This window comes from Streptomyces sp. WM6378 (genome assembly GCF_001279695.1).
Classification (GTDB): Bacteria; Actinomycetota; Actinomycetes; order Streptomycetales; family Streptomycetaceae; genus Streptomyces.
This window is the reverse complement of record NZ_LGDD01000001.1, coordinates 1-112,716: the sequence shown is the minus strand read 5'-3', so window position 1 is coordinate 112,716 and position 112,716 is coordinate 1. Positions and strand designations below refer to the sequence as shown.

98 protein-coding genes, 1 rRNA gene and 4 pseudogenes (1 of these 103 only partly in view) are annotated in these 112,716 nt (G+C 71.6%); 36 read left to right on the top strand and 67 right to left on the bottom strand.

The features are described 5' to 3' along the window. Positions 1 to 904: the 3' portion of a DMT family transporter gene (locus ADK54_RS00510; protein ID WP_053723434.1), read on the top strand. It extends 104 nt beyond the left edge of the window; only the last 904 of its 1,008 coding nucleotides appear in the window; its start codon lies off the left edge, out of view; its stop codon occupies positions 902 to 904. Between the two features lie 118 nt (positions 905 to 1,022). Here ADK54_RS00510 and ADK54_RS00505 read toward each other — a convergent pair whose 3' ends face one another. The 5 genes from ADK54_RS00505 to ADK54_RS00485 all read right to left on the bottom strand — a co-directional run bounded on the left by ADK54_RS00505 (position 1,023) and on the right by ADK54_RS00485 (position 8,228). After that, positions 1,023 to 2,102, bottom strand: a complete 1,080-nt coding sequence (locus ADK54_RS00505; RefSeq protein ID WP_053723433.1) for a Zn-dependent alcohol dehydrogenase — start codon at positions 2,100 to 2,102, stop codon at positions 1,023 to 1,025. A 50-nt stretch (positions 2,103 to 2,152) separates the two neighbouring features. After that, positions 2,153 to 3,547 carry an aldehyde dehydrogenase family protein gene (locus tag ADK54_RS00500; RefSeq protein ID WP_053723432.1) on the bottom strand — a complete coding sequence of 465 codons (1,395 nt, stop codon included), beginning with the start codon at positions 3,545 to 3,547 and terminating at the stop codon, positions 2,153 to 2,155. A gap of 248 nt (positions 3,548 to 3,795) precedes the next feature. Then, positions 3,796 to 5,190, bottom strand: a complete 1,395-nt coding sequence (locus ADK54_RS00495) for a CitMHS family transporter (protein ID WP_053723527.1) — start codon at positions 5,188 to 5,190, stop codon at positions 3,796 to 3,798. A 122-nt stretch (positions 5,191 to 5,312) separates the two neighbouring features. Continuing rightward, on the bottom strand, positions 5,313 to 7,538 hold the full coding sequence (locus tag ADK54_RS00490) for a molybdopterin oxidoreductase family protein (protein WP_053723431.1): 2,226 nt from the start codon (positions 7,536 to 7,538) through the stop codon (positions 5,313 to 5,315). A gap of 114 nt (positions 7,539 to 7,652) precedes the next feature. Beyond that, positions 7,653 to 8,228, bottom strand: a complete 576-nt coding sequence (locus ADK54_RS00485; protein WP_420717248.1) for a TetR family transcriptional regulator — start codon at positions 8,226 to 8,228, stop codon at positions 7,653 to 7,655. A 147-nt stretch (positions 8,229 to 8,375) separates the two neighbouring features. Here ADK54_RS00485 and hmgA point away from each other — a divergent pair, with 147 nt between their 5' ends. The 3 genes from hmgA to ADK54_RS00470 are packed head-to-tail and all read left to right on the top strand — an operon-like array spanning position 8,376 to position 11,697. Beyond that, the gene (gene hmgA / locus ADK54_RS00480; RefSeq protein WP_053723429.1) at positions 8,376 to 9,701 is read left to right on the top strand and encodes a homogentisate 1,2-dioxygenase; all 1,326 of its coding nucleotides are present in this window, start codon (positions 8,376 to 8,378) and stop codon (positions 9,699 to 9,701) included. A gap of 23 nt (positions 9,702 to 9,724) precedes the next feature. Next, complete coding sequence (locus ADK54_RS00475) at positions 9,725 to 10,477, top strand: GntR family transcriptional regulator (protein ID WP_053723428.1); 753 nt, start codon at positions 9,725 to 9,727, stop codon at positions 10,475 to 10,477. 14 nt (positions 10,478 to 10,491) lie between these two features. Further along, positions 10,492 to 11,697 (top strand): type ISP restriction/modification enzyme, encoded by a 1,206-nt coding sequence (locus ADK54_RS00470; protein ID WP_053723427.1) that lies wholly within the window; start codon positions 10,492 to 10,494, stop codon positions 11,695 to 11,697. Between the two features lie 22 nt (positions 11,698 to 11,719). On the opposite strand, the gene ADK54_RS00465 is transcribed toward ADK54_RS00470, so the two are convergent. Together ADK54_RS00465 and ADK54_RS00460 are read right to left on the bottom strand one after the other, a co-directional pair. Beyond that, positions 11,720 to 12,253, bottom strand: coding sequence for a GNAT family N-acetyltransferase (locus tag ADK54_RS00465; RefSeq protein ID WP_053723426.1), 534 nt, complete (start codon positions 12,251 to 12,253; stop codon positions 11,720 to 11,722). Between the two features lie 47 nt (positions 12,254 to 12,300). Beyond that, a complete protein-coding gene (locus ADK54_RS00460; RefSeq protein ID WP_053723425.1) occupies positions 12,301 to 13,008 on the bottom strand; it encodes a TetR/AcrR family transcriptional regulator C-terminal domain-containing protein in 708 nt (235 codons plus the stop codon). Positions 13,009 to 13,072: 64 nt separating this feature from the next. Here ADK54_RS00460 and ADK54_RS00455 point away from each other — a divergent pair, with 64 nt between their 5' ends. The 3 genes from ADK54_RS00455 to ADK54_RS00445 are packed head-to-tail and all read left to right on the top strand — an operon-like array spanning position 13,073 to position 16,059. Further along, complete coding sequence (locus ADK54_RS00455) at positions 13,073 to 14,035, top strand: ATP-binding cassette domain-containing protein (protein ID WP_078966038.1); 963 nt, start codon at positions 13,073 to 13,075, stop codon at positions 14,033 to 14,035. Further along, complete coding sequence (locus ADK54_RS00450; protein WP_053723423.1) at positions 14,032 to 14,814, top strand: ABC transporter permease; 783 nt, start codon at positions 14,032 to 14,034, stop codon at positions 14,812 to 14,814. The genes ADK54_RS00455 and ADK54_RS00450 overlap by 4 nt, the downstream gene beginning before the upstream one ends. Positions 14,815 to 14,862: 48 nt before the next feature. Continuing rightward, the gene (locus ADK54_RS00445; RefSeq protein WP_053723422.1) at positions 14,863 to 16,059 is read left to right on the top strand and encodes a CaiB/BaiF CoA transferase family protein; all 1,197 of its coding nucleotides are present in this window, start codon (positions 14,863 to 14,865) and stop codon (positions 16,057 to 16,059) included. Positions 16,060 to 16,088: 29 nt separating this feature from the next. Here the strand turns inward: ADK54_RS00445 and ADK54_RS00440 are convergent, their stop codons facing one another. Next, the gene (locus ADK54_RS00440; RefSeq protein ID WP_078966037.1) at positions 16,089 to 16,352 is read right to left on the bottom strand and encodes a hypothetical protein; all 264 of its coding nucleotides are present in this window, start codon (positions 16,350 to 16,352) and stop codon (positions 16,089 to 16,091) included. 292 nt (positions 16,353 to 16,644) lie between these two features. On the opposite strand from ADK54_RS00440, the gene ADK54_RS00435 reads away from it, so the two are divergent. After that, complete coding sequence (locus tag ADK54_RS00435; protein WP_053723420.1) at positions 16,645 to 18,267, top strand: serine/threonine-protein kinase; 1,623 nt, start codon at positions 16,645 to 16,647, stop codon at positions 18,265 to 18,267. Positions 18,268 to 18,276: 9 nt separating this feature from the next. Here the strand turns inward: ADK54_RS00435 and ADK54_RS00430 are convergent, their stop codons facing one another. Continuing rightward, entirely contained in the window at positions 18,277 to 19,086 is an 810-nt protein-coding gene (locus ADK54_RS00430; protein WP_053723419.1) for an SGNH/GDSL hydrolase family protein, read from the bottom strand. A 270-nt stretch (positions 19,087 to 19,356) separates the two neighbouring features. On the opposite strand from ADK54_RS00430, the gene ADK54_RS00425 reads away from it, so the two are divergent. From ADK54_RS00425 to ADK54_RS00405, 5 genes and pseudogenes are all read left to right on the top strand, one after another. Beyond that, positions 19,357 to 19,773, top strand: coding sequence for a hypothetical protein (locus tag ADK54_RS00425; protein ID WP_053723418.1), 417 nt, complete (start codon positions 19,357 to 19,359; stop codon positions 19,771 to 19,773). A gap of 330 nt (positions 19,774 to 20,103) precedes the next feature. After that, positions 20,104 to 20,967 carry a glycosyltransferase family 2 protein gene (locus ADK54_RS00420; RefSeq protein ID WP_053723417.1) on the top strand — a complete coding sequence of 288 codons (864 nt, stop codon included), beginning with the start codon at positions 20,104 to 20,106 and terminating at the stop codon, positions 20,965 to 20,967. Next, complete coding sequence (locus ADK54_RS00415) at positions 20,964 to 21,989, top strand: glycosyltransferase family 2 protein (RefSeq protein ID WP_053723416.1); 1,026 nt, start codon at positions 20,964 to 20,966, stop codon at positions 21,987 to 21,989. Before ADK54_RS00420 ends, ADK54_RS00415 begins: the two co-directional genes overlap by 4 nt. Then, on the top strand, positions 21,986 to 22,789 hold the full coding sequence (locus tag ADK54_RS00410; protein WP_053723415.1) for a polysaccharide deacetylase family protein: 804 nt from the start codon (positions 21,986 to 21,988) through the stop codon (positions 22,787 to 22,789). The genes ADK54_RS00415 and ADK54_RS00410 overlap by 4 nt, the downstream gene beginning before the upstream one ends. A gap of 162 nt (positions 22,790 to 22,951) precedes the next feature. Then, positions 22,952 to 24,160, top strand: a pseudogene (locus ADK54_RS00405) (lipopolysaccharide biosynthesis protein); the annotation flags it as partial. Here ADK54_RS00405 and ADK54_RS00400 read toward each other — a convergent pair. Continuing rightward, positions 24,157 to 25,545: a xylan 1,4-beta-xylosidase gene (locus ADK54_RS00400; RefSeq protein ID WP_053723414.1), complete on the bottom strand. Its 1,389-nt coding sequence runs from the start codon at positions 25,543 to 25,545 to the stop codon at positions 24,157 to 24,159. The pseudogene ADK54_RS00405 and the gene ADK54_RS00400 sit on opposite strands and share 4 nt — an antisense overlap. Positions 25,546 to 25,672: 127 nt before the next feature. Here ADK54_RS00400 and ADK54_RS00395 point away from each other — a divergent pair, with 127 nt between their 5' ends. Then, positions 25,673 to 26,767 carry a DUF5925 domain-containing protein gene (locus tag ADK54_RS00395; protein WP_053723413.1) on the top strand — a complete coding sequence of 365 codons (1,095 nt, stop codon included), beginning with the start codon at positions 25,673 to 25,675 and terminating at the stop codon, positions 26,765 to 26,767. A 127-nt stretch (positions 26,768 to 26,894) separates the two neighbouring features. On the opposite strand, the gene ADK54_RS00390 is transcribed toward ADK54_RS00395, so the two are convergent. Next, positions 26,895 to 27,269, bottom strand: coding sequence for a GntR family transcriptional regulator (locus ADK54_RS00390; protein ID WP_053723412.1), 375 nt, complete (start codon positions 27,267 to 27,269; stop codon positions 26,895 to 26,897). A 184-nt stretch (positions 27,270 to 27,453) separates the two neighbouring features. On the opposite strand from ADK54_RS00390, the gene ADK54_RS00385 reads away from it, so the two are divergent. After that, a complete protein-coding gene (locus ADK54_RS00385) occupies positions 27,454 to 27,954 on the top strand; it encodes a DUF402 domain-containing protein (RefSeq protein ID WP_053723411.1) in 501 nt (166 codons plus the stop codon). Between the two features lie 127 nt (positions 27,955 to 28,081). Here ADK54_RS00385 and ADK54_RS00380 read toward each other — a convergent pair. Both ADK54_RS00380 and ADK54_RS00375 read right to left on the bottom strand, forming a co-directional pair. Beyond that, positions 28,082 to 28,660, bottom strand: a pseudogene (locus ADK54_RS00380) (class I SAM-dependent methyltransferase); the annotation flags it as partial. Positions 28,661 to 28,701: 41 nt separating this feature from the next. Further along, positions 28,702 to 29,178: a GNAT family N-acetyltransferase gene (locus tag ADK54_RS00375; RefSeq protein WP_053723409.1), complete on the bottom strand. Its 477-nt coding sequence runs from the start codon at positions 29,176 to 29,178 to the stop codon at positions 28,702 to 28,704. A 205-nt stretch (positions 29,179 to 29,383) separates the two neighbouring features. Here ADK54_RS00375 and ADK54_RS00370 point away from each other — a divergent pair, with 205 nt between their 5' ends. Then, a complete protein-coding gene (locus ADK54_RS00370; RefSeq protein ID WP_053723408.1) occupies positions 29,384 to 30,412 on the top strand; it encodes a lytic polysaccharide monooxygenase auxiliary activity family 9 protein in 1,029 nt (342 codons plus the stop codon). Between the two features lie 74 nt (positions 30,413 to 30,486). Here ADK54_RS00370 and ADK54_RS00365 read toward each other — a convergent pair whose 3' ends face one another. Together ADK54_RS00365 and ADK54_RS00360 are read right to left on the bottom strand one after the other, a co-directional pair. Then, positions 30,487 to 31,347, bottom strand: coding sequence for an esterase/lipase family protein (locus ADK54_RS00365; protein ID WP_053723407.1), 861 nt, complete (start codon positions 31,345 to 31,347; stop codon positions 30,487 to 30,489). Between the two features lie 242 nt (positions 31,348 to 31,589). Further along, the gene (locus ADK54_RS00360) at positions 31,590 to 32,249 is read right to left on the bottom strand and encodes a TetR/AcrR family transcriptional regulator (protein WP_053723406.1); all 660 of its coding nucleotides are present in this window, start codon (positions 32,247 to 32,249) and stop codon (positions 31,590 to 31,592) included. A 102-nt stretch (positions 32,250 to 32,351) separates the two neighbouring features. On the opposite strand from ADK54_RS00360, the gene ADK54_RS00355 reads away from it, so the two are divergent. Then, positions 32,352 to 33,152 carry an SDR family oxidoreductase gene (locus ADK54_RS00355; protein WP_053723405.1) on the top strand — a complete coding sequence of 267 codons (801 nt, stop codon included), beginning with the start codon at positions 32,352 to 32,354 and terminating at the stop codon, positions 33,150 to 33,152. A gap of 205 nt (positions 33,153 to 33,357) precedes the next feature. After that, complete coding sequence (locus ADK54_RS00350) at positions 33,358 to 34,044, top strand: hypothetical protein (protein ID WP_053723404.1); 687 nt, start codon at positions 33,358 to 33,360, stop codon at positions 34,042 to 34,044. A gap of 94 nt (positions 34,045 to 34,138) precedes the next feature. Here ADK54_RS00350 and ADK54_RS00345 read toward each other — a convergent pair whose 3' ends face one another. From ADK54_RS00345 to ADK54_RS00335, 3 genes are all read right to left on the bottom strand, one after another. Beyond that, on the bottom strand, positions 34,139 to 35,155 hold the full coding sequence (locus ADK54_RS00345) for a DNA polymerase Y family protein (RefSeq protein ID WP_053723526.1): 1,017 nt from the start codon (positions 35,153 to 35,155) through the stop codon (positions 34,139 to 34,141). Next, entirely contained in the window at positions 35,152 to 38,616 is a 3,465-nt protein-coding gene (locus tag ADK54_RS00340; protein ID WP_053723403.1) for a DNA polymerase III subunit alpha, read from the bottom strand. The genes ADK54_RS00345 and ADK54_RS00340 overlap by 4 nt, the downstream gene beginning before the upstream one ends. Before the next feature lie 123 nt (positions 38,617 to 38,739). After that, entirely contained in the window at positions 38,740 to 39,528 is a 789-nt protein-coding gene (locus tag ADK54_RS00335; RefSeq protein ID WP_053723402.1) for a VOC family protein, read from the bottom strand. A 177-nt stretch (positions 39,529 to 39,705) separates the two neighbouring features. On the opposite strand from ADK54_RS00335, the gene ADK54_RS00330 reads away from it, so the two are divergent. After that, positions 39,706 to 40,722 (top strand): hypothetical protein, encoded by a 1,017-nt coding sequence (locus ADK54_RS00330; RefSeq protein WP_053723401.1) that lies wholly within the window; start codon positions 39,706 to 39,708, stop codon positions 40,720 to 40,722. Further along, a complete protein-coding gene (locus ADK54_RS00325) occupies positions 40,719 to 41,372 on the top strand; it encodes an acetate uptake transporter (RefSeq protein WP_053723400.1) in 654 nt (217 codons plus the stop codon). Before ADK54_RS00330 ends, ADK54_RS00325 begins: the two co-directional genes overlap by 4 nt. A 42-nt stretch (positions 41,373 to 41,414) precedes the next feature. Here ADK54_RS00325 and adhE read toward each other — a convergent pair whose 3' ends face one another. Beyond that, positions 41,415 to 44,036 carry a bifunctional acetaldehyde-CoA/alcohol dehydrogenase gene (adhE, locus tag ADK54_RS00320; protein WP_078966035.1) on the bottom strand — a complete coding sequence of 874 codons (2,622 nt, stop codon included), beginning with the start codon at positions 44,034 to 44,036 and terminating at the stop codon, positions 41,415 to 41,417. Between the two features lie 221 nt (positions 44,037 to 44,257). Next, entirely contained in the window at positions 44,258 to 45,145 is an 888-nt protein-coding gene (locus ADK54_RS00315; RefSeq protein WP_053723399.1) for a slipin family protein, read from the bottom strand. Between the two features lie 155 nt (positions 45,146 to 45,300). Here ADK54_RS00315 and ADK54_RS00310 point away from each other — a divergent pair, with 155 nt between their 5' ends. Beyond that, positions 45,301 to 46,299, top strand: a complete 999-nt coding sequence (locus tag ADK54_RS00310; protein WP_199826831.1) for an alpha/beta fold hydrolase — start codon at positions 45,301 to 45,303, stop codon at positions 46,297 to 46,299. A gap of 137 nt (positions 46,300 to 46,436) precedes the next feature. Here ADK54_RS00310 and ADK54_RS47100 read toward each other — a convergent pair. Further along, positions 46,437 to 46,790: pseudogene (locus ADK54_RS47100) on the bottom strand (radical SAM protein); the annotation flags it as partial. A gap of 531 nt (positions 46,791 to 47,321) precedes the next feature. On the opposite strand from ADK54_RS47100, the gene ADK54_RS00305 reads away from it, so the two are divergent. After that, the gene (locus ADK54_RS00305) at positions 47,322 to 48,218 is read left to right on the top strand and encodes a DUF4231 domain-containing protein (protein WP_053723398.1); all 897 of its coding nucleotides are present in this window, start codon (positions 47,322 to 47,324) and stop codon (positions 48,216 to 48,218) included. 23 nt (positions 48,219 to 48,241) lie between these two features. Here ADK54_RS00305 and ADK54_RS00300 read toward each other — a convergent pair whose 3' ends face one another. The 10 genes from ADK54_RS00300 to ADK54_RS00255 all read right to left on the bottom strand — a co-directional run bounded on the left by ADK54_RS00300 (position 48,242) and on the right by ADK54_RS00255 (position 58,520). Next, positions 48,242 to 48,721 (bottom strand): hypothetical protein, encoded by a 480-nt coding sequence (locus ADK54_RS00300; RefSeq protein WP_053723397.1) that lies wholly within the window; start codon positions 48,719 to 48,721, stop codon positions 48,242 to 48,244. A gap of 166 nt (positions 48,722 to 48,887) precedes the next feature. Beyond that, complete coding sequence (locus tag ADK54_RS00295) at positions 48,888 to 49,793, bottom strand: S1 family peptidase (RefSeq protein ID WP_053723396.1); 906 nt, start codon at positions 49,791 to 49,793, stop codon at positions 48,888 to 48,890. Between the two features lie 192 nt (positions 49,794 to 49,985). Further along, positions 49,986 to 50,783 carry a DUF1684 domain-containing protein gene (locus ADK54_RS00290; protein WP_053723395.1) on the bottom strand — a complete coding sequence of 266 codons (798 nt, stop codon included), beginning with the start codon at positions 50,781 to 50,783 and terminating at the stop codon, positions 49,986 to 49,988. A 4-nt stretch (positions 50,784 to 50,787) separates the two neighbouring features. Next, complete coding sequence (locus ADK54_RS00285; RefSeq protein ID WP_053723394.1) at positions 50,788 to 52,089, bottom strand: NtaA/DmoA family FMN-dependent monooxygenase; 1,302 nt, start codon at positions 52,087 to 52,089, stop codon at positions 50,788 to 50,790. After that, entirely contained in the window at positions 52,076 to 53,098 is a 1,023-nt protein-coding gene (locus ADK54_RS00280) for an LLM class flavin-dependent oxidoreductase (protein WP_053723393.1), read from the bottom strand. Before ADK54_RS00280 ends, ADK54_RS00285 begins: the two co-directional genes overlap by 14 nt. Positions 53,099 to 53,208: 110 nt before the next feature. After that, positions 53,209 to 54,216, bottom strand: a complete 1,008-nt coding sequence (locus ADK54_RS00275) for an ABC transporter substrate-binding protein (protein ID WP_053723392.1) — start codon at positions 54,214 to 54,216, stop codon at positions 53,209 to 53,211. Next, on the bottom strand, positions 54,216 to 54,980 hold the full coding sequence (locus ADK54_RS00270) for an amino acid ABC transporter ATP-binding protein (RefSeq protein WP_053723391.1): 765 nt from the start codon (positions 54,978 to 54,980) through the stop codon (positions 54,216 to 54,218). Before ADK54_RS00270 ends, ADK54_RS00275 begins: the two co-directional genes overlap by 1 nt. Further along, positions 54,977 to 55,861, bottom strand: coding sequence for an amino acid ABC transporter permease (locus ADK54_RS00265; RefSeq protein ID WP_053723390.1), 885 nt, complete (start codon positions 55,859 to 55,861; stop codon positions 54,977 to 54,979). The genes ADK54_RS00270 and ADK54_RS00265 overlap by 4 nt, the downstream gene beginning before the upstream one ends. A 35-nt stretch (positions 55,862 to 55,896) precedes the next feature. Further along, positions 55,897 to 57,669: an FAD/NAD(P)-binding protein gene (locus ADK54_RS00260; protein WP_053723389.1), complete on the bottom strand. Its 1,773-nt coding sequence runs from the start codon at positions 57,667 to 57,669 to the stop codon at positions 55,897 to 55,899. Further along, on the bottom strand, positions 57,666 to 58,520 hold the full coding sequence (locus tag ADK54_RS00255) for an amino acid ABC transporter permease (protein ID WP_053723388.1): 855 nt from the start codon (positions 58,518 to 58,520) through the stop codon (positions 57,666 to 57,668). The genes ADK54_RS00260 and ADK54_RS00255 overlap by 4 nt, the downstream gene beginning before the upstream one ends. 441 nt (positions 58,521 to 58,961) lie before the next feature. On the opposite strand from ADK54_RS00255, the gene ADK54_RS00250 reads away from it, so the two are divergent. Next, a complete protein-coding gene (locus ADK54_RS00250) occupies positions 58,962 to 59,927 on the top strand; it encodes an ABC transporter substrate-binding protein (protein WP_420717247.1) in 966 nt (321 codons plus the stop codon). Positions 59,928 to 60,412: 485 nt separating this feature from the next. Further along, positions 60,413 to 60,850, top strand: coding sequence for a cell division protein SepF (locus ADK54_RS00245; RefSeq protein ID WP_053723387.1), 438 nt, complete (start codon positions 60,413 to 60,415; stop codon positions 60,848 to 60,850). A gap of 84 nt (positions 60,851 to 60,934) precedes the next feature. Here ADK54_RS00245 and ADK54_RS00240 read toward each other — a convergent pair whose 3' ends face one another. Both ADK54_RS00240 and ADK54_RS00235 read right to left on the bottom strand, forming a co-directional pair. Next, positions 60,935 to 62,128, bottom strand: coding sequence for an acyl-CoA dehydrogenase family protein (locus ADK54_RS00240; protein ID WP_053723386.1), 1,194 nt, complete (start codon positions 62,126 to 62,128; stop codon positions 60,935 to 60,937). 73 nt (positions 62,129 to 62,201) lie between these two features. Continuing rightward, positions 62,202 to 63,881, bottom strand: a complete 1,680-nt coding sequence (locus tag ADK54_RS00235) for an MFS transporter (protein WP_078966034.1) — start codon at positions 63,879 to 63,881, stop codon at positions 62,202 to 62,204. A 501-nt stretch (positions 63,882 to 64,382) separates the two neighbouring features. Between ADK54_RS00235 and ADK54_RS00230 the strand changes: the two genes are divergently transcribed. Continuing rightward, a complete protein-coding gene (locus tag ADK54_RS00230) occupies positions 64,383 to 65,381 on the top strand; it encodes a phosphatase PAP2 family protein (RefSeq protein ID WP_053723385.1) in 999 nt (332 codons plus the stop codon). A 92-nt stretch (positions 65,382 to 65,473) separates the two neighbouring features. Here ADK54_RS00230 and ADK54_RS00225 read toward each other — a convergent pair whose 3' ends face one another. Further along, positions 65,474 to 65,689 carry an I78 family peptidase inhibitor gene (locus tag ADK54_RS00225; RefSeq protein ID WP_053723384.1) on the bottom strand — a complete coding sequence of 72 codons (216 nt, stop codon included), beginning with the start codon at positions 65,687 to 65,689 and terminating at the stop codon, positions 65,474 to 65,476. 457 nt (positions 65,690 to 66,146) lie between these two features. On the opposite strand from ADK54_RS00225, the gene ctaD reads away from it, so the two are divergent. Continuing rightward, positions 66,147 to 67,868 carry a cytochrome c oxidase subunit I gene (gene ctaD / locus ADK54_RS00220; RefSeq protein ID WP_078966033.1) on the top strand — a complete coding sequence of 574 codons (1,722 nt, stop codon included), beginning with the start codon at positions 66,147 to 66,149 and terminating at the stop codon, positions 67,866 to 67,868. Here the strand turns inward: ctaD and ADK54_RS00215 are convergent. The 3 genes from ADK54_RS00215 to ADK54_RS00205 all read right to left on the bottom strand — a co-directional run bounded on the left by ADK54_RS00215 (position 67,865) and on the right by ADK54_RS00205 (position 70,884). After that, positions 67,865 to 68,692: a hypothetical protein gene (locus tag ADK54_RS00215; RefSeq protein ID WP_053723383.1), complete on the bottom strand. Its 828-nt coding sequence runs from the start codon at positions 68,690 to 68,692 to the stop codon at positions 67,865 to 67,867. The genes ctaD and ADK54_RS00215 overlap by 4 nt on opposite strands. Beyond that, positions 68,689 to 69,969: a glycosyltransferase family 4 protein gene (locus ADK54_RS00210; protein WP_053723382.1), complete on the bottom strand. Its 1,281-nt coding sequence runs from the start codon at positions 69,967 to 69,969 to the stop codon at positions 68,689 to 68,691. The genes ADK54_RS00215 and ADK54_RS00210 overlap by 4 nt, the downstream gene beginning before the upstream one ends. 243 nt (positions 69,970 to 70,212) lie before the next feature. Next, entirely contained in the window at positions 70,213 to 70,884 is a 672-nt protein-coding gene (locus tag ADK54_RS00205; protein ID WP_053723381.1) for a transglycosylase family protein, read from the bottom strand. A 504-nt stretch (positions 70,885 to 71,388) separates the two neighbouring features. On the opposite strand from ADK54_RS00205, the gene ADK54_RS00200 reads away from it, so the two are divergent. Together ADK54_RS00200 and ADK54_RS00195 are read left to right on the top strand one after the other, a co-directional pair. After that, positions 71,389 to 72,162: a hypothetical protein gene (locus ADK54_RS00200; protein ID WP_053723380.1), complete on the top strand. Its 774-nt coding sequence runs from the start codon at positions 71,389 to 71,391 to the stop codon at positions 72,160 to 72,162. Between the two features lie 127 nt (positions 72,163 to 72,289). Continuing rightward, a complete protein-coding gene (locus ADK54_RS00195) occupies positions 72,290 to 72,682 on the top strand; it encodes a hypothetical protein (RefSeq protein ID WP_053723379.1) in 393 nt (130 codons plus the stop codon). A gap of 33 nt (positions 72,683 to 72,715) precedes the next feature. On the opposite strand, the gene der is transcribed toward ADK54_RS00195, so the two are convergent. The 5 genes from der to aroH form a co-directional block, all read right to left on the bottom strand. After that, complete coding sequence (gene der / locus ADK54_RS00190; protein WP_053723378.1) at positions 72,716 to 74,164, bottom strand: ribosome biogenesis GTPase Der; 1,449 nt, start codon at positions 74,162 to 74,164, stop codon at positions 72,716 to 72,718. 70 nt (positions 74,165 to 74,234) lie between these two features. After that, complete coding sequence (locus tag ADK54_RS00185) at positions 74,235 to 74,885, bottom strand: lysophospholipid acyltransferase family protein (protein ID WP_053723377.1); 651 nt, start codon at positions 74,883 to 74,885, stop codon at positions 74,235 to 74,237. Beyond that, positions 74,882 to 75,589 carry a (d)CMP kinase gene (gene cmk, locus ADK54_RS00180; protein ID WP_053723376.1) on the bottom strand — a complete coding sequence of 236 codons (708 nt, stop codon included), beginning with the start codon at positions 75,587 to 75,589 and terminating at the stop codon, positions 74,882 to 74,884. The genes ADK54_RS00185 and cmk overlap by 4 nt, the downstream gene beginning before the upstream one ends. 100 nt (positions 75,590 to 75,689) lie before the next feature. After that, the gene (locus ADK54_RS00175) at positions 75,690 to 76,775 is read right to left on the bottom strand and encodes a prephenate dehydrogenase (protein ID WP_053723375.1); all 1,086 of its coding nucleotides are present in this window, start codon (positions 76,773 to 76,775) and stop codon (positions 75,690 to 75,692) included. Then, positions 76,772 to 77,134 carry a chorismate mutase gene (aroH, locus tag ADK54_RS00170; RefSeq protein WP_053723523.1) on the bottom strand — a complete coding sequence of 121 codons (363 nt, stop codon included), beginning with the start codon at positions 77,132 to 77,134 and terminating at the stop codon, positions 76,772 to 76,774. The genes ADK54_RS00175 and aroH overlap by 4 nt, the downstream gene beginning before the upstream one ends. Positions 77,135 to 77,370: 236 nt before the next feature. Here aroH and ADK54_RS00165 point away from each other — a divergent pair, with 236 nt between their 5' ends. The 3 genes from ADK54_RS00165 to ADK54_RS00155 all read left to right on the top strand — a co-directional run bounded on the left by ADK54_RS00165 (position 77,371) and on the right by ADK54_RS00155 (position 79,171). Next, on the top strand, positions 77,371 to 77,706 hold the full coding sequence (locus ADK54_RS00165) for a DUF952 domain-containing protein (RefSeq protein ID WP_053723374.1): 336 nt from the start codon (positions 77,371 to 77,373) through the stop codon (positions 77,704 to 77,706). 221 nt (positions 77,707 to 77,927) lie between these two features. Next, on the top strand, positions 77,928 to 78,413 hold the full coding sequence (locus ADK54_RS00160; RefSeq protein ID WP_053723373.1) for a Rieske (2Fe-2S) protein: 486 nt from the start codon (positions 77,928 to 77,930) through the stop codon (positions 78,411 to 78,413). A 17-nt stretch (positions 78,414 to 78,430) separates the two neighbouring features. Continuing rightward, positions 78,431 to 79,171: a DNA polymerase beta superfamily protein gene (locus tag ADK54_RS00155; RefSeq protein ID WP_053723372.1), complete on the top strand. Its 741-nt coding sequence runs from the start codon at positions 78,431 to 78,433 to the stop codon at positions 79,169 to 79,171. Positions 79,172 to 79,178: 7 nt separating this feature from the next. On the opposite strand, the gene ADK54_RS00150 is transcribed toward ADK54_RS00155, so the two are convergent. The 13 genes from ADK54_RS00150 to ADK54_RS00090 form a co-directional block, all read right to left on the bottom strand. Beyond that, a complete protein-coding gene (locus ADK54_RS00150) occupies positions 79,179 to 80,192 on the bottom strand; it encodes an ADP-ribosylglycohydrolase family protein (RefSeq protein WP_053723371.1) in 1,014 nt (337 codons plus the stop codon). Then, positions 80,189 to 80,968 carry an NUDIX hydrolase gene (locus ADK54_RS00145; RefSeq protein WP_078966032.1) on the bottom strand — a complete coding sequence of 260 codons (780 nt, stop codon included), beginning with the start codon at positions 80,966 to 80,968 and terminating at the stop codon, positions 80,189 to 80,191. Before ADK54_RS00145 ends, ADK54_RS00150 begins: the two co-directional genes overlap by 4 nt. After that, a complete protein-coding gene (locus ADK54_RS00140; protein ID WP_053723370.1) occupies positions 80,965 to 82,056 on the bottom strand; it encodes an AAA family ATPase in 1,092 nt (363 codons plus the stop codon). Before ADK54_RS00140 ends, ADK54_RS00145 begins: the two co-directional genes overlap by 4 nt. Beyond that, a complete protein-coding gene (pnuC, locus tag ADK54_RS00135) occupies positions 82,053 to 82,649 on the bottom strand; it encodes a nicotinamide riboside transporter PnuC (RefSeq protein WP_053723369.1) in 597 nt (198 codons plus the stop codon). Before pnuC ends, ADK54_RS00140 begins: the two co-directional genes overlap by 4 nt. Before the next feature lie 142 nt (positions 82,650 to 82,791). Beyond that, the gene (locus tag ADK54_RS00130; protein ID WP_053723368.1) at positions 82,792 to 83,961 is read right to left on the bottom strand and encodes a pseudouridine synthase; all 1,170 of its coding nucleotides are present in this window, start codon (positions 83,959 to 83,961) and stop codon (positions 82,792 to 82,794) included. Continuing rightward, entirely contained in the window at positions 83,961 to 84,581 is a 621-nt protein-coding gene (gene scpB, locus ADK54_RS00125; RefSeq protein WP_053723367.1) for an SMC-Scp complex subunit ScpB, read from the bottom strand. The genes ADK54_RS00130 and scpB overlap by 1 nt, the downstream gene beginning before the upstream one ends. Further along, positions 84,578 to 85,690 carry a segregation and condensation protein A gene (locus ADK54_RS00120; RefSeq protein WP_053723366.1) on the bottom strand — a complete coding sequence of 371 codons (1,113 nt, stop codon included), beginning with the start codon at positions 85,688 to 85,690 and terminating at the stop codon, positions 84,578 to 84,580. Before ADK54_RS00120 ends, scpB begins: the two co-directional genes overlap by 4 nt. A 54-nt stretch (positions 85,691 to 85,744) precedes the next feature. Next, on the bottom strand, positions 85,745 to 86,290 hold the full coding sequence (locus ADK54_RS00115; protein ID WP_053723365.1) for a hypothetical protein: 546 nt from the start codon (positions 86,288 to 86,290) through the stop codon (positions 85,745 to 85,747). Beyond that, entirely contained in the window at positions 86,275 to 87,393 is a 1,119-nt protein-coding gene (locus ADK54_RS00110) for a ParA family protein (protein WP_053723364.1), read from the bottom strand. The genes ADK54_RS00115 and ADK54_RS00110 overlap by 16 nt, the downstream gene beginning before the upstream one ends. A 404-nt stretch (positions 87,394 to 87,797) precedes the next feature. Continuing rightward, positions 87,798 to 88,913 carry an alanine dehydrogenase gene (gene ald, locus ADK54_RS00105; RefSeq protein WP_053723521.1) on the bottom strand — a complete coding sequence of 372 codons (1,116 nt, stop codon included), beginning with the start codon at positions 88,911 to 88,913 and terminating at the stop codon, positions 87,798 to 87,800. Positions 88,914 to 89,076: 163 nt separating this feature from the next. After that, entirely contained in the window at positions 89,077 to 91,104 is a 2,028-nt protein-coding gene (locus ADK54_RS00100) for a tetratricopeptide repeat protein (RefSeq protein ID WP_053723363.1), read from the bottom strand. Between the two features lie 159 nt (positions 91,105 to 91,263). Beyond that, positions 91,264 to 91,890: an NUDIX domain-containing protein gene (locus ADK54_RS00095; RefSeq protein WP_053723362.1), complete on the bottom strand. Its 627-nt coding sequence runs from the start codon at positions 91,888 to 91,890 to the stop codon at positions 91,264 to 91,266. A 93-nt stretch (positions 91,891 to 91,983) separates the two neighbouring features. Beyond that, on the bottom strand, positions 91,984 to 93,660 hold the full coding sequence (locus ADK54_RS00090; protein ID WP_053723361.1) for a CTP synthase: 1,677 nt from the start codon (positions 93,658 to 93,660) through the stop codon (positions 91,984 to 91,986). A 424-nt stretch (positions 93,661 to 94,084) separates the two neighbouring features. Here ADK54_RS00090 and ADK54_RS00085 point away from each other — a divergent pair, with 424 nt between their 5' ends. Continuing rightward, complete coding sequence (locus tag ADK54_RS00085) at positions 94,085 to 95,890, top strand: glycoside hydrolase family 15 protein (RefSeq protein WP_053723360.1); 1,806 nt, start codon at positions 94,085 to 94,087, stop codon at positions 95,888 to 95,890. 184 nt (positions 95,891 to 96,074) lie between these two features. Beyond that, entirely contained in the window at positions 96,075 to 97,709 is a 1,635-nt protein-coding gene (locus ADK54_RS00080) for a PucR family transcriptional regulator (RefSeq protein WP_053723359.1), read from the top strand. Between the two features lie 3 nt (positions 97,710 to 97,712). Here the strand turns inward: ADK54_RS00080 and ADK54_RS00075 are convergent, their stop codons facing one another. Next, a complete protein-coding gene (locus ADK54_RS00075) occupies positions 97,713 to 98,792 on the bottom strand; it encodes a glycosyltransferase family 4 protein (protein ID WP_053723358.1) in 1,080 nt (359 codons plus the stop codon). Positions 98,793 to 99,079: 287 nt separating this feature from the next. Further along, positions 99,080 to 100,798, bottom strand: coding sequence for a DNA repair protein RecN (gene recN, locus ADK54_RS00070; protein ID WP_053723357.1), 1,719 nt, complete (start codon positions 100,796 to 100,798; stop codon positions 99,080 to 99,082). A 168-nt stretch (positions 100,799 to 100,966) separates the two neighbouring features. On the opposite strand from recN, the gene ADK54_RS00065 reads away from it, so the two are divergent. Next, positions 100,967 to 102,319, top strand: coding sequence for an FtsX-like permease family protein (locus tag ADK54_RS00065; RefSeq protein ID WP_053723356.1), 1,353 nt, complete (start codon positions 100,967 to 100,969; stop codon positions 102,317 to 102,319). Between the two features lie 21 nt (positions 102,320 to 102,340). Here the strand turns inward: ADK54_RS00065 and ADK54_RS00060 are convergent, their stop codons facing one another. Genes ADK54_RS00060 through ADK54_RS00050 form a run of 3 tightly spaced genes read right to left on the bottom strand, consistent with a single transcriptional unit; the run spans position 102,341 to position 104,447 of the window. Continuing rightward, on the bottom strand, positions 102,341 to 103,270 hold the full coding sequence (locus ADK54_RS00060) for an NAD kinase (RefSeq protein ID WP_053723355.1): 930 nt from the start codon (positions 103,268 to 103,270) through the stop codon (positions 102,341 to 102,343). Then, entirely contained in the window at positions 103,267 to 104,082 is an 816-nt protein-coding gene (locus ADK54_RS00055) for a TlyA family RNA methyltransferase (RefSeq protein WP_053723354.1), read from the bottom strand. Before ADK54_RS00055 ends, ADK54_RS00060 begins: the two co-directional genes overlap by 4 nt. A gap of 50 nt (positions 104,083 to 104,132) precedes the next feature. Continuing rightward, positions 104,133 to 104,447, bottom strand: a complete 315-nt coding sequence (locus ADK54_RS00050; RefSeq protein ID WP_234391864.1) for a hypothetical protein — start codon at positions 104,445 to 104,447, stop codon at positions 104,133 to 104,135. A gap of 42 nt (positions 104,448 to 104,489) precedes the next feature. Here ADK54_RS00050 and ADK54_RS00045 point away from each other — a divergent pair, with 42 nt between their 5' ends. Continuing rightward, complete coding sequence (locus tag ADK54_RS00045; RefSeq protein ID WP_053723352.1) at positions 104,490 to 104,837, top strand: SCP2 sterol-binding domain-containing protein; 348 nt, start codon at positions 104,490 to 104,492, stop codon at positions 104,835 to 104,837. Between the two features lie 129 nt (positions 104,838 to 104,966). Here ADK54_RS00045 and ADK54_RS00040 read toward each other — a convergent pair whose 3' ends face one another. From ADK54_RS00040 to ADK54_RS00025, 4 genes are all read right to left on the bottom strand, one after another. Next, positions 104,967 to 105,767: an ABC transporter ATP-binding protein gene (locus ADK54_RS00040; protein WP_053723351.1), complete on the bottom strand. Its 801-nt coding sequence runs from the start codon at positions 105,765 to 105,767 to the stop codon at positions 104,967 to 104,969. Between the two features lie 68 nt (positions 105,768 to 105,835). Next, a complete protein-coding gene (locus ADK54_RS00035) occupies positions 105,836 to 106,864 on the bottom strand; it encodes a FecCD family ABC transporter permease (RefSeq protein ID WP_053723350.1) in 1,029 nt (342 codons plus the stop codon). Next, positions 106,861 to 107,820: an iron chelate uptake ABC transporter family permease subunit gene (locus ADK54_RS00030; RefSeq protein ID WP_107090427.1), complete on the bottom strand. Its 960-nt coding sequence runs from the start codon at positions 107,818 to 107,820 to the stop codon at positions 106,861 to 106,863. Before ADK54_RS00030 ends, ADK54_RS00035 begins: the two co-directional genes overlap by 4 nt. Positions 107,821 to 107,966: 146 nt before the next feature. Continuing rightward, positions 107,967 to 108,995: an HAD-IIA family hydrolase gene (locus ADK54_RS00025; protein WP_053723520.1), complete on the bottom strand. Its 1,029-nt coding sequence runs from the start codon at positions 108,993 to 108,995 to the stop codon at positions 107,967 to 107,969. Between the two features lie 71 nt (positions 108,996 to 109,066). Here ADK54_RS00025 and ADK54_RS00020 point away from each other — a divergent pair, with 71 nt between their 5' ends. Then, entirely contained in the window at positions 109,067 to 110,350 is a 1,284-nt protein-coding gene (locus ADK54_RS00020) for a DUF1015 domain-containing protein (protein WP_053723348.1), read from the top strand. Positions 110,351 to 110,488: 138 nt separating this feature from the next. On the opposite strand, the gene ADK54_RS00015 is transcribed toward ADK54_RS00020, so the two are convergent. From ADK54_RS00015 to rrf, 3 genes and pseudogenes are all read right to left on the bottom strand, one after another. Further along, positions 110,489 to 111,343 (bottom strand): tetratricopeptide repeat protein, encoded by an 855-nt coding sequence (locus ADK54_RS00015; RefSeq protein ID WP_234391867.1) that lies wholly within the window; start codon positions 111,341 to 111,343, stop codon positions 110,489 to 110,491. A 489-nt stretch (positions 111,344 to 111,832) separates the two neighbouring features. Beyond that, a pseudogene (locus ADK54_RS48680) lies at positions 111,833 to 112,483 on the bottom strand (tetratricopeptide repeat protein); the annotation flags it as partial. A gap of 136 nt (positions 112,484 to 112,619) precedes the next feature. Beyond that, positions 112,620 to 112,716, bottom strand: a 5S ribosomal RNA gene (gene rrf, locus ADK54_RS00005); the annotation flags it as partial.

The following is a 112,716-nucleotide window of genomic DNA, read 5'->3' as shown; positions in this document are numbered from 1 at the left end:
CAGCGCCGGGGAGGCCTACTCCCCCGGCGCCCTCGCCCTCGGCCGCCTCCTCGCCGGGTCGCTCGTGCTCGGGCTCTTCCTCCTCATACGCCGAGAGGGGCTCCCGCCGCGCGCCGCCTGGCCGGGCATCGTGGCGTCGGGTTTTCTGTGGTTCGGCTGCTACATGGTGGCCCTCAACTGGGGTGAACGGCAGGTCGATGCCGGTACCGCCGCGATGATCGTCAACATCGGGCCCATCCTCATGGCGCTGCTCGCCTCGCGCTTCCTCGGCGAGGCGCTGCCGCCGCGGCTGGTCGCCGGCATGGCCGTCTCGTTCGCGGGCGCGATCGCGGTCGGGCTCTCGATGTCGGGCGACGGGCACGCCTCGGTGCTCGGCGTGGTGCTGTGCCTGGTCGCGGCGGCGACCTACGCGGCCGGGGTCGTCCTGCAGAAGCCGGCCCTGCGGCACGGCACCCCGCTCCAAGTCACCTTCTTCAGCTGCCTGGTGGGGGCGGTGGCCTGCCTGCCGTTCAGCGGGCAGCTGCTCTCGGGTGCCTCGCACGCGCCGCTCTCCGCGACGCTCAACATGGTCTACCTGGGGGTGTTCCCGACCGCGCTCGCCTTCACGACGTGGGCGTTCGCGCTGGCCCGCACCTCGGCGAGTCGCATGGGTGCGACGACGTACGTGGTGCCCGCGATGGTCGTGCTGATGTCCTGGGCGGTCCTCGACGAGGTCCCGGCCGCGCTCACCCTGGCGGGCGGCGCGATCTGCCTCGCGGGTGTGGCTGTTTCGCGGTCCCGGCCGCGGGCCTCCGGGGGCGGGGTCACGGTGACGTCCGGGGCCACCTCCACGGACGGGGCGGTGCCCCCTGGCCCCGAGCCCGAGGATCTGGGCGAGCCCAGCCCCGGGGAGCGGGTCAACTGAGCGCTCCCGCCGGCCGGTTGGTCGAGTGCGGGCCGTCTGCGGCCGGTCGCGCAGTTCCCCGCGCCCCTAAAAGCGCTGAGCCCGCCCAGAACGCCACCGGCACCCCTTAACCCACCCCCTAGAACACCACCAGCGCCCGTCCCCCCTTCCCCGCCAGCATGTTGTCGAAGGCCGCCGGGATTCCGTCCAGGGCGATGCGCTCGGACACCATCGCGTCGAGGTCCAGGCGGCCGGCGCGAATGTGTCCGGCCAGGACCGGGACGTCGGTCGCCGGGTCGGAGTTGCCGTACACGCAGCCCGCGAGCGTGCGGCCCCAGTGGAAGATCTCCAGGGCGTTGAAGGTGACCTGCTGGTCCTTGCCGCCGATGCCGACGACGGTGGTGCGGCCGCCGCGCCGGGTCGACTCCCAGGCGGTACGGATGGTGACGGCGCGGCCCACGCACTCGACGGCCACGTCGGTTCCCTGGCCGCCGGTGAGCCCCCGGATGTCCTTGGCCGTGGTCTCGGAGGCGACCACGAAGTCGGTCGCGCCCGCCCGGCGGGCCAGCTCCTCCTTCTCCGGGGAGACGTCGACGGCGATGATCCGCGCGGCGCCCGCGATCCTGGCCGACTGGAGGGTGGCCAGGCCCACGCCGCCCGCGCCGAACACCGCGACCGTCTCGCCCTCGCGCACCTTGGCCGAGTGGTGGATCGCCCCGTACCCGGTGAGCACCGCGCAGCCGAGCAGCGCGGCCTCGGTGAGCGGGACGCCCTCGGGGAGCGGGATCAGGCAGTTCTCGGCGACCACGGTCTCCTCGGCGAACGCGGCCACGTTCAGGCCCGGGTGCAGCTCCGTGCCGTCGGCGGTGCGCGCGTACACCGAGGCCGCGCCGTTCAGCGCGTTGACGCACAGCCACACCTCGCCCAGCGAGCAGGGGTGACAACTCCCGCAGGACGGCGCCCAGTTGAGGACGACCTCGTCGCCGGGGGCCACCGATGCAACGCCCTCGCCGACGGAGACCACGGTTCCCGCGCCCTCGTGGCCGAGGACGGCCGGGACCGGGACCCGCATGGTGCCGTTGGTGAGCGAGAGGTCGGAGTGGCATACCCCGGCGGCGGCCAGGCGCACCCGCACCTGGCCGGGGCCCGGCGCGGGGAGGTCGATGTCGGTGATCTCCAGCGGAGAGCCGACGGCGGGCAGTACGGCGGCGCGAACCATGGCTTGCGTTACTCCTGAACGGTGAGATGGAAGAAGGGAACGCTGCGGTCTCAGAACTGGAGCGACTTCGTCTGGAGGTACTCGGTCAGGCCGTGGACGCCGAGCTCGCGGCCCACGCCCGACTGCTTGTAACCGCCGAAGGGGGCAAGGGGGTTGAAGCGTCCGCCGTTGATGTCGACCTGGCCGGTGTCCATGCGGCGCGCGAAGGCCACGGCCTCCGCCTCGTCGCCCGCCCAGACCCCGCCCGCCAGGCCGTACACGGTGCCGTTCGCGATCCGCAGGGCGTCGTCCTCGTCCACGTACTTGATGATCGAGACGACCGGGCCGAAGATCTCCTCCTGGGCGATGGTCATCTCGGGGGTGACGTCCGCGAAGACCGTCGGCGTGACGTAGTAGCCCCGCTCCAGGGGTGCTTCGGGGCCACCCGCGACGATGCGCGCGCCCTCCCGCACGCCCTGCTCGATGTAGCCGCGCACGCGCGCCAGCTGCTTGGCGTTGACGAGCGGGCCGACGCGGTCGCCGACGGTGTACTTGGCGGCGGCGGCCGAGGCCAGCTCGACGGCCTCGTCGTACTGGTCGGCGTGGACCAGCATCCGCGTCCAGGCGCTGCACGTCTGGCCGGAGTTGCCCATCACGTTGGCGACGCCGACGCCCACGGCCTTGGCGAGGTCGGCGGAGGGCAGGATGACGTTGGCGGACTTGCCGCCCAGCTCCAGGGCGACCCGCTTGACGGCGGCGCCCGCCGTGGCACCGATCGTCCTTCCGACGGCCGTCGAGCCGGTGAAGGAGACCAGGTCGACCCCTTCGTGCCCGGCGAGCGCCTGGCCCGCGACCGGGCCGAGGCCGGTGACCAGGTTGAACACACCGGCGGGCAGGCCGGCTTCGTGCACCGCCTCTGCGAAGAGCTGCGCGGTCAGGGGCGTGTCCTCGGCGGGCTTGAGGACGACCGTGCAGCCCGCCGCCAGTGCGGGAGCCACCTTGTTGACGATCTGGTGCAGTGGATAGTTCCAGGGCGTGATCGCGCCGACGACCCCGACCGGCTCCTGGTAGACCGTGGAGTTCCCGATCTTCTCCTGGAAGGCGTACGTGGCGGCCAGCTCGGCGTACGAACCGGCGATCGCGATCGGCAGACCGGTGTGCACGGCCTGGGCGAAGGCCGGCGGTGCGCCCAGTTCGGCGCTGATGGTCGCGGCGATCTCGTCCTTGCGGGCGACCAGCCGGTCCCGCAGCGCCGTGAGCTTCGCCGCGCGCTCGGCGGGCGGGGTCGCGGCCCAGGCCGGGAGTGCCGCGCGGGCGGCGTGCACCGCGCTGTCGACGTCCTCGGCGGTGCCCGCCGGGACGTGGGCGATGACCTGCTCGTCCACCGGGTTCACCACCGCGATGGCGTCCTGGCCTGCGGCAGCTCGCCACTCGCCGCCGATGTACATCCCGTCGTGGGCCTTCATGGCATTCCTCCCGAGCCGAGCCAGTGTCCTGCGCCGCTCAAACTAGCGCCGTTAGTTTTTGGGCGCCAGGGGCGGTCCGCGCGACCGGGGCCCGGTCGCGCGGTGGTTCTCACCGGCGCCATCCTCCTGGTCCCGGCCTGCACTCCGCCAGGCGCCCCCTTCGGCCACGCACCGGCGCCGCCCACGACGAACGCCGGCGCGGCACGAAGGACGTGCCGCGCCGGCGGAGTCGGCTGAAAGGGAGGGGGTCAGATGATGCCGAAGAGGATGCCCGACCCGAGCACCACCAGACAGGTGAGCGCCGCCCACTTCACGGTGAAGCGGGTGTGGTCGCCGAACTCCACCTTGGCCATGCCGACCAGGACGTACACCGCCGGAACCAGCGGGCTCGACATGTGCAGGGCCTGTCCGGCCAGCGAGGCGCGGGCGATCTCCAGCGGAGAAACGCCGTGCGCGGCACCGGCCTCGGCGAGGACGGGCAGGACACCGAAGTAGAAGCCGTCGTTCGACATGAAGTAGGTGAGCGGCAGGCTGAGCACTCCGGTGACCAGGCCCATCTGCGAGCCCATGCTGTCCGGGACCACGCCGACCAGCCAGTCGGCCATGTGCTTGACCATGCCGGTGCCGTTCAGGACGCCGGTGAAGACGGCGGCCGCGAAGACCATGCCGGAGACGTTGACGACATTGTCGGCGTGGGCGGCGATGCGGGCCTTCTGGTCCGGGATGTGCGGGAAGTTCACGGTCAGCGCGAGGGCCGCGCCGATCAGGAAGAGCACCGGGATCGGCAGCCACTCCATGATCATGGAGGTGAGCAGGGCGACGGTGAGCAGCGCGTTGAACCAGTACAGCTTGGGCCGCAGGGTCTCCCGGGCGGGGTCGAGCCCCTGGAAGTCGTCGCCGTCGGGAGCGTCCGTACCGGCGCCGCCGCCGCTCGCCCTGCCCGGGTTCTCGACCGAGCCCGAGCCGGAGCCGCCGGCCCCGACCAGGACGGTCTCGCTCTCCGGCTCCAGGACCTTGGCGAGGGACAGGTAGCCGAGGCGCTTGCGCTCGCGCATGCCGAGCACGTACGAGAGGACGAGGACGGCGACCAGGCCCACCGCGAGCGCGGGGATCATCGGCACGAAGATGTCGGAGGCGTCCAGCTTGAGGGCGGTCGCGGCGCGGGCGGTGGGGCCGCCCCAGGGGAGCGTGTTCATGACGCCGTTGGCGGTGGCGGCGACGCCCGTCATCACGACGAGGCTCATGCCGAGCCGCTTGTACAGCGGGTACATCGCCGAGACGGTGATCATGAAGGTGGTGGAGCCGTCGCCGTCGAGCGAGACGATCGCGGCGAGCACCGCCGTGCCGACGACCACGCGCATCGGGTCGGCCTTGCAGAAGCGCAGGATGCCTCGCACGATCGGGTCGAAGAGGCCCACGTCGATCATCACGCCGAAGTAGACGATCGCGAACATGAGCATCGCGGCGGTCGGCGCGAGCGATCCGACGCCCTTGATGACGTAGTCGCCGAGATGGGCTCCCTTGCCGACGAAGACGCAGAAGAGAGCGGGGATCAGAACCAGCGCCGCGATCGGCGACATCTTCTTCAGCATGATCAGGACCAGGAAGGTCGCGATCATGCCGAAGCCGAGGATGGTCAGCATGGAGGACACCTAACGTTCACCCTTGAACTCCCACCAGGGGCTGGCGGTGCGGATGACGTTAGGTCGCCGTTTCAATCCTTAACAAGATGTTGACACCTGAGCAATACGAGCAAAAGTCCAGGTCACGATAGGGGTACGAGTTCGACGGGGAAGCCGTTGAGCACGGACGTCCCCGACAGCGGGTCCAACCGGGAGCCGTCGAGGAGCTGGTTGACGTTGACGCCGGGGCGGCCCGCGGCCACCGTGAGCCGGCTGCCGGGCCTGCTGTGTCCCCATCCGTGCGGCAGGCTGACCACGCCCCTGCGGACGCTGTCGGTGATCTCCACGGGGGCCGTGACCTCTCCGCCGTCCGCCGTGATCCGTACGTCGGTGCCGTCGGCGAGGCCGAGCCGGGCCGCGTCCTCGGGGTGGATGTGGAGGGTGCAGCGGTTGGAACCGCCGTTCAGGGCGGGGATGTTGTGCAGCCAGCTGTTGTTGGAGCGCAGATGGCGTCGGCCGACGAGGACCAGGGAGGCGGGCCGCTCGCCCAGGGCGGCGCGCAGCCGGGGCAGGTCGGCGGCGATCGGCGCGGGCAGCAGCTCGATCCGTCCGCTGCGGGTCCTGAGCACCCGCGGCAGGCGCGGCCGAAGCGGCCCGAGGTCGATGCCGTGGGGGTGCGCGAGCACGCGGTCCAGGGTGAGTCCGTCGGGGTCGGCGCCGAAGCCGTCGCCGTACGGGCCGAGCCGGAGCATGAGGTCGAGGCGCCGCTCGGGGCCGTTGGTGCCGGTGAGCTCGGCGGCGAGTTCCGTCGCGTCCTGGCCGTGCACGGGCGAGTGCGGGTCGGCGACGGCCTTGGCCAGCGCGCTGTCGATGACCATCGCGTCCACGGCGGCGGGCTCCGCGCCGTGCATCCCGCTCGCGGCGAGCACGAGCCGGGCGTGGATCTCGCACTCGTCCATGCGCCCTTCGGCGAGCGGCGCGGCGGGCCGGGTGTAGCGGACCTGGTTGCGGACGGCGAAGCCGTTGAACGCGAAGTCGAAGTGCGCGCTCTGGGAGGGCGGCGGCGGGGGCAGTACGACGTCGGCGTGCAGTGAGGTCTCGTTGAGATACGGGTCGATGCTGACCATGAAGTCGAGCCCGGCAAGGGCCCGGTCGAGCCGGTCCCCGTCGGGCGCGGAGAGGACCGGGTTGGCGGCGCAGGCGATGACCGCGCGGATCCGGCCGTCCCCCGGCGTCTCGATCTCCTCGGCGAGGGCGGCGAGCGGCAGTTCGGACTTCACCTCGGGGTGTCCGCCGACCCGGCTGTGCCAGCGCCCGAGGGCGAAGCCCTTGCCGGGGCCCGCCGGGCGGGGTGTGCGGTCGGTGGCGGAGAGCGGGAAGAGCGCGCCGCCCGGCCGGTCGAGGTTGCCGGTGAGGACGTTGAGTACGTCGACGAGCCAGCTGGCCAGGGTGCCGTGCTCGACGGTGCAGCTGCCGATCCGGCCGTATACGGCGGCGGTGGGTGCGGCGGCGAGTTCGCGGGCGATGGCCCGGATGTCGTCCGGGTCCACGTCGCACACGGGCCCGACGGCCTCGGGCGTGAACTCCCTTACCGCGTCGGCCACTTCACCGATTCCCTCGATGTGCGCCTCGGCCTCGCCCGGCGCCGCCAGCTTCTCCTCGAAGAGCACCTGGGCGATCGAGGCGAGCAGCAGGGCGTCGGTGCCGGGCCGGATCGCGACGTGCCGGTCGGCGAGTTTCGCGGTACGGGTGCGGCGCGGGTCGACGACGGTGAGGGTGCCGCCGCGCCCCCGCATCGCCTTCAGCTTGCCCGGGAAGTCGGGGGCGGTGCACAGGCTGCCGTTCGACTCAAGGGGGTTGGCGCCGAGCAGCAACAGATGCCCGGTGCGGTCGAGGTCGGGCACCGGGATGGCGAACGGGTCGCCGTACAGGAGCCCGCTGGAGACGTGCTTGGGCATCTGGTCGAGGGTGCTCGCGGTGAAGAGGTTGCGGGTGCGCAGCGCGCCGAGCAGGACGGGCGGGTAGAGCGCGCCGGCCATGGTGTGGACGTTGGGGTTGCCGAGGACGACGCCGACCGCGTTCGGCCCGTACTCCTCGATCACGGGCCGCAGGCGGGCCGCGATCAGGTCGAAGGCCTCGGCCCAACTAGCCTCCTCCAGAACGCCGTTGCGGCGCACGAGCGGCCCGGTGAGCCGGTCGGGGTCGGCGTCGATCTCCCCGAAGGAGGCGCCCTTGGGGCAGATGAACCCCCGGCTGAACACGTCGTCCGCGTCCCCGCGGGCGCCGGTGACCCGGCTGCCCTCGATGGCCAGGCTCAGCCCGCAGGTGGCTTCGCAGAGCGGGCAGATACGCAGGGCGGTGCGGGACATTCGTCCTCCCAGGGCGTCGGCGCGCGGGCCATTCGAGCATACCGACCGGTAGGCATGCGAGGGAGCCCCTGGTCGGGCCGGAGTCCGATCCGGACGGAGTCCGGACACCGGCTCTCAGTCCAGGGTGCGGGCGAGATAGGCGTGAAGGAGTTGCCGCGTCTCCGCCACGATGCCCGGGTCTCCCTGCGGGTCCGTGCGGAACGCGAGGCGCAGTGTGGCGTCGGCCGCCTCCACCGCGACCAGGATGACCCGGCGCAGATCCGCGTCCAGGGTGCGGCCGAACTGGCTCGGAAGGAGCTCGGCGAGGCGGTCGGCCAGAATGTGGTTGGCGTCGGAGTCCGGGTCGGGCACCGGCTGGGGGCCGCCGAAGTCGACCAGGTTGAACCCGGGCACGGTCTGCTTCAGGACGAGGTACTCGTCCAGGACCGCGTCGACGGCGCCCCGCCAGTCGGCCGCCTCGATCGTTTCGAGCCGCGCGTTGATCATGCCGGCGTAGCGGTCGAGGTTGCGGGCGGCGAGCGCCTCGGCCATGGCCCGCTTGTTGCCGAAGAAGCGGTAGACGGACCCGATGGGCACGCCCGCGCGCTGGGCGACCGCCCTGGTGGACAGGTCTTCGTAGCCGGTTTCGTCGAGGAGCTCGGCGCAGGCGTCGAGTATCCGGGACAGCCGTTCGGCGCTGCGCTGCTGCACGGGCGCCCGACGGAGGTTCGCGTGGAGATCAGGGGCAGGAGGCACGCGCCCATCATGCCCCGCCCGGCCGGTTTTCCCGTTGACGCGACCGCATCGTAATCCTACGGTTGAGCATAGGATTCCGGCACGGGAGCAGGAGAGCGGACGATGACGACATCTACCGGCGAACAGGCGAGGAAGGTCGCGGAGAGCCTCGGCTACTCCCACGGCTTCGGCAATGAGCACAGCTCGGAGGCCGTCCCCGACGCCCTTCCGCACGGTCGCAACGCGCCCCAGCGCGCCCCGCTCGGGCTGTACGCGGAGCAGCTGAGCGGATCCGCCTTCACCGAGCCGCGCGCGGACAACCGCCGCTCCTGGCTGTACCGGATCCGGCCATCGGCCGCGCACCCCCCGTTCGCCCGCGCCGACAACGGACGCCTCCGCTCCGCCCCGTTCACCGAGACCGTGCCCGACCCGAACCGGCTGCGCTGGAACCCGCTGCCCGAGCCCCCGGCGGGCACCGACTGGCTGGCGGGCCTGTGGACGCTCGGCGGCAACGGCGACGCGACCCAGCGCACCGGCATGGCCGTGCACCTCTATCACGCCAACTCCTCCATGAGCACAAGGGTGTTCAGCGACGCCGACGGCGAGCTCCTGATCGTCCCCGAGCGCGGCGGCCTGCTCCTGCGCACCGAGCTCGGCCTGCTCGCCGCCCGCCCCGGCGAGGTCGCCCTGATCCCGCGCGGCGTCCGCTTCCGCGTCGAGCTGCTCGACGAGAGCGCCCGCGGTTACGTCTGCGAGAACTACGGCCGCCCCTTCGAACTGCCCGAGCTCGGCCCGATCGGCGCCAACGGCCTCGCCAACGCCCGGGACTTCCGGGCCCCGGTAGCGGCGTACGAGGACGTCGAGGGCCCGGTGGAGGTGGTGAACAAGTTCTGCGGCAACCTCTGGACCGCGACGTACGACCACTCGCCGCTCGACGTCGTCGCCTGGCACGGCACGCACACGCCGTACGTCTACGACCTGCACACCTTCAATGTCATCGGCACCATCAGCTACGACCACCCCGACCCGTCGATCTTCACGGTGCTCACCTCGCCGTCCGACACCCCGGGCCTGGCCGGTGTCGACTTCGTGGTGTTCGCGCCGCGCTGGCTGGTCGGCGAGGACACCTTCCGCCCGCCGTACTTCCACCGCAACGTGATGAGCGAGTACATGGGCCTCATCGAGGGCGCGTACGACGCCAAGGCCGAAGGCTTCGTGCCCGGCGGCGGCTCGCTGCACAACATGATGTCGGCGCACGGCCCGGACCGGGAGACCTTCGACCGGGCGAGCGCCGCCGAGCTCAAGCCGCAGAAGATCGACGACGGGCTTGCCTTCATGTTCGAGACGCGCTGGCCGGTCACCGCCACCGGGCAGGCGGCGAGCGCCGACCACCTCCAGCGGGGCTACGACGAGGTGTGGCAGGGTCTCCAGCGCCACTTCCGCTCCTGAGCACCACCTGATACGGAATCCCTGTGACCTCCTCCTTCGCACCCGACTCCCTGGTCCTGAACCGGAAGCTGCCGCTCTGGTACCAGGTCTCCCAGTCGCTGCGCGCCTCGATACTGGGCCGCTCCCCCGACGCCTCGCTGCGCCTGCCCACCGAGGAGCAGCTCGCGGCGCACTACGGGGTGAGCGTTCTGACGATGCGTCAGGCACTCAAGGAGCTGGAGGAGGAGGGCCTGATCAGCAGGCACCGGCGGCGCGGAACGTTCATCGAGCCGGCCGCCCGGCGGGCGTCCCCGGTCCGGCTGCTCGGCTCGATCGACGCGATCGTGGCCCAGCAGTCGGGCGAGCGCACCACGATCCTGGGCCACGGCCCGGAGCCGGTCCCCGGAGACCTCGCCGAGCACTTTCCCGGCTGCCCCGAGGTCGTGACGTACCGGCGGCTGCGGTGCGACGACGAGAGCGGCGAGCCGACCAACTGGGCCCACAACGCGGTGCGTCCGGAGGTGGCCGCCGCGATCGACCTCGCGGATCTGGAGCGCTGGCCGATGACCAAGGTGCTGCGGGACGCGGTCGGGGTGGACATCGCGCGCATCACGGACACGGTGGAGGCCCGCCTGGCGGACCCGGTGACCGCCGAACTGCTCCAGGTCCCGCTGCTCTCGCCGATCCTGCACTACACGGGCGTGACGTACGACGGAAAGGGCCAGGTCGTCGATGTGGCCCGGATCCACTACCGCGGCGACCGCTTCTCGTTCTCGGTGACGGTCGAGGCGCGCTGAGAGCACTCACTAGCATGCTGGCTGTGAGCGATGACGTGCCTCTCCTCGACGACCTGATGCCCTGGTCGGTGGCCGCGCTGCGGCTGGGGCGCGACTGGGTGGTGGCCCCGGACGAGCGCACCCTGCGCTCCCGCTGGGATCTGCTCGTACGCTCCGAAGGGGCCGAGCGGGAGCGGCTGTTCGGCCCGACCCGCTCGCGTACGCTCCGGACTTCCGTGGCCGCCCTTCCCGGCCGCACCGGTGGAACCGGCCCGTTCGCGCAGGAGCGGGGCCCTTGCCCGGCTCCGGTCCGCATCCGGTGCGGGCCCTTCGACGAGCAGTGGCTGATAGCGGACCAGCGCCTGATCGACGCCGCCCGGCCCGAGCTGTGGCGGGTGGCGGACGAGCAGCAGCTCTTCGTGGTGGAGCAGGGGTACGTGCCGAAGGACGCCGGGCCCGCGCTGACCGTCTCGGCCGTGCTGCCCGACGGCCGCTCCCCCGCCGGGCGCCCCGGCCGCATCCGCCCGCTGTACCGCCGCCCGGGCGGCCGCGAACCGAACCTCGCGCCGGGCCTGCTCCCCTTCCTCACGAAGGCGTACGGATGCGAGGTCACCCCGCACGACGTGCTCGCCTGGGCCGCGGCGGCCGCCCGTCCGAGCGCCGCGGGGTGCGTGGTGCCGTTGCCGCGGGATCCCCAACTCTGGCCCACGGGCGTCGAGTTGGGGCGCCGGATGGGCGCCCTCATGGTGCGCGGAGCGCGCGGCGGCGAGAAGCCGCGGCTGCCCGGCGGGCGGCGGCCCTATGTGCGGGCGGCGCTCCCGGCCCGCCCGCACGAACTGCGCTACGACGCCGAGAACGAGACCCTGCACGTGGGCGACGGCGGCCGCATCTCGCCGGTGCCGTCCCGGGCGTGGGAGTTCGAGGTCTGCGGGGTGCGGATCCTCGATCTGTGGTTCCAGCGGCGCACTGAGGCCGCCGAGCCCGGCACGCCGGGCGCGGTCGGCCCGGCCGCCTGGCCCCAGGAGTGGACCTCGGACCTGCTCGAACTGATCACAGTGCTCGCCTTGCTCGGCGAACTGCGTGCACAGCAGGCCGAGTTGACGGACGCGATCACGGAGCCGGTGACGCGCGGCGAGCTGCGCGCGGCCGGTGTACTGCCCGTGCCGGACGGGGCGCGGCATCCCGCGTCCGTACTCGATCACCACGAGGAGGGACCCGGGGGCCAGTTCGCCCTGATCTGAACAGGGCCGCGGGCCCTCGGCCTCAGGCCTGATACTCCGTCAGGTCGATGGAGTGGATGTTGAGCGCGTGCCCGAACTCGGGGTGCGTCGTCTCGCGCTCCAGCTTCATGCCGAGCTTGCGCATCACGTTCTCGGAGGCGTCGTTGCCCACCCGGGAGATGCTGATGACCCGGTCGAGCCCGCGGTCCTGGAGCGCGAACTCCAGCGAGGCGTGAGCCGCTTCGGACGCGTACCCCTGACCCCAGAACGGCCGGCCGAGCCGCCAGCCGATCTCCACCTCGTGGGCCGCCTCGGGCAGGAAGTACGGCACGGACAGGCCGGTGAAGCCGATCATCTCGCCGGAGCCGAGGAGCTCGACGGCGAAGAGCCCGAAGCCCTCGTCGTCCCACTCGTCCTCCCAGCGCTCGATGTCCGCGGCGGTCCGCTCAAGATCGCGGACCGAGCCGTCGCCGATCCAGCGCATGACCTCCGGGTCGGCGTTGATCTCCGACATGGGGACGAGGTCGTCGTCGGTCCAGCGGCGCAGGAGGAGGCGGGGGGTGTGGATCTCGGTCATGGGGCCATCCTGCACGGGCCGGGGCCGAGCCGGAAATCCGCCCCCCGCTACTTGCCGAACCCGTCGAGCGTCCGGCCCAGCGCCCGCTCGAAGACCGCGTCCAGGTCGATGGGCCCCGAGTCCTCCGCGAACGCGGCGGCCAGGCGCGGGTAGCGGCCCGTGGAGACCTGGCTCAGGAGGTAGCCGATCCGCACCCCGTGCTCCTGCTCCGCCGACCAGGGCAGCGACCGGGTGCGCTCGGCGGTGGCGATCTCGTTGGCGACGTAGGTGGTGACGACGCCGGTCACCGAGGCGACCAGCTCCATCTTCGTGCCGTACTTCGCCTCCAGCGGATCCAGGACGGTCATGCAGTGCTCCAGGTACCGCAGCGCGTTCGGGCTGAAGCCGTACACCGGGGACATGAGGCCCGGCACCCACGGGTGGCGGTGCATCAGCGCCCGGGTCTGATGGGCGAGGCCCAGCATGTCGGCCCGCCAGTCCCCGGTCGGGTCGCTCAGCTCGTACTCGGCGCTGACCGCGTCCACCATCAGCTCGTACAGGTCCTCCTTGCACGGCACGTAGTTGTACAGCGACATGGTTCCGCAGCCGAGCTCGGCCGCGACACGGCGCATGGAGACCGCGTCGATGCCGTCCGCGTCCGCGATCCGCACGGCGGCGGCCGCGATGTCGGCACGGCTGAATGCGGGCCTGGGGCCCCGTCCGGCGCGCTCGGGGCGCGCCCAGATCACTTCTGGTTCAGCAGGTCGCCCTGCCATGGATCATCACCTCGCCCCCCATCGTAGTTACGTACGCCGTACGTAGTGCGCTATGGTGAGCCGCATGACAACTACGTACGCTGTACTTAGTGAAGGTCTGGAGAAGCGCTTCGGTGACGTCCACGCACTGCGCGGCCTCGATCTCGCGGTCGCCGAAGGCACCGTCTGCGGGGTGCTCGGCCCCAACGGCGCCGGCAAGACGACGGCGGTGCGCCTCCTGACGACGCTGCTCGCGCCGGACGCGGGCTCGGCGCGGGTGGCCGGGCACGACGTGGTGCGCGAGCAGGACGCGGTGCGCCGGCAGATCGGCGTGACCGGCCAGTCGACCTCGGTGGACGTCGAGCTGACCGGGCGGCAGAACCTCCAGCTGTTCGCCAAGCTGCACGGCATGCGCGGCACGGCCGGACGCGAGCGCGCGGCCGAACTCCTCGGCCAGTTCGACCTGCTGGAAGCCGCCGACCGGGCGGCGGGCACGTACTCCGGCGGCATGCGGCGCCGCCTCGACCTCGCCGCGAGCCTGCTCACCCGCCCCCGGGTGCTGTTCCTCGACGAGCCCACCACCGGGCTCGACCCAGCCAGCCGCAACCAGATCTGGGCCGCCGTGCGCGCCCTGACGGCCGAGGGCACGACCGTGCTGCTCACCACCCAGTACCTGGAGGAAGCCGATCAGCTCGCCGACGACATCGTCCTGATCGACCAGGGCCGGGCCGCGGTCACCGGCACCCCCGCCGAGCTCAAGGCCAGGATCGGCTCGTACGCACAGGTGGCGGTCGCCAGTGAGACGGCAATGGCTCAGGCCGCCGCCGTTCTCGACCGGTTGACCGGAGCCGAGCCGCAGCTCGACGCCGCCGAGCGGACGGTGGGCGCGGTCTCCATGGACCCATCGCTCACCTTGCCCCGCGTCGTACGCGAACTGGACGCGGCCGGGGTTCCGATCCTCGACGCGAGCCTGCGCCCGCCCACCCTCGACGAGGTGTTCCTGCGCCTCACCGACACCGCCAACTCCCGCAAGGAGCTTGTGACATGAGTTCGCTCGCGTACGACAGCACGGCCCTTCTCGGCCGCCAGCTCCAGCGCATCAAGCACGCGCCCGGCGTGCTGATCCTCACCCAGACCATGCCGATCACGATGCTGTTGTTCTTCGGCTACGTCTTCGGCAGCGCGCTAGCCATGCCGGGCGAGCAGTACCGGGCCTATCTGGTGCCCGGCCTCCTGGTGGCCACCGCCGCCAACGGCCTGATGACCGGAATGTTCCAGGCCGCGCAGGACTCCCACCGCGGCGTGATGGACCGGCTCCGCACCCTGCCGATGAGCCGGGCCGCGGTGCCGGTCGGCCAGAGCGCGGCCGATCTGCTGACGACCGCGCTCGGCATGATCCCGCTGATGCTCGTGGGCCTCGCGGTGGGCTGGCGGATCGAGACCGGGCCGCTCGGCGCGCTCGGCGCCTTCGGGCTCCTGATGCTGCTCCGCCTGGCGACGACCTGGATGGGCTCGTTCCTCGGCCTGCTCACCCAGAGCGAGGAGGCCGCCGGGCAGCTCGGCTCGGCAACGTTCATCCTGCCGCTGCTCTCCAACGCGTACATCCCCACCGACCAGCTCCCCGGCTGGCTGCGCACGATCGCCGAGTGGAACCCGATCAGCGCGGTCGCCTCCGCCGTCCGTGACCTCTGCGGCAACGCCTCGCCCGCCCCGGACGCCGCCTGGCCGGTCGCCCACCCGGTCGCGGGCTCGCTCGCCTGGTGCGCCTTCCTGCTGCTGATCTTCGTGCCGCTCGCGGTACGCCGCTACGCGAGTTCGGGCCGCTGATCAGCGCCAAGGGGTGACAAGGGCGGCCCGTACGCGATAGGTACGGCTATGAGCACTCAGCCGCTGCCCCTCGCGGGCATCACCGTCGTCGCCGTCGAACAGGCCGTCTCGGCGCCGTTCGCGACCCGCCAGCTCGCCGATCTGGGGGCCCGCGTCATCAAGGTCGAGCGCACCGACGGCGGCGACTTCGCCCGCGCCTACGACACCGCGGCCCGCGGTCTCGCCTCGCACTTCGTGTGGTGCAACCGGGGCAAGGAGTCGGTGGCCCTCGACCTGAAGGACCCGCGCGGCCTGGACGTACTGCGCCGGCTGATCGCGGACGCCGACGTCTTCGTGCAGAACCTCGCGCACGGCGCCGCGGCCCGGCTCGGCCTGGACGCGGCGACCCTGTGCGCGGCGCACCCGAAGCTCGTCGCCGTGGACATATCGGGTTACGGCTCCGAAGGCCCGTACGCGCACAAGCGGGCCTACGACATGCTGGTGCAGTGCGAGGCGGGTCTTGTGTCGGTCACCGGGACGCCCGAGCAGCCCGTCAAGGCCGGGATCCCGGCCGCCGACATCGCGGCCGCCATGTATGCCTTCTCGGGCGTCCTGGCGGCCCTGGTGCGTCGTGGCACGACGGGACGCGGCGGGCCGGTGGAGATCTCCATGCTGGAGGCGCTCGCCGAATGGCTCGGGCATCCGCTGCACCATGTGATGCACGGGGGCACCGAACCGGCGCGCACCGGCGTCGCGCACGCCGTGATCGCGCCGTACGACGCCTATCCCACGGCCGACGGCGGGCAGCTGCTGCTCTCGGTGCAGAACGACCGGGAATGGCGCCGGCTCGCCCAACTGGTCCTGGAGCAGCCGGAGTTGGCGGACGATCCCGCTTTCGCCACCAATGCGGCGAGGGTCACGCACCGGACGAAGACCGACGAGCTGGTGGCGCAGGCGCTGGCCGGGCTCACGGCGGCCGAAGCGGTCGAGCGGCTGGAGTCGGCGGGGATCGCCTGCGCCCGGCTCAACTCGGTCGAGGACGTGGCCGCGCATCCGCAACTGGCGGCACGGAGCCGCTGGCGGGAGGTGGAATCACCGGTGGGGCCGCTGAGGGCGCTGCTGCCGCCCATCAATCTGGGCGGCAGTCAGGAGGCGCGAATGGGTGCGGTGCCCGCGCTCGGCGAGCACACCTGCGCAACACTGCGGGCCCTGGGAATGACGGACGAGCAGTTGGCAGAGTTGCGCCGGGACGGCGTGATCGCCTGAACGCGGGGCGCTCGGAGTCGGGGGTGGGTTCAGCCGCGGCTGCCGAAGAGCGAGCGGCGCAGCCGCCGCAGCGGCGCGAAGAGCGAAACGCGAGCGGTCTTGCTCTTGCGGGTGTGCGCAACGTCACGCGAGGTCAGCTCGCGCATCAGCAACGTCGCCTCGGCCGCCTCGCGCTGCGGGACGGCAGGGCCGCCGAGCACCGAGAGGTGGCGGTCGAGCCGCGAGCTGGTCGCACTGCTCCCGCACGTGATGGCAGGCACTCGCGCCCTGCTGCGCACTGTTATCTGTTCCATGTCACTCCCCACCCGTACGAGGGCACCCGGCCCCGGGCAGGTTAACCCTATCGCCCCCGCATCACACTCGTGTATCCCGGTGACAGGATTCACCTTGAGGGGCCCCAGGTTGACAACTACGCTCCGAATACCGCTGATTCCAGGGCGAGTTGGACAGATCACTGACTGGTCATCACACAGAGTCGCGACCTGTGTTCGTACTGGGTACGGATTGCCGTTCAAGGGGGCGGCAGCGGCCCGGCCCTGAGCTAACTTGGAAGGGTTTCTCCGCCGCGGATGGGGGGGCTCGCCAGTGAGCGAAGTGCCGGGCAGTGAACAGCGATTGATCGCGGGGCGCTACCGGCTCCTCTCACCGCTCGGCCGGGGCGGCATGGGCGTCGTGTGGCGCGCGCGGGACGAGGTCCTGGGCCGCGAGGTCGCCGTCAAGGAGGTCCTGGCCCCGCCCTCCCTGGACTCCCCCGAGGTGCGGCGGCTGTACGCGCGCCTGGAGCGGGAGGCCTGGGCGGCGGCCCGGATCTCGCACCGCAACGTGGTGACCGTGTACGACGTGGCCACCGAGGACGGCCGCCCATGGATCGTCATGGAGCTGGTGCGCGGCCTCGCGCTGTCCGACGTCCTGGACGCGGAGGGCCCGCTGGGCCCGCAGCGCACCGCGCGCATCGGCGCCGAGGTGGTCGCGGCGCTGCGGGCCGCCCATGAGGCGGGGGTGCTGCACCGCGATGTGAAGCCGGCGAACGTGCTGCTCGCCAACGACGGCCGGGTGGTCCTGACCGACTTCGGCATCGCCATGGTGGCGGGGACACAGACGCTCACCATGACCGGCGAGGTCGTCGGCTCGCCCGAATTCCTGGCCCCCGAACGGGCGTTGGGGCGCACGCCGGGTCCGGCTTCCGACCTGTGGTCCCTCGGCGTGCTCCTGTACGCGGCGGTCGAGGGCAACTCGCCGTTCCGGCAGGACACCCCGCTGTCCACGCTGCGGGCGGTGGTGGACGACGCGCTGCCCCCGCCGCGCCGGGCGGGCCCGCTGACGCCGGTGATCGAGGGGCTGCTGCGCAAGGACCCGGCCGAGCGGTGGGCGGGCGAGGAGGCCGAGCACCAGTTGCGGGTGGTGGCGGCGGGCGGCTCGGTGCGGGCCCCGCTGGGAAGGTCCGAGGCGACGACGGTAACAACCGGAGCTCCGGGCATGCCGCCGACGCCCGTGATGCCGTTTCCCGCGGCCACTCCCGGTGGCGGCACGACGGCGACGCGGGGCGCCGAGCCCTCCCGACACACCGGGGCGGTCCTGCTCGCCGGGATCCTGGTGCTGCTGCTCGCGCTCGGCGGGCTGGTGTACGCGCTGATGCGGGACAGCGGGCAGGGCGGCACAGGGGGTTCATCGAGCGGCGGCTCGCCCGCACCTTCCGTGTCGCACTCCTCCCAGGCATCCGGCACGTCCGGCGCCACGAGCGGCAACAGCAGCCCTTCCCCGTCGTCCAGCGGCCCGAGCCCCTCCCCCTCGGCGTCCTCCTCGTCGCCGCCCGCCCAGTCGGTGGAGGTCAACCTCCAGGTGGTGCGAGGCAGTTACGAGGGTGCGTGCCCGGCGCCGAACGCCCAGGCGCCCTCGATGGTCGCCGTCTTCACCGTGGGGCGTACGCCGGTGGATGTGGAGTACCGCTGGGTCACGAAGGACGGCCAGTCGTCGGATCCGGGCTGGAAGACGCTCTCGTTCCCCTCGGGCGGGCCGCGCACCCGGCAGGTGGCGCACACCGAGTCGCCGGCGCAGAGCGGATCCAACGAGGTCCATGTCGAGGTGCGGCAGCCGGTGAAGGTGTCGTCCGGCCCGGGGGCGTACAAGGTGACGTGCAAGGAGGAGACCCCGACGGGCGGGGCCTCCTCCTCGTACTCGCCGCCGGGCTCGTCCTCGCCCGGCGGGTGAGCGAAAAGATCAGGCCGCGTTGGTGAAGGTCGGCAGGTAGCCGCCCGACTGGCCGGCGGCGGTGGGGTGGTAGGACTCGCTGATGTTGGTCCAGACGACGCTGTTCAGCCACGGGCTGCTGGAGCAGATCTCGTGTCCGGTGAAGGCCGGCACGACGTCAGCGAAGCTGAAGCCGTGGTCGGCGGCGCGCTTGGCGGTCACCGAGTTGAGCTCGTCCGCGGCGCCGTTGATCGCGGAGCGGGAGTTCTCACTGAGGCCCGCGACGCAGTTGCCGCCGATCTTGTAGAAGTGCGGGTAGCCGATGACGACGACATGGGCGTTGGGAGCCTTGGATCTGATCGCCGAGTACACCGAGTCGAGCAGGCCGGGCAGCGTCGAGTCGACGTAGGCGCGGGCCGATGCCACCTTGCTGAGACAGGTGGACTCCGAGTACAGGACGCAGTTGGTCATGACGTCGGCGAAGCCGGCGTCATTGCCTCCGATGGTGATCGAGACAAGGTCGGTGGTGGAGCTGAGCGGGCCGAGCTGGCTCGACGTCACATCACCCGTACGAGCGCCGGAGCACGCGGTGAAGTCGAACGAGGCGGGGGAATGCGCCGCCGCCCACAGGGCCGGGTAGGCCTTCGTGGAGCGCTTGCAGCTGCCGCTCGAACTGTCGTAGCTCCCGGCCGCAAGGCCGGAGGAGTACGAGTCGCCGAGGGCCACGTAGTGGGATCCGGCCGCCTGGGTTGCCGCCGTTGCCACGCCGGCCCCGGTGAGGGAAAGCGCGACAGCCAGCACGAGCGCCCATGCATATGCCGCGATTCGGGACAGTTTCATGGAACCTCCTTGTAGCGGGTTTTCCGCCACGGCAGTGGTACCAGCCCCCACAGGTCGCGGGAAGTGTCCATGCCAAGAACAACCGAGGGACATCTGCATGTATCTGGTGATCCGTCAGCAACTCGCGAGTAATCCTTCACCGGAGCACCACACTCCACTGACGGACCGTCAATCTCCGTTCACCGCAAACGAATCGGCGTCTTGACGGGACTGTCCGGACTGCGTCACATTGAAGCCTCGCATCCGGCGCATCGGGGGGAACCGTCGCCAATGCAGACCATCAGTGACAGATCGGCAGTTGGCGCGCCCGTCGCCGCCGACCTGCTGCCCGTGCTCGCGGGAGCCGCGCTCGCCGTCTCGGCCGTGGGCGCCGCCCTAGCCTTCGCCGGCCTGGACTCTCCGCTGCGCGCTCCGCTCGCGCTCTTCTACCTGGTGGCCGCACCCGCGGAAGCGGCCGTATTCGCACTGCGCCGACTGGAACCGCTCGCCCGCATCGTGGCGTCTTTATCAGGAGCAGTACTCATCGATGTGCTGACCGCCGAAAGCATGGCAGGTCTGCACCTTTGGTCGACTCGCAACGGCATCACAGCCGTGGGCGTGATCAGCCTTCTCCTCTTCCTGCTTGGGACGGGGGTGAATCGCTCCGGATGTGACCGTGAAAGTCCGGTCAAAAACACAGAAACGTGAGGCCTCGACTGAGGCCTTGCCATACAGTCCCAATCATCAATACCGTCTTACATCCACCCGCAACGGTCCATCATGCAAAGCGGCACTAGGGGAGGGCTCAAGCGTCGCGATGGATACCGGGGCGGGGCGCGGTGGGGGGGGTGCCGTGCTCGGTCTTCGCCTTGCGTGGGCCGGAACACGGGCCGCGCGGCCAGCAAAGCCAGCTCACCCAATCAGAGCGGTGTGCCATGCCGTCATGACCGGGGTGAGAACCCCCCTTTCGTAACCGGAAACTCATCCGGACCGCCCGGGGGCGGGCGGTCCACCGGACGAGAGGGACAGAGACTCATCATGACTCCTTCCGTGCGCCCGGCCGTCCCGGGCCAAGATCAATTAATTGCGGAATCGCCGAACAGTCACTCGGATTCCGTGACCACCAGTCGAATATCCGCCGCGTATCGACCGGTCTCGGCGAATCTCGCCATTGCGCCGCCCGTGAGCGTCGTGATCCCGGCCATGAATGAGGCGGAAAATCTTCCGCACGTGTTCAAGACACTTCCGGACTGGATCCACGAAGTCGTCCTGGTAGACGGAAATTCCACCGACAACACGGTGCAGGTCGCCCGCGAACTGTGGCCCGACGTCAAGGTCGTCAAGCAGGTAGGCAAGGGCAAGGGCGACGCCCTGATCAGTGGGTTCGCGGCCTGCACCGGCGACATCATCGTCATGGTCGACGCGGACGGCTCGGCGGACGGCGAGGAGATCGTCAGCTACGTCTCCGCGCTGGTCGGCGGCGCCGACTTCGCCAAGGGGTCCCGCTTCGCCAACGGCGGCGGCACCGACGACATGACGCCGATCCGCAAGCTCGGAAACGCCGTCCTGTGCGGCATCGTGAACCGCAAGTTCGGCGCCCGGTACACCGATCTCTGCTACGGCTACAACGCCTTCTGGAAGCACTGCCTGGACAAGATCGTGCTCGACTGCTCCGGGTTCGAGATCGAGACCCTGATCAACATCCGGATCGTCAAGGCGGGCCTGCGCGTTCAGGAGGTCCCCAGCTACGAGTACAACCGGATCCACGGCGTCTCCAACCTCAGCGCGGTGCGCGACGGCATCCGCGTCCTGAAGGTGATACTCCGGGAGAAGGCGGTGCCCCGGGCCCACCGGCGCACGCAGGCCGTCTTCCTGAACACACGGCGGGGAGAGGTGTCTTGACGGAGCGTCACTTCTCCGTGGTGATCTGCGTGTACACCGAGGACCGCTGGGAGGACATCCTGGCGGCGGTCTCCTCGGTGCGCACGCAGTCGCTGCCGGCCCTGGAGACGCTGCTCGTGGTGGACCACAACGAGCGGCTCCTGGACCGGCTCACCAAGGAGTTCAAGGAGTACGCGGCGTCCGGGGAGGTACGGGTGCTCGCCAACGCGGGCCCCCGCGGCCTCTCGGCCGGCCGCAACACGGCGATCTCCCTCGCCCGGGGCGAGTTCGTGGCCTTCCTCGACGACGACGCGGTGGCCGAGCGCGACTGGCTGCGGCACTTCGCCGAGGGGTACGACGACCCGCGCGTGATGGCGGTCGGCGGCCGCACCGTGCCCGCCTGGGCCTCGGGGCGCAGGCCCGCCTGGTTCCCCGAGGAGTTCGACTGGATCGTCGGCTGCACCTACCGGGGGCTGCCGCCGGGCCGCGTCGAGGTCCGCAACGTCCTGGGCGGCAACGCCTCCTTCCGTACGTCGGCCTTCGACGCGGCGGGCGGCTTCGCGACCGGCATCGGCCGCGACGGCGACAAGCGGCCGCTGGGCTGCGAGGAGACCGAGCTGTGCATCCGGCTCAGCAAGGCGCTGCCCGACGCCGTGCTGCTCATCGACGACCGCTCGGTGATCCACCACCGGGTGCCCGCGGCGCGCGAGCGCTTCGGCTACTTCCGTACGAGGGCGTACGCGGAAGGCCTCTCCAAGGCGCTGGTGGCCCGAAGTGTCGGCTCCGGCAAGGGACTTGAGTCCGAGCGGCGCTACACGACCCGGGTCCTGCCGGCCGGTGTGGTGCGCGGCGTGCGGGACGCGGTGCTCGGCCGGGCCGGCGGCGCGGGCCGCGCGGGCGCGATCGTGACCGGCGTCGCGGTGGCCACCGGCGGCTATCTCCTCGGCACCGTACGGGCGTTGAGGGGTGGGGTGACCTTCACCGTGGCCCCCATCGAACGCGTACCGGCCACGGAGACGGACGAGGAGGGCGAAGCGGCATGACGTCGAGCGGCCCCGTGCCCATCCTCATGTACCACTCGGTGGCGCACAGTCCCGCCAAGGCCGCCTTCGGTCTCTCCGTCTCGCCGGACGCCTTCGCCGACCAGATGGAGCTGCTCGCCGAGCTGGGGTGCACTCCGGTCACCACGGCCCAGCTGGCGCATGCCTGGCGCACGGCGGGAGCGCTTCCACGCCGTCCCGTCCTGATCACTTTCGACGACGGCTACGAGGGCGTGCACCGCCACGCCCTGCCCGTCCTCACCAAGTACGGCTTCGCGTCCACGCTCTTCGTCTCCACGGGCTGGCTGCGCGGCGCCCACGACGACGGCAACGCCCTGGACACGATGCTGGACTGGGACCAGGTGCGCGAGCTCGGCTCGGGCGGCTGCGAGATCGGCGGGCACAGCCACAGCCACCCGCAGATGGACCAACTCACCGATGAACGGCTCTGGTTCGAGACACTGCGCTGCAAGGAGATCCTCACCGACGAGCTCGGCCGGCGCCCCGTCTCGTTCGCCTATCCGTACGGCCACTCCAGCCGGCGGGTGCGGCGCACGGTGCGCTCCGCGGGCTTCGCCCAGGCGCTCGCCGTGGGCAACGCGCTCGCCGAGCGGCGCCAGGGGCCGTACGCCCTGGAGCGGGTGACGGTACGGCGCACCACCGGTCTCGACGAGTTCGAGCGGCTCGTCCTGGGCACCGGCCGCGACATCGCGCGCAACTTCGCACGTGACCGCGTCCTGACGAAGGGCTACGCCATGGTCCGCGGGGCCCGGCGCGCCGGGCGCAGGCTCGGCGGCGGCTGAGAGAGCCGTGTCCGGATCCCACCCGGACGCAGGATCTGACGAACCATCAGAACCAGAAGGTGAGCGGTACCCGTGGCTGACGTGAGCACCGCCCAGGACCTCGGCACTCCGACCCCCGACAAGCGCCGGGGCACCCCCCTCTTCCGCAACGCCTACGCCCTGATGCTGAACACGGGCATCAGCGCGGTGCTCGGGCTCGGCTTCTGGCTGCTCGCCGCGCGGTACTACACGGACGACGCGGTCGGACAGGGCTCGGCGGCGATCGCCGCGATGAAGTTCCTCGCCGGGATCACCGCGTTGACTTTGACCGGGGCGATGTCCCGGTTCATCCCCGTGTCGGGCGCCGCCACCGGCCGCCTCGTCCTGCGCACCTACGCGCTGAGCGCGTGCGTCGTCGGCCTGGCCGCGCTCGTCTTCATGGAGACGCTGGACTTCTGGGGACCCTCGTACCGGTTCCTGCACGGCCCGTTCAAGGGGCTCGGCTTCATCGCGGCGGTGATCGCCTGGTCGATCCTCACGCTGCAGGACGGGGTGCTTACCGGGCTGCGCAGCGCGTTCTGGGTGCCGGTCGGCAACACCGCGTTCTCGGCGGTCAAGCTGCTGCTCCTGGTGGCGATCGCGGCCTCGCTGCCGACCAGCGGGGTGTTCGTGTCGTGGGTCGCGGCGATCGCGGTGTCCGTGGTGCCGCTGGGCTGGCTGGTGTTCCGGCGCCTGGTCCCCCGCCACGTGGAGCTCACCGTGCGGACCGCCCGGCCGCCGAGCTACCGGGAGCTGGGCCGCTTCCTGGCCGGCGACTACACGGGCTCGCTGTTCGCGCTTGCCGTGGTCTACCTCGTGCCGGTGATCGTCGCCTCGCAGATCAGCTCGGCCGACAACGCGTACTTCTACATCACCGCGACCATCGGCGGCACCGTCGAACTCCTCGCCATCAACATGGGCGCCTCACTGACCGTCGAGGGCGCGCACGACCCCGAGCGGCTCGGCCGCAACGCGCGGGCCGCGCTGCTCCGCATGATCAAGATCGTGGTGCCGATCTGCGCGTTCCTCTTCGCCTTCGCGCCGCACATCCTGCACGTGTTCGGCGAGGGATACGCCCGTCACGCCACGGCGCTGCTGCGCTGGCTGGTGGTCGGGGCACTGCTGCGGGTGGTGATCGAGCTGTACTTCGCGGTGCTGCGCGCACAGAGCCGTACGGCCGGACTCGCCTACCTCCAGGGCGCGTTGTGCGTTCTGGTGCTCGGGTCCACGCTGACCCTGCTGCCGCCACTGGGCCTGACGGGCGTCGGCATCGCGGAGGTCGCGAGCCTTTCGGTGATCGCGACGATCGCGGCGGTCAGGCTGTTCGGGGTGCTGCGGGCCGATCCTCCTCAGCGGGTCAGCCAGCGCACTTCGTAGGCGGCCATGGGGAACGACTTGCCGTCTACCTTGGCGTCGATGGCCCGGTCGAGGGTGTTGACGACGAGCACGTCCTTGCCGCTGGCGAGCACGCGGACGTTCGGCACGTCGTCGGCGGCGATGCTCACGGTGGTGAAGTCAGTGCCCGGCGGGAACGCCTTGGCGAACCTGGCGATCAGCGCGTACATGGGCAACTCCTTTCCCCCGTCGTCCTGTTGGGTCGGCGTCCACAGGCAGCCGGGGCACGGGCCGGTCTGCTCCTCCGGGCTCCAGTAGAACGCGGTGCTGGTGCCGCCGCGCGCCAGGGCCATCATGCCGGCGGCCTGGGTGGCGACGCGCCGCTGCTCGCTCCAGCCGGACTTGTCGGGCTCGACGTAGTACTCGGCCCACCACACGGGCAGACCGGACTGCTTGCGCAGCCACTCGGTGACGGCGGTCAGTTTGTCGGTGGCGCTGAACGCGTTGGGCAGCATCTGGTTGGTGCGGGTGAAGCTGGCGCCGTCGACCACCACGAAGTCGGCGCCCTTCTTGTGCTTGTTCCAGTACGTGAAGGCGTCGAGCACCCGCTGGTCGACCGAGCCCCAGGGGCCCTTCAGGCCGGACGCGTACGACTGGTCCTGCGGCCCGTAGCTGTCCATGACCAGATAGGGCCCGCCGACCAGATTGTTCCTGTCGACCTTCTTCAGCGCGTCGTAGACCTGGTTGTAGAGCTGGGTGTAGCCCTCGTAGTTCCAGCGCTGGGCGGTGTCGTCGTAGAAGCCCTTGAGTTCGTTCCAGACGATGAAGTGCCTTACGTCCGGGTAGCGTTGGGCCACCTTCGCGGCCAGGGCCGCGAAGTCCTTGTAGTGGGTCGGCAGCGGCGCCGACTCCAGCGCCTTCACGCTCCAGTCCGTCTTGCTCGCCCCGGCCCGCCCGCCCTTCATCCAGTCGGGCGCGCAGCACAGCGTGATGACGGGGGTGGCCCCGGTGGAGCGGATGTACTTGACCCGCCGGTCGAGGTCCGAGAAGTCGTACGTGCCCGGCGACGGCTCGGGGTTGCCCGCGCCCCAGCCCATGATCGCCTGGTCCTGCGGCAGACCTTGCGCCGAGAGCAGGTCGCGGGTGCGCGCCACCGCGTCGTCGTCGCCGGTGTCGGCGCTGTACTGGGTGTGGGTGAAGCCCCAGCCGAGCGCGGGGGCGGTGTTGCTCGCACCGGTCCGGCCGGGTCCGGCCTCGCCCGCGTTTCTGTTCGTGCAGCCGCTCACCGCCAGGACGAGGGCGAGCGCGGCGAGAAGTGCGGCGGCCAGTACCGCCGGGGTCCTGGGCCGGGACGCCCTGCCGGGCCTGCGGCTGCGGACAGTGGCTCCACGATGACGTTCCATCACGGGGCAGCGTATCGGCGGTAGTTGCCATTCCGGCCAGTTTTACCGGAACAGGGACAGAACGTCCCTCGACCATCAACGGGACAAAACAGGTGCACGCGCGGGCGTGTTGCCGGATCATGGGGGCATGTCCCCTGCCCCAGAAGCCGCGCTGCCGATCCGGCTGACCGTGGACGACAGCGATTCGCCCTCCGATGTCGTCGACGCGCTCTTCCTCGGCCGCTTCGCCACGGGCGAGCAGCCGTTCTCGCACAGCTCATCCATCGACCGGGTCAAGAAGGGCTTCAGCCTGCTGCCGCCCGCGGCGAAGGTGCTGCGCGCCGCCCGCGACGACGACCGCAGCGCCACGCTCGCCGAGGGCGAGGGCTGGACGCTGCTCGTCTCGCGCTGGAACCGGGGCGCGGACGTCACGGTGACCGCGACCACCGAGGAGCTCGCCGCGCAGGTGCTGAAACAGGCCACCGAGGGCGCCGAGGACGAGCCGGAGCCGCAGCCCGAGAACGTGACGATGGGCTTCTGGTACGTGTCCCCGCGGCGCGGCCCGCACCGCACGACCCGGCAGATCGCGGCCGGCACCTGGGACGAGGTGCGGCCCAACTACACGGCGCCGGTGGCCGATGCGATGGACCGCCTGATGAAGGTGACCCCGGACGACATCGCGGGCCGGCTGCTCCTGCTCCACGGGCCGCCGGGCACCGGCAAGACCTCGGCGCTGCGCACCCTGGCCCGGTCCTGGCGCGACTGGTGCCAGGTGGACTGTGTGCTCGACCCGGAGCGGCTCTTCAACGACGTCGGCTACCTGATGGACATCGCGATCGGCGAGGACGACGGCAGCGCGAAGGGCCGCTGGCGGCTGCTCCTCCTGGAGGACTGCGACGAGCTGATCCGCGGCGAGGCCAAGCACACGGCGGGCCAGGCCCTTTCGAGGCTCCTCAACCTGACCGACGGCCTGCTCGGCCAGGGCCGCAACGTCCTGGTCGGCGTCACCACCAACGAGGACCTGGAGCGCCTGCACCCCGCGGTGGTGCGCCCCGGCCGCTGCCTCGCCCGCATCGAGGTCGGCCCGCTGACCCGGGCGGAGGCCGTCGGCTGGCTGGGCACCGAGGAGGGCATCGCCCGCGACGGCACCACCCTGGCCGAGCTGTACGCCCTGCGCCGGGGCACGTCCCCGGCGTCGGTCCCGGATCAGCGGGCGGAGGCGGACGCGGGGTTGTATTTGTAGGAGCCTGTGCCACACAGGAGCGCGGGGAACTGCGCGACCAGCCACGACGGACCCGCACCCGATGGAATCTCAGCCGCCGGAGGCTTTAGGGAAGGGGCGGGGTGGGGCACAGCCCGCCGCAGGCGCCCTACTTCCCGTACGCCGCCCGCAACGCCTCTTCCACCGCCGAGCGAGCCGCGTCCCGCCCGAGCCCGAGCCGCAGGACCTCCCCCGCGTACGCCGCCGCGGCCACCGCCGCGAGCCGTTCGGACGCGTCCCCGGCCGCCGCGACGAACGTCCCGTTGCGGCCCCGGGTCTCGATGACCCCGTCCGCCTCAAGGGCCCGGTACGCCTTGGCCACCGTGTTCGCGGCGAGCCCGAGATCCTCCGCGAGGCCACGGACCGTGGGCAGTTTGTAGCCCACCGGCAGCTTTCCGGACCTGGCCCGGTCGGCGATCTGGGCGCGCAGTTGCTCGTACGGCGCGGTGGCCACGCCCTGGTCAATCACGATCTTGAGGGTCACAGCTCCGATTCTCCCCCGCGGCCGTGCTCCACGAAAACGGGCGGGCCGTGGGCGGGGCCGACTCGCCCCAGGGAAGCGGAGAGCATTCGGCCAGCCCCCCTCGAAAATGGGAGGCACCCGACCTGCGGCCCCACGTACCGTGCGAAATCCTTCCGCTACGAGATATGTGCCACGGAGGTACGTCATGTCCGCGAGCTCGGCCGAGGCCGGCACCCGTATCGAGGTCGTCCTGGTCAAGGCCGGGCGCACGAAGCTGCGTTACCCGGCGTCGGTGGTGTCCGACGACGGGACCAGGGTGAGCGTGCGCGCCCCCTGGGCGGCGGAAGGCGTCCGTGACTTCGGCTTCGTACGGTTCGAGCCGGGCGATGTGTTCACCGAGCACTACTGGCGCGACCGCTGGTACGCCGTGAAGGAGGTCCGCGACGCAGACTCGGTGCTGAAGGGCTGGTACTGCGACATCACCCGGCCCGCCGTGGTCCGGGGCGGCGAGCTGATCGCCGAGGACCTGGACCTCGACCTCTGGGTCTCGGCCGACGGCGCGACCGTACTGCGCCTGGACGAGGACGAGTTCGCCGAGAGCGGCCTGGCCGAGTGCGACCCGGAGGCCGCCACCCGCGCCGTGGCCGCCCTGGATGAGCTTGAACTCCTCGCGAAACTCGGCCAGTTCACGGCACTGATCGACTGAGGGCCGTCGGGCCTGCCAGGCCTGCCAGGCCTGCGGGAGCGTACGCCGTGCGGGGCGGCGCGGCCGGGGCGTCGGCGGGCCGTCGTGCGCGGCGCCCGTGCCCCCGGTGCCTCGGTCAGGCCACGACCGGCACCGCCGTGGCGACCACCACATACCGTTCATCGTCCACCTCGCGTCCCCAGAGCCGCGCGTCCCCCGACAGCCGTTCGTAGCGCGCCTCGGCCTTCAACTCGCCGAGCGCGGAAGTGAGTTGCTCGGCGGGTATGCCGGTGTCGCCCCACACGCCCTCGACCAGGATCAGCCGGCCGCCCGGCCGCAGCAGCGACCACCAGTGCCGCAGCGCCGCTTCGTGGTCGGGCAGGGCCCACACCACGTGGCGGGCCAGGATCACGTCGAAGGTGCGGCCTTCGACGGGCGGCCGCGCCGCGTCCCCGGTCAGCACCTCGGCGCCGGTGCCGGCCAGCTTGGCGCGGGCCCGCTCGGACATCCGGGGCGACAGGTCGACGGCCGTGATCCGGTGGCCCCGCCCGGCGGCGAGCAGCGACAAGCTCCCGGTGCCGCACCCCAGGTCGAGAAGCTCGCCCGCCCGGTCCGGCAGCCACCCCGCGAGGCGCTCGTCCCACGCGGCCCGCACCGAGGGGTCGAGCAGCCCGTGGTCGGGCTGCTCGTCGAACGTGTCGGCCTCTTCGTCCCAGTCGATGTCCATGCCCCGATCGTGCCAGGCACCACTGACAATCGGCCCGGCGATCAGCCCCTGCCCGCCTCACCACCGGATCGCGGGCCGAGCACCTTGCGGTAGTGGAGGCGGTCGTAGGGCCCGTCCACCCGCCGCTCGACGAGTTCGTACCCGTACCGCGGATAGATCTTCTGGTTCTCCCACATCATCGCGTTGGTGTAGAGCCGAACCTCGGGCAGGCCGAGCGCCCGCGCGTGCTCGTCCACGAAGTGCAGCAGCCTGCGCCCGAGGCCGGTGCCCCTGACGTCGGGGTGGACGGAGATCGAATCGAGGAAGAGGTGGTCCGGCTCCGGGACGAGGACCAGGACCCCGACGACCGGATCACCGGCGACGAAGACCCGCCCCTCCGCGACGTTCGCCGCATGGTCGGCCTCCATGGGGACGGGCACGACGCCGATCCGTTCGATGTAGGGGCGGTAGGCGGCGTCGGTGACCTCCTTCACGCGGGGCACGTCGTCGGGGTTGGCGAGCCGGATCTCATCGTTCATGGGGTCACGGTACGTCGCGGAAGGGCCCGTTCTTAATCGCTTCTGAGTGGCTCCTTAACTCGACCATAAGGATCGCCATCCCCCGCTCCCAGCAGGGGATTTCACGGTTTCGCGGGGCTAGCGTGCTGATCGCCGGACGGGACCTCCGGCAGTTGCAGCAACCCCCACGCCCCATGCCCGTGCACCATCGAAGGAGTACGCCACGATGACCTTCCCCAAGCTCTCCACCGCGTTCGAGCAGCGGGGACCCCGTCGGCGCAGGGCCGCCGTCGTCGCCGCGCTCGGCTTCACGCCGCTCGCTCTGACGGGGCTCGCGGCCGGGCCCGCCGCGGCCCACGGTTCCATGACGGACCCGGTCAGCCGGGTCTCGGCCTGTTACGCGGAGGGCCCCGAGAGCCCCAGGTCGGCGGCGTGCAAGGCCGCCGTCGCGGTCAGCGGTGCGCAGGCCTTCTACGACTGGAACGCGGTGAACGTGGCCAACGCCGCGGGCAAGTCGAAGGAGATCATCCCGGACGGGAAGCTGTGCAGCGGCGGCAACGACAAGTACAAGGGTCTGGACCTGCCTCGCGCCGACTGGCCGGCCACCAAGCTGTCGGCGGGCAGCCACACCTTCCACTACAAGGGAACGGCGCCGCACAAGGGCTCGTTCGAGCTGTACATCACCAAGGACGGCTACGACCCGTCGAAGCCGCTGAAGTGGTCGGACCTGGAGGCGACGCCGTTCGTCAAGGTCACCGACCCGCCGATGCAGGGCGGCGACTACGTCTTCGACGGGAAGGTCCCGGCCCGTTCGGGACGCCACCTGATCTACTCGATCTGGCAGCGCTCGGACAGCCCCGAGGCCTTCTACACCTGCTCCGACGTGGTGTTCGGCAAGGACAGCGGTGCGGCGGGCGCCCCCGCTCCGGCGGCCTCCGCCCCCACCGACAAGGAGATCGCGGACGGCGCGTCCAAGTCGACGGTCCAGCACCACCACGGCGGCGCGACCACGGGGACGCAGCCGAGCACCGCGCCTGCGGCAGAGGCCGGAACAACCGGCAACCAGCCGCAGCCGGACGGCGCCGCGGCCGCTCCGGTCGCCGCGACCGGCACGCGGAACCTCGCCGAGACCGGGGGCGACAGCAGCACCCCGTACCTCGCCATCGGGGGCGCGGGTGCGATCGCCGTCGGCGCCGCGGCGCTCTTCGCGACGCTGCGCCGCAAGGCCGCGGCGGCGGGCCGCCACTGCCGCTGACCCGCGCGCCACACACCGCCCCTCCCGGCTGCCGTGAGGGGCGGTCGCGTACGGTCGCACGGTCCGACGGCGGGTCAGCCGATGACGGAGGCGCAGGTGGTGGGGGTGGCGTGCGCCGGATCCAGCGCGTTGGCCACCTCGTGGTAGGCGACGCGGTCGGTGAGGCCGATGGCCACGTGTTCGGAGAGGTCGAGCGCGCACTTGTCCTGGATGAGGACGTTGTTGACGTCGGGGCCGTCCAGGAACTGCGAGCGGTAGGGGGTGACCACCTCGTCGTACTTGGTCGCGATGACCGTGTAGTGAACTCCGGGGACGGTGTCGCCGCCCTGGTTCAGCTTGGTGACGAAGGCCGATCCGGCCATCTGGTCGGCGAGTCCCGGGGTGGCGAGTGTCAGCAGGTCCTGGGCGCCGGGGAAGTACGGCAGGAGCTGGGTGAGGCCGTCGAGGGTGGTGCCGTGGTTGTCGGGGGCGATCCCGACGAGGGCGTTGACCTTGGAGGCGCCGCCGAGGAACTTCAGGTACCAGCGCGGCATCATGCCGCCCTGGGAGTGGCCGACCAGGTCCGCCTTGGGCGTGCCGGTCGCCGCGAGCACCTTGTCGACGAAGGTGGCGAGCTGGGCCGCCGACTTGTCGATGGGGCCGAGCCCGTCGAACAGGGGCACGCCGGGAAGCTGGCCGTAGTCGAGGGAGAAGACGCAGTACCCGCGGTTGACCAGATACGGGGCGAGGGCCAGCCAGTTGTCGGTGCCGTTGCCGAACGTTCCGTGTACGAGGACGACGGGGCGGGGATGGGCGGCGGACGGCTTGCAGGAGTAGTCGTTCCAGCCACTGCTCGGCGCGGACTGGGCGTGCGCGGCGGTTGCCGGGGCGAGCGAGGCCGCGGCGGCGAGCAAAAGCGCCGACAGCGGTCTGAGCACACGTTTCCAGGGCAGCATCGGGTGATCTCCTTGCGGCTCAAGGGAGTTGCGATGGGGGGTTCGCCCTGCGGCCCGGACCACAAGTGAGGAGCCGTACTGGGTGCGTACGGGGCGTGCTCACGCCAAATTACGCACGGGTAGCGTAGGAGTGAAGTTACGCGTCAGTAAAAAGTGTCGTGTCGCGAATTCGATGTGCTTTCGACGTGCTGACGACGGGTTCGAGGTTCGGCTTCCGGACGCCTTCCGCGCGGATCACGGCGTCAGGACCGCCGCCCCGCCGCCCCGCTTCCGGGGCTTCCGAGCAGCGGTCCCAACGCGGCGGCGATCTCCGCTGCGAGCGGTTCGTCGACCGGGGCGTGGCCGCTGAGCAGGCGGTACCACATCACGCCGAAGGCGAAGTCGACCGCCAGGTCGAGAGACGCGGCGCCGTTCTGGCGCAACTGGCCGCGTTCAATGCCCCGTTCGAGGATCTCGCGCAGCGCAGCGCGGCGCGGGGCGATCACCTCTTCCTGCAGCCTGCGGGCGAGCGAGGCGTCCGCTTGCGCGTCGGCCATCAGCCCGACCACGGCCCGGCCGGTGGCGCCGCGGGTCAGCCGGAAGGTGTGGCCGAGCAGTTCCTCGACGTCTCGGTATACGTCCCCGGTGTCGGGGAAGAGCTCGGCGGGGCTGCGGTGCGGCAGCTCGGTCAGCACTTCGAGCAGGACGTCCTGCTTGGTGGGCCACCAGCGGTAGACGGTCTGCCGGCCGACCTGGGCCTCGTCGGCAATGCCCTTGATCGTCAGTTCCTGGTAGCCGTCGCGGCGGCAGAGCTCCAGCGCGGCGTCGAGCACCGAGCGCCTGGCCGCCTCGCTGCGGGGGCGCCCGCGAGGCGGGGAGCCGTCCGCGGGCCCGCCCTGTGATCCGTTCTCGATTTTCTTCATGCGGGCAGTTTACAAGACACGATGCCTCGGAATACTCTTTACGAGGCAGTGAGCCTCGAAAAGCGTGAAGACCCTCACGAGAGGGCCTGGAAGGACTGCGTCATGAACGAGCGAGTTGTGATCATCGGCGGCACCTCCGGCATCGGCCTGGCCGCGGCGCGCCGCCAGCTGAGCGAGGGCAGGGACGTCGTCGTCACCGGCCGCAACCCCGAGCGACTGCGGGACGCGCTGGATGAACTGGCCGCGCTGGCGGACACGTTGAGCACGCCTGACGCGTCCGGCACATCCGGAACGCCGGACAGGTCCGGCACGTCCGGAACGCCGGGCAGGGTGAGCGGGTCGGTCGTGGACGCCCAGGACGAGGCGGCCACGCAAGAGTTCTTCGCGGGGCTCGGCCGGGTCGACCACGTGGTCGTCGCGGCGACCGGCTCCACGGCCGCCGGACCGTTCCGCTCGGTGACGACCGATGCGCTGCGCCAAGCCACCGAGGGCAAGCTGATAGCCCACAGCCTCACCGCGCGGGCCGCGCTCGACGTCCTCTCCCCCACCGGCTCGATCACCTTCGTGACCGCGGCTTCGGCAGGCGCCGCGATGCCCGGCACGGCCGGCCTGGCCGCGGTCAACGCGTCGGTGGCGGCGATGGTCCCGGTCCTCGCGGTGGAGTTGGCCCCGGTCCGCTTCAACGCGGTGTCGCCGGGCATAGTGGACACCCCTTGGTGGGACTGGATGGACGCGGACGCCAAGGCGGAGACGTTCGCGGCCTACGCCAAGTCCACCCCGGCCGGCCGCTGCGGCCACCCCGAGGACATTGCGGACGCGATCTCGTTCCTCGTTGGCAACAGCTTCACGACCGGCGTCGTACTGACGGTGGACGGGGGTGCGCGGTTGGCTTCGGGAACGTGAACCACAGAACCGGAGGGCAGCCGAAACCGCCGCCTGAAGCGCCGGGCGCGCAAGGCCCAGTTGCCTGGATTCCTCTCAACTCCGGCCCGGTTGTCGGGAGTTCGCAACGACACGCCCCCTGTTCGTCCCAGTCCGGCGACTTCACGCTGGGTATCACCCCCATCGCGGTACGTTCACGGCGAGTGCCAATGCCTTGGGGGGAACCATGCGCAAGATCCTGCTCGCGACCGCCGCCACCACCTGTCTCACCCTGACCGCCTGCAATCCCGGAGGCGGCGGGTCCGGCAACAAGCCGTCCGCCTCTCAGCCCGCTGGCGGGCAGCCGTCCACCGCAACGCCCGCGGCCACGCCCGCCAGCACCCCCGGGGACGGCTCGGCCACGCCGGGTTCGGACCCAGGGGCCGGGCAGGCCGCTCTGGCGCTCGGCGTGCCGTCCCGGACCGTGGGGACCAAGCTCGTCGGCATCCTGGAAATCACGCCCACGACCGTCGTCTACACCAAGGAGGGAGATGGAACGACCTCGCGGTTCGGCACCTTCGCGGTCATCACCACCAAAGACGCCTCGCTGACGGCGAACGCCGCGGACGAGGAGCCCGCCAGCGCCAACGGAACCAAGGGCGGCTGGCGTTGGATCGCGGCCAACGGGCAGAGCGTCGCCGAGGGGAACGGCACCGCGTACAAGGTCCTGGTGACCGGGTACAGCGGCGTCGGCAAGATCGAGCCGGGGACCTACCAGATGCGCTCCGAGGTCTTCGACCTCACACCGGAACAGGCCAAGGGGGGAGGCACGCTCGTCTACACGGACGCCACCAAGTCCGAGAACCGCTGGACGATCCCACCGGTCGACTCCGGGCCCCAGGTGGCCGACGTCAAGAAGCGGCTGGCTTCCTGAAGGCCGTCCTGGCGAGCGGCCTTACGGCTTCCTCGAAGGCGCCCCTTCCGGATCGGGGGTTCCTGAAACGGCCCCCGCCCCCAACCCACCCGTCTCAGGCCGCGTCCGACAGCGTGCCCGGGACGATGGCCCGGGGGCCGAACCTGGCGCGGGCCCGGTCGGCCACCGCCTCGATGCGGCGGGCCCGCTCGTCCTCGGGGTCGAACGTCAGCTGGCGGGCGGCGAGTTCGGCGGGCCCGAGACCCTCGGCCCGTAGTGAGATGCCGCGGACCCTGGCCCGTTGCAAGCCGAGCGCCGCGTGGAGGGCGTAGGCCAGGCCGGCCAGTGCGGGCGAGTGGGCCGAGGGCTCGGGCAGGCTGCGGGTGCGGGTGGTGGTGGACCGGTCGGCGTAGCGCACGGTGAGGCTGAGGGAGCGGCACACCTGATCGGCGCCGCGCAGCCGGACACCGAGTTCCTCGGCGAGGGAAAGCAGCGCCCGGCGGTGGCGTACCGGGTCCAACTCGTCGCGGGGGAAGGAGCGTTCGGCGGCCGTCATGGGGGCACCCGCACCCCCTGCTCGACCGAAACCGAGAGCTTGGGGGAGCACGGAGGCGGGCGGCACGACGGGCGTGCGGTCGATACCGCGGGCGCGCTCCTGGAGTTCGCGGCCCGGCCGGGCGCCGAGGATCCGCTGGACGGTGCCCGGCGGAGCGTCGGCGAGGCGCCCCACCGTGTCGAGGCCGTACGCACAGAGGGTGCGGGCGGTGGAGCGTCCGACGCCGTCCAGGGCCCTGACCGGCTTCGCGGCGAGGAAGCGGTCCACCTCGTCCGGGCGCACCGTGCAGGTCGTGCCGGGTCCGGCGTCCCGCGCGGCCATCCTGGCCAGCGCCGGGTTGGGCGCGAGCCCGATCGCGCAGTCCAGGCCGAAGTGGGCGAGCGCGCGGACCCGAAGGACGGCGGCGAGCTGCCCGGCGTCCTGGCCGAAGTACTTCTCGGCGCCGGCCAGATCGGCGAGGACGCCGTCGGGCGGGAGCGCCTGGACGACCGGGGTGAGGCCCTCGGCCAGCGTGATCAGGGCGGGCAGCGCCGCTTCATACATCGGAGGGAGGTGGAACCGTGCACAGAGGATCATCCCGCGCTCCCCGGGCTCGAATGCCACAACTTCCGCCCGGTGGCGGCCCGTTCACCAGCAGGCTGCAGGTCGGCCCAGGGGTTCAGTTCGTAGCCGGTGGACAGGTGGATGCGGCGGCCGTTGTCGGCGGAGCTCTCGGCCGTGGTCCCGGCTGCTCCTTCGGCCGTGGATCCGGGCGCCTCGATCGGTTCGGGTGGGGTCGCGAGGCGGGAGGAGACCGCGTCCAGGCCGCCCTCGCGGCGCAGTTCGACGAGTTCGGCGAGGTTCCAGGCGCGCGAGCCAACGACGCTCAGGCTGCGCGGGCCGCGCCGCTGCACCACGCCCCGCACGAGGAGCAGCCAGGAGTGGAAGACGGTGTAGGCGCAGGCGTCGTGGCTGTCGTCGAAGAAGGCCAGGTCCACGAGGCCGGTGCCGTCGTCCAGGGTGCTGAAGACGACCCGCTTGCCGGAGCGGATCGGCGGGGTCTGGGTGGCCGCCTTGGCGCCCGCGACCAGGACGGTCCGGCCGTGCTCGGCGTCGCGCAGCCGCTTGGCGGAGACGACACCGAGTTCGTTCAGGAACGCCGCGTGGTCCTCCATCAGGTGGCGGGAGGCGTCCATGCCGAGGACGCCGAGTTCGGCGCTGAGGCGTTCCGCGTCGTCCAGGTCGGGCAGCCCGGCGGGGGCCGTCAACGTGCCGCCGTCCAGGGGGAGTTGGCCACCTGGCGCGCGGCGGGCGCCGTGGAGTTCGGAGAGGTGGAGCAGCAGGTCGCGCCGGTTGGCGCCGAACGCGTCGAGCGCGCCGATCCGGGCGAGCCGTTCGGCGACCGGGCGGCCGGGCCTGGCCCGCTGCCAGAAGTCGCGCAGCGAGGCGTAGGGCCGGCCGGCCTCGATCCGTCCGCTCTCGGCCTCGCTGATCCCGTGGACGTCGGAGAGTGCGAGCCGCACCCCCCAGATACCGGACACCAGTTCGATTCTATGTGCGGCCGAGGACCGGTTCACATCGACCGGCAGGATCGGCACCCCGCGCCGCCGCGCGTCCGCGAGCAGCAGCCGCTTCGGGTACATCCCGGGGTCGTGGGTGAGCAGCCCGGCGTAGAAGGCGGCCGGGTGGTGCGCCTTGAGCCAGGCCGACTGGTAGGTGGGCACGGCGAAGGCGACCGCGTGCGCCTTGCAGAAGCCGTACGACCCGAAGGCCTCGACGATCTCCCAGGTGCGGGCGATCACCTCGGGCAAGTATCCGCGCTCTTCGGCGCTTTGGGCGAACCAGACCTTGATGCGAGCCTGCGACTCCGGGTCGGAGAGCCCGCGCCGCACCCGGTCGGCTTCGCCCCGGCCGCAGCCGGTCATGATGTTCACCATCTCGATGATCTGCTCGTGGAAGACGACCACCCCGTAGGTGTCGCGCAGCGCGTCCGCCAGGTCGGGGTGCGGGAAGCGGACCGGGGCGCGGCCGTGCCGGGCCTCGATGAACGGGCGCACCATGTCGGCCGCGACCGGCCCGGGGCGGAACAGCGAGATGTCGACGACGAGGTCGTGGAAGGTCGACGGCTGGAGCCGCCCGACCAGGTCGCGCTGGCCCGGCGACTCGATCTGGAAGCAGCCCAACGTCTCGGTGGATCGGATGAGTCGGTACGTCTCGGCGTCGCCCGGCGGGACCTGTGCCGGGTCGTCGATGTCGAGCTTCTCGCCCGTGGCCCGGCCGATCTCGGCGACCGCGTGGGCCATCGCGGACTGCATCCGCACACCCAGGACGTCCAGCTTGAGCAGGCCGAGGTCCTCCACGTCCTCCTTGTCGAACTGGGACATCGGAAACCCCTCGCCGCTGGTGGGCATCACGGGGGTGCGGCGCAGCAGCGCGGCGTCCGAGAGGAGCACTCCGCACGGGTGCATGGCAATGCCGCGCGGCAGGGCGTCCAGGGCCTCGACGAGCTCCCAGAGCTTGCCGTACTTGTCCATCTCCCCCGCCAGGGACCGCAGTTCGGGGAGTTCCTTCAGCGCGGTGCGGGCGTCGCGGGCCCGGATGTGCGGGAAGGACTTGGCGATCTTGTCGGTCACGTCCGGGTCCATGGACAGGGCGGCGCCCACGTCCCGGATGGCGTGCCGCACCCGGTAGGTCTCGGGCATGGCGACGGTGGCGACCCGCTCGGCGCCGAAGCGGTCGATGATCGCGCGGTAGACGTCGAGCCGGCGGGCGGACTCCACGTCGATGTCGATGTCCGGCAGCACCGGCCGCCGCTTGGACAGGAAGCGCTCCATCAGGAGCCCGTTCTCGACGGGGTCGGCGTGCGCGATGCCGAGGAGGTGGTTGACGAGCGAGCCCGCGCCGGAGCCGCGCGCGGCCACCCTGATGCCCAATTCCCGTACGTCGTCGACGACTTGGGCGACGGTGAGGAAGTAGGAGGCGTAACCCCAGTGCGCGATGATGTCCAGCTCGTGGTGCATCCGCTCCCAGTACGCGCGCCGGCCCGCATAGCCGCGCAGCACCATGCCGGCGGCGGCCCGGGAGGCGAGGACGCGCTGCGGGGCGCGGTGGGCGGCGCCGACCAGGTACGGCTCGGGGTAGCTTGCGGTACCCATGCCGAGGTCGTCCTGGGGGTCGACGAGGCATTCGGCGGCGGTCTGTTCGGTCATGGCGAGCAGCCGGTGGGCCACGTCGCGGCGCCAGCCGGCCGCCTCGGCGACCCGTTCGGCGATCTTGAACATGGCGTCCGGGCCCTTGAGCCAGCGCTCCCCGCTGTCGAACGGCGCCCGCACCGGCACCAGGCGCCGCGCCGCGTCCAGCACGTCGGCGACCGGGCCCTGACCCGGGTCGGCGTAGCGCGCGGCGTTGGCCAGGACGGCACGTACGCCCTGTTCGGCGGCGAAGCCGACGGTGCGCGCGGCGAGCCGGAGCGATCCTGGGCCGGTCCCCCTGAGTCCGTGGTGGACGGCCTCCAGGCGTAGCGCGTCGCCGTAGATCTCCCGCCAGGGCGCGAGCAGTTTCGCGGCCCGGTCGGGGCGGCCCGCGCCGAGCGCGCGGCCGATCTCGGAGGCCGGGCCGAGCAGCACGGTGAGCCCTTCGGCGGGCAGCGCGGCGCGTGGCAGGAGCGGGCGGCCCTCGGCCGTGTGCGCGGCGCTGACCAGGCGGCAGAGCTCGGCCCAGCCGGCCGCGCCGTCACGGGCGAGGAAGGTGACCCGGGGGGCGGACTCGTCGACGAACGCACCGCCCCGTACGGGCGTGCGCCGTCGGGCCTGCCCCCGGGCGGGCCCGGTTTCCCCGAGGTGTTCCGGCACGGCCAGCTCGGCCCCGAACAGCGGCCGGATCCCCGCCTCGGCGCAGGCCTTGGCGAAGCGGACCGTGCCCGCGAGGGTGTCCCGGTCGGTCAGTGCGAGGGCGTCCATGCCGCGTTCGACGGCGCGTTCGGCCAGCCGCTCCGGGTGGGAAGCCCCGTACCGCAGGGAGAATCCCGAAACGGTGTGCAGATGCGTGAAACCGGGCATCCGCACCTCCTACCGATCCGTTCTCACCTCCCCCTCCCTTCCACCATAGACCAGTTTCGAACGTGCGTGCGACACATATGTTCGAATGCCTGTCGGCCGGATCCGGCAGGCGTTCCGGAAACGTCAGGCCGTGGCGCTCGTGATCACCGCGAACGGGGCGCCGAACGGGTCGAGCAGCATCGCGAACCGCCCCACGCCCTCGCCGTCGGTGGCCGCGATGATGACGGTCGCGCCGAGCCCCTGGGCGCTCGCCACCGTGGCGTCGCAGTCCTCGACCTCGAAGTACGGGTGCCATTCGGAGGCCGAGCCTGCGTCCCGGTTCTCCTGCGGCAGCTCCATGAGGCCGCCGTGCATGGCCTGCTCGCCGCCGCCCGTCGGCCCGGCGATGGAGTAGACGATGCCGCCGCCCATGGGCATGTCCCGGATCTCCCACGACAGGACGCTGCCGTAGAACGCCTTCGCGGCCGCGGCGTCGGTGGTGTACAGCTCGATCCAGCTGACGCTGCCGGGGTCGTTGACGCGCTCCAGGCCGTCGGTGTCGCCGGGTTCCCACACGGCGAAGTCGGCGCCCGCCGGGTCGGTGAAGGCGGCCATCCGGCCGGCCGTGAAGACCTGCGACGGCGGGACGCGGACGGAGCCGCCCGCCTGCTCGACGGACTTGGCGGTGGCGTCGGCGTCCACGGTGCGGAAGTACACCGTCCAGGCCGAGCTCGCGCCGTCCTCGGTCAGCGGGCCGGCGGCGCCCACGGTCTTGCCGTCCTTCTGGAAGAACCCGTAGCCCCCGGCCTCCGGCCCCGCGGACTGGAACTGCCAGCCGAACAGGCCGGTGTAGAAAGCGACGGCCGCGTCGATGTCGGGGGTTCCCAGGTCGAGCCAGTTCAGCCCGCCCGGTACCTGTGTGGAGGTCAGCATTGAGGTGCTCCTGTCGCGTGCGTCGTCCGCCCCGGAACGACGGTCCCGGGAACCTTCCTCCAGCGTGGCAGCGGGCCCCTCCCCCCGACAGCCGGACGCCTCGGGTCAGGCACGGGTTCTAAGCCATTCGGCCCCGCACCGACTGCGTGAACGCGTAGTGCGGCAGAGCGTGGGGGCATGACTTTCGTCGACGAGGTGAAGAGCGCCGTCACCGTGCGGGCCGCCCTGCTGGTCATCGGCGTACTGGGCCTGACGGTCGCCTTCATCGCGTCCTATGCCGGCGCCTTCCACAGCCCGAAGCCGAAGGACATCCCGTTCGCCCTGGTCGCGCCCGCGCAGGTCAGCGGGCAGCTCGCGCAGCGGCTGGGCGCGCTGCCCGGCGGCCCGCTGGACGTACGGACGGCCAAGGACGAGGCCGACGCCACCCGGCAGTTGCGCGACCGCGGTGTCGACGGGGTCCTGGTCGTCGACCCGCGGGGCACCACCGACAGGCTGCTCGTGGCGAGCGGCGGCGGTGCCTCGCTCGCGCAGGCCGTGGAGGCGATCGCGACGGCGGCCGAGAAGGCGCAGCAGCGCACCGTGCAGGTGGTCGACGTCGCGCCCGCCGCCGCGGGCGACTCCCGCACCCTGTCCTCGTTCTACCTCGTCGTCGGCTGGTGCGTCGGCGGCTATCTGTGCGCCGCGATCCTGGCGATCAGCGCGGGCGCCCGGCCCGCCAACACCCACCGGGCGCTGATCCGGCTCGCGGTGCTCGCGGTGTACGCGATCGCCGCGGGACTGCTCGGCTCGCTCATCATCGGGCCGGTGCTCGGCGCGCTGCCGGGCAGCTACATCGGGCTCGCCGGGCTCGGCGCCCTCGTCGTGTTCGCGGTGGGCGCGACGACGCTCGCCTTCCAGGGGCTCGCCGGGGTCGTCGGCATCGGCCTGGCGATCCTGGTCGTCGTCGTCCTCGGCAATCCGAGCGCGGGCGGTGCCTATCCGTATCCGCTGCTCCCGCCGTTCTGGCGGGCGATCGGGCCCTGGCTGCCGCCGGGCGCGGGCACCTGGGCGGCTCGCTCCATCGCCTACTTCAAGAGCGAGTCGATCAGCGGCCCGCTCCAGGTGCTCTCGATCTGGGCGCTGCTCGGCGCGGTCATCACCGTGGTCCTTGCCGGTCTCAACCGGGACCGCGATGAGAACCCGGTGGGCGCATGAGCATCCCGCGCCGCTCCGGCCCTGCCGAACAGGCCTTCTCCGTACGGCGGATGGAGCCGAGCGCGCAGGCCCAGCTCGGTCCGCTCGGCCTGACCGGGTTCATCGTGGTCACCGTCATCGCCACCGGCATCGACGCGGGGATCTTCCCCGAGAAGCTCTCGGCATCCGTGCTCCCGCTGGTCGGGTTCTTCATCGGGGGCCTCGCCCAGCTGCTCGCCGGGCTCTTCCAGGCCCAGCGCGGCGACACCTGGCACGCCACGGTCTTCGGCGGCTTCGGGGTGTTCTGGATGTCGAAGGCGCTGATGCTCCAGTGGGTGCTGCCGGGCCTGGATCCGGCGCTGCGCGGCGACGCGATGGGGCTCTTCACGCTGCCCTGGGTGTTCGTGGTGTTCGTCCTGTGGCTGGGCAGCTGGCGCATCCATCTGGCGCTGCTCTCGACCTTCACCTGCGTACTGGTCGTGTTCGTCGGGCTCGTCTGCGTCGGCTTCACGGGCGAGGTGATCTGGACCCGGATCACCGGGTGGGCCGGTCTGTGCGCGGCGCTCGGGGCGACCTACCTCCTCGCGGGCCAGATCCTCGCCTCGACGTGGGGCCGCCCGGTCCTGCCGATGGGCCGCTTCCTCTCGCCGCCCGACCATCCGGAGACGTGAGGCGGGGCCGCCCCGGGTGGGACGGCCCCGCCTTCGAGAGGCCTACTTTCCGTAGTACGCCCGGGTCATGAGCTCCTTCATGTCGTCGATCATCGGCATCCGCGGGTTGGCCGGGGCGCACTGGTCGGCGTAGGCGTTCATCGCCTGGACCGGCAGGGCCTCGATGAAGGCGGTCTCGTCCACGCCCTCCTCCTGGAAGGAGGCGGGAATGCCGCACTTGGCGCGCAGTTCCTCGACCGCGCGGGCGTAGGACTCGACGCCCTCCTCGGGGGTCGCGGCCGGCAGGCCCAGCATCTTCGCGATCTCCTGGAAGCGCTCCGGGGCCCGGTAGACCTCGGCCTTCGGCCACGGGGTGGCCTTGCCCGAGACCTGGCCGTTGTGCCGGATGACGTGCGGCAGGAGCAGCGCGTTGGTGCGGCCGTGGGCGACGTGGAAGGTGTTGCCGAGCGTGTGCGCCATGGCGTGCACCAGGCCCAGGAAGGCGTTGGCGAAGGCCATGCCCGCCACGGTCGAGGCGTTGTGCATCTTCTCGCGGGCCTCCGGGTCGCCCGCACCGTCGACGACGCAGCGCTCCAGGTTCTCGAAGATCAGCCTGATGGCCTGGAGGCAGAGGCCGTCGGTGTAGTCGTTGGAGTAGACCGAGACGTACGCCTCGGTGGCGTGGGTCAGGGCGTCGAAGCCGGAGTCGGCGGTGACCGTGGCGGGCAGGCCCATCGGGAGCACCGGGTCGACGATCGCGACGTTCGGGGTCAGCGCGTAGTCGGCCAGCGGGTACTTCTGGGCGGCCTTCGGGTCGGAGATGACCGCGAACGGGGTGACCTCGCTGCCCGTTCCCGACGTGGTCGGGATGGCGACGAGCTGGGCCTTCTCGCCGAGCGCCGGGAACTTGTAGGCGCGCTTGCGGATGTCGAAGAACTTCTCCTTCGTGTCCGCGAATTCGATCTCCGGGTGCTCGTACATCAGCCACATGATCTTGGCTGCGTCCATGGCCGAGCCGCCGCCGAGCGCGACGATCGTGTCGGGCCGGAAGTCGCGCATCATCGCGGCGCCCGCCCGGACCGTCGCCAGTTCCGGGTTGGGCTCGACGTTGTCGATGACCTGGAGGACGACCGGGCCGGGGCGGGCCTGGAGGATGTCGCTGACCTTCTGGACGAAGCCGAGCCTGCCCATCGTCTTGTCGGTGACGATGGTGACCCGCTCCAGGCCGTCCATCTCGCCGAGGTAGCGGATGGAGTTGCGCTCGAAGTAGATCTTCGGCGGGACCTTGAACCACTGCATGTTGTTGTTGCGCCGTCCGATCCGCTTGATGTTGACCAGGTTGACCGCGGAGACGTTGTTGGACACCGAGTTGTGTCCGTAACTGCCGCAGCCGAGGGTGAGGGAGGGCAGGAAGGCGTTGTAGACGTCGCCGATGCCGCCGAAGGTGGACGGCGCGTTCACGATCACGCGGATCGCCTTGACCCGCCGGCCGAACTCCTCGGCGAGCTCGTCGTCCTCGGTGTGGATGGCGGCGCTGTGGCCCAGGCCGTGGAACTCGACCATCTGCGCCGAGAGTTGGAGGCCGTGCTCGGTGGAGTCGGCCTTGAGGGCGGCCAGGATCGGGGACAGCTTCTCGCGGGTGAGCGGCTCGCCCTCGCCGACCTCCGCGCACTCGGCGAGCAGGATCGAGGTGGTCGCGGGCACCTCGAAGCCGGCCTGTTCGGCGATCCACTGCGGCGACCTGCCGACGACAGAGGCGTTCAGCTTGGCGCCGCCGCAGTTGTTGGCGAAGGCCGTGGTGCCGAAGACGAATTCCTCCAGCTTGGTCTTCTCGGCCGCGCTCAGGACGTACGCGCCGAGCCGCTCGAACTCCGCCAGGCCCCGCTCGTACACCTCCTTGTCGAGGATGACGGCCTGCTCGGAGGCGCAGATCATGCCGTGGTCGAAGGACTTCGACAGGACGATGTCGTGCACGGCCCGGCCGAGCTTGCCGCTCCTGGTGACGTACGCCGGAACGTTGCCCGCGCCGACGCCGAGGGCGGGCTTGCCGCACGAGTAGGCGGCCTTGACCATGGCGTTTCCGCCGGTGGCGAGGATGGTGGAGACGCCCTCGTGGTTCATCAGGAGCCCGGTGGCCTCCATCGACGGCTCGGCGATCCACTGCACACAGCCCTCGGGCGCCCCGGCCTCGATCGCCGCGTCCCGCACCACGCGGGCGGCCGCGGCCGAGCAGTTCTGCGCGGAGGGGTGGAAGGCGAAGACGATCGGGTTACGGGTCTTCAGGGCGATCAGCGCCTTGAAGATGGTGGTCGAGGTGGGGTTGGTGACCGGGGTCATCGCGCAGATGACGCCCACCGGTTCGGCGATCTCGGTGATCCCGTTCAGCTCGTCGCGGCCGATGACGCCCGCGGTCTTCAGGCCGCGCATCGAGTTGACGACGTGCTCGCAGGCGAAGAGGTTCTTGACGGCCTTGTCCTCGAAGAGGCCGCGGCCGGTCTCCTCGACGGCGAGCCGGGCCAGTTCGCCGTGCTCGCTCAGCGCGGCCAGGGAGGCCTTCTTGACGATGTGGTCGACCTGCTCCTGGGTGAACGTCTCGAACCGGCCGAGCGCCGAAAGGGCCCCCCGCACCAGTCCGTCGACCATGACCTCGGCGGTCGTGACGTTCTCGGCGTTCTTGGCCTCCATGGCAGGAACTCCTTCTTGTCGAGCGCTACGAGCATTGCGAGCGTTTGCGATGCCTTTTCCGATGTCTCAATTCGACACCTTTGCACCGCGCTCGCGGGCCCGACAAAGCCCTGTTCCTGGGGGCCGAATGTCCCTTCAAGTGATCGGGCGTCATGGAAAACATGCCCTTGAGCTGGGCATATGAGTGAGGACTTTAGACCCATGCGCGCTTGTGAAAGCTTTCACAAGTTTTTCTGAGTGTCATTTCCTGCGTCACCGATCTCCGAATGCGCCTGCGCCGGGGGCACTTCCGGCGTGACGGGCGCCGGAGGGACTTCCGGCGTGGCCGGTGCCGTCGGCTCCGTCGGCAAGGGGGCGGCGCGTTCCAGGAACCTCAGGAGTTCCACCGGGAACGGAAGCACCAGCGTCGAGTTCTTCTCGGCGGCCACCGCCACCACGGTCTGCAGCAGCCTCAGCTGGAGGGCGGCCGGCTGCTCCGACATCACGCCCGCCGCCTCGGCCAGCTTCTTCGAGGCCTGGAGCTCGGCGTCCGCGTTGATGACCCGGGCCCGCCGCTCACGGTCCGCCTCCGCCTGGCGGGCCATCGAGCGCTTCATCGTCTCCGGCAGCGACACGTCCTTGATCTCGACCCGGTCGATCTGCACGCCCCAGCCGATGGCCGGGCTGTCGATCATCAGCTCCAGGCCCTGGTTGAGCTTCTCCCGGTTGGACAGGAGGTCGTCGAGGTCGCTCTTGCCGATGATCGAGCGCAGCGAGGTCTGCGCCATCTGCGAGACCGCGAACTGGTAGTCCTCGACCTGGATGACCGCGTCCGCCGGGTCGATCACCTTGAAGTAGATCACCGCGTCCACCCGGACCGTGACGTTGTCCCGCGTGATGCCGTCCTGTGCGGGCACCGGCATCGTCACGATCTGCATGTTCACTTTCCGCAGCCGGTCGACGAACGGAAGGATCATCGTGAAGCCCGGCCCGCGCACCGAATCCGTCAGCTTGCCGAGCCGGAAGACCACTCCTCGCTCGTACTGCTTGACGACCCGCGCCGCCGCCAGCGCATAGACGACACCGGCGGAACCCACGGCGATGCCCGCCGCCACCAGCTCCTCGACCATCACGGCCCCCAAGGGTCCGAATCGGACGTGTACCTCGACGGTAACTCCGCCGCTCTCCCAAGGGGAGACCCCGTCGGGCCCCGCCGCGCGAGTCGGCTGCGGCCGCACGGGCGACGAGGCGGCGGTCAGAGCCCTGACCGGGTGAGGGGGCCACGGTGCGGGACCGGGTGCGCACGGCCGACGGGCGGATTCTCACGGTGGAACGGTCCGGGGACCCGCTGGGCAGCCCCGTGTTCCTGCTGCACGGCACACCCAGCAGCAGGCTCGGCCCCGCGCCCCGCAGCATGGTGCTCTACCACCGTCGCATGCAGGTCATCGCCTACGACCGGCCCGGCTACGGCGGCTCCGACCGGCTCAAGGGGCGCCGGGACGCCGACGCGGCGCGGGACGTCGAGGCGATGGCGGACCGTTACGGGCTCGAACGCTTCGCGGTCGTCGGCCGCTCCGGAGGCGCCCCGCACGCGCTGGCCTGTGCCGCGCTGCTGCCCGAGCGGGTCACCCGGGCCGCCGCCCTGGTCACCCTCGCGCCGCCGGACGCCGAGGGGCTCGACTGGTTCGAGGGCATGGCCGCTTCCAACGTCCGCGCCTTCTCGACGGGCGTCGCCGACCCGGACGAGATGGCCGCATGCTTCATCGCGCGCTCGGCGCGCATCCGCGAGAACCCGGTGCAGCTCCTCGACGACCTGCACAAGGAGCTCACCCACGCCGACCGCATGGTGGTGAAAGACGCCGGGATCCGCTCGATGCTGCTGCGCAACTACCAGGAAGCGCTGAGGACTTCGGCGTACGGCTGGATCGACGACGCGCAGCGACAGCATCGTGTGGCGGAGCCCGGTGGGATCGGCGGAGGCCGCGGCCTGCCAAACGCCCATCGCCCGGGCCGACTTGAGGTAGGCGGCCGAGAGCACCACCACGGTCCGCCCGTTGTCGGCGGCGGGCTCGGTGCGCTCGGGCGCCGGGTCGGAGACGTCGCGCGGATGGACCCGGAACCCGGCCCGGCTCAGGACCGCCTCGCGCAGGGCCGCCCTGCGCGCCCCGCGCAGCAGGGCCAGGGCGAGCGGCTCGTCCGCGAGAGCGACGAGACCGACGGGAAGGCCGCGCGCGCCGAAGCCGTGCCGCCCCCACCGGCTCCGCTCCGTGGGCGAGCGGGGTGAGCGTGGTGATCGCGTCGGCGTACCGCGGAACCCTCTCGGCGAAGCGCGCGGGCCCGGGCCAGCCGACGGCCCCGCTCCCTCGCCTCGCGCGGCCCCGATCGGGGCAGTACGGGGCTGCCGAAGCAGTCGCGGTACGGGTCGAGGTGGCGCGGGCGGAGCAGCACACCGTTGGTGTGGATGCGCAGATCGAGCTCGGCGACGGGTGTGACGGCGGCGGTCAGCACCTCGCAGACCCGGCGCAGCCGCTCGGGCCCGGCGAGCAGCGGTTCGCCGCCGTGCAGAATCACCGAAACGGAACTCAGGCGGTGCTTTTCGGCGTGCTCGGCCAGCCGTCGGGCGGTGTGCGAAATGACGTCGTCGGAGATCGTTCTGGGCTGCTGCCGCCGGCTCTGGTCTGCGGCTTCGTACACATAACAATGGTCACAGGCCAGGTCGCACCTGCTGTGCACCTTGAGTACGATCTCGCGGAATGGGACCAGCGGTCCTGTCATTCCACCAGTTTAGCGAGGGCGGGAATTCGGGCACCCGGCCCGGGAGTTCTCCGGGAATGCCCCGGAGCCCTCGCCCTGCCCTGTCGCCCCATGGCTCCCACCGGGCGCACCCGGCAGGGCCGACCATCAACTCCCATGCAAGAGCGCCGAGTTGAAGGTGGCCACCGCGACCGGGCGGCGACCTTCCCGAGGGGCCAGGACCCTGCTGAGGCTCCTTTCGGAGGTTCGGTCCCCGGCCTTCGCGGCCAGTTCGGCCAGCGGCACCCGGTCCTTCTTCACGGCGGCGAATGAGGGTGAATTTGCTCAATTTACGGTGGGGTTCACGTTCACCCCTGGGGTGAGTGATAACCGCACGTGGACAGTGGCACCGGCACATGCACCGTTGCAGTACCGGCGGGACGACTTTACTCTCATCCCAACCAGTGGATGGAGCACGCAAACAGAACGCACACCTGCCATCCCTACGAAAGAATGAAGGCAAAACCGCAGACGGGGGTGCATGTGACGGCGATTCCCGGCCCATTGCAGAGCATGGTCTTCCGGAACGCGGATCTGCCGGGCCTCTTCCACCACGCGGACGCGCTGGCGATCGGCCGGCAGCAGTCGGCGGTCAAGCTGACCCGCACCCAGCTCTCGCTCCTCGTCGTCGGCGCGCTCGCGGCGGCGCTTCCGCAGGTCCGGGTCGGCGAGGACTTCCAGGTACTCGGCGCGCTGAGTGCGCTCGCCTACGCGGGAGTGCTGCTCGCGAGCTTTGGGGCGGCCCGCCGGCACGCCGCCTCGCACTGGCAGCTCAACCGTTCCGCCGCCGAGTTCATCAAGTCGATGTGCTGGCGCTACGCCGTTCACGGCGCCCCCTTCGACCTCAACGCTCCCGACCCGGACGCCCTGTTCGTCACCCGCGTCGAAGAGGGCCTGCGGGAGCTGAAGAAGGTCGGCTGGCGCGACCCCCGCGAGGACGGCGAGCTCGCTTCGGGAGGGCTTGTGACCGCGAGCATGCGGGAGTTGCGGGGCAAGTCGTTCAACGTGCGCAAGGAGACATACGTACGCGACCGGCTCATCGAGCAGCGCAACTGGTACCGGCGCCGCCAGGAGACCTCGCGGCGCGCGACCAGGCTGTGGTCGACAGCGATCACACTGTTGACCCTTCTCGCCCTTTTTTCCGCAACTCTCCAAACCTTCTCGGTCGCGGAGAAGGTAAACATGGCAGGTGTTCTGTCAGCATCGGCCGCGGCCTGTCTCGCCTGGAGCGAGATCCGCCGCCACCAGCCCCTGATCTCGGCACATTCGCTGGTCGAGCAGGACCTGATGGAGATGCACGTGGCGATGGAGAACATGGTGACCGAGCGGCAGTGGCCGCAGGCCGTGTACGAGACCGAGCGGATCGTCTCGCCGCAGCACACGGACTGGCTCGCCCGGCTGCGCAGTTGACCCCCCCTCGCCCCGGGCCCGCGTCACGCCCTGCGGCTGCCGTCCCGCCAGATGACCGTGACGGGCCTGCCGAGGCTGCGGGCGTACTGCACGATGTCGCCGGTGCCTCCGAGGCCGCGGGCCGGCAGGCCGTCCCAGACGGCGACCAGCCGGTCGCAGTTGTCCGCGATGTAGGCCCCGGCCGCGTAGTAGGCCTCGTCCGTGGAGTGCGGGTAGCCGAGCGCGATCTCCTGGCTGGCGCGCCGCTTCAGGCCCCGGTAGCGGGCCAGTTCGGCCGCGTCCGCGAAGCCCGTCTCGTAGTCGCCGCTCGGGATCACCACGGTGAGGGCGGCGCCGCAGTCCAGGGCGATGTCGGCGAAGAGCTGGTCGGCGCCGGTGGCCAGGCTGGACAGCGCCTCCAGGGAGCCCTCGTGGCCGCCGAGCAGGGCGCGCAGCCGGTCGCGGATCTCCTCGAAGGCGTCGGGCGGGATGTCGCGGTGACCGGTCACTCCGATGCGCTTCAATGCGTCTCACCCCGTGTGTCCGGCGCCGGTCACTGACGGACCTGTTCTACGTCGTGCCCTTGCACATCCTCTCAAAACAGCGCATCGCGTCCAGCCGGAAACCCCCGTCCGGTTCGCCCGGGCGGGGGCCTTGGCCTGCGGTCGGCCGACGTTCAGTGACGCATCGTCAGAAGAGGGTCACACCATAGGCGTTCATCGCTTCGACCACCGGCTGGAAGAAGGTCGTTCCGCCGGAGGTGCAGTCGCCGCTGCCGCCCGAGGTGAGGCCGAGGGCGGTGGAGCCGGCGTAGAGCGGGCCGCCGGAGTCGCCGGGCTCGGCGCACACGGTGGTCCTGATGAGGCCGGAGACGATGTCGCCGTTGCCGTAGTTGACCGTCTGGTTGAGCGCGGTGACCTTGCCGCTGTGCACGCCGGTGGTCGAACCGCGCCGGGTGACCGTCTGGCCGACCGTCGGGTTGGCTGCGCTGGAGATGTGCTGGCTGCCCACGGCGCTCGGGTGCGCGAGGGAGGTGTTGGTGTACTGCACGAGACCGTAGTCGTTGCCCGGGAAGCTGGTGCCCACGGTCGGGCCGATGCTCGTCGAGTGCGACGAGTTGGTGTAGTAGTTCGGCTTGCCCTGGGTGCAGTGACCGGCCGTCAGGAAGTAGTAGGTGGAGCCCTTCTTGACGTTGAAGCCCAGCGAGCAGCGCCAGCTGGTGGTGTAGATGGCGTCGCCGCCGGAGAGCAGCTTGGTGAACTTGCCCGGGGTCCGCTCGATGCGCAGGGCGCCCGCGTTGGCCCCGGCCTCGCGCTTGATCTTCGCCAGGCCGGCCGCCGAGACGGTCGAGTCGGCGGTGACGACGACCTCGCCGGTCGCGCTGTCCACGCTCCACGCGGTTCCGGCGACGTCCGCTCCGCGCACGGCGTCGCTGGCGGCGGTCAGGGCGGCGACGCCGAACGTACGGGCCGGGGTGGCGCTGGCGTTGGGGACGGCTATGGCCACCGCGGCGAGCAGGCCGGTGGCGACGGCGGCCAGCCTGGTGCGTCTCGCGAGACCGGTGGGGGGTGTGGGGGTGGTGCGCTTGATCCTCACTTCTGTTCCTCCCGAGGGGAATCGAGGGGCCCGTGCAAGGGGGGACCCCGTGAGGCGCAGCCAAGGATTACGGCAGCCCAATAAGGCGCAAGCCGTGCTCCTGACAAGCGCTGCGGAGGAGTATTCGGGGGCCCGGCCGGGGCGCGCAAGAGCGCCTTCAGGCCGGGCCCCGCGAGGAGGCGCGCGCCGGGGTCAGCTGGTGCGGATGTTCCGCTCCCCCGCCGGGATGTCGATGGGGAGGGTGTTGCCCGGGGGCGGGAAGGGGCAGATGAAGTGATCGGCGAAGGCGCAGGGCGGCAGCTGCGCCCGGTTGAAGTCGACGGTCACCGTGCCGTCTTCGCCGGGCGCCTCGGGCCGCAGGAAGCGGAACCTGAAGGTGGACTTCCCGCTGGTCCCGTCGGCGAACACGGCCCACAGCGAACCGTCGGCCTCGACCGAGACCTGAAGGGTGTGCTCCTGCCCGCCGAGCGTGAAGGCGATCTCCCCCGCGAGTTCGAGCCCGCGCTCGACCCCGTCGGCGTTCGCCACCTTCACCTGCCGCCCCTGGTACGGGCGGAAGGTGCCGGGCAGCCGGAAGCGCTCCTCGTACGGGGTGGCGTCGATGCCCGCGAAGGCCTGCCGCGCCGGGGACTCGGGGTCCCACACCCGTACCGCCCAGAGCCCCTCGCGGCGCAGGACCACGAGCCTGCGGTCGCCCTGCGCGAGCCGGGACTCGGCGGCCGGCCCGACGTCGGCGCCGAGCCGCACCTCCCCCGTCAACAGAGCCCCGTCCAGGCGCAGTTGGCGCCCTTCGTCGGCACTGAGCACCACCTCGTCCCCGCCCTCCCGCCACCGGCCGAGCTCCTCGGGCACGCCGTCCGCGAGCCAGTGGGTGCCGGTCAGGGCGAGCGGTCCGTAGGGCGCGGAGACCGACGCGATGCGGTGCTCGTGCCACGTCTTCCAGTCGAGGGCGTGGTCGGACCGGGGGGCCTGCGGTGCTTGCGTGCTCATGCGATCAACCTTTCCATACCGGGGTGCGCAGTCCGAGGTGCGAGCGCAGCGTGGACCCGGTGTATTCCGTGCGGAACGCGCCGCGTTCCTGGAGCCGTGGCACCACCTGGTCGACGAAGTCGTCCAGGCCGCCGGGGGTGAGATGGGGTACGAGGATGAAGCCGTCGGCGGCGCCGCCCTGCACGAACGCGTCGAGCTCGGCGGCGACCGTGTCCGGGGTTCCGATGAAGGACTGGCGGCCGGTGGTCTCGATGACGGTCTGCCGGATGGAGAGCCCCTTGGCCTCGGACAGGGCACGCCACTTGGCGGCGATCTCCAAGGCGTTGGTGATCTTCACCCTGCCCTGGACCAGCGCGGAGTCCGGGTCGGGGTCGATGGCGGGCAGCGGCCCGTCGGGATCGTAGGCGGACAGGTCGAGGCCCCAGATCTGTTCGAGGGCGAGGATGGCGTTCTGCGGCGAGACCTGCTGGTGGCGGATTTCGGCGGCCTTCTCCTGGGCCTCGGCCGCGGTGTCGCCGAGCACGAAGGTGACCCCGGGCATGATCTTGAGGTCGTCGGGCTCCCTGCCGTACTGGGCGAGGCGCCCCTTCACATCGGCGTAGAAGGCGCGGCCCGCCTCCAGGGTGCCGTGCCGGGTGAAGATGACGTCGGCGGCCGAGGCCGCGAACTCGCGCCCCTCGCCGGAGTCGCCGGCCTGGATGACGACGGGGTGCCCCTGCGGGGAGCGCGGCACGCCGAACTTCCCCTCGATGGAGAAGTGCTGCCCGTGGTGGGCGAAGGGCCGCGGCACCCCGTCCGGCCCCCAGGAGTCCCACAACTCCCGCGCCGTGGCGACGAATTCGGCGGCACGGGTGTACCGGTCCGCCCGGTCGAGGAAGCCGCCGCGGCGGAAGTTCTCGCCGGTGAAGGCGTCGGGCGAGGTGACCACGTTCCACGCGGCCCGGCCGCCGCTGAGGTGGTCGAGCGAGGCGAAGCGGCGGGCGATCTCGTACGGCTCGTTGAAGGTCGCGTTCACGGTGGCGGCGAGCCCGAGCCAGTCGGTGACGGCGGCCAGCGCGTTGAGCAGGGTGATCGACTCGGGCCGCCCGACCACGTCGAGGTCGTGGATGCGGCCCTTGTGCTCGCGCAGCCGGAGCCCTTCGGCCAGGAAGAAGAAGTCGAACCTGCCGCGTTCGGCGGTCCGGGCGAGGTGCTCGAACGAGGAGAAGTCGATCTGCGACTTGGAGCGCGGGTCGGCCCAGACAGTGGTGTTGTTGACGCCGGGGAAATGGGCGGCGAGATGGATCTGCTTCTTAGCTGCGCTCATGGCGGCCTCCCCCTGCGGTGGCGTACTGGTTGACGGGCCGTGCCAGGCCCAGGTGTTCGCGGAGGGTGGCGCCCGGATAGAAGCGCCGCAGCAGACAGCGGTGCTGGAGGACCGGGACGGTGGCCTTCACGACGAGCGCGAGGTCGCGCTCGGGGTCGGCGAGGCGCAGGTGGAAGCCGTCGACGGCGCCCTCCTCGTACCAGTCGCCGATGAGGCCGGCCAGCTCCACGGCGTCGGCGGTGGTGGCAAGGGCCACCGGGATCGAGCCGAGCACCCGCAGCCGCTCGGGGTCCCGGCCGTGCGCGCGGGCCCGGTCCCGCAACTCCCCGCGCGCGGTGCGGGCGGCGAGCGGATCCTGGGTGCGTACGAGCGCGACGTCGGCGTGCCGGACGGCTGCGGCCCTCGGCTCGGCGGCGGTCGCGTCGACCACGGTGACGGGGTGCCCCTGGGGCGGCCGGGGCACGATGGCCGGTCCGCGCACCGAGAATCCACGCCCCTCGAAATCGACGTAGTGCAGCTTGTCGCGGTCGATGAACCGCCCGGTCGGCTCGTCGCGTATCTCGGCGTCGTCCTCCCAGGAGTCCCACAACTTGGCCGCCACATCGGCGACTTCGCGTGCCTCGTGCCACACCTCGGCTCTTCGGGCGGCCGGCCGCCGCCCGAAGAGCCGCGCCTCGGCCTCGGAGGTGGACACCTCGGGACTCCACCCGGCCCGGCCCCGGCTCACCCAGTCGAGGGTGGCCACGGCCGAGGACACGTGGAACGGCTCGGTGTGGGTGGTGTTCACGACCGGGACGAGCCCGATCCGCTCGGTGGCGGGCGCGACCCGGGACAACACGGCGAGCGCGTCGAGCCCGGCCCGGGAGAAGGAGTCCCCGAGCGTGACGAAGTCGAGCGTCCCCTGCTCGGCGAGGCGCGCGAGCCGGACGAAGTGCCCGGGGTCGTAATGCCCGGCCCCGTCGAGGGAGACGGCGAGGTGCACGGGGCCGCGGACCAGTGGTGCGGACATGGGTGAACCTTTCTGGAGGATGCGGGTCAGACCCTGGGGGTCCCCCCTGGACGAAGTCCTCGGGGGAGTTCGAGGAGCGGGGGTCCGAGGGCGGCGCCCCCAGACCCGGGTCACTTCGCGACCCTGGGCAACCCCCGCGGGTTGATCTCGGACCGCGGCACCGCCTCGGCGGAGAGCCCCCACCTCGCCAGTACCTTCGCGTAGGACCCGTCCTGGATCACGTGGTCCAGAGCCGCCGCGTAGGCGGCCACGAGCCCGCTCCCCTTCTTCGTCGTCGCGGCGATCTCCCCCTGGAGCCCCGCGCCGCCACCGGAGTACGTGCCGACGATCTCGGTCTGGCCCGCCGACGCCACGTGGTACGCGGCCGACGGGTTGGGCCCGAGGTAGGCGTCGATGCGCCCGGACTGGAGGGCGAGGTAGTAGTCCGTCGCCGTCTGGAAGTACTTGATGGACACGGGCTTGCGCCCGGCCTTCACGTTCTGCTCGCTCCAGTCGAGAAGGATCTTCTCCTGGTTGGTCCCTGAGGACACCGCGACGGTCCTGCCCGCCACGTCCTGCGGACCGCCGACCTTCCAACCGGAACCCTTCTTCGCCTCGAAGGCTAGCTGGTCCTTGCGGTAGGTCGCGAAGTCGTACTTGTCCTTGCGCTCCTCGGTGACGGTGACGTTGGAGAACACCCCGTCGAACTTGCCGCTGTCGAGCCCGACGAAGAGGTTCTCCCAGGAGACGGGCTGGAACTGCGGCTTCACACCGAGGGTGTCGGCGACCAGCGTGGCGATGTCGAGCTCCACGCCGATGGGCGTCTTGTCGTCGGTCGCGTAGAAGCTGAGCGGCGGCACCGACCCGGTGGCCACCCCCACGCTGAGGGTGCCCCGGTCGCGTACGCCCGCCGGAAGCTCGGCGGCGATCGCGTCGACCTTCTGCTCCCTGATGCGGTGCTGGTCGGGGCCGAGGTTGATGCCGGTGCCCTTGCCGCCCTTGGGCGCGACCTCGTCGGTCGCGGCGTCGCCCGTGCCGCAGGCGGTGAGGAGCCCGGCGGCGGCCAGCGTGGCGAGTGCGGCGGCGAGGGTGCGGCGCGAGAACACGTACGTACTCCTGAAACTGCTGGGAAGGGACATCACAGGACCTTCGAGAGGAAGGCGCGGGTGCGCTCGTGCCGGGGGGCGTCGAGCACTTCGGCGGGCGGGCCCTGCTCGACGATCGCCCCGCCGTCCATGAACACGACGGTGTCCGCGACCTCACGGGCGAAGCCGATCTCGTGCGTGACGACGATCATCGTGGTGCCGGAGGCCGCCAAGTCCTTGATGACGTCGAGGACTTCGCCCACCAGCTCGGGGTCGAGCGCGGACGTCGGCTCGTCGAAGAGCAGCAGCTTCGGTTCGAGGGCGAGCGCGCGGGCGATGGCGACGCGCTGCTGCTGTCCGCCGGAGAGCTGCTTGGGGTACGCGTCCGCCTTGTCGGCGAGCCCCACCCGGGCGAGCAGCTTCTCAGCCGAGGCCACCGCGTCCTTCCGGGGCCGCTTCAGGGCCGCGACCGGCGCCTCGACGATGTTGTCGAGGACGGTGAGGTGCGGGAAGAGGTTGAAGTTCTGGAAGACGAAGCCGATCTGGGTGCGCTGCTTGAGGACGTCGCGCTCGCGCAGCTCGTACAGCTTGCTTCCGGACCGGCGGTAGCCGACGAGCGTGCCGTCGACGGTGATCCAGCCGCTGTCCACCTTCTCCAGATGGTTGATGGTGCGAAGGAGCGTCGACTTGCCCGAGCCGGACGGTCCGAGGACGACGGTGACCTCGCCGGCCCGGACGTCCAGGTCGATGCCCCGCAGGACTTCGAGTGGGCCGAAGCTCTTGTGCACGGACCGGACTTCGACCATGGAGGTGCTCATCGCACGGCCCCCTTCGCGTAGTGGCGTTCGACGTAGTGCTGGAGGACGGAGAGCACGGTGGTGAGGAGCACGTACCAGACGGTGGCGACCATGAGGAGCGGTACGACCCTGCCGTTGCGGCCGTAGATGACCTGGACCTGGTAGAAGAGCTCGCCGATCGCCATGACGGAGACGATCGAGGTGCCTTTGAAGAGCGAGATGATCTCGTTGGCGGCGTTCGGCAGGATCGAGCGCATCGCCTGCGGAAGCACGATCCGCCGGATCTGCCGCAGCCGCGGGATGCCGAGGGCGGCCGCCGCCTCCAACTGGCCGCCGTCGACGGCCAGTACACCGCCGCGCACGATCTCGGCCGCGTACGCCGCCTGGTGCAGGGCGAGCCCGAGGACGGCCGCGCTCATCGCGCCGACGAGCCCCACCGTGTCGAAGGTGAACAGGCCCGGCCCGAAGGGGACGCCGAACGACAACTCCTTGTACAGATAGGCCAGGTTGAACCAGAACAACAGCTGCACGATCAGCGGGATCGAGCGGAACGCCCAGATGTAGCCGAAGGCCACCGCCTTCAGGAACGGGCTGCCCGACAGGCGCATGAAGGCGAGGACGACGCCGAGTGCGAAGCCGAGTGCCGTTCCGTAGAAGGTGAGCTGAAGGGTGATCCAGACGGCCTTGAGGACGGTCTCGGTGGTGAAGAAGCGGGCGAAGACGTCCCACTCCCAGGCCGGGTTGGTGAGCAGCCCGTGCCCGAACTGGGCGACGAGCACGGCGGTGACGGCGACCGCGGCCCAGCGCCAGGGCCGGCGCACGGGCACCACTTCGAGCGAGGCGTAGTCGGGCCGCAGTGCGGGCGCGGCCGTGTCGAGGGGTGGATCGCTGGTGAGCGACATGGGGGTCCTTCGGGAAGGGGGTACGGGGACGGCGGTCAGGCGCTGAGGCGGCGACACGCGAGGTCGCGCAGGAAGGTCAGCGCGGCGCGGGCCGTGGCGTCGTTCTGCCGGAAGGCCGCACCTCCGGTGCGTGGCCTGGTGAACGCCCCCGACGCGCGCGCGACGGTGAACGGGCCGAGCGCGAACCGGCGCGGGTGGGCCCGGCCGTCGCGTCCGGTGACGCGCCCGTCGGCGGGGTCCACCTGGAGCAGGCCGGTATCGGCGGCGCCCGCACCCTCCTCGTACAGCGAGCGCAGCAGCGGGCTGCCGGGGCGTTCCGCGCTGGGCTCGGGCAGCCGGGCCTCGACGAGGGCCGCCGCCTCGATCCACTGCCCGGGCACGCTGGCGCTGCCCGCCCGGAAGACGCCCTTGGCCTCGTCGGCCTCGACGGTGACGCCCGCGCCGAGGAAGCGCACGATGCCCGCATCCGACAGCGCGAGCAACTGCCGGAGCCGGGGCCCGGGCGGCCCGGAGGCGAGGAAGCTGAAGAACCCGTGCCACCAGGCACCCACGTCCCCGACCCGCAACAGCTGCCCGTAGACCGAAAGCAACCCGAGAAAGACGGCCAAGTCCTCGCTGTGACCGGCATCATGACGCTGAGTCAGATCACCCCGGATGTAGGAACGAAGACCGTCCTGGAGGCTCTCGTACGAGGTGAAGCGGAGCCCGTCCAGCGGGTGGTCCAGGGCTTCGAGGTCGAGGCGGTCGGCGGGGTCGGGGACGGAGGCGGCGACGAGGGCCTGGAGTTCGGGACTGCCGGGGTCGGCGGCGGCGTACTTTTCCTCGAAGTCGGGCCAGTCGACCGCGGTGCGTTCGGGGTGGGCGGTGAACAGCCTGTGGTAGTGGGCGAAGCCCAGTTCCTTGTCGATCAGGGGCCAGAGGTCGCGCCGGAAGTCGGGCCGGTGCGGGCGGCTCAGGAGTTCGTCGACCTCGGCGGGGCCGAAGAAGCGGGGCAGCGGCGGACGTTCGCCGGTCCAGGTGTAGCCGATCTTGGAGTGGTAGGGCACCCCGCGCCGGGATCCGACGTGGAGGACGGGTTCCCGGCCGGAGGGGTGGTAGACGCCGTCCGCGTCATAGCGGCCGCCGCGGCCTTCGGTGAGCAGGGCCATGAGGTCGACGAAGGCGAGTCCGAAGCCGCGGACGATGACGGGTTGACCGGGGCGCAGGGGTGACAGGTCGCTGTCGGCGGTGAAGGCGGGCGGCAGGTGCACCAGTCCGTGCCGGTCGGCGAAGTCGGCCAACTCCCTTTGCTCTTCGTCGAGTTCGGCGTCCAGGTGGCCGAGGGTGAGCACCACCAGGTCGGCGACGAGGGGCTCGGCGCGGCCTTCGAGCCACACCCGCTGCCGCCCCTCGCGCGGCCCGCTGACACGCGTGGCGCGGGTGCGGTGCTCGTGCACGGTGACGGTGGCCGGCAGCGCGGCCACGGCGTCCTCGTACACCCAGCGCAGGTACGCGCCCTGCGCCCGCCGGGTGGGGAAGGTGCGGGCGTCCAGGCCGGACCATTCGGCGAGGGTGGGCCCCGGGCGCACCGGGCCGTCCTGCTGGACGGTGTCGTCGGTGAACATGGTGACGTCCTCGGCCATGGAGTTCATCCAAAGGAGCGGCGACTGGTCGGCCCGCCAGATCCGTCCGCCCCCTGCGGGATGCGGGTCCACCAGGTGGACGTCGAGGGCCCGGTCTCCGTACAGGCAAGGGATGTTGGCGGCGAGCCGCTCCAGGAAGCCGGTCCCCCGCGGACCGGCTCCCACCACCACGATGGACGCGTTCACCGGGCACTCGCCGAGCCGCGCGCGTAGTACCGCTCGACGTAGTACTGGCCGATGGACAGGAGCGAGGTCACCACGACGTACCAGATGGTGGCGACGAGGAGCAGCGGGACCACCTGGTAGGTGCGGTGGTAGACCAACTGCACGGAGTACAGAAGGTCGTTGACGGCGATGATGGAGACGATCGAGGTGCCCTTGAGGGTGCCGATCAGCATGTTTCCGGCGGGCGGCACGATGGCGCGCATGGCCTGGGGCAGCACGATGCGGCGCAGTCGGCGCCAGGGTCCGAGGCCGAGCGACTGGGCGGCCTCGATCTGGCCGCGCTCGACGGAGAGGATGCCGCCGCGCACGACTTCGGCGGCGTACGCGGCCTCGTGCAGGGTGAGCCCGACGACGGCGACGGTGACCGGGCCCATCAGGTCGACCGTGCGCACGCCGAGGATCTGCGGGTAGAGCGCCCCGATGTTGAACCAGAAGAGCAGCTGCACCAGGATCGGCGTCGACCGGAACAGCCAGACGTAGCCCCAACTCACCGCTCTCAGCACGAGGTTGGCGGACAGCCGCATGACCGCGAGCAGCGTGCCGAGCGCGAAGCCGAGCGCCATGACGGCGGCGGTGAGCCACAGGGTGAGCCAGAGTCCGCGCAGTACGGCGGTGGTGGCGAAGTACTCGGCGACCACGCCCCACTGGAAGGCCTCGTTGCGCACGACGGAGTGGAGCGCGAGACCGAGCAGCACGATGACGACAACTGCCGTGATCCGCTGGCCTGTTCGGCGCAGGGGAACGATGCGCAGGGTTTCGGGAGTGCCGTCCTCGGGAGCTATGGACGGGCTTTTGGACAGGGCGAGGGACATGCGAAGGCTCCGTGGATGCAGAGATCGAACACGGGATTGGCCTTCACGAACACATGGCGCGAGGTGATGCGGAACCGAGCCCCTCAGCACGGGTTCCGTTCCTGAGGCTATGCGCTGCATGCTGGAGGTTGTCAAGCTTGTCCGCACTGTGGGCGTTACGTCTCAACGTGGTTGACGCGGAAACGGATGCCTGTTCCACTTGGGCCATGCATCCGCAGCAGTGGCTGGTCACGCGCTCCCACATCGACTTCGGTCGAGTGTGGTCCTCTTCCTGTTGAGCTGACCCCCTGCACGGCCTGCCCTTCCGCGTCCCGCGCGCGCCGTCGCGCCGCGTCCCCGCGCCTTCACCTCACTGATCACTCGCGCACCCCTCCCCTCGCCGTACCTCAGTGCCCCCGTCGGCACTTCCGCCTGCCCGAAATCCCTGGAGCGCACCCCGTCATGAGCAGGTCCCCAAGCCTGAGCAGATCGCGCAACTACGCCGCGTTCGCCCTGATCACCGCCGCGGCACTCGGCCTCACCGCCTGCGGGTCAGGGGACCCGGCGGACGTTGGGGCGGCCGGCAACGCCGCGCCCGCCGGGCAGCGGGGAAAGATCCCCACCGCCGACGTGGTGTCGGCCGTCCACAAGGACGAGGCCGCGGCCGCGCTGCTGCCCGAGAGCGTCCGCAAGGCGGGCACCCTCACCATCGCCACCAGCGTCGGGACCCCGCCGGGGGCCACCTACCTGGAGGACGGGAAGACGGTGGCCGGGCAGGACGTCGACTTCGCGGACGCCGTCGCCAAGGTGCTCGGCCTCAAGCTGAAGCGCGAGGTGGCCTCGTTCGAGGTGATCCTGCCCGCGCTCGACAGCGGCAAGTACGACCTGGGCACGGGCAACTTCGGCGTCACCGACGAGCGCCGCAGGACCATCGACTTCGTCACCTACATCAACGACGGCCAGGGCTTCGCCGTCCGCAAGGACAGCAAGCTCACCGACGTCACCGACCTCGCCCAGCTCTGCGGGCTGAACGTGGCGACCGGCGCGGGCACCACGTTCGAGGCGACCCTGGAGAAGAACAGGGCCAAGTGCGGGGCCGCCGGCAAGAAGCCGTACGAGGTGCAGACCTACAGCGACCAGGGCGCGCTGTGGATCTCGCTCCAGCAGGGCCGCAGCGATGTCGTCATGTCGACGATCAACGGCCTGCGGTACGCGGTGGGCCAGCAGGAGGGCCTGAAGTTCCTCAACGAGTTCCACCGCCTGGACGTGGGCTTCGCCTTCAAGAAGGGCACCCCCCTGGCCCCCGCCTTCCAGGCCGCGGTGAACGACCTCAAGAAGGACGGGACGTACGACAGGATCCTGGCGAAGTGGGGCACGACGGGGTCGGGCATAGAGAGGTCCGAGATCTCACCGCCGGAACACAAGTAGCCATGCCGGGCACGCGTCTTGAGCGCCGCCGCACCGCCCCGTGCCCTCAAGGGGCGCGGGGCTGTGACATGGGCGGCCCCGCGGTGCGCCGCCAGTCGGCGCTCCGCCCGGCCTGAGCCTCCGTCAGAACCGAGGCGAACAGGGCCCGTCGATTCCGGACGCGGCTCTCCCCCGAGTGACGTTGGGCACCCCGCCCAGCGCCTCGTTCTTCAGTGCGGCAGGCATCGTATCGACGGATCCGTTCACCCGTACGAGCCCTGTGTCACTCATGTGGAGGGACATACATAATTTTGTTACGCCGGGCTTCACGTACCGGGCGTATCCCAGAGGATTCCTGACGAATCGCCACATGATCTGTGCCAGTACCGTCACGAATCACCTGCACGGCGACTATCCACTTGGCGCGGTATCCGCATCATGGACGACCATAGGGACACGAGACTGAAGAAGCAGCAAGAAGAAGACCGCAGTGAGAGGAGGCGTCCATGGGATCGGTGCGCAAGGCCAGTGCCTGGCTGGGGCTTGTCGAGGACAACGACGACCGCTACTACGACGACGAGTACACCGAAGGTGCCGCCGAGTCCGGCGAGGCCTGGGTGACCGACCCGCGGGTGCGGGTGGCCTCCGAGGCGGCCGAGGACCAGGGCCGCCGGATCGCCACCGTCACGCCGGACGGCTTCCGGGACGCGCGGGGCATCGGGGAACTGTTCCGCGACGGCGTCCCGGTCATCGTGAACCTGACGTCCATGGACGCCGGTGACGCCAAGCGCGTCGTCGACTTCGCGGCCGGGCTCACCTTCGGTCTGCGCGGCTCCATCGAGCGCGTGGCGACGAGGGTCTTCCTGCTGACCCCCGCCGACACCCAGATCGTCAACGGCGAGCCCGCCGGCCGCCGGACCGGCGGCTTCTTCAACCAGAGCTGAGTCGAAGATGCCCACCGGCCGGGGGTCCGGGGGCACCCCCGGGAAGACACGGCAATCAGAGCTGGGGCAGGGCGCTCGCCGGGGTCACCGGAACGCGTCGAGTCCGGTGAGCGCCTTGCCCAGCACCAGCTGGTGCATCTCGACGGTGCCCTCGTAGGTCAGCACCGATTCCAGGTTGGTGGCGTGCCGCATCACCGGGTACTCCAGGGAGATCCCGTTGGCGCCGAGGATGGTGCGCGAGGTGCGGCAGATCTCGATCGCCTCCCGCACGTTGTTGAGCTTGCCGAAGCTGACCTGTTCCGGCCGGAGCCGCCCCGCGTCCATGCGGCGGCCCAGATGATGGGCGAGCAGGATCCCCTTGTGCAGTTCGAGGGCCATGTCGGCGAGCTTGGCCTGGGTCAACTGGAAGCCGCCGATGGGCTTTCCGAACTGTTCGCGGGTCTTGGCGTAGTCGACGGCCGCTTCGAAGGAGGCGCGGGCCGCGCCCATCGCGCCCCACACGATTCCGTACCGCGCGTGCGAGAGGCAGCTGAGCGGGCCCTTGAGGCCGGTCACGTCGGGGAGTACGGCGTCGGCGGGCAGCCGCACCTCGTCCATGACCAGCTCGCTGGTGACGCTGGCCCGCAGCGACCACTTGTGCTTGATCTCGGGGGCCGAGAAGCCGGGGCTGTCGGTGGGGACCACGAAGCCGCGGATGCCGTCGTCGGTCTGGGCCCAGACCACCGCGACCCCGGCCACCGAACCGTTGGTGATCCACATCTTGCGGCCGTTCAGGACCCAGTCGGTGCCGTCCTTCTTCGCGTACGTACGCATCCCGGCCGGGTCGGAGCCGTGGTCGGGCTCGGTGAGGCCGAAGCAGCCGATGATCTCGCCCGCCGCCATCCCGGACAGCCAGCGCTGCTTCTGCTCCTCGGAGCCGAACCGCCAGATCGCGTACATGGCGAGCGAGCCCTGCACGGAGACGAGCGAGCGGATGCCGGAGTCGGCGGCCTCCAGCTCCAGGCAGGCCAGCCCGTACTGGACGGCGGTGGCGCCCGCGCAGCCGTAGTCGGTCAGGGACATGCCGAGCGCGCCGATCGAGCCGAGCTCCCGGGCCAGTTCACGGATGCCGGGCAGCTCGCCGTTCTCGTACCACTCGGCGATGTGCGGCAGGACCCGGTCGGCGGCCCAGGAGCGGACGGTGTCGCGGATCGCGAGGTCCTCGGGGCTCAGCAGGTCGTCGATGCCGAGCGGGTCGGCCGGGTCGAAGGGGGGCAGCTTGGAGGAAGGAGCGGACATGAGGGCGCCTCCGCGGCTCTCGCTCAACTAAAACTAGCAGTGTTAGTTATTACCTGAGCGCTGACGTTACGGGTCAGTGTCCCGTGCGTCCAGACTCCACGGTCGCCACATCGCCGGGCCGCGCCGGGGACGGCAGCTTCACGCTCAGCTGCTGTGCGTGGCGCGGCTCGGGTCCCAACGGGACCTCCGGCTCGGGTTCCCGCTCCTGCCCGGCCACCGAGCAGTCCATGATCCGCGGCAGCCGCAGCCCGGCCACCGCGCCGAGGAGCAGCAGCGCGGCGCTGACGAAGAGGGTGACGTGCAGACCGTGCACGAAGGAGGTGCGGGCCGCGGTGCGCAGCGCCTCGCCGGCCGGGCCGCCGAGGCGGCCGGCGACCTCGTAGGCCTCGCCGAGCGAGTTGGACGCGGCGGCCGACGCCGTGGCGGGGACCCCGCCGACGGATGCGAGGCCCGGTGCGTAGGCGGCGTTCATGACGCTGCCAAGGAGCGCGATGCCCATGCCGGCGCCGAGCTGGTAGGAGGTCTCGCCGATGGCGGCCGCGCCGCCGGCCCGCTCGGGCGGGGCCTCGCTGAGCATCGATTCGTACGCCGCGAAGAGCGTGGTCTGGAGCCCGAAGCCGAGCATGACGAACGAGACGATCATCAGCGACGGCCAGTCGGCCTGGCCCATCAGGACGAGCAGCAGCACGGCGCCCGCGGTCAGCGCGAAGCCCGTACAGACCATCCGGCGCGGGCCGAGCCTGCGCAGTGTGTACGAGCCGGTCGCGCCCGCCGCCATCGCGGCGAAGGTGAGCGGCAGCATGCGCAGACCGGTCTGGAGCGGGGAGAGCCCGAGGACGAGCTGGAGGTACTGGACGGCTATGAGCTCCAGGCCGACCAGGGCCAGCATGGCGACGATGATGCAGCCGACCGAGGTGGCGAAGGCGGGCCGGGAGAACATCCGGATGTCGATGAGCGGGTGCGCGCGGCGGCGCTGCCTGCGGACGAAGAGGATGAGCAGGGCGGTGCCGAGGCAGAGGGTGGCCAGGGTGCGGCCGTCGAATATGCCGTGTCCGGCGCCGAGCCGCTTCACGCCGAAGACCACGGCGAGTATGCCGCCGGCCGCCATCAGCGCGCCGAGCACGTCCCAGGGTCCGTCGGAGCTGCCCTTGGACTCGGGCAGGATCCAGCGGCCGAGCGGCAGGATCAGCGCCATCAGCGGGATGTTGATGAGGAAGACCGAGCCCCACCAGAAGTGCTGGACGAGGAAGCCGCCGAGGACCGGTCCGACGGCGGCGCCGATCGCGGCGACCGCCGTCCAGATGCCGATGGCGGTGGCCCGCTCGCGGCGGTCGGGGAAGACGACGCGCAGGATGGAGAGCGTGGCGGGCATGATCATCGCGCCGCCGATGCCGAGCAGCGCGCGGGCCGCGATCAGTACGGGCGCCGATTCGGCGAGGGCCGCCACCGCGGAGGCCGCGCCGAAGATCGCGTAGCCGAGCAGCAGGACCCGGCGCCGGCCGACCCGGTCGCCCAGGGTGCCGAAGAGGATGAGGAGGGCGGCGCAGACCAGGGGGTAGGCGTCGACGATCCAGAGGAGTTCCACGGAGCCGGGCCGCAGGTCCTCGGTGACCGAGGGGATCGCGACGTGCAGGACGGTGGCGTCGAGCGCCACGAACAGCAGGCTCACACAGAGGACGACGAGGATGACCCAGCGGTTGGCGCCGCCGGCGCGGACACCGGGTCGCGCACCGGTCATGGTCGTCCCTGTCATGTACGTACCTCCCAGTACTGCGGACCCTCCGGGTCCGGGACGGTGCGGTCGCGACGGACCGTGCCACCACCACTCTCGCGGTCGGTGGGCCCGGTGGACCAGTGACCAGCCCTCATCGGGATCCCCGAGGCCCGGCATCGACGGGCGAGTGATTCGTCAGACTACGCGAGTTCACCCATGTGGCGCGTGGTCCACCTCTCACGGCGAACGACGCCGAGGTGTGGCGTGCGCCACGCGGGGTCCACCCGTGGGGTGATCTTTACGCTCCGTGCTGGACCGGTGACCGAAGCATGAATTCCGCTCCCCCACCCGGCAAACGTAATTCCGATGGATACAAACAAGCCTTCCGGCCCCGAGTCGAATGAATAGAGGACAAGGCCCCGGGGTATTCCACGGCGCCCGGGAATAAAGGTGGGCGTGAGACATACTCCACATCACATCGTCATCACAAAGACCCCGGATCGGCCTGGGCGCTCACTCACTCGCTGTAACGTCGATTGAGTGCGTACTGACCGAATCTTCGCCCGCCTGGACCGGGAGCCCGAGCCACCGAAGATAGAGATCCCGCGGATGAGCCGTCACCGCGTGGTCCTCTTCGGCGCGACGATGGCGTTCTACCTCGCCATCGTCGTCGCCGTGCTGGGCTCCTCCTGGCTCGTCGAGCTGGACTGGAAGGTCATGCTGTACCGGCCGTACGAGCAGTGGCCGCAGCTGCACGCCTTCCTGGACTACTTCGTGGTCCTCGGCCAGCGCGGACCCACCGCGGTGATGGTGATGGCCTGGCTCGGCTGGCGCTCCTGGCGCCAGCACACACTCCGGCCGCTCCTGACCCTCGGGGCGGCCCTTCTGCTGCTCAACATGACGGTCGGTTCGGTCAAGCTCGGCCTCGGCCGGCTCGGCCCGCACTACGCGACGCAGATAGGGTCCGCCGAGCTCTTCGCCGGCGGCGACATATTTCCCTCGGGGCACACCGCCAACGCGGTCGTGACCTGGGGCATCCTCGCCTACCTCGCCACCACGCCGCGCGCCCGGCGCTGGCTCTCGGTCATTTCGGCCATGGTGGCCCTGGGGGTCGGCGCGACCACCGTCTACCTCGGCACGCACTGGGTGAGCGACGTGCTCCTGGGCTGGGCGGCCGGGCTGCTCATCCTGCTCGCCCTGCCCTGGTTCGAGCCGCTGATCGCCCGCGCGGAGGCCTTCGTCTTCGCCGTGCGCGAGAAGGTGCGCGAGCGCAGGCGGTCCCGCGCGAGCGTCCCGGCCCCGGTGCCCGCCCCAGCGGTGCCCGCGATGCCGCCCCAGCGCGGACACGACGAGGACGACGCCCCCGTGCGCGAGCCGGTCGGCGTCGCCGGCGGGCGCGGGAGCGGCCGGCCGCTCCCGGCCAGGCCCTACCAGCCGGCCCGTTCGGAGCGGCCCCCGGTCGTCCCCGCGGGCACCCGGCGCCCCCCGCACACCGAGCGGACGCCACGCACCGCCCCGGCCCGCCCCCTGGGCGGCTGACGGCCCCGCGGACGACCCGCACGGTACGCACACAGCACGAAGGCCCCCGGTGTTCACCGGGGGCCTTCGTCGTACTCGCGCTCGGGGCGGGCTCAGCCGTGCCAGCAGCGGGTCACGGTGCCGTTCTCGACCTCGAAGTTCAGCCGCCCCGCCAGATACTCCATGGTGATGATCGAGCCCGGCGGGAGCGACCTGACGGTGGACCAGCCGCGCGACCTGGCGAGCCGCTCGGCGCCCTCGGCGTCGAGGCCGACATAGGACTCGGGGGCGTCGTCGGGATGTGCGGGGTGGGACGGTATCGGTGCCATGCCACCCACCGTAGGCGTGCCGCCCCGACGACGGAAGCGGGGGCCGCCGAGCCCCGCGGGGCCGCCGGGAACCCGCTGGTTGTCCGCCCCCGGTACCCCACCAGTCACACTTCTGTCACAGGATCGGGGCCCCTGTCGGCTTCGAACTCCGTCACTCGTACGGGCAGTTCCTGACCCCTTGCCCGGTTATCGCATGCCACACTTCCGGCCAGTCGAACGCATTACTGGAATTGACAGAATTCTTACGCCGGACACTTGGGGAATTCTCACTCGGCCGCCCGCCGCAGGAAATTGACGACGCATAGGTAATTCACCGCACCCTTACACAATCCCTACCCGCAACCCCGTGACCGGGGCCCGGCGAAGCTCGGCCGGATGGCGTACGCCCCCTGTTGCGGCGGGCCCGAGCGCGAGCATCATGGCCCCTGGCCTGACGCCAGACACCTGTGGGGGTGCAATGGGTACGGAGACGGTGACCCCGGCGGCAAAGCCCGCCAGGGTCGGACGGCCGGGCGCGGTGATCGTGGACTGGCTGACCACCACCGACCACAAGAAGATCGGGCACCTCTACCTGATCACGTCGTTCGTCTTCTTCCTCATCGCCGGCGTGATGGCCCTCCTGATGCGGGCCGAACTGGCCCGCCCGGGGCTGCAGATCATGACCAACGAGGAGTACAACCAGCTCTTCACGATGCACGGCACGATCATGCTGCTCCTCTTCGCGACGCCGACCTTCGCCGGGTTCGCCAACGCGATCATGCCGCTGCAGATCGGCTCCCCCGACGTGGCCTTCCCGCGGCTGAACATGTTCGCGTACTGGCTGTTCCTCTTCGGCGGCCTGATCGTGCTCGGCTCGGTGCTGCTGCCCACCGGGCCCGCGAGCTTCGGCTGGTTCGCCTACGCCCCGCTCAACTCGCTGACCCGCTCCCCCGGCGCGGGCGCCGACCTCTGGATCATGGGGCTCGCGCTCGCCGGCTTCGGCACCATCCTCGGCGCCGTGAACTTCGTGACCACCATCATCGGAATGCGCGCGCCCGGCATGACGATGTTCCGGATGCCGGTCTTCACCTGGAACGTCCTGTTCACTTCGATCCTGGTGCTCATCGCGTTCCCGGTGCTCGCGGCGGCGCTGCTCGTCCTGGAGGCGGACCGCAGGTTCGGCTCGGTGGTCTTCGAGGCGCAGAACGGAGGGGCGCTGCTGTGGCAGCACCTCTTCTGGTTCTTCGGCCATCCCGAGGTCTACATCATCGCGCTGCCGTTCTTCGGCATCATCACGGAGATCATCCCGGTCTTCTCGCGCAAGCCGATCTTCGGCTACATGACCCTGATCGGGGCGACGGCGGCCATCACCGGCCTGTCCATCGTGGTGTGGGCCCACCACATGTTCGCGACCGGAGCGGTGTTGCTGCCGTTCTTCTCGTTCATGTCCTTCCTGATCGCGGTGCCCACCGGGGTGAAGTTCTTCAACTGGACCGGCACCATGCTCAAGGGCTCGCTGAGCTTCGAGACACCCATGCTGTGGGCGGTCGGCTTCCTGGTGAGCTTCCTGTTCGGCGGCCTCACGGGCGTCATCCTGGCCTCGCCCCCGCTGGACTTCCACGTCACCGACTCGTACTTCGTGGTGGCCCACTTCCACTACGTGGTGTTCGGCACGGTGGTCTTCGCGACCTTCGGCGGCTTCTACTTCTGGTGGCCGAAACTGACCGGCAAGATGCTCGACGAGCGGCTCGGCAAGATGCACTTCTGGACGCTGTTCATCGGCTTCCACACCACGTTCCTGGTCCAGCACTGGCTGGGCGCCGAAGGCATGCCGCGGCGGTACGCGGACTACCTGGCGGCGGACGGCTTCACGGCGCTCAACATGATCTCCTCGATCGGCGCGTTCCTGCTCGGCCTGTCCACGCTGCCGTTCTTCTACAACGTGTGGAAGACGGCGCGGTACGGCAAGAAGGTGGAGGTCGACGACCCCTGGGGGTTCGGCCGCTCGCTGGAGTGGGCCACGTCCTGCCCGCCGCCCCGGCACAACTTCGTGACCATCCCGCGCATCCGCACCGAGTCCCCGGCCTTCGACCTGCACCACCCGGAGTTCGCCCCGTTCCGCGACGACCTGCCCCCCGGCGAGGAGCCGGTGGCGGTGCCGTCCACGGGAGAGCCCGGGGCCGCGGAGCCCGGGGCTTAGCCCCGTACCGCGTCCACCCGGACGCTCAGGTCGTTGGCGCCCGTGTAGTACGGGCGCACCACTCCGGGGCCGACCGTCGACCCCGGGTAGACGAAGATCACCTGCTTCAGCGGGACGTCGTCCAGGATGCGGGCGAGGCGGACGGCCGGGCCGCCGTTGCCGGTGAGCAGCCACAGGTCCCAGAGCCATTCCTTGGCGTCCAGTCCCTCCGCGAGCGGGGCGTACGGCAGCGTGAAGGCGAAGCCGTCGCCGTCGGCGGTCGCGGGCACCCGGTGGACGCGGCCGCCCCCGCCCCGCAGCCGCGCCTCGACGATCGCGTCCGGGCCGAGCTCCACTCCGTACAGCCGCCCGTGCACCGTGACGCCGCCCGCGCCGAAGCCCATCGTGCCGGTCTCGGCGTGCGGTCTGCGCAGCCAGCTGCGGACGACGAGCTCGCCGGAGCGGCCCGGGTAGGGGATGCGCACCGCGACCCGGTCACTGTCCGGGCCGGGCTCCCTGTCGACGAGCGCGCGCAGGTCCCGGGTGCCCGGCTCAAGACGCTGCTCGGCGCCCTCGCCGAAGCGCAGATACGCGTCCCACACGCCCTCGACGAGGTCGACCGTGCTCGGCAGCACCGCCCTGAGCAGGCCCTCGGCGGCCGGGGTGAGCGGCAGCAGCACATCCGCGCCGGGGTTCGTGCCGCGGCGGCGCAGGACGAGGGCGGCACCCGGACGTCCGGCGCCCGTGACGTCGAAGGTCACCCCGCCCGCGGAGTCGGCTATGCAGTCGGCGCGCGGGGCCGCGGAGGCGCTGCCCGTGTCCGGGGACTCGGCGGTGGTGGTCATGCGGTCTGCCCTTTCCGGAGCACGGAGGCGGCCTTGTGGCGCAGGGCGTAGGCCCCGTCGAGGGCGGTGCTGCGGGCCCGGTGCAGCGAGTCGCGCACCACCCCGGCGGAGCGGCTGCCGCCGCCCTGGGCGTGCAGCTCGCCGAAGATCGCCTCGTGGCGTTCGGCGATCCGGGCCGGGTCGAAGCGCTCGGAGCTCTCCAGGGCCGCCTTGGCCATGCGGTGGCGCAGCCCGTCGTCCTGGATCAGTTCGAGCAGGGCCGCGGCCACCGCGTCGGCGTTGCCGGTCTCGACGAGCCGGCCGTCCACCCCGTCGTTGATGATTTCGCGTGGTCCCTGTGGACAGTCCGTGGAGACGACGGGGAGTCCACAGCGCATCGCCTCGACGATGGTCATGCCGAAGGACTCGTGGCTTGAGGTGACCGCCGCGACGGAGCCCTTGATCCACTCGCTGTCGAGATCGCCGGCCAGGCCCATGAGGAACACATGGTTGTAGAGGCCAAGATCGTCGATGAGGTTGCGCAGGGCCTCGCGTTCGTTGCCGAAGGCGTCGCCGGAGCCGTAGATCCGCAGCTTCCAGTCCGGCCGTACGGCGACGACCTGCGCGAACGCCTTCACCAGCAGGTCGTACCGCTTGACCGGGGTGAGCCGCCCGGCCGCCACGACCAGCTTGCCGTCGCCGGTGGCGGGTTCGACACGGGGCGCGGGTACGCCGTTGGGCACCGCGTCGACGCGCACGTCCGGCAGCCGCAGCTCCCGGTAGGCCGCCGCGTCGGCCCGGGTGACCGTGGTGATCGCGTCGAGCAGCGGATAGGAGTGGGCCAGCTCGCTGCGAAGGCGATAGCTGTGTCCTGCGAGCGTCAGGTGTTCCTGTCCGATGCGGACCACGCCGGGCCTGGTCTCGCGGGCGATGTGCACATTGAGCCCGGGCCGGGTGCCGATGACGACGTCCGCCTCGGTCTCCCGCAGGTGGGCGCCGATCCGGGCGTCGGTGAGCCGGCTGTACTGGCTGTGGCGGCCGTCGCCGCGCGGGAAGACCTTGGCCGGGCGGCGGTGCTGGGGGTGGTCGCCCTCGTATCCGGGGCCGCTCTTGCGCAGATCGACGAGGTGCCGCAGCCGGACGCCTTCGGGCGCGGGGAGGGTGGGCTCGTCGTGGTGGCGGAAGACGGAGACGATCTCGACGTCGTGCCGCCGGGCGAGCTCACCGGCGAGGTTGAAGGTCGACCGGATGGTGCCGCCCAGGCTGTACGCGTTGTGCAGCAGGAATGAGATGTGCATGCGCCACGCGTCCCCTTGGTCGTTCGATCGATCGGTCGATCATGCGCTTGATCATTCGGCCGGCCGGTTCGGTCGGGACCGACACCCTGCGGTCAGGAACGGACTGTACTTGGGTTGCCGGTCACCTGTATTCCCCGGGCGGATCACCGCAGGTCCACCCGGGGACGCGGGCGGGCAGCGCGACGTGGGCGGTTCCCGGGCAGCGGCGAGCCCCGTCCGGACGGCCGGACGGGGCCCTGGGCCTCAGATCTTCAGCTGCTGCCCGGGGAGGATGAGATCCGGGTCACCCCCGATGACGGCCTTGTTGGCCGCGTACAGCGCCTCCCACCCGGTGCCGTGGGCCGCCGCGATGGCGGACAGGGTGTCGCCGCTCCTGACGGTGTAGGAGCCGCCGGCCGGGGTGGCGGGCGCGCTCTCGGTGCGGAGCGGGGCGGTGCGCGGCTGTGGCGCGGGCGCCTTGTGCGGCTTCGGGGCGGCCTGCTGCGGGCTGCTCTCGGCCTTCTTCCGTGCGGGCTTCTGTGCGGGCTCGCCCGCCGCCGGGGCGCTGCCGTACGCCCCCGCCTGCCGCGAGCAGGCCGGCCAGGCGCCCCAGCCCTGCGAGCGCTGAACCTTGGTGGCGACGGCGATCTGCTGGGCCCTGGTGGCCTTGTCGGCGGTGGACGCGTACGCCCCGCCGCCGTGCGCCCGCCAGGTCCCGGCGGCGAACTGGAGCCCGCCGTAGTAGCCGTTGCCGGTGTTGATGTGCCAGTTTCCACCGCTCTCGCACTGGGCGATGCGGTCCCACACACCGCTGTCCGCCGCCGAGGCCGGACCGGCGACGCCGAGCAGGGCGAACGGTGCCGCGACTGCGGCTCCGATCAGCACTGCCGTCCCACGCCTGCGTATGGAGCTGGAACCACTGGTACCAACAGACATGAAATCCCTCTCGAAGGACCCGGGGTCCCCCTGGCTGCGCGGCCTTCGGCGCGTCCGGCGCCTCGTTCCGTGCCGCCCCCGCCCACCGGAAGGTCGTAGCTGGCTGTGCGGCCGGCGGGCGTTCCCGGGCGGTGCTCGATGCACACGGCGCTGGAATCTAGGGACCCGCACGCTCCGGCATCAACCGATGCCCCGTCATTCGAGGCCAGTTGCCCGTTACCGGGAGTATCGGCGATTTCCGGACACCCACTTGATGCGTGGATATCGCCTTTTGTCGACCTGTCTCCGAAGTGATCTGTGACTCAGCTCACCGACCCAACTTCCATGCGGCCCACAGGTGTTGACGGGGAGTAAGGGGTTCCGCGGGTGAATTCACCCTCCGCTGGGGACGGTTCGATTCCGTTCGCCTTCGCGCGTGACCCCGGCCACAGATCGTCCGTTGTCGTTTGTACGAGAGAAGCCGGGAACCGCCCGGCGCATCCACTCAGTTCCTAGGAGCCACCCGTGCCGCGCATGCTCGACGTCAGTGAGGACGTCCGCGCCGAGATCGGCGACGAAGAAGCCGAGCGGCTGCTCGCCGGCGAGAACGCCCCGGGCAGCTACGACTGCACCTCCTGCCGCACGCCGGGCGACTCCGAGCAGGAGCGCACCAGCACCGTCCTGTTCGTCGGCGAGGAGACCGCCGTCCTCGCCTTCGCCCACGCCAGCTGCATCCCCTCCCAGGTCGTCCAGGTCGCCGAGGAGCAGCTCCAGGGCGCCGTCCGCTCCATCACGGGCGCGGAGCCGGGCGGCAGGGCACCCGAGCAGGCGGTGCTCGGCATCACCAGCGGTCTGGTGCTGATCGAGGGCGACCTGCACCCCGCGCTCGTCGTCGAGCCGACGGGACCGATCGCCCGGCCCGGCTCCGGCGGCAGCACCGACGAATTCCTCCCGCTCCTCATCGAGCAGGGCTTCGTGCCGGTGACCGACATGGGACGGCTGCCCTCGGTGCTTCCGGGCTGGTCCGTGCTGCTCGCGATGGGCCAGCTGCACGCGGTCCTGCAGCCCGGCACCGGCGGTGGCAGCAGCTCGGTCTCCTGGTGGCAGGCGCACCAGCCGCTCCAGGTGACGGACGGCTGGCGCGCGGCGGCCAACAAGTCCCAGCGCGTCCTGGTCTTCGCGGCCCCGGTCGGCATGATCGGCCAGCAGCCGCGCGAGGACCTGCTCAGGGACGCCCTGGAGAAGGCCGCCGCCGACGGCCGCCTGGTCGCCGCAGCCATGCCGCTGGCCGGCACCTGAGACTTCCCGCGCGCCCACCCCGGCCGGTACTGGGTGGGCGCAAAAGGGGCGTAGGGCATCGAGCCGCGTGCTACCGATAAGCCGAAACACCCCGCATCCCCGGCCTTACGGGGTCGTTGGCACATACGTGCACACATACGACGCGTCCCGCCAGCCGTACCAGGCCCAGATCCCTGCCATGCGCCCGTCGGGCGACGCATCGGGAACCCACTCCCCCACGTCCCTCACGCCGATCTACGACGCGCTGTACTCGGAGTTCCTCCGGTCCTTCCGCACCCTCCCCGGTGACCGGTCCGGCGAGGAGGATCTCGGGTTCATCGCGTTCGGAGCGCTCGGCGGCGGGTTCACCGCGACGCACGGCAACCGCGGCGGCCAGCAGACCGGCCACCAGACCCAGCACTTCCCGGTCACGTACGCCGGGAACTGGCATCTGCACCCCGCCATGAACGCGCACGGGCGGCAGTACGCCGGGCACCAGCTCCCGGCGGCACTGCCGCCCGGCCCCCGCCGGGGCCTCTAGCCCCCTCGCGAAGGGCCATCTCCCATAAGGGAGTTACTTCTTACGGCCGCGCTTCTCGCGCACCCGCACCGAGATGTGGATGGGGGTGCCCTCGAAGCCGAACTCCTCGCGCAGCCGGCGCTCGATGAAGCGCCGGTAGCCGGCCTCGATGAAGCCGGAGGCGAAGAGCACGAACCGGGGGGGCTTGGTCCCCGCCTGCGTACCGAACAGGATGCGCGGCTGCTTTCCGCCGCGGATCGGGTGCGGGTGGCCGGCGACGAGCTCGCCGAGGAAGGCGTTGAGACGGCCGGTCGGGATCCGGGTCTCCCAGCCCGCCAGGGCCGTCTCGATCGCCGGGACCAGCTTCTCCATGTGGCGGCCGGTCAGCGCGGAGACGTTGACCCGGGGCGCCCAGGCGACCTGCTGCATCTCGGTCTCGATCTCGCGCTCCAGGTAGTAGCGCCGCTCCTCGTCGAGGGTGTCCCACTTGTTGTACGCGATGACCAGCGCGCGCCCGGCCTCGACGGCCATCGTGATGATGCGCTGGTCCTGCACCGAGATCGACTCGCTGGTGTCGATGAGGACGACCGCGACCTCCGCCTTCTCGACGGCGGCGGCGGTACGCAGCGAGGCGTAGTAGTCGGCGCCCTCCTGGAGGTGGACGCGGCGGCGGATGCCGGCCGTGTCGACGAACTTCCAGGTGATTCCGCCGAGTTCGATGAGCTCGTCGACGGGGTCGCGGGTGGTGCCGGACTGCTCGTTGACGACGACCCGGTCCTCCTTCGCGACCTGGTTCAGGAGCGAGGACTTGCCGACGTTCGGGCGGCCGATGAGGGCGATGCGGCGCGGGCCGCCCACCGCGGTGCCGAAGCGCTGCGGCGGGGCCTCGGGCAGCGCCTTGAGGATCTCGTCGAGCAGGTCACCGGTGCCGCGGCCGTGCAGCGCGGAGATCGGGTAGGGCTCGCCGAGGCCGAGCGACCACAGGGCCGCGGCGTCGGACTCGCCGGACATGCCGTCGACCTTGTTGGCGGCGAGGACGACGGGCTTGCCGGCCCGGCGAAGGAGCCTGACGACGGCCTCGTCGGTGTCGGTGGCGCCCACAGTGGCGTCGACGACGAAGACGACGGCGTCGGCGGCTTCGATGGCGTACTCGGCCTGGGCGGCGACGGAGGCGTCGAGGCCGAGGACGTCCTGCTCCCAGCCGCCGGTGTCGACGACCTTGAAGCGCCGGCCGGCCCATTCGGCCTCGTAGGTGACGCGGTCACGGGTGACGCCGGGCTTGTCCTGGACGACGGCCTCGCGGCGGCCGATGATGCGGTTCACCAGGGTCGACTTGCCGACGTTCGGGCGGCCGACGACGGCGAGGGCCGGGAGCGGGCCGTGGCCGGCCTCGTCGATGGCGGCCTCGACGTCCTCGACGTCGAAGCCCTCTTCGGCAGCGAGCTCCATGAACTCCGCGTACTCGGCGTCGCCGAGCGCTCCGTGTTCGTGCTGGTCGTTCATGAAGTCCGTACCTCGTTCATCGTGGTGATCGGTGGACCGCGATCGGGCGGTCCACTACTGAAAGTCTGGCCTAGCGCCCGGTCAGGCGCCTGGCGTTCTCCAGGTGGCCGGTGAGCCGGTCCTGGATGCGGACGGTGGCCTCGTCCAGGGCTTTGCGGGTGCGTCTGCCGCTGCCGTCGCCCGCCTCGAACGGGTCGCCGAAGACGACGTCGACCCGGCTGCGCAGCGGCGGCAGCCCCTTTATCAACCGTCCCCGCGCTTCGGTGCTTCCCAGCACCGCGACCGGGACGATGGGCGCCCCCGACCGTACGGCGAAGTAGGCGAGGCCGGCCCGCAGCGAGGCGAAGTCGCCGTCGCCCCGGGTGCCCTCGGGGAAGATCCCGAGGACGCCGCCCCGGTCGAGCACGGCCAGCGCGTCGGTGATCGCGGCGCGGTCGGCGACCGCCCGGTCCACCTTGAGCTGGCCGATGCCTTCGAGGAACCGGCCGAGCGGCCCGACGAAGGCTTCCTTCTTGATCAGGAAATGGGTGCCGCGCGGGGCGGTGCCCATGACCATGGGGCCGTCGATGTTGTGCGAGTGGTTCACGGCGAGGATCACCGGCCCGGCCGCCGGGACCCGCCAGGATCCCAGCACGCGCGGCTTCCACAGCCCGTACATCAGGCCGACACCGATGCGGCGCCCGATCTCCGCGCCCCGCTCGGAGACAGGAACTGCTGTCACTTGGCGGCCCGCTTCTCCTCGATGAGGGTGACCACGCACTCGATGACCTGGTCCAGGGTGAGCTCGGTGGTGTCCACTTCGACCGCGTCGCCGGCCTTGGCCAGCGGGGAGGTCTTGCGGCCGGAGTCGGCCGCGTCCCGCTTGATCAGGGCTTCCCGGGTGGCCGCCACGTCGGAGCCCTTGATCTCGCCGCTGCGGCGGGCCGCACGCGCCTCGGGGGACGCGGTGAGGAACACCTTCAGGTCGGCGTCGGGCAGCACGGTGGTGCCGATGTCGCGGCCCTCGACCACGATGCCCTGCCCGGCGGCCGCCGCGATGTCGCGCTGGAGCTGGGTGATCAGGGCCCGCACCTCGGGGACGGCACTGACCGCGCTCACCTTGGAGGTGACGTCCTGGGTGCGGATCGGCCCGGAGGCGTCCTCACCGTCGACCGTGATGGTCGGCGCCGACGGGTCGGTGCCGGAGACGATCACGGGCTTGGCGGCCGCGACGGCGATCTCCGCCGGGTCGTCGATGTCGATCCCGTTGCTGATCATCCACCAGGTGATCGCCCGGTACTGGGCTCCGGTGTCCAGGTAGCTCAGCCCCAGCTTGGCGGCGACCGCCTTGGAAGTGCTGGACTTGCCGGTGCCGGAGGGGCCGTCGATGGCGACAATCACTGCTGCCGGAGCGGTCCGGGCGGCGCTTTCCACGGTGACGGACACCTTCCTGGTACGGGGCGGGGTTTGCTCGGGGCGCAAATCCGCCCCGTACAAGGTTACTGGCTCGTGCGAGCCCCCCGTCCCGCCCGGGTGTCTCACCGCCTCACTGCCTGATCGACCAGCCCCGCTCGCGCAGCGCGGCGGTCAGGCCGGGGGCCGCGGCCGGCTCGACCATCAGCTGGACCAGACCCGCCTGCTGGCCGGTGGCGTGCTCGATGCGGACGTCCTCGATGTTGACCCCGGCCCGGCCCGCGTCCGCGAACAGCCGCGCGAGCCCGCCCGGCTCGTCACTGAGCAGCACGGCGACGATCTCGTACGTGGCGGGCGCCGCCCCGTGCTTGCCGGGCACCCTGACGCGGCCCGCGTTGCCGCGCCGCAGCACGTCCTCGATGCCGGCGGTGCCCGCACGCCGCTTGTCGTCGTCGGCGGACTCCAGGGAGCGCAGGGCGCGCACCGTCTCGTCGAGGTCGGCGGCGATCCCGGCGAGCACGTCGGCGACCGGGCCCGGGTTGGCGGAGAGGATCTCGACCCACATCCCGGGGTCGGAGGCCGCGATGCGGGTGACGTCGCGAATGCCCTGGCCGCAGAGCCGTACCGCCGTCTCGTCGGCCTCTTCGAGGCGCGCGGCAACCATGGAGGAGACCAGCTGCGGGGTGTGCGAGACGAGGGCGACGGCCCGGTCGTGGGCGTCGGCGTCCATGACGACCGGCACGGCGCGGCAGAGCGCGACCAGTTCGAGCGCCAGGTTGAGCACCTCGGTGTCGGTGTCGCGGGTCGGCGTGAGCACCCAGGGCCGGCCCTCGAAGAGGTCGGCGGTCGCGGCCAGCGGGCCCGAGCGCTCCTTGCCCGACATCGGGTGCGTACCGATGTAGGAGCTCAGGTCGCAGCCCAGCGCGAGCAGCTCGCGGCGCGGGCCGCCCTTGACGCTCGCCACGTCGATGTACGCGCGGGCGGTCCCGCCCCGGATGGCCTCGGCCAGCGTCTCGGCCACGTGTGCGGGCGGCACGGCGACGATGGCGAGGTCGACCCGGCCCTCGGGCGGCTCGTCCGTGCCGGCGCCGAGCGCGGCGGCGGTGCGGGCCTGGCCCGGGTCGTGGTCGGCGAGGTGCACGGTGATCCCGCGGCTCGCGAGCGCCAGGGCGGCGGAGGTGCCGATCAGGCCGGTACCGATGACGAGGGCGGTTCTCACTGGGCGATGTCCTTGCGCAGGGCGGCGGCGGAGCCGAGGTAGACGTGGGCGATCTCGGCCTTGTCGAGGTAGGTCTCGACGTGCGCGAGGATCCGCACCACGCGGGGCATGGCGCCGGCTATGTCGAGCTCCTGCGCGCAGATCAGGGGCACGTCGGTGATGCCCAGCTGGCGCGCGGCGGCGGCCGGGAAGTCGCTGTGCAGATCGGGGGTGGCCGTGAACCAGATGCTGATGAGGTCGTCCGGGGTCAGCCCGTTGCGCTCCAGGATCTCGGTGAGCAGCGCGCCGACCTGCTCGTCCATGTGTCCGGCCTCGTCCCGCTCCAGTTGGACGGCCCCACGGACCGCTCGTACCGCCACGACGTACTCCTCGGACTTCGGCCTTCGAATTTCGTTCCCGTTCAGCGTAGTCAGCGCCACCGACATCGCGGACGCGGCGGCCACCCTCCGGGACGGGGACGGCCGTCGCGGGACGGTCCGCGCCACGGGTTGGCTGCCGGATCAGGTCCTGCGGTGGTCCGTCGGTCCGGCTCCGCCACCTGGGCGAACCGCGCCCCGGGGACCCGGTCGGGCCGCCTCTGCGGTAGAACCGACGGATGATCCTGCACGTGGTTCCCCTGGACGAGTGGTCGGCCGCCCCCGGCCTGCCCTACACCCCGCCCTCCCTGGCCGCCGAGGGCTTCGTGCACTGCTCGGCCGACGAGGCGGCCGCCCTGGCCATTGCCGACGCCCACTACCGCGCCGTGCCCGGCCCCCTCCTGGTGCTGCGTATCGACGAGTCGGCGCTGGCCGCGGAGGTCCGCTGGGAAGGCACCGGGGACGTCCTGTTCCCCCATGTGTACGGGCCCGTCGAGCGGGCGGCCGTGACGGCGATCCTCGAAGTGCGCCGGGACGCCGAGGGGCGCGCGCTGGGCCTCACGCCCCGGATGTGACCCCGGCGGGCCTGTTCTCACCCCCGGCGCGGGAGTTGAGTGGGAACGCGCGGGAACATCCGGGCCGTCGGTGCTTCGCCCCGGGGCCATTCGACGCCAGGATGCTCCTGCCGCGCGTACTTCCGGACGGAACCCATGACGTTCTTCCGGACGGAACGTCGACCTTGCCGACGTTCGGCGTGACGGCTTCACGTTCGGCGTGACGACTTGAGGAGCACACGATGGACGCAGTCAGCAGCCGCAGGACGGTACTCGTGGCCGCGGCCGGAGCGGCGGCCCTGGCGGGCTGTTCGAACTCCGGGGGCGGCGGAACTTCGACGCCGCCTCCGACAGCCACCGGTTCCGCCGCCCCGGGCCAGGCGAACCCGCCCGCGAGCCCCGCCAGCGTGTCCGGCCAGCCCAGCGGGCCCGCCCAGGCCGGCAACGTCCTCGCCAAGACCTCGGACATCCCGGTCGGCGGCGGCAAGGTCTTCGCGGACCAGAAGGTCGTCGTCACCCAGCCGGAGGCGGGCACCTTCAAGGGCTTCTCGGCGATCTGCACCCACGAGGGCTGCACGGTCTCCGGCGTGTCCGGGGGCACCATCAACTGCCCCTGCCACGGCAGCAAGTACCGGATCGCGGACGCCTCCGTCGCCAACGGGCCCGCCACGCGTCCGCTGCCCGTACAGCAGATCACCGTCGAAAAGGATTCGATCCTGCTGCCCTGACCAGCCACGATGGAGCCATGACGCCAGAGGAACTCGTCGCCGGCCACACCGTCTACTCCTGCGTCATGGGCTCGCGCGCCTTCGGCCTCGCGACCGAGGACAGCGACACCGACGTCCGCGGGATCTACCTGGCGCCGACCGAGCTGTTCTGGCGCTTCGAGAAGCCGCCGACGCATGTCGAGGGTCCCGCCGACGAGCAGTTCAGCTGGGAGCTTGAGCGGTTCTGCGAGCTGGCCCTGCGCGCCAATCCGAACGTCCTGGAGTGCCTGCACTCCCCGCTCGTCGAGCACATCGACGACACCGGGCGGGAACTCCTGGCCCTGCGCGGGGCGTTCCTCTCCCGTCAGGCCCACGCGACGTTCGCCCGCTACGCGCTGGGCCAGCGCAAGAAGCTCGACGCGGATGTGCGGCAGCACGGCGCGCCGCGGTGGAAGCACGCCATGCATCTGCTGCGGCTTCTCATGAGCTGCCGCGATCTGCTGCGCACCGGCGTTCTCACCATCGACGTCGGCGCCGAGCGCGAGCGGCTGCTCGCGGTCAAGCGGGGCGAGATCTCCTGGGCCGAGGTGGAGTCCTGGATGGCCCGCCTGGTCACCGAGTCCGACGAGGCGGCCGCCACCTCGCCCCTGCCACCCGGGCCCGACCTGGCCCGGGTGGCGGAGTTCCTGTTCCGGGTGCGCCGCGAGTCGGCCCTGAAGGCGGACGGGTACGACGAGGTCGTGCGGCGCGTCGTGCCCGGTGGCGGCGTCGGGCGGTAGCCCGGGCTCAGGCGTCCCAGAGAGCCCCCAGGGTCAGGAGCTCGCCGCGGTACTCGATGCGCTCGGCCCACTCCTTGGGCCAGGCCGCGGCCCCGAGGTGGGCGCCCGCGAACGCGCCGGCCAGGCAGGCGATGGAGTCCGAGTCGCCCTGGGAGCAGGCGGCCCGGCGCAGTGCCGTGAGCGGCTCGTCGGGGAAGAGCAGGAAGCAGAGCAGGCCCGTGGCGAAGGCCTCCTCGGCGATCCAGCCGTCGCCGGTCTCCAGGCAGGGGTCGGTCTCGGGCGAGGGGTTGCGCAGCGCCTTGAGCACCCGGTCGAGCGCGTCCAGGCACTCGTCCCAGCCGCGCGCGATGAAGTGGCCCGGCGTCGGGTCCTGCGCGTGCGTCCACAGGTCGCCGAGCCAGCGGTCGTGGTACCGGTTGCGGTTCTCGTACGCGTACGAGCGCAGCTGGCCGACCAGGCCCGTCGGGTCGGCGCCCTGGGCGAGCAGGAACACCGCCCGCGCGGTGAGGTCGGAGGCGGCCAGGGCGGTCGGGTGGCCGTGGGTGAGCGCGGACTGCAACTGGGCGGCGCCCGCCCGCTGTTCCTCGCTCAGACCCGGCACGAGGCCGATCGGCGCGACCCGCATGTTGGCGCCGCAGCCCTTGGAGCCGAGCTGGCTCGCCTGCTGCCAGGGCAGCCCGCTGTCGAGCTTCGCGCAGGCCACCAGGCAGGTCCGGCCGGGGGCGCGGTTGTTCTCGGGCGAGTGGTACCAGTCGACGAACTCCGCGCGGACCGGGCCTTCGAGCCGGTCCGGGCCGAGCAGCCCGCGGTCCATGGCGGTACGGATGCCGCGGCCGAGCGCGAGCGTCATCTGGGTGTCGTCGGTGACGAACGCGGGGTTCGGCAGCGCCATCTCGCGCCACGGCCCGCACTTGGCGAGGATCGCGGGCACATCGCTGAACTCGGTCGGGAAGCCGAGGGCGTCCCCCAGCGCGAGGCCGATCAAGGCACCGGTCGCCGTCTGTCGCGCAGCACGGTTCATGTCTGTGGTCCCTCCGGGCGCAGAAGGGGCGGATGCAGCGCGGTGGCCGGACCCGCCCGGTAGAGCGCGGCCGGTTTGCCCCGGCCGCCGGTCAGCCGCGAGGCGCCTGCCACCTGCTCGACGAAGCCGGGCGTGGCAAGGACCTTGCGGCGGAAGTTGGGGCGGTCGAGGGCGGTGCCCCAGACCGTCTCGTAGACCTGCCGCAGCTCGCCGAGGGTGAACTCGGGCGGGCAGAACGATGTCGCGAGGCAGGTGTATTCGAGCTTGGCGCCGACGCGTTCACGGGCGTCGGCGAGGATGTCGGCGTGGTCGAAGGCGAGCTGTCCGTACGTGCCGAAGGCGATCCACTCGGCGTGCGCCGCGTCGCCTCCGCCGCGCGGTTCGGGCAGGTCGGGCACGAGCGCGGTGTAGGCCACCGACACGACCCGCATGCGGGGGTCGCGGTCCGGCTCGCTGTAGGTGCGCAGCTGCTCCAGGTGGAGCCCGGCCACGACGTCGTCGGGCAGGCCGGTCTCCTCGGCCAGTTCGCGCCGGGCCGCGAGCTCGGCGGACTCGCGCGGCAGCACGAACCCGCCCGGCAGCGCCCACGCCCCCGCGTACGGGTCCTGGCCGCGCCGGATGAGCAGCGCGTGCAGGGCGCCGCCGCGGACCGTGAAGACGGCCAGGTCGACGGTGACGGCGAACGGTTCGAAGGCGTGCGGGTCGTACCCCTCGGGCACGTTTCCCGCCGGCCCCCGGGCGCCCCCCTCCAGGGCCCGGGGGCCGACGGCGGTCATCGTCGCTCCGGCAGCGGGTCGGCGAGGTCCCAGCCCCGGTCGAGCAGCGCGTCGACGGCGGCGACGGCGGTGGCGAGCCGCTCCTCGTGCGGGCCGCGCAGTTCGATGAACTCCCGTCCGGTACGGGCGAGTTCGGCCCGGAACCGGTCGGTCATCCAGGGCCGCAGCTCCTCCCCGTCGCGCAGCCCGTCGTCCTCGAAGGGCACGCCTTCGTGGTCGGTGAGCAGCCACAGGTGGTGGGCGGCGGCCCGTTCGGCGACGGCTTCGACGCGCGGGTCGCGGCGGCCCATGTAGCGCTCGTGCCACACGGTGGTGGCGAAGGAGTCGGTGTCGCAGAACAGCACGGGCGAGCCGAGCCCGGCGGCCCGGTTCTCGCGCTCGTTCTGCCGCTCGGCGATCACCGGGAACTCGTCCGAGCCGAACTCGACGTCCTCCCACTGCGTCTGCGGGTAGCGCGAGCGCAGGGCGGCGAGCTTGCCCTCGCTGTACTCGCGCCCGTACTCCGCCACCCAGCGGGTGCGCGCCCAGGGCCCGCCGCGCTCCCGGTAGTGCTCGGCGAGGGCGCGGGCCATGGTGGTGGTGCCGGTCGACTCGGCGCCGAGCACGACCACGCGCCGGGCGAGCCAGGCCCGTACGGGCTCTTCGAGGAAGTCCCAGCTGCCCACGGGGTCCTTACGCACGGCCGTGCCGGAGACCGGGAACAGGGTGCGGTCGAGGTCGACGAGGACGTGCTCGGCGCCGAAGCGCCGGGCGAGCTCGTCGCCATAGGACTCGGAGGTGAACACCGCGTCGACGCGCTCGGGCACGGCGCCCCGGAAGACGGCCATGTGCGCGTCCCATATGTCGGGGTCGTTGAGGTCCATCTCCACGTCGTCGACGGCTCCCAGGACCCGGGCGTCCGGGTGCGCCTCGCGCATCCACTGGACCCGCTCGGCCAGCGGAATCGTCTCGACGGAGGCCGCGCACACCAGGACGGTGAGCCGCTCGCACCGGTCGGCGGCGGTGCGTACGAGGTGGTGGTGGCCGGCGTGCGGCGGATAGAACTTGCCGAGGACCAGGCCGTGTTCGTAGCGTTTGCGGGCTTTCATGCCGCCACCTCCGCGAGCCGGGCCGGGCGTGCGCCGAGCTCGCGCCGCCAGCCGCACAGTCCGACCAGGCACAGGGTCAGGAACCCGGCGTACAGGAGCGAGGTGAGGTAGAGCTCCTTGTAGGCGTAGAGCGGGATGTAGACCACGTCCGCCGCGATCCACAGCCACCAGGACTCTACGAGCTTCTTGCACTGCCCGTACGTCGCCGTCAGGGACAGGGCGGTGGTGAGCGCGTCCCAGAACGGGACGGTCGAGTCGGTGGCCGCGCCGAGCAGGAACGTCAGCGCCACGGTCCCCACCGCCCCCGCCGCGAGCAGCCGCAGCCACTCGGTGCGGGTCGTCCGCCGGACCGGAAGCGCGCCGGAACCTGATCCACCCCCGTGGGCCCAGGTCCACCAGCCGTACCCGGCGAGGGCGATGAAGACGACCTGGAGTCCGGCGTCCGCGTACAGGCCCGCCTGGAGGAACAGCACGATGAAGAACACGTTGTTGGCAAGTCCCACCGGCCAGTTGGCGATGTGCTGCCGGGCCACCAGCCAGACGCAGAGCGCGCCGGTCGCGAAGCCGAGGATCTCGGTCCAGGTGAGGCTCACGCCCGTACCTCCTTAATGGTCACTATGACTATAAAGGTGTTCGGGGCGACCGCACAAGGTTTCGGGGCCGCACGCGACGCAAGAGCCCGGCTCCCCGTACGAAACGGGGAACCGGGCTCTGTTCAGCGGGTGTTCTGAGTGCTTAGAGGTCGACCTCGCGCATCAGCATGCCGACCTCGGTGTTGGTGAGGCGGCGCAGCCAGCCGGACTTCTGGTCGCCGAGCCCGATCGGGCCGAAGGCGACCCGCACCAGCTTCTCGACCGGGAAGCCGGCCTCGGCCATCATGCGGCGCACGATGTGCTTGCGGCCCTCGTGGAGCTCGATCTCGACGAGGTAGTTCTTGCCGGTCTGCTGGACGACGCGGAAGGCGTCGGCCCGCGCGTAGCCGTCCTCCAGCTGGATGCCCTCCTTGAGCCGCTTGCCGATCTCGCGCGGCAGCGGGCCCGTGATGGCGGCCAGGTAGGTCTTCTTCACGCCGTACTTGGGGTGGGTCAGACGGTGGGCCAGCTCGCCGTGGTTGGTGAGCAGGATGATGCCCTCGGTCTCGGTGTCGAGCCGGCCGACGTGGAAGAGCCGGGTCTCGCGGTTGGTGACGTAGTCACCGAGGCACTGGCGGCCGTCCGGGTCCTCCATGGTGGAGACGACGCCGGCCGGCTTGTTCAGGGCGAAGAACAGGTACGACTGGGTGGCGACGGTCAGGCCGTCCACCTTGATCTCGTCCTTCTCGGGGTCGACGCGCTTGCCCTGTTCGAGCACGATCTCGCCATTGACCTCGACACGGGCCTGCTCGATCAGCTCCTCGCAGGCGCGCCGCGAGCCCATGCCGGCCCGGGCGAGGACCTTCTGCAGCCGCTCGCCCTCCTGCTCGGCGCCGGGGAAGGTCTTGGGGGTCTTCACGTCCGGCTTGTCGGCGTACCGGTCGCGGTTGCGCTGCTCGATCTTGGCGTCGAGCTCGCGCGGGCGGGCCTGGCCCAGACGCTGGCCGTGCGGGCCACGGCGCACCGGGGTACCGCCCTGGGGAGACTTCGGGCCGCCCTTGGCGCCGCCGCGCGCGGAGGCGCCGCGACCGCTGCGGGGGGCGTCGCCGCCCACGTCGTAGGTGCGCTCCTCGGGGCGCGGCGGGCGCTGCTTGCCGCTGCCGCTCTGGCGCGGGCCGCCGGCCTTGCGCTGGTCGTCGCGCCCGCCACCGGCGCCGCGGTTGCCGCCCCGGCCACCGGCGCCACCGCCACTGCTGCTGCCGCGGCCGCCGCTGTTGCCACCACGGCTCCCGCCGTTGTTTCCGCTGCTGTTCCTGCCGCTGCTGCTTCGCATCACATTTCCGTCTTGTCGTCTGCGGGGGTTTCCGGCGCGTCCGGCGCGTCCGGATCGAACGACGGCACACCCTCCAGCGTCTCGGCCTCGATCGCGTCCGCCTCGGGGAGGAAGGGCGCGAGCTCCGGGAGCTCGTCCAGGCCGCGCAGGCCCATCCGCTCCAGAAAGTAGTTCGTCGTCCTGTACAGGATCGCACCTGTTTCGGGTTCCGTGCCCGCCTCGTCGACCAGACCCCGCTGGAGCAGGGTCCGCATGACCCCGTCACAGTTCACTCCGCGCACCGCGGAGACCCGCGAGCGGCTCACCGGCTGGCGGTACGCGACGACCGCCAGGGTCTCCAGGGCCGCCTGGGTGAGCCGGGCCTGCTGGCCGTCCAGGACGAAGCCCTCGACGGCGTCCGCGTAGGCGGCCCGGCTGTAGAACCGCCAGCCGCCCGCCACGAGCCTCAGCTCGAATCCGCGGCCCTGGACGGTGTACTCGTCCGCCAGCTCCCGCAGGGCGTCCGCCACGGCCCGCCTCGGCCTTTCCAGGACCTTCGCGAGGTGTTCCTCGGTGGCGGGCTCGTCGACGACCATGAGGACGGCTTCCAGGGCGGGCTTCAGCTCCAGCTCCTCCGTCACGCGTTCTCCTCCTCCGTCACCACTTGGTCGAACTCGTCGGTCACCGTCAGCGCCCCGTCGCCGTCCCCGCCGCTCCAGCGCACCATCAGCTCCCCCAGGGCCTCGTCCTGGTCCAGGACGACGGCCTTCTCGCGGTACAGCTCCAGGAGGGCCAGGAACCGGGCGACCACCGTGAGGGTGTCCGGGGCGTCCTCGGCCAGCACCCGGAAGCTGACCTCCCCGGCCTCCCGCAGCCGGGCCACCACGATCTCGGCCTGCTCGCGCACGGACACCAGCGGGGCGTGGATGTGATCGACGTACACCTGCGGCTTGGCCTTGGGCTGCATGGTCTTCACGGCCAGCTTGGCGAAGCCCTCGACGCCGATGCTGATGACGACCTCGGGCAGCAACTCGGCGAGCTGCGCCTCCAGGCCGACGGTACGGGGGTAGCGCCGCGCTTCCCCGTCCAGCCGCTCACTGAAGATGTCGGCGATCCGCTTGTACGCCCGGTACTGCAGCAGCCGCGCGAACAGCAGGTCCCGGGCCTCCAGGAGCGCGAGGTCGGCCTCGTCCTCCACCTCGGCGGCGGGCAGCAGCCGGGCGGCCTTGAGGTCGAGCAGAGTGGCCGCGACGACGAGGAACTCGGTCGTCTGGTCCAGATCCCAGTCGGGCCCCATGGCCCGGATGTGCGCCATGAACTCGTCGGTGACCTTGGAGAGGGCGACCTCGGTGACGTCCATCTTGTGCTTGGAGATCAGCTGAAGGAGCAGGTCGAAGGGCCCCTCGAAGTTGGCGAGCCGAACGGTGAACCGCCCGTCACCGGGCTCGGGCTCACCGCCGGTGAGGGCTTCGGCTGCGGCGGGCGCCAACCCTTCGTCGGCCGAGGACGATTCAGCCCCGGGCGGCTCGAAATCAGCCCCTCCGGCGATTGAGGAGCGTGGCGCCGGGGGCGGCGCCCCCGGCGCCACCCACTCGTCCGCAGCCGACGAATCCCCCCGGAGGCCCGCGGCGGAGCCGCCGAGTGGCACAGCGGGAAGGGGCGAGGTGGGGTAAATCTCCCCCGGCCCCCGCCCCAGCGCACGGCGCGGCGCACGCGCGGCGGAGGCGGTGGGCTCGTCAGCAGTCGGCAAGAGTGGTCCAGGGGCTGGAGAGGCGGGCGGAGCGGCTCCGCCGCAGGCTAACGGCTACCGCCCCCGAAGACGCCGTACGAGAATGCTCGCGTCGCCCCGCGACTCCAGGTCCGCGAGGACGACGGCGACGGCCTCACGGACGATCCGCCCGCGGTCGACCGCGAGCCCGTGCTCCCCCCGCAGGACCAGGCGCGCGTGCTCCAGGTCCATGAGCTCCTCCGCGGAGACGTACACGGTGATCTTCTCGTCGTGCCGCTCGCGCCCGCTGGGCCGCCGGTTGGCCGCCCGCTGCCGGCGCCGCTGCTGGGCGGTGCCGGAGCCGGAGGAGGAGCCGCCCTGCGCGGGCGTGCGCCGGGCCTTGGCGGTCTCCGCCTCGGCGGCGCCGCGGCTGCGCTGTTCGGCCGAGCCGGAGTCCTCCTCGGCGGCGGTGTGCTCCGTCTCGGGCGCGGGCTCGGCCGTAACCGGCTCGCTCTCGCCCGCCGGAGCCGGCACCCTCGCCTCGCCGTTGGCCCCTCGCCTCGGGGCGGACGGCGAGAGCGCCATGCCCCCGGTCGTACGGAACAGCTCGTCGGCCCCGGGCAGACTCACTCGGCGTGACACCGGGCGAGCACCTCCCTGGCGAGCTGACGGTAGGCGGCCGCGCCGACGGAGTTCGAGGCGTACGTCGTGATCGGCTCACCGGCGACGGTGGTCTCCGGGAAGCGCACGGTGCGGCCGATGACCGTGTGGTAGACGTGGTCGTCGAAGGCCTCGACCACGCGGGCCAGGACCTCCCGGCTGTGCACCGTGCGGGAGTCGTACATCGTGGCGAGGATGCCGTCCAACTCCAGGTCGGGGTTGAGGCGTTCCTGCACCTTCTCGATCGTCTCGGTGAGCAGCGCGACACCGCGCAGCGCGAAGAACTCGCACTCCAGCGGCACGATCACCTTGTGAGCCGCCGTCAGGGCGTTGACGGTGAGCAGGCCGAGCGAGGGCTGACAGTCGATCACGATGTAGTCGTAGTCCTGCATCAGCGGCTTCAGGGCCCGCTGGAGCGTGGACTCGCGCGCGACCTCGCTCACCAACTGCACCTCGGCGGCGGACAGGTCGATGTTGCTCGGCAGCAGGTCCATGTTGGGGACCGCGGTCTTGAGCAGCACCTCGTCGGCCGACATGCCCCGCTCCATGAGCAGGTTGTAGACGGTGAGGTCGAGTTCCATCGGGTTCACGCCGAGGCCGACCGACAGGGCACCCTGCGGGTCGAAGTCGACGAGCAGCACGCGGCGTCCGTACTCCGCGAGCGCGGCACCCAGGTTGATGGTCGACGTCGTCTTGCCCACGCCGCCCTTCTGGTTGCACATCGCGATGATCTTCGCGGGACCGTGGTCGGTCAGCGGACCCGGGATCGGGAAGTACGGCAGCGGCCGTCCGGTCGGGCCGATCCGCTCGCGGCGCTGGCGGGCGGCGTCGGGTGCGAGGGTGGCCGCGTACTCGGGGTCGGGCTCGTACTCGGCGTCGGGGTCGTAGAAGTGCCCCTGGGGCACTTCGTCAAAGTCGGCGAGAGCGGCGGTCTCCCGGCCGCTCTCGTTGCCGGCCGTGGCGTTCACGTGTAGGCCGTCCATCATCCGTGGGGCTGTCGTCATGTGCTGGGTGGTTTCGAAGGTGCGGACCGCGACGGAGCCGACAGCCTCGGGCCCCGAAGGGCTCTGGCCCCGTACGGACATCCCCGCAGGGATTCCTGACTGACCACCTCCGGGAGTAAATGTCGACTCATTCACAAGTCGTCTTACCTCCTTGGACGTGACCAGGAAACTTTATCGATAGGTCAGCGTGGCACCATGCCGACGGTTGGCGACTCTATGGCGTGTCACCGGTCCGCAGCAACACAATCCGCCGGACCCGGCCCGATGTGTCGGCAACCGAACACCACTCTGTCAAGGGCGTACGGGCACTCAGACGCGCGTTTCACCGGTGCGCGAAACGGTTAAAGGGTTACGTTCGAGGCGAGTTGAGCGAGCCTGGCACAGGTGGGCGGAAGTGTCGCGATACACATCCGGCCGGACCTTGGTCGACAAGGTCCGGCCGGATGTACGAGGTTGACGGTCCGCGTTGACGAACCGGCTTTTTACTAGCCGAGAAGCGCGTGCAGCTCGACCTGGTCCAGGCCGTGGGCCTCGGCGACCGGGCCGTAAACGACCTGGCCGTCATGGGTGTTGAGGCCGAGGGCGAGCGCGGCATCGCGGCGCAGCGCCTCGACCCAGCCGTTGTTCGCCAGCGACACGATGTAGGGCAGCGTGGCGTTGGTGAGGGCGTAGGTGGAGGTGTTCGGCACCGCGCCCGGCATGTTGGCGACGCAGTAGAAGACCGAGTTGTGGACCATGAAGGTCGGCTCGGCGTGGGTGGTCGGACGCGAGTCCTCGAAGCAGCCGCCCTGGTCGATCGCAATGTCGACAAGGACACTTCCGGGCTTCATCTTGGCGACGAGCTCGTTGGTGACCAGCTTCGGGGCCTTGGCGCCGGGGATGAGCACCGCGCCGATGACGAGGTCGGCCTCGATGACGGCCTTCTCCAGCTCGTAGGCGTTGGAGACGATCGTCTGCACCTTGGTGCCGAAGATCTTGTCGGCCTCGCGGAGCTTGTTGATGTCCTTGTCGAGCAGGGTCACGTGGAAGCCCATGCCGACGGCGATCTGCGCCGCGTTCCAGCCGGAGACACCGCCGCCGATGACGACGGCACGGCCGGCGTGGGTGCCGGGGACGCCACCGGGCAGCACGCCGCGGCCGCCGGCCGAGCGCATCAGGTGGTAGGCGCCGACCTGCGGGGCCAGCCGGCCCGCGACCTCGGACATCGGGGCGAGCAGCGGCAGCTGGCGGTTGGCCGTCTCGACGGTCTCGTACGCGATCGCGGTGGTGCCGGACTCCAGGAGGGCGTCCGTGCACTCGCGGGAGGCGGCGAGGTGCAGGTAGGTGAAGAGCGTCTGGTCCTTGCGGAGGCGGTGGTACTCCTCCGCGATGGGCTCCTTGACCTTCAGCAGCAGGTCGGCGGTGGCCCAGACCTCGTCGGCGCTGCCGAGGATCTCCGCACCCGCGGAGACGTACTCGGCGTCCGTGATCGAGGAGCCGACGCCGGCGTTCTGCTCGACGAAGACCTGGTGGCCGTGGCGCACGAGCTCGTGCACACCGGCGGGGGTGATGGCCACCCGGAACTCGTTGTTCTTGACCTCGCGGGGGATGCCGACCTTCACGTCGATCACGGTCCTTGACTCAGGGGAAAACGGGGGCAATGCCATACATACCCGGACGCACACGGGCGCACCGGGAGACACCGCAGGATGTTGCGGCTCACCCAGTCTAATGAAGGTCTTCCCGCTGTCTACCCTTACAAAGCTTTAATCTTTGGCCGAAGGACTACGGATTTCGCAGGTCCCCTGCGCTTGACGGCTCATCTTCCAGCAATCTGTCCGCCGCGCCCCGGTGCAACCGCGCGGCCGCGGGGTCGCCGAGCCGGTCCAGGGTGTCGGCGAGCCTGAGCTGGAGCGCGGCCTCAAGGCGCAGATCACCGGCCCTGCGCGCGGACTCGACCGCCTCGCGGCAGGTGCGCAGCGACTCCTCGGGGCGCCCCGCGTACTCCTGGACCCGGGCCGCCTCGCTCAACGCCCTTGCCTGGCTGGGCAGATCGCCGAGCCGCCGGTATCCGGCCACCGCGGCCCGCCAGCTGCGCAGCGCCTCGCCGTAGCGGCCCGCGTACGTGTGCACGGCGGCGAGCCGCCCGTACAGCCGGGCCTCGTCCGCCCGCTCGCCGCGCGCGAGGCGCTGGGACAGGGCCCGCCCGTACCAGTCGGAGGCCCGCTGCCAGTCGCCGAGCTCCTGGTGGGCGCCGCCTACGGATTCCATCGCGCGGCCGGTCGCGTACGCGTCGTTCGCGGCGCGGCCCGCGTCCAGGGCGGCCCGGTAGCGGGCAAGGGCCGCGGTCGTCCGCCCGGTCCCGGCGTCCAGGTCGCCCAGGTTGAGCAGGGCCGCCGCCTTCTCGCGGTGCAGCTCGCGGCGCTCGGCGACGTCCAGGACGAGCTGGTGCAGGCCGTACAGGTCGGGGGCCGCGGCCTCGGCGCCCCGGTGCGCGGCGAGCGCGCGGACCAGCGCGGCCACCAGGCGCCGGGCCAGCGTGTCGAGCTCGCCGTCCTCCACCGCGATCCGGGCGGCGGCGAGCAGCGCGGGCCGGCGGCCGCTCAGCCAGGCGTCGGCGACGGCCGCGCTGGGGAAGCGCAGGGCCCGCGGCAGGCCCGCGAGCTTCTTGCGGGCGGGCGAGCCCTCCGGCTCGGTGACCGCCCGGCAGGACTGGAGCAGCCGAACGGTCCGCTCCAGCATCCGGGCCCGGGCCAGCTGGATCTCGCCGGGCCGGTCCACGCTCTCGCAGAGCGTGCGAAGGAGCGGCGCGAGGGCGCCGGGCACCCGGTACTGCTCGGGTGCGTCCGGGTCGGGCCGCAGCAGTCCGAACGTCACGAAGTCGGCGAGCGCCGCCTGGGCGCCGGAGACCGAGCAGCCGGCAAGGGCGGAGGCGGTGTGCGCGTCGGCGACCCCGGCGGGGGCGAGCGCGAGCAGTCGCAGTATCCGCGCGGCCGGCTGCGAGAGGGAGTCGTACGCGAGCCGGAACGAGCGCGCCAACGGCCTTGCGGCGCTGGGGAGTTCGGCTCCTTCGTCGGACATGGAGCGCAGTTGTTTGGCCACGTCGGAGATGGCGGCCTTGGGGCGGGCGCGGAGCCAGCCGCCGACCAGGACGAGGGCGGCGGGCTGTCCGCCGCACTCTTCGGCGAGGGTCTCGGCGGCGCGCGGGTCCACCGTGACGCGCACCGCGCCGGTGAAGCCCTCCAGGAGTTCGACGGCCGACTTCACGTCGAGGCCGCCCAGCGTGCACGGACGCACGTCCGGGATTCCGGTGAGCGGTCCCTCGGCGGTGGCCACGACCAGGGACTGGGAGGTGTCGGGCAGCAGCGGGCCGACCTGTTCGGCGTCGGCCGCGTCGTCGAGCAGCACGATCGCCCGGCGGCCCGCGAGCGCGGTGCGGACCAGTTCGGTCAGCTCGTCCTGGCCGGCGCCGGGCGGCGCCGGGACCCCCAGGGCGTCGAGCAGGTCCCGGGCGACCCGGTCGGCCGGGACGCGGACCCCGCCCGGCTCGGTGAGCGTGGCCCGCAGGATCCCGTCCGGGTAGTCGCCGGCCACCTGGCGGGCGAGTTCGGCGGCGAGCGCGGTGCGACCGGATCCGGGCCGGCCGGCGATCAGCAGGACCCTGGCCCGGGGCGACTTCTTTCCTGACAGCGTGTCAAGTCCGGCCCGTTCGATGTCGGCCCGGAGTTCCTTCAACTCCCGCTGCCTGCCCAGGAATTGCCCCGTGCGCTGCCCGACGGCTGCGCCGCCCACGTCCACCGCCTGATCCGTCACGGGCCACGCTCCGTCCGCCTGCGCACCTGGAGACCGTGCGGGTCTCCGCACGGGCAGTCCGAGCGTAGTTCACCCTTCGTGACCGTTTGGGCGGAGCACGGCGGGGATGTCGCCCGATCGGATCAGCGGATTTTCAGATCGAATGCGGGAGGGGTGGGTTCACTCCTCGAAGGGGCGGGCCGGCCAGGGCGCCCCGGCCGGGCGCAGCGCGTCGAAGCCGTCCCCGTCCAGGACCGCGGCCAGCGCGAGGGCGCCGACCACCAGGCAGGTGTTGTGCAGCTCCCCCGCGAGGGCGCCCCGTACGAGCTCGGCGACCGGGACCCGGGCCAGCTCCATGTCGGCCTCCTCCTCGGAGACCTCGAAGCGCTCGCCCTCCGCCTCGGACAGGTCCCGCGCCAGGAAGATCCGTACGGCTTCGTCGCTGCCGCCCGGGCTCGTGTACACATCGGTCAGGACGTGCCACCGCTCGGCCTTGACGTGCGCCTCCTCGTACAGCTCGCGCTGGGCGGCGTGCAGCGGGTTCTCGCCGGGCACGTCCAGGAGCCCGGCCGGGATCTCCCACAGCTTCTGGCGTACGGGGTGGCGGTACTGGCGCAGCACCAGGACGCGGCCCTCGTCGTCCAGGGCGAGGATCGCCACCGAGCCGGGGTGGGTCTGGTAGTCGCGCTGGTGGACCGCGCCGTCGGGCATCACGACGTCGTCGGTGCGCACCCCGGTCTTGTGGCCGGTGAAAGGGGTGGCACTCGCCACGACCTGCCAGTGTTCGGCGGTGTCCTCGATGGCCATGACGGCGTCCTCCCACAGTGCGCGCGCAAAAACAGAACCGGGGTACGGATCCTTCGGAAAGGTCCGTACCCCGGCAACGTTAACCGGTGGTGACTACTTGGCGGGCTTGCCCGTCTTGCGCTCGACGGCGGCCTTGACCAGGCCCGCGAAGAGCGGGTGCGGGCGCGTCGGGCGCGAGCGCAGCTCCGGGTGCGCCTGGGTGGCGACCAGGTAGGGGTGCACCTCGCGCGGGTACTCGACGTACTCGACGAGCTTGTTGTCCGGGGAGGTGCCCGAGAAGACGATGCCCGTCTTCTTCTCCAGCTCCGCACGGTAGGCGTTGTTCACCTCGTAGCGGTGGCGGTGGCGCTCCTCGACGTAGGGCTGGTCGTCGTAGACCTCGCGGACGATGGAGCCCTCGGCGAGCTTCGCCGGGTACAGGCCGAGCCGCATCGTGCCGCCCAGGTCGCCCGCGCCCTCGACGTAGGCCAGCTGCTCCTCCATCGTCGAGATGACGGGGTGGGCGGTGGCGGCGTCGAACTCGGTGGAGTTGGCGTCCGGGATGCCGGCCAGGTTGCGCGCGGCCTCGATGACGATGCACTGCAGGCCGAGGCAGATGCCGAGCAGCGGCACCTTGTTCTCGCGGGCGTACTGGATCGCGCCGATCTTGCCGTTGACGCCGCGGTCGCCGAAGCCGCCGGGCACCAGGATCGCGTCCACGTCGCCGAGGTGCTTCTTGGCGCCGGCCGGGGTCTTGCAGTCGTCCGAGGTGACCCACTTGACCTTGACGCGGGCCTTGTTGGCGAAGCCGCCGGCCCGCATGGCCTCGGTGATCGAGAGGTAGGCGTCGGGCAGGTCGATGTACTTGCCGACCAGCGCGACGGTCACCTCGTGCAGCGGGTTGTGGACCCGGTCGAGCAGGTCGTCCCACTGCGTCCAGTCCACATCGCGGAACGGCAGGTCCAGCTTCCGGACGACGTAGGCGTCCAGGCCCTCGGTGTGGAGCACCTTGGGGATGTCGTAGATCGACTTGGCGTCGATGGCGGCGACCACGGCCGCCTCGTCGACGTCGCACATCAGCGAGATCTTGCGCTTGATGGACAGCGGCACCTCGCGGTCGGCGCGCAGCACGATCGCGTCGGGCTGGATGCCGATGTTGCGCAGGGCCGCGACCGAGTGCTGGGTCGGCTTGGTCTTCAGCTCGCCCGAGGGGCCGATGTAGGGCAGCAGCGAGATGTGCACGACGAACACGTTGTCGCGGCCGACCTCGTGGCGGACCTGGCGGACGGTCTCCAGGAACGGCAGCGACTCGATGTCGCCGACCGTGCCGCCGACCTCGGTGATGACGACGTCGACGTCGTCGGTCGCCATGCGGCGGATGCGGTGCTTGATCTCGTTGGTGATGTGCGGGATGACCTGGACGGTGTCGCCGAGGTACTCGCCGCGCCGCTCCTTGGCGATGACCTGCGAGTAGACCTGGCCGGTGGTCACGTTGGCGGACCCGTCGAGGTCCACGTCGAGGAAGCGCTCGTAGTGGCCGATGTCCAGGTCGGTCTCGGCGCCGTCGTTGGTGACGAACACCTCGCCGTGCTGGAACGGGTTCATCGTGCCCGGATCGACGTTCAGGTACGGGTCGAGCTTCTGCATCGTGACCCGCAGGCCCCGCGCCTTGAGGAGCGCACCCAGGCTGGAGGCAGTCAGACCCTTGCCGAGGGAAGAGGCGACACCCCCGGTGACGAAGATGTGCTTGGTCGTCGTGGCTGCGCTGTTTCGCAAAGCCGTGGGCTGCATGGCCAAGAGGGGGCTCCCGTGGTCGCTGTGTGGAGTGCGTGCCGGTCACCCTGTGTGGATCTTGTACGGAATCCGTACGCGTTTCCAGGGGTGCCGTCGCTGCGGTTCGGGGCTTTTTTCAGCACCCGGCCACGGGCTACCAGGGTATCAGCGACAGCGGGAGACCGCGTCCGGCCACGCTCCGTATGCGGCCGGTCAGCCCTGAGTACGAGCCTCACTCGTTCGGACCAACGGCGTTCAAGGAAGGCTCCAGCGGATCACTGGGGTGCGTCGTATCCTGCTCGGACACTCGCTTGCCGAGCCACCTGGTAGCACGGGAACACCCCGTCCGTCATCCGGAACATGCGCTCGTTGGCGAACCCTTGACCGCTGTCGCTGTAAGCGCCCCCAGGGGCGGACGTGGCCGTTCGACTGGAGATTGCACGTGGCCGGGCGCATCGAGGATTACGCACTCATCGGAGACATGCAGACCGCGGCACTGGTCTGCCGGGACGGCACGGCGGACTGGCTCTGCCTGCCCCGCTTCGACTCGCACGCCGTCTTCGCCGGACTGCTCGGCACCGAGGAACACGGGTTCTGGCGGGTCGGCCCGGCACATGGTGCCGAGGAACCGCCACCGGCGGCCGACCGCCGTCGCTACCGGGGCGACTCGCTCATCCTGGAATCCGAGTGGGACACCCCGCGCGGCACGGTCCGGGTGACCGACTTCATGCCGCCGCGCGACGGCGCCCCGCAGCTGATCCGCATCGTGGAGGGCGTCAGCGGCCGGGTCCCGATGCGCTCCATGCTGCGCATGCGGTTCAGCTACGGCCGGATCACCCCCTGGGTGCACAAGGTCGACAACCGCACGGTGGCCGTCGCGGGCCCCGACTCGGTGTGGCTGGACACCGATGCGGAGACGTACGGCAAGAACCTCACGACGTACTCCGACTTCACGGTCTCGCCCGGCGAGCGGGTCGCGTTCACCATCAGCTGGCAGCCCTCGCACCGCGAGGAGCCCGCGCTGCCTGAGCCCGAGGCGTCCCTGGTGGCGACCGAGGACTTCTGGCGGGAGTGGGTGGAGCACTGCACCTACCACGGGCCCTACCGCGAGGCCGTGGTCCGCTCCCTGATCACCCTGAAGGCGCTCACCTACGCCCCGACCGGCGGCATCGTGGCCGCCCCCACGATGTCGCTGCCCGAGCACATCGGCGGCGAGCGCAACTGGGACTACCGCTACACCTGGCTGCGGGACGCCGCGATCACCCTGTCCTCGCTGCTGCGCACCGGCTACCGCGAGGAGGCCCGTGCCTGGCGCGAGTGGCTTCTGCGCTCGGTCGCGGGCGACCCCGAGAACCTCCAGATCATGTACGGGATCGCCGGCGAGCGGGAGCTCGGCGAGACCGAGCTCGACTGGCTGCCCGGGTACGAGAACTCGACGCCGGTACGGGCCGGCAACGGCGCCGCCCACCAGCTCCAGCTCGACGTGTACGGCGAGGTCACCGAGGCGCTGCACCTGGCGCACATGACGGGCCTGGCCCGCAACGACTACGCCTCGCTGCTCCAGCTGAAGCTGATCCGCTACCTGGAGAGCCACTGGGACCAGCCGGACGAGGGGATCTGGGAGGTGCGCGGCCCGCGCCGCCACTTCGTGCACTCCAAGGTGATGGCCTGGGTCGCCGTGGACCGCACGATCAAGCTCATCGAGTCCGGCGACGCGGACGGCCCGCTCGACAAGTGGCGCGAGCTGCGCGACGACATCCACCGGGACGTCTGCGAGAAGGGCTACGACAAGGAACGCAACACCTTCACGCAGTCCTACGGCTCGCAGGAGCTGGACGCCTCCTTGCTGCTCATCCCGCAGATGGGCTTCCTGCCGCCGGACGACAAGCGCGTGATCGGCACGATCGAGGCGATCCAGCGCGAGCTGTCCACGCCGGACGGGTTCATCCTGCGCTACCCGACGACGGGCGGCGACGGGGAGAACCTGGACGGCCTGTTGGGCGAGGAGGGCGCGTTCCTGGCCTGCTCGTTCTGGATGGCGGACGACCTCGCGATGATCGGCCGGGTCGACGAGGCCCGCAAGCTCTTCGAGAAGCTCCTGGCCCTGCGCAACGACCTGGGGCTGCTCGCGGAGGAGTGGGATCCGCACCTCCAGCGCCAGGTCGGCAACTTCCCGCAGGCCTTCAGCCACGTTCCGCTGATCGACACGGCCCTGCGGCTTACCGCTTCGGGCGCGTACGGCGGCTGACGGCCGGACCCGCCCACGGGCCGTCTCCGAGTTCCCACGGGTTCTCGGAGACGGCCCGTCCGCATATCGGGGTGACGTACGCCACAACGAGCGGGTCAGGGTGCGTAACCGCAGGTAGCGTCCGGCGCAAGCGGTGTCGCCCCGGGGTCGGGCTCCGGGTCCCGCGGGACGAGAGGTGGGCGCAGTGGACACGCAGGGCGGGATCACCGTGCAGCGCGCGCTTGAGCTGCCGGGGCTGCGCGGCGGCCTCCCGGAGGTCGTGGCGGGCGCCGAGCGGCTCCAGCGCACGGTGCGCTGGGTGCACGCCGGCGAGGTGCCCAACATCGCCTCGCTGCTCAAGGGCGGCGAGCTGCTCCTGACCACCGGGCTCGGCCTCGGCACCCGCCCCGCCGAGCAGCGCGCCTTCGTACGCAGGCTCGCGGACCGGGGCATCGCGGCCCTCGTCGTGGAACTCGGCCCGCGCTTCGCCCGGCTGCCGGCCACCATCGTGGAGACCGCGCGGGCCGCCGGGCTCCCCCTCGTCCAACTGCACCGCGAGGTGCCGTTCGTCGCGGTGACCGAGGAGATCCACACCGAGATCGTCAACGGCCACTACGCCCTGCTCCAACGCGCCGAGGAAGTCCACCAGCGGTGTACGGGCGCACTGCTCGGGGGCGGCGGGATCCCTCAAGTCCTGGGCATTCTGGCCGACTTCACCGCCAACCCGGTCTTCCTGGAGACCCCCGACGGCCAGCTCCTGTACGCCGCGGCGTGCGAGGCGGGCGAGGCGGCCGCCGACCCGCTCCAGGTCTGGGAGGGGCTGCGCGGCCAGCGCGAGGCCCGCGCCTCGGGGCCGCCGACGGGCGCGGTCCTGGTGGACGTGCCGGGCGGCGGCCACGGCGCGGGCGCGGTACGGGCCCGCCTGGCGCTGCTCGCGGTCGGCCCGCCGCTCCTTCCCGTGCACCGGATGGCGGCCGAGCGGGCCGCGGGCATCCTGGCCGTCGTCCTCATGCAGGCCCGCCAGGAGGAGGAGCTGGCCGCGCGCGGCCGGGGCGACTTCCTGACCGACCTCGCCGAGGGCCGCATCACCCCCGACGACGCGCCCGGCCAGGCCAAGGTCCTCGGCTTCAAACCCGGCGAGGGGCCGCTGCTCCCGGTGGTGATGCGCCTCGCCTCGGAGCTCGCCCCGACGGGCAACTGGGCGGTCCTCGCGAGGGCGGTCCTCGAAGAGCTGTCCTCGGTGGGCGTGCCGGTCCTGCTCGGCGTACGCCCCGTCGAGGGCCGGGTGCCGCTGCTGCTCGGGCTGCGCTCGGAGTCGGAGCGTACGGCCGTGGCCGACCGGGTCGCGGCGGCCCTGCGGGCGGGCGTCGAGCGGGCCGGCCTCATGGGCGCGCGGGCCGGGACGCAGCCGGTGGTCGTGGTGGGGGTGGCGGGCGGCTGGGCGGCGGCGGGCGCCGGTCTCCGGCACGCGGCGGAAACCGCGGCAGCCGCCCAGGGGCTGCCCGAGCGGCCCTGGTACGACGCCCGGCGCCTCGACATCGACCTGCTCCTTTGGCGGCTGCGCGAACACCCCGACCTCGCGGCGTTCGTGGAACGGGCGATCGGCCCGCTCCAGGCCCACGACCGCGCCTCCCGGCCGCCCCTGCTGCCCACCCTGGCGACCTATCTGGCGCACGCGGGCCGCAAGGCGGAGACCGCCCGCGAGCTCCATCTCAACCGGCAGACCCTGTACAACCGCCTGGCCCGCATCGCGGACCTCCTCGGCACGGATCTGGACGACCCGCAGACGGTCCTCGCCCTGTCGCTCGCGCTGCGGGCCCGCAGGCACGTGGCGGGCTAGCGCCTAGGAACCCGCCAACTCGTCGTACACGGCGAGGACTTGAGCAACCGTTTCGTCCTCGGTGGGCCAGCTCTCGGCCTGCGCCCGCCCGGCCGCGGCCAGCGCACGGCGGGCCTCGGGGTCGGCGAGGAGGCGGACGACCGCGGCCGCGAGCGCCTCGGCGTCGCCGTACGGGACGAGTAGGGCCGCGTCCCCCACCAGCTCCGGCACCCCGCCCACGGCCGTCGCGACCAGCGGCACGCCGAGGCGCAGCGCCTCCTGGGCGAGCAGCGAGCGGGCCTCCCAGCGGCTGGGCAGGACCGCGATGTCGGCGGCCGCGAGCAGCTCGGTGATGTCGTCGCGCCGCCCGACGAGCCGGACCGGCAGCGACTCCACCTCGATCCGGCGCTGCAGCGCGGCCCGGCCGGGCCCCTCCCCCGCGATGACGAGCAGCGGCGCCGGGTCGAGATCGCGCCAGGTGCGGGCCGCGTCCAGGAGCACCTCGTAGCCGCGGTGTTCGACGAGGCTGCCCACGGCCATCAGCAACGGCCGGTCCACGGCGCCGAGTTCGGCCCGCGCCTTGCCGTCGAGGAGCCCGGACGGAAGGCGGGGCGCGGGGACGGCGACCGCGGCGAGCCGGGCGTCCCGCGCACCGCGGCTGCGCGCCCGGTCCACGAGGTCGGACGAGGTGGCGAGGACCACGGCCGCGGCCCGCGAGACCCGGCGTTCGAGCAGGCCCAGGATCTGGCCGCGGGCTCCTTCGGCGTGCGAGCGGGTGTGCCAGGTGACGACCAGCGGCACGCCCTTGCGGCCCCGGAGCGCGAGGGCGGCGCGTACGGCCGCGTGCAACCCGTGCGCGTGGACGACGTCCGCGTCGGCGCAGGCGGCCCGCAGCGCGCCGACCGCCGCCGGGTCGCCGCGCCGCGAGACCGGTACGAAATGAGCCCCGGCGGCGAGGAAGTCGTACTCCCGCTCCAGTTCGGCGGGCGCGCAGACGGTGACGCGCACGCCCCGCGCGACCAGACCGGCCGCGAGCGACCTGACATGCGCGCTGCTGCCCGCGCTGCCGCCGCCCAGCACTTGGACCGTACGCAGCTGAGTCACGTGAACAGGCTCCCGGAGCGGCCGAGTCGGCGGTGGAGGTCGGTGGTTCCCGGCCAAGGATGCCAGTCCGTACGGGCGTTCCGGGACCGTCCGGGGGTTCCTTCCGTGTCGCGCCGGGAAGATCGCCGCACCCGAAACACCCCCATGGGTGAACGAACACGTGCGCCAGGCCGTTCGGCACGGACAGCGCGACACCCTCAGCGCGGAATGCGGGACTCCGCCCGGGCGGCCACGGCGAGCAGCGCGGCGGCGCGCACGGCGAGGCCGGCCGCCCGGAGCGCCAAGGGTTATCCGTCAGCGCGGGCGGTTGCCAGGAGTTCCTCCGCGTGCGCCCTGGCCGTCTCCGAGTCCTCCTGGCCGGCCAGCATGCGCGACAGCTCGCGCACCCGGTCCTCGCCCTCCAGGACCGTGACGCCGGAGCGGGTGACCGTGCCGTCGTTGGTCTTCTCGACCAGGAGCTGGCGGTCGGCGAACGCCGCCACCTGCGGCAGGTGCGTGACCACCACGACCTGGGCGGACTTGGCGAGCTTGGCGAGCCGGCGGCCGATCTCGACCGCCGCCTTGCCGCCGACGCCCGCGTCGACCTCGTCGAAGAGGTAGGTCGGCACCGGGTCCGTGCCCGCGAAGACGACCTCCACCGCGAGCATCACACGCGAGAGCTCACCGCCCGAGGCGCCCTTGGCGATGGGCCGGGGCGGCGCGCCGGGGTGCGGGGCGAGCAGCAGCTCGACCTCGTCGGCGCCGGTCGGCCCGTACGCCACCGTCCTGCCGCCGACCTCGACCCCCTCGGGATCGTCACTCTGGCCGACCGCGAACGACACCCGTGCGTGCGGCATCGCGAGGGAGGCGAGCTCGGCGGTGACCGCCTCCGCGAACCGGGCCGCGGCCTCGGTGCGGGCGTCGGTCAACTCCTGGGCCAGGACGGACAGTTCACCACGCAGCCCGTCCCGCTCGGCGGTGAGTTCCCCGATCCGGTCGTCGTCGCCGTCGAGTTCGGTGAGCCGCGCGGCCCCGTCCTGCGCCCAGGCGAGTACGGCCGTGATGTCCTCGCCGTACTTGCGCGTCAGGGCGGTCAGCGAGGCCCGGCGCTCCTCGACGGCGGCGAGCCGCAGGGGGTCGGCGTCCAGGTCGTCCGCGTATCCGGCGAGTTCGCCCGCCACGTCGCCGAGCAGGATCGCGACCTCGCCGATGCGTTCGGCGAGCGCCGCGAGCGCGGGGTCGTGGGAGCGTACGGCCTCCAGGGCCCGGTGCGCGCCCGCGACCAGGGTCGCGGCGTCCACGCTCTCCGGGTCCTCGGGGTTGCCGGCCAGGGCCGCGTGCGCAAGTGCCGCCGCGGAGGCGAGCGCCTCGGCGTGCCCGAGCCGTTCGGCCTCGGCGGCGAGCTCGGCGTCCTCGCCGGGCAGCGGCTCGACGGCGGCGATCTCGCCGAGACCGAACCGCAGCAGATCGGCCTCCTGGGCGCGCTCGCGCGCCCGTGTGGTCAGCTCCTCCAGCTCGACGGCGACGGCCCGCAGCCGCTTGTAGGCCCCGGCGTACTTGGCGAGGGGACCCGCCACCGCGTCACCGGCGTACCGGTCGAGCGCCTCGCGCTGCCGGGCCGGGCGCAGCAGGCCCTGCTGGTCGGTCTGGCCGTGCACCGCGACGAGTTCGTCGGCGAGTTCGGCGAGCACCCCGACCGGCACCGACCGGCCGCCGAGGAACGCCCGCGAGCGGCCCTCCGCCGAAACGGTACGGCTCACGAGCAGCGCGCCGTCGTCGAGCTCGGCCCCGGCCTCCTCGGCCCGCAGCCCCGCCGAGGTGCCGGGCCGCAGCGCGATCCGCCCCTCGACGACCGCCGCCTTGGCGCCGATCCGCACCAACGCGGGGTCGGCACGTCCGCCGAGCAGCAGCCCCAGGCTGGTGACGACCATGGTCTTGCCCGCGCCGGTCTCGCCGGTCACCGCGGTGAAACCGGGCGAAAGCTCCACGACAGCGTCGTCGATGACCCCGAGCGACCGTATCCGCATCTCCTCCAACACGGACACGACCTTACGAGGTCCACAGCCCAGTGTGCGACGCCCCCCGGCCCGTCACCCTCTCGTGGTGCCCGAACCGGCGGTGCGGGGGAAAACCTCAGCAAGATCATGGGGCCTGCCGGATGGTCCTGGCACCACCCCGCCCGCCAGGCTTGACGCATGAGCACAGGACTGGCCCACTCCGCCCTGCGCGGCCACCGCCCGGCCTTCGTCGGGACGTTCGTGGCCGCGCTGTTCGCCGCGACCGTGGTGAGCGCGTCGCTGACCCTCCTGGTCAGCACGTCGACAAAGGGACTGTCCGCGCAGGCACGCGGCGCGCTCGCGGCGAACGACATCGGCGACATGGCGGTCGTGATGCTCATCGGCTCCATCTACATGTCGATCTTCGTGATCGCCTCGACGATGGGCACCGCGGTGGCCCAGCAGCACCGCGAGCTCGCGCTGGTGCGGGCCATCGGCGCCCGGCCCCGGCAGGTGCGGCGGGCCGTGGTGGTCCAGGCGGTGGCCGCCGCGGCGCCGGCCGCGCTGGCCGGGTTCCTGCTCGGCGGTGGCCTGTTGAGCCGGGTCTGGTTCGCGGGGCTGCGCGACCACGGGCTCGTCCCGGCCGAGGTGGCGTACCGCTTCACGTGGTTCGCGCTGCCCGTGTGTCTGGCGGTCGCCGTGGTGACCTCGGCGCTCGCCGCGTTCCTCGCCTCGCTGCGCTTCTCGATGCTGCGCCCGGCACGGGCCTTGGACGAGGCGTCGGCGGGCCGGCGCGGGCTCGGCAGGGTCCGGGCTCCGCTCGGTGTGATCGCGGTGGCGGGCGGCGGCGCCCTGTCGGTCTCGCTGGCCCACCAGTCGTCCGACGACGCGGCGCAGGCGTCGTTCCTCGTGCTGCTGCTGTTCTGCGTCGGGGCGGGGCTGCTCGGTCCGAAGGTGGTCGGCCCGGCCGCCCGGCTCGTCTCGGCGCCGGCCCGCCGGCTCGGCGGCAGCGCACGCCTGGCGATGCTCAACGTCCGCTCGCAGCCGCGCCGCTTCTCGGCCGCCGTGGTGCCGCTGGTCCTGGTCACCGGCTTCGGACTCACCAAGATCGCGATGCACACGACGGCGGCCCACTACACGGGTTCGTCGGGCAGCGCGGGCGAGGTCTGGCTGGACTACTTCGGCACCGGTCTCTACGCCGGCTTCGCCGCGATCGCCGCGGCCAACACCCTGGCGATGATCTCCTTCGAGCGGCGCCGCGACATAGCCCTGCTCCGGGTGGTCGGCACCCTGCCGGGCCAGGTCCGCTCGATGGCGGCCTGGGAGGCGGGCATCGTCGCGGCCACGGCCCTGGTGCTCGGCGCGGTGGTCGCGCTCGCGACCCTGGCCCCGATGCTGACGGCCGCGTTCGGCTCGTGGATCCCGTACCTGCCGTGGCCGACCGCGCTCGCCATGGCGGGCGGCACGCTGGTCCTGACCCTGCTGGCCACGGGGATACCCGTGCGGTCGGCGCTGCGCAGGCGGGCGATCAGGACACTGGCCGCGTCCTGAGGCCCGCCGCGCGCTGACCGGTCAGTGCGGCGCGCCGCGCCAACCCGACACCGGCAGGGCAAACTTGGCGACGAGCCGGTCGGTGAACGAGGCGTGGTGCAGCCGGGCGAGCCGTACCGGAACGGCCCCTCGCCGCACCTCCACCCGCGCGCCCGAAGGGAGTTCGACCGTGCGGCGCCCGTCGCACCACAGCACACCGTGCGGCGTGTGCGGCTGCACCTCGACGGCGAGCACCGAGGTGGGCGAAGTGACCAGGGGCTTGGCGAACAGCGCGTGCGCGCTGATCGGCACCATGAGCAGCGCCTCGACCTCGGGCCACACCACGGGCCCGCCGGCCGAGAAGGCGTACGCGGTCGAGCCGGTCGGGGTGGCACAGACGATGCCGTCGCAGCCGAACCCGGTCACCGGACGGCCGTCGATCTCCAGGACGACTTCCAGCATCCGCTCGGGCGAGACCTTCTGGACGGCCGCCTCGTTGAGGGCCCAGTCCTCGTGCACCACGTCACCGTTGTTGTGCACGACGACATCGAGGGTCATCCGCTCCTCGACCTCGTAGGCCCGTGTCACGACCCGGTCGACGACCTTGTCGAGGTCGTCGCGCTCGGCCTCCGCGAGGAAGCCGACGCGGCCGAGGTTCACCCCGAGCATCGGCACGCCGGACGCCCGGGCGAGCTCGGCGCCGCGCAGCAGGGTGCCGTCACCGCCGAGGACGATGAGCAGTTCGCAGGCGTCCAGGCACTCGGGGGTGGCGTCCTCGACGATCTCCGCCTCGGCGGGCAGCGGCAGATCGGCAGCCTCCGCCCGCAGCACGCGTACGCCGATGCCGCTGCGCAGCAGGCCCCGTACGACCAGCTCCGCGCTGCGGATGGCGGCCGGCCTTCCGGTGTGCGCGAGCAGGAATACGGTGCGTGCCGCCGTGCTGTTCTCCGGGTTGTTCTCCGACGAGCTCAACGAGGTCCCTCCGCCACTGCGCGCTCCACGTCCGCGGGATCGAGCGCGGGCGCCCCGGCCCGCAGCCACAGAAAGTACTCGACGTTGCCGGAGGGCCCGGGCAGCGGGCTCGCGGTGACCCCGAGGACCCCGAGGCCGAGCGTGGCCGCCTGGGCCGCCACCGTCCGTACGGTCTCGGCCCGCAGCTCGGGGCTGCGCACGACGCCGCCGCTCCCGAGCCGTTCCTTGCCGATCTCGAACTGCGGCTTGACCATGAGGACCAGGTCCGCGTCGGGCGCCGAGCAGCGCACGAGGGCGGGCAGGACCAGGCCGAGCGCGATGAAGGAGAGGTCGCCCACGACGATGTCGGCGGGCTGCCCGTCGATGTCGTCGAGCGTCAACTCGCGTACGTTCGTGCGGTCCTTCACGGTGACCCTGTCGTCACTCTGAAGGGACCAGGCGAGCTGTCCGTAGCCGACGTCGACGGCGACCACGTGCCCGGCTCCGGCGCGCAGCAGCACATCGGTGAAGCCGCCGGTGGAGGCGCCTGCGTCGAGCGCCCGGCGGCCCTCGATCTCAAGCCCCTGCGGAACGAAGGCCGCGAAGGCACCGGCGAGCTTGTGCCCACCGCGCGAGACGTAGTCCGGATCACTGTCGTCGTCCACCACCACGATCGCGGCGGCGGTCTCGACCTGAGTGGCGGACTTGGTGGCGACGGTCTTGCCGACGCTCACCCGCCCCGCGGCAATCAGCTGGGCGGCGTGCTCCCGCGACCGCGCGAGTTTCCGGCGCACCAGCTCGGCGTCGAGGCGGCGGCGTGCCACTCCTGCCACGTTCGGTTCAGCTCCTGTAGTCGTAGTTCTGTCGGCGGCCCGGCGGACCGCTAGGGCCGTTGGTCGCCCAACGGCCGGGTCCGGCCGGAGGTTCCCAGGCCCGCCCCCGGGACGGGAGCGGGCCCCTGCCGGGCGTCGAGCGCGGTCAGTGAGCCGCGCAGCCCCCGGTGTACATCCTCGTACACCTCAAGGTGGCCGTCCGTACCGAGGTGGTCGACGTCGCCGAGCCGCTCGACGAGGGCGTCGATCCCGGCGTCGCCGGTGGGGCCGCGGGGTACGTCCAAGGGGGAGGGGCCGACCACCTCGGATTCCACATCGGCTTGCACCTCGGGTTCCGCCTCGGGGCCCGGCATCGAGTCGCTCATGCCAAGACGCTACCGCGAAGCCCTGGGGTACGGTCGATCACGATGGCGACCATGGAGGAGTGCCGCAGCGCACTCGACAAACTTTCGGACAATCTGTCCCGGGCGGAGGGCGACGTGCGTGCCGCCGCCGCGCTGGACCGCTCGCTGAGCTGCCACATCACGGACCTGGACGTCACCTTCGCGGGCCGCCTCCGGTCCGGCCGCATCGAGGTCCACGACACGGCTCCCGGCCCGCCCCGGGAGAAGGCCCAGATCCGCCTGGCGATGAAGGGCGACGACCTGGTGGCGATGGTGGACGGCGAACTGAACTTCGCGAAGGCCTGGGCCTCGGGCAGGATCCGCCTGGAAGCGAGCTTCCGAGACCTCCTCCGCCTCCGCACCCTGCTCTGATCCCGGCCCCCTTCCGCGCAGTTGGCGCGAACGGGGTCTGGGGCGGAGCCCCAGGGGTCCTTCAACCCCCGGAGGCCACGCGGCGGAGCCGCAGGGTGTCACAGCGGGAAGGGGCGGGGTGGGGAGAACTCAGCCCACCAGAGCCGCCCGCCGCGGAGCCGCCGGCACGACCAACGGCGTCCCCGTCTCCGGATCCGGAATCACCTGACACCGCACCCCGAAGACCTCCTCGACGAGCGACGCCGTCACCACCTCCGAGGGCGCCCCCTCGGCCACCACCCGCCCCTCCCTCATGGCAATGAGGTGAGACGCGTACCGAGCCGCCTGGTTGAGATCGTGCAGCACGGCCACCAACGTCCGCCCCTGCGACGCATGGAGCTCCGCGCAGAGATCAAGGACCTCGATCTGGTGCTGGATGTCCAGGAACGTCGTCGGCTCGTCGAGCAGCAGCAGCGGCGTCTGCTGAGCGAGCGCCATGGCGATCCAGACGCGCTGGCGCTGTCCCCCGGACAGCTCGTCGACGTACCGCTCACCGAGCCCGCCGACCCCCGTCGCGTCCATGGACTCCTGGACGATGCGCTCGTCCTCGGGCGACCACTGCCGCAGCAGGCCCTGGTGCGGATAGCGCCCGCGCGCCACCAGGTCCCCCACCGTGATGCCGTCCGGGGCGATGGAGGACTGCGGGAGCAGCCCGAGCGTCCTGGCGACCTTCTTCGCGGGCAGCGAGTGGATGCTCTGCCCGTCGAGCAGCACCCGCCCCTGGCTCGGCTTGAGCATCCGGGACAGGGCGCGCAGCAGGGTCGACTTGCCGCACGCGTTGGGCCCGACGATCACCGTGAAGGAGTTGTCGGGGATGTCGACCGACAGGTCCTCGGCGATCACCCGCTGGTCGTAGCCGAGGGTGACCGATTCGGCGCTGAGGCGCTGCATGCTCGTACTCCTGGGTGAAGTTCCGTAATCTGCAAGGGAGTTGGCGGTGACCGACGTCGCCCGGCGGCTCATATCCGGCCCGCCCTGCGCTCGGTGACGAGGAGCCACAGCAGATAGACGCCGCCGACCATGCCGGTCAGGACCCCCACCGGCAGCGTGCTCCCGCCGAACAGCCGCTGCGCCGCCCAGTCGGCGACGACCAGGAGCGCCGCGCCCATGCACGCGGAGGCGAGGATGTTCGGCCCGGTCGCGCGGGTGAGGCGGCGGGCCAGCTGCGGCGCGGTCAGCGCGACGAAGGAGATGGGCCCGGCGGCCGCGGTGGCCGAGGCGTTGAGGAGGACGGCGGAGAGCATCAGGACGGTACGGGTCCGCTGCACCGGCACGCCCAGCGCGTACGCCGCGTCGTCGCCCATCTCCAGCATCCGAAGCGGCCGCCCGTACGCGAGGACGACCGGAAGGAGCACCACGAACAGCACGAGCAGCGGCCACACCTGGGCCCAGTCGCGCCCGTCGAGCGATCCGGTGAGCCAGACCATCGCGCGGGTGGCGTCCACCAGGGTGGACTTGGTGAGCAGGTAGTGGATGCCGGCGGTGAGCATCGCGGCCGCGCCGATGCCGACGAGCACGAGCCGGTAGCCGTGCACGCCCTTCTTCCAGGCCAGAAGGTAAACGGCGATACCGGTCGCGAGGCCGCCGACCAGCGCGCCGAACGAGACCGCGACCGCGCTGCCGTGGAAGAACACGATGACCGTGAGCGCGCCGACCGAGGAGCCCTGCCCGAAGCCGATGACGTCCGGACTGCCCAGCGGATTGCGGGAGATGGACTGGAACAGCGCCCCCGAGATCCCGAGCGAGGCGCCCACCAACAGGGCCACGAGCACGCGCGGCAGCCGCAGTTCGTTGATGATGAAGTCCTGCGCGGGCGTGCCGGATCCGAGCAGGCTGCGCACGACGTCGGCGGGGGCGATGGTGAAGTCGCCGGTGCCGATCAGGACGACGCCGGCCGCGAGCGCGAGGACGGCGAGCCCGCAGACCACGGCAAGGGCGCGCGGTTCGGCCCGGAAGGAGAGGCCGCCGGGGATACGTATCGCCTTCACAGCTGGGCCATCCTCTTGCGCCGTACGAGATAGATGAAGACGGGCCCGCCGATGAGCGCGGTGACGATGCCGACCTGGAGTTCGCCGGGCCGGGTGATGACCCGCCCGACCACGTCGGAGCCGAGCAGCAGCACGGGCGAGAGCACGGCCGCGTACGGCAGGATCCAGCGCAGGTCGGGCCCGGTGATGGCGCGGACGATGTGCGGGACCATGAGCCCGATGAACACGATGGGCCCGCACGCGGCGGTCGCGGCCCCGCACAGCAGGGTGATCACGACCATCGACGTGACGCGGGTCCGGGTGAGATGGGCGCCGAGCGCACGGGCGGTGTCGTCGCCCATGGCCATCGCGTTGAGCGGCCGCGCGAGCAGCAGGGCGACGACGAGGCCGACGAGGATGAACGGCGCGACCTTGGTGACGGTCGCCATGTCCGCCGCGGCCAGCGAGCCGACCTGCCAGAACCGCAGCTGGTTGAGGGCGGCGGAGTCGGTGAGCTGCACGGCGTTGATGTAGCCGTACAGCGCGGCGCTCGCCGCCGTCCCCGCGAGCGCGAGCCGCACGGGGGTGGCGGCCCGGCTGCCACCGAGGAGGTACACCGCGGCCGACACGGCGCCCGCGCCCAGGAACGCGAACCACACATATCCGGTGAGGGAGTTGACCCCGAGGAAGCTGATCGCGGAGACCACCGCGGCCGCCGCCCCCGCGTTGACCCCGAGGATGCCGGGTTCGGCGAGCGGGTTGCGGGTGAGCGCCTGCATGACCGCGCCGGCGATCCCGAGCGCGGCCCCGACGAGCAGCCCGAGCAGCGTCCGCGGTACCCGTACGTCGTGGATGAGGACGTCGTCGGCGGTGCCGGAGGCGTGGAAGAGGCCGTGCCAGACGTCGCCGAGCGGCATCGGTTTCGCGCCAACCGCGATGCTGGCGACGGCGACGAGCACCAGGGCGCCCACGGACACGAGCAGACCCGCGGCGCGCAGCGTCCGGCGCTTCGCGGTCGGGGCCGGGGGCGCGGACGTGGTCCCGTCGCGCGGCTGAGGAGGACTGTCTACCAACACGCAAGTTAGGTTAGCCTACCCTGCGCTCAGTCAAACACGCCCCGGGCTCAAAGCCCCAGCAGTTCCAGCGCCTTCGAAGCGTCCAGCTCGCACGCCCCGTCGCCGGCGTACGTCCAGGCGGCCGCGCACAGCGCCCGCAGCCCGTCCATCGCCTCCCCGTCCCCGGCGAGCGCAAACGCCCCGTCGGCAACGGACGCGGTCCACCCTCCGCACCCGAACCCGCCCTCCTTCTCGGCCACTTCGGGCTGCCCGGTCAGCAGGCCGCGCAGATCCGCGTCGACGAAGGTGGGCCGGTGCTCGGGCCGCGCGGCCAGGAGCTGGGCGCCGTCGGTGACCCCGGTCAGCACGAGCAGCGAGTCGACGCCACCGTTGAACGCGCCCTCGATGTCCGTGTCGAGCCGGTCCCCGACCACCAGCGGCCTCTCGGCACCGGTCCGCAGCACCGTCTCGCGGTGCATCGGGGGCAGCGGCTTGCCGGCCACCTGGGGCTCGGCGCCGGTCGCGATCCGGACGACCTCGACCGCCGCGCCGTTCCCGGGCGCGATCCCCCGCCCGCTCGGAATCGTCAGATCGGTGTTGGAGGCGAACCACGGCACCCCGCGGGCCACCGCGTACGAGGCCTCCGCGAACCGCGACCAGGTGATGTCCGGACCGCCGTAGCCCTGCGCCACGGCCGCCGGATCGTCGTCGGCCGACTCCACCGGCACGAGCCCGCGCTCAAGCAGCGCGACCCGCAGCCCCTCGCCGCCGATGAGCAACACCCTTGATCCCTGCGGGAGTTGATCGGCGATGAGCCGGGCCACCGCCTGCGCCGAGGTGATCACATCGGCCGGCTCGGCGGGCACACCGAGCTCGGTGAGGTGCGCGGCCACCGCGTCCGGCGTCCGCAGCGCGTTGTTGGTCACGTAGGCGAGGTGCATCCCGCCGTCCCGCGCCACGGCGAGCGCGTCGACAGCGTGCTCGATCGCCGCACCGCCCGCGTAGACCACCCCGTCCAGATCCAGCAGGGCCGTGTCGTACGCCTCGTTCAGCGCCCGCTCGCTGCCGCTCGGCATGGTCCGGCCGATCTGGCTCATCTTCATCCACTCCTCGTTCGATGCTCGCCCCCCGATCATCGCGCATGCCGTCGCCCACATACGATGCACGGATGAGCACAACTGGGCGTGCGGACCTCGGGCTGCGCCTGATCCCGTTCCGCGGACTGCGCTATGTTCCCGAGCGGGTGGGCAGCCTCGCCGCCGTGACCTCGCCGCCGTACGACGTCGTCGTGCGCCCCGACGGGCTGCTGCACCTTGAGTCGGCGGACCCGTACAACATCGTCCGGCTGATCCTCCCGCAGGCGTCCTCCCCGGCCGCCCGCAACCGGAAGGCCGCCCTCACCCTGGACGACTGGCTCGACGAGGGCGTCCTCGCCCCGGACCCCGAGCCCGCCCTGTACGTCTACGAACAGGAGGGCGACGGCATACTGCAGCGCGGGCTGATCGGCGCGCTCGCCCTCTCCGAACCGGCCGAGGGCATCGTCCTGCCGCACGAGGACGTGATGCCGCACGTCGTCGAGGACCGCGCGGCCCTCATGCGGACCATCGCCGCCCACCTCGAACCGCTGCTCCTGACCTACCACGGCAGCAACGCCCCCACCGGCGCGACCGCCGTCATCGACCGCACCATCCTGCGCGAACCGCTCCTGCGCACCACCACGGAGGACGGTTTCCGCCACCGTCTGTGGGCGCTCACGGATGCGGCCGATCTCGCGGAGGCCCAGGCGGACCTCACGGCGCACCAGGCGGTCATCGCCGACGGCCACCACCGCTGGGCCACCTACCTGCGCCTGCGCGACGAACAGAGCTCGCCGGGCCCCTGGGACTTCGGCCTGGTCCTCCTCGTCGACACCGCTCGCTATCCGCTGCGGGTCCGCGCGATCCACCGCCTCCTGCACCGCCTGCCGGTGTCCGAGGCACTGGCCGCGGTCACCGAATCGGGTGCTTTCCGCGTCCGCACCCTCGAAGTCCCGCTCGCCCGCGCCCTGGAGGCGCTGGGTGAAGCAGCGTCCGAGAGCAACGCCTTCCTCCTCGCGGGCGACGGCCGCTTCCACCTCCTGGACCGCCCGGACGAGGCACTGCTCGCCCGGACGATCCGGGCGGACCGGCCGCCGGCCTGGCGCTCGCTGGACGCGACGGTCCTGCACTCGACCCTGCTCGACGAGATCTGGCGCATCCCGGACACGCCCGACGACATCGCGTACATCCACGACACGGCAGCGGCCGTCGAACAGGCCGAGCGCCACAACAAGACGGCGGTCCTGATGCACCCCGTACGCGAGGAAGTCGTCCGGGACCTGGCCCGCCAGGGCGTCACGATGCCCCGCAAGTCGACCTCGTTCGGCCCGAAGCCGGCGACGGGCCTGGTACTGCGCAGCCTGACCGTGAACTGAAAACAGAAGAGAGGCGGTGCCCCGGCTGGGCACCGCCTCTCTTCTGTCTCTACAACCGTCAACGGTCAAACATCAGACGCCAAACGCCAGACGCCAGATATCAGACACCGTCAGCTGTCAGCCGTCACCTTCCGGCTGTCAGGCGTCCTTCTCGACCGGCGGGACGGGCTCGCTCGGCGCGGGCTCCACCAGGTCGGCGTCGACGACCTCGGCAGCCCGGACGATCTCGGCGTCGTCGCCCTCGAAGTCGTCCTCTTCCTCGCCCTCGTCGGCGAAGTCGGGCTCGTCCTCGACCTCGTCGCGCGGCACATCGACATCACCGTCGGCCTCGACGTCACCATCGGCCTCGACGTCGTCCTCGATCATGGCGTCGACGAAGTCGACACCGTCCAGCTCGGCGAGCCGGTCGGAGGCGTCGGTCGTGCCGTCCTTGTCCGCCTCAAGCGCCTTGGCGAACCAGTCGCGGGCCTCGTCCTCACGCTCGGCCGCTAGCAGCGCGTCGGCGTACGCGTAACGCAGTCGCGCGGTCCACGGCTGTACCGAGTTCGACGCGAGCTCAGGGCTCTGCAGGGTCACGATGGCGGCGTCCAGCTGCCCCATGTCCCGCCGCGCCCCGGCCGCGACCAGGCGCATCTCGACCTGGCCGGCCTTGTCCAGCTTGGCCACCTCGGGCTCGCCGGCCATCGCCAGCGCCCGCTCGGGACGGCCGAGCCCGCGCTCGCAGTCCGCCATGACGGGCCACAGCTCGACGGAGCCGGTCATCCGACGCGAGGCACGGAACTCCGCGAGGGCCTCCGAGTACTTCTGCGTGGCGTACGCGGCGAAGCCGGCGGCCTCGCGAACGGCGGCCACACGGGAAGCGAGCCGCAGCGCGATGCGGGAGTAGGCGTAGGCCTGCTCGGGCTCGTCGTCGATGAGCCGCGCCACCATCACCAGGTTGCACGCAACCTCCTCGGCGAGGCCCTTGGGCAGGCTCATGAGCTCCTGGCGCACATCCGCGTCGATCTCGTCGCCGGTGACGTCCTCGTCGATCGGCAGCCGCTTGACGGGCTCGCGGTCACGATCCCGGTCCCGGTCGTCCCGACGCCCGAAGCCACCACGGTCGTCGCGCGACGCGGAGCCACCCCTGTCATCACGCCGGTCGTCCCGCCCGCGGTACCCACCACGGTCGCCCCGGTCATCACGCCGGAACCCACCACGGTCATCATCACGACGCGGAGCCGGACGATCATCACGACGCCCGTACGAGCTCCCACCACCGCGCTCGTCATCACGACGCGGGGCGGAACGGTCGTCACGACGCCCGTAGGAGCTACCGCCACCACGGCTGTCATCACCACGACGCCCGTACGACGAACCACCACCACGGCTGTCATCACGCCGGAACCCACCACGGTCATCATCGCGACGGGGAGCGGGACGATCGTCACGACGGCCGTACGAGCTACCGCCACCGCGCTCGTCATCACGACGGGGGGCGGGACGGTCGTCACGACGCCCGTAGGAGCTACCGCCACCACGGCTGTCATCACCACGACGCCCGTACGACGAACCACCGCCGGAGGAGCCACCACGGCTGTCGTCGCGCCGGAAGCCACCACGGTCGTCATCACGACGGGGAGCGGGACGATCATCACGACGCCCGTACGAGCTACCGCCGCCACGGCTGTCATCACGACGCCCGTACGACGAACCACCACCACGGCTGTCATCGCGGCGGAACCCACCACGGTCATCGTCCCGACGCGGAGCCGGACGATCGTCACGACGGCCGTACCCACCGCCGGAGGAACCGCCACGGCTGTCGTCACGGCGGAAGCCGCCGGCACCACCACGGTTGTCATCGCGGCGGAATCCACCACGGTCATCGTCGCGACGCGGGGCGGGACGGTCATCACGACGCCCGTACGAGCTGCCACCGCCGGCGGGGCGACCGCCACGGTCGTCACGGCGGGGGTAACCACCGCCGGAGGAGCCACCACGGCTGTCGTCACGACGCCCGCCGTAACCACCACGGTCGTTGTCACGACGCGGACCGCGGTCGTCTCGACCACCGCGGTAGCCGCCCCGGTCACCACCGTCCTGACGGCGCGGCTCGCGCTCCGGACGATCGTCGGGAGAGTTGGTGGACATCGTGACTCCTAGTCTTCGGGTACTGCAGTCATTCTCGCGCAGTCGGCTGCCCGACGCGCTTCGGCAAAGCAAAGCGGAAAAACAAAAGGACCCTTGGTCCCAGCATGAACGCTGGGACCAAGGGTCCTGAAATATTGTTCGGCGGCGTCCTACTCTCCCACAGGGTCCCCCCTGCAGTACCATCGGCGCTGAAAGGCTTAGCTTCCGGGTTCGGAATGTAACCGGGCGTTTCC

What these genes read in the sequence shown, in the direction of transcription:
- ADK54_RS00020 (WP_053723348.1), top strand. Translation starts at nt 109,067, where the DNA reads ATGAGCACAACTGGGCGTGCGGACCTCGGGCTGCGCCTGATCCCGTTC.
- hmgA (WP_053723429.1), top strand. Translation starts at nt 8,376, where the DNA reads ATGACGACATCTACCGGCGAACAGGCGAGGAAGGTCGCGGAGAGCCTC.
- ADK54_RS00025 (WP_053723520.1), bottom strand. Translation starts at nt 108,995, where the DNA reads ATGAGCCAGATCGGCCGGACCATGCCGAGCGGCAGCGAGCGGGCGCTG.
- ADK54_RS00385 (WP_053723411.1), top strand. Translation starts at nt 27,454, where the DNA reads ATGTCCGCGAGCTCGGCCGAGGCCGGCACCCGTATCGAGGTCGTCCTG.
- ADK54_RS00395 (WP_053723413.1), top strand. Translation starts at nt 25,673, where the DNA reads ATGTCCCCTGCCCCAGAAGCCGCGCTGCCGATCCGGCTGACCGTGGAC.
- ADK54_RS00375 (WP_053723409.1), bottom strand. Translation starts at nt 29,178, where the DNA reads ATGAACGATGAGATCCGGCTCGCCAACCCCGACGACGTGCCCCGCGTG.
- ADK54_RS00270 (WP_053723391.1), bottom strand. Translation starts at nt 54,980, where the DNA reads ATGAGCACCTCCATGGTCGAAGTCCGGTCCGTGCACAAGAGCTTCGGC.
- recN (WP_053723357.1), bottom strand. Translation starts at nt 100,798, where the DNA reads ATGCGGATACGGTCGCTCGGGGTCATCGACGACGCTGTCGTGGAGCTT.
- ADK54_RS00095 (WP_053723362.1), bottom strand. Translation starts at nt 91,890, where the DNA reads ATGGCCATCGAGGACACCGCCGAACACTGGCAGGTCGTGGCGAGTGCC.
- ADK54_RS00330 (WP_053723401.1), top strand. Translation starts at nt 39,706, where the DNA reads ATGACTTTCGTCGACGAGGTGAAGAGCGCCGTCACCGTGCGGGCCGCC.
- ADK54_RS00445 (WP_053723422.1), top strand. Translation starts at nt 14,863, where the DNA reads ATGAGCACTCAGCCGCTGCCCCTCGCGGGCATCACCGTCGTCGCCGTC.
- ADK54_RS00500 (WP_053723432.1), bottom strand. Translation starts at nt 3,547, where the DNA reads ATGAAGGCCCACGACGGGATGTACATCGGCGGCGAGTGGCGAGCTGCC.
- ADK54_RS00430 (WP_053723419.1), bottom strand. Translation starts at nt 19,086, where the DNA reads ATGAAACTGTCCCGAATCGCGGCATATGCATGGGCGCTCGTGCTGGCT.
- ADK54_RS00280 (WP_053723393.1), bottom strand. Translation starts at nt 53,098, where the DNA reads ATGTCCGCACCACTGGTCCGCGGCCCCGTGCACCTCGCCGTCTCCCTC.
- ADK54_RS00150 (WP_053723371.1), bottom strand. Translation starts at nt 80,192, where the DNA reads ATGAACCGTGCTGCGCGACAGACGGCGACCGGTGCCTTGATCGGCCTC.
- ADK54_RS00420 (WP_053723417.1), top strand. Translation starts at nt 20,104, where the DNA reads ATGACTCCTTCCGTGCGCCCGGCCGTCCCGGGCCAAGATCAATTAATT.
- ADK54_RS00290 (WP_053723395.1), bottom strand. Translation starts at nt 50,783, where the DNA reads ATGAGCACGCAAGCACCGCAGGCCCCCCGGTCCGACCACGCCCTCGAC.
- ADK54_RS00335 (WP_053723402.1), bottom strand. Translation starts at nt 39,528, where the DNA reads ATGCTGACCTCCACACAGGTACCGGGCGGGCTGAACTGGCTCGACCTG.
- ADK54_RS00110 (WP_053723364.1), bottom strand. Translation starts at nt 87,393, where the DNA reads ATGTCCGTACGGGGCCAGAGCCCTTCGGGGCCCGAGGCTGTCGGCTCC.
- ADK54_RS00490 (WP_053723431.1), bottom strand. Translation starts at nt 7,538, where the DNA reads ATGTCCCGCACCGCCCTGCGTATCTGCCCGCTCTGCGAAGCCACCTGC.
- ADK54_RS00240 (WP_053723386.1), bottom strand. Translation starts at nt 62,128, where the DNA reads ATGTCCGCTCCTTCCTCCAAGCTGCCCCCCTTCGACCCGGCCGACCCG.
- ADK54_RS00470 (WP_053723427.1), top strand. Translation starts at nt 10,492, where the DNA reads ATGCTGGCTGTGAGCGATGACGTGCCTCTCCTCGACGACCTGATGCCC.
- ADK54_RS00455 (WP_078966038.1), top strand. Translation starts at nt 13,073, where the DNA reads ATGACAACTACGTACGCTGTACTTAGTGAAGGTCTGGAGAAGCGCTTC.
- ADK54_RS00460 (WP_053723425.1), bottom strand. Translation starts at nt 13,008, where the DNA reads ATGGCAGGGCGACCTGCTGAACCAGAAGTGATCTGGGCGCGCCCCGAG.
- ADK54_RS00350 (WP_053723404.1), top strand. Translation starts at nt 33,358, where the DNA reads ATGCGCAAGATCCTGCTCGCGACCGCCGCCACCACCTGTCTCACCCTG.
- ADK54_RS00305 (WP_053723398.1), top strand. Translation starts at nt 47,322, where the DNA reads ATGGTCTTCCGGAACGCGGATCTGCCGGGCCTCTTCCACCACGCGGAC.
- ADK54_RS00050 (WP_234391864.1), bottom strand. Translation starts at nt 104,447, where the DNA reads ATGAGCGACTCGATGCCGGGCCCCGAGGCGGAACCCGAGGTGCAAGCC.
- ADK54_RS00505 (WP_053723433.1), bottom strand. Translation starts at nt 2,102, where the DNA reads ATGGTTCGCGCCGCCGTACTGCCCGCCGTCGGCTCTCCGCTGGAGATC.
- ADK54_RS00360 (WP_053723406.1), bottom strand. Translation starts at nt 32,249, where the DNA reads ATGAAGAAAATCGAGAACGGATCACAGGGCGGGCCCGCGGACGGCTCC.
- ADK54_RS00495 (WP_053723527.1), bottom strand. Translation starts at nt 5,190, where the DNA reads ATGCTGACCATCCTCGGCTTCGGCATGATCGCGACCTTCCTGGTCCTG.
- ADK54_RS00145 (WP_078966032.1), bottom strand. Translation starts at nt 80,968, where the DNA reads ATGACCGCCGTCGGCCCCCGGGCCCTGGAGGGGGGCGCCCGGGGGCCG.
- ADK54_RS00040 (WP_053723351.1), bottom strand. Translation starts at nt 105,767, where the DNA reads ATGCAGCGCCTCAGCGCCGAATCGGTCACCCTCGGCTACGACCAGCGG.
- ADK54_RS00410 (WP_053723415.1), top strand. Translation starts at nt 21,986, where the DNA reads ATGACGTCGAGCGGCCCCGTGCCCATCCTCATGTACCACTCGGTGGCG.
- ADK54_RS00155 (WP_053723372.1), top strand. Translation starts at nt 78,431, where the DNA reads ATGACGCCAGAGGAACTCGTCGCCGGCCACACCGTCTACTCCTGCGTC.
- ADK54_RS00275 (WP_053723392.1), bottom strand. Translation starts at nt 54,216, where the DNA reads ATGTCCCTTCCCAGCAGTTTCAGGAGTACGTACGTGTTCTCGCGCCGC.
- ADK54_RS00465 (WP_053723426.1), bottom strand. Translation starts at nt 12,253, where the DNA reads ATGACCGAGATCCACACCCCCCGCCTCCTCCTGCGCCGCTGGACCGAC.
- ADK54_RS00370 (WP_053723408.1), top strand. Translation starts at nt 29,384, where the DNA reads ATGACCTTCCCCAAGCTCTCCACCGCGTTCGAGCAGCGGGGACCCCGT.
- ADK54_RS00165 (WP_053723374.1), top strand. Translation starts at nt 77,371, where the DNA reads ATGATCCTGCACGTGGTTCCCCTGGACGAGTGGTCGGCCGCCCCCGGC.
- adhE (WP_078966035.1), bottom strand. Translation starts at nt 44,036, where the DNA reads ATGGAGGCCAAGAACGCCGAGAACGTCACGACCGCCGAGGTCATGGTC.
- ADK54_RS00250 (WP_420717247.1), top strand. Translation starts at nt 58,962, where the DNA reads ATGAGCAGGTCCCCAAGCCTGAGCAGATCGCGCAACTACGCCGCGTTC.
- ADK54_RS00345 (WP_053723526.1), bottom strand. Translation starts at nt 35,155, where the DNA reads ATGATCCTCTGTGCACGGTTCCACCTCCCTCCGATGTATGAAGCGGCG.
- ADK54_RS00235 (WP_078966034.1), bottom strand. Translation starts at nt 63,881, where the DNA reads ATGACAGGGACGACCATGACCGGTGCGCGACCCGGTGTCCGCGCCGGC.
- der (WP_053723378.1), bottom strand. Translation starts at nt 74,164, where the DNA reads ATGAACGACCAGCACGAACACGGAGCGCTCGGCGACGCCGAGTACGCG.
- ADK54_RS00225 (WP_053723384.1), bottom strand. Translation starts at nt 65,689, where the DNA reads ATGGCACCGATACCGTCCCACCCCGCACATCCCGACGACGCCCCCGAG.
- ctaD (WP_078966033.1), top strand. Translation starts at nt 66,147, where the DNA reads ATGGGTACGGAGACGGTGACCCCGGCGGCAAAGCCCGCCAGGGTCGGA.
- ADK54_RS00425 (WP_053723418.1), top strand. Translation starts at nt 19,357, where the DNA reads ATGCAGACCATCAGTGACAGATCGGCAGTTGGCGCGCCCGTCGCCGCC.
- ADK54_RS00245 (WP_053723387.1), top strand. Translation starts at nt 60,413, where the DNA reads ATGGGATCGGTGCGCAAGGCCAGTGCCTGGCTGGGGCTTGTCGAGGAC.
- ADK54_RS00090 (WP_053723361.1), bottom strand. Translation starts at nt 93,660, where the DNA reads ATGCAGCCCACGGCTTTGCGAAACAGCGCAGCCACGACGACCAAGCAC.
- ADK54_RS00045 (WP_053723352.1), top strand. Translation starts at nt 104,490, where the DNA reads ATGGCGACCATGGAGGAGTGCCGCAGCGCACTCGACAAACTTTCGGAC.
- ADK54_RS00255 (WP_053723388.1), bottom strand. Translation starts at nt 58,520, where the DNA reads ATGTCCCTCGCCCTGTCCAAAAGCCCGTCCATAGCTCCCGAGGACGGC.
- ADK54_RS00285 (WP_053723394.1), bottom strand. Translation starts at nt 52,089, where the DNA reads ATGAGCGCAGCTAAGAAGCAGATCCATCTCGCCGCCCATTTCCCCGGC.
- ADK54_RS00265 (WP_053723390.1), bottom strand. Translation starts at nt 55,861, where the DNA reads ATGTCGCTCACCAGCGATCCACCCCTCGACACGGCCGCGCCCGCACTG.
- ADK54_RS00355 (WP_053723405.1), top strand. Translation starts at nt 32,352, where the DNA reads ATGAACGAGCGAGTTGTGATCATCGGCGGCACCTCCGGCATCGGCCTG.
- ADK54_RS00205 (WP_053723381.1), bottom strand. Translation starts at nt 70,884, where the DNA reads ATGTCTGTTGGTACCAGTGGTTCCAGCTCCATACGCAGGCGTGGGACG.
- ADK54_RS00315 (WP_053723399.1), bottom strand. Translation starts at nt 45,145, where the DNA reads ATGGTCGAGGAGCTGGTGGCGGCGGGCATCGCCGTGGGTTCCGCCGGT.
- ADK54_RS00325 (WP_053723400.1), top strand. Translation starts at nt 40,719, where the DNA reads ATGAGCATCCCGCGCCGCTCCGGCCCTGCCGAACAGGCCTTCTCCGTA.
- ADK54_RS00215 (WP_053723383.1), bottom strand. Translation starts at nt 68,692, where the DNA reads ATGACCACCACCGCCGAGTCCCCGGACACGGGCAGCGCCTCCGCGGCC.
- ADK54_RS00340 (WP_053723403.1), bottom strand. Translation starts at nt 38,616, where the DNA reads ATGCCCGGTTTCACGCATCTGCACACCGTTTCGGGATTCTCCCTGCGG.
- ADK54_RS00130 (WP_053723368.1), bottom strand. Translation starts at nt 83,961, where the DNA reads ATGCGAAGCAGCAGCGGCAGGAACAGCAGCGGAAACAACGGCGGGAGC.
- ADK54_RS00440 (WP_078966037.1), bottom strand. Translation starts at nt 16,352, where the DNA reads ATGGAACAGATAACAGTGCGCAGCAGGGCGCGAGTGCCTGCCATCACG.
- ADK54_RS00160 (WP_053723373.1), top strand. Translation starts at nt 77,928, where the DNA reads ATGGACGCAGTCAGCAGCCGCAGGACGGTACTCGTGGCCGCGGCCGGA.
- ADK54_RS00065 (WP_053723356.1), top strand. Translation starts at nt 100,967, where the DNA reads ATGAGCACAGGACTGGCCCACTCCGCCCTGCGCGGCCACCGCCCGGCC.
- ADK54_RS00140 (WP_053723370.1), bottom strand. Translation starts at nt 82,056, where the DNA reads ATGAAAGCCCGCAAACGCTACGAACACGGCCTGGTCCTCGGCAAGTTC.
- ADK54_RS00450 (WP_053723423.1), top strand. Translation starts at nt 14,032, where the DNA reads ATGAGTTCGCTCGCGTACGACAGCACGGCCCTTCTCGGCCGCCAGCTC.
- ADK54_RS00210 (WP_053723382.1), bottom strand. Translation starts at nt 69,969, where the DNA reads ATGCACATCTCATTCCTGCTGCACAACGCGTACAGCCTGGGCGGCACC.
- ADK54_RS00400 (WP_053723414.1), bottom strand. Translation starts at nt 25,545, where the DNA reads ATGGAACGTCATCGTGGAGCCACTGTCCGCAGCCGCAGGCCCGGCAGG.
- ADK54_RS00365 (WP_053723407.1), bottom strand. Translation starts at nt 31,347, where the DNA reads ATGCTGCCCTGGAAACGTGTGCTCAGACCGCTGTCGGCGCTTTTGCTC.